Raw genomic sequence first — 115,343 nt, 5'->3', positions numbered from 1 at the left:
CATCCAACCGTCGTAACAAACTGCGCGGGTCTTTATCCATGAAAGTGGAAAAAAGATCACGAAAGCGTTGCTCACGGGTATCTGCACTAGCAGTTACTGTGTACTTATCTCGCCACTTTCCTTTGGTATAAAAAGCTAACCGCCCATCAACAAAAGAGCTGTTATCAAGATGATAGTCATTCGTCACTTCTTGTGCAGCACCCTTCGCACGATAACGGCCAGCAGTGATATCAACCATGCCGACGTAAAACCAATCATCCTTTTTAAATTCAATATCTCGCCAAAATAAAGTGCCATTGCTCTGCTCATCTAATGCAGCAACTTCTATTGTATGACGCCCCCTAGGAACAATTTGCTGTGCAACAAATCTACCACTAGCATCTACAGGTATTTGCTGCCCCATCAACACAATCCTATGCCCCGCAGGAACCGCGTTTCCATGAACTGTCACAGAACCACCAACAACCGATATATTTTGCTGCGCTAAACGAGTATTACCATAAGCTACATGCTCACTTTGCTGAGGTTTCAGTACGTCATCATCGACAACATTATGCTCATCCACCCGGGTAAGTGGTAGATTCGTCGTTTCATCAAATCGACCTTTCGCATCATAAACACGAAGTTTATATTGCATTGAGCGAGGAGCACCTACTGGCACTTCCCACTCCCCGGCCAGCGCTTCATTGAGAGGAACGATTGCGAACGGCGCTCCATAAGAAGAATTACTCTGATCAAAAACCCGAACTTCTGCACGACCAATCCATGCAAGATAATTGCTATACGCTTGAAACTGTACTGTTTCATTTACCATTGCTGTCGCTTGCCACGCGCTAACATCTAGTAATGGTTTTGCTGCAAGATTGTCATACTGCAATCGGATATTAGTACCCGCTAAGGCCACATCAGTACAACGCTGCGAATCCTCATTATCCTTCGCATCACTACCCACAGGTTGACCATCTATACTAACGGCGAATCCACCTACTTTCTTTGCCACAGGTTGCACATCACCCGAACAGATTAATTGGCGGCTCATTGATGCGGACACATTCTTTCTAGGAGGTTGTGCCACATCGTCATACCAAATCGTCATTTCAACCCGGCGATTTTTCTTCATTCCTGCAGGCGATGCATTACTTGCAACTGGCTGTGTATCTCCCTTGCCGCTAATACTAATAACATCATCAGACAAATCTAAAGCCTTCTGAAAATAATCAGCAACCGCTTTAGCCCGCGCCTCAGATAAGTTTTGATTATCTTTAAACCACCGCTGCGTCCTGACAGACAATCCTTGGTTATCGGTATGTCCCTCAAAGCTTAACTTTAAACCTCTCTTATTTTTTAGCTGGTCAACCAAACCTGATATACGCTTAATCATATCGGGATGAAGATCCGCGTTAGCAGAGTTAAAGTTCGCTGGTGTGGACAGATCTAACTCAACGGCTCTTAACTCGTCTTTAGCATAAACTTGCGAACGGGTCTGCGGCACAGGCGGTAATGCCCACAGAGTTACGGATGCTTTAGGCAAAATACGTTCAGCATTCTCAGCCACCTTAGCAATTAATACCCGACTGTCATCGGACATTGCAGATTGCTCACGCCATTGTGGATGTTCACAATCCGTTTGTTTTTTACCAACAGGGCAGGACTGTTCAGCAACTACATTAGTAGACAACCCAGCCATAGCTGTCGATACCATTAACCATAAAATAGAGCGATTCATTATTTAGCCTTCCCTGTTATAAACTTCGTCGTTAAAGCGCCATCACGAGCAAACAGTTCCTGCTCAATAGTCAAAGCATAATTGGCACAGTCACACTCTTGCCAAAGTTTGGTTAATACATCAGAAAAAACGTGCATTCTTTGTTTAGCTTCTGTTTTATCTTCTTCAGGTTGCAGCGCATAACTCAACCGTATTTGTGTAGGTTGTTTCTGTAGTTCCGTCAGCAAATCGACTAACTGCTTATCAGCAACACGCGTAAGAGCGCTGTCTTTAAATGCAGTGTGATCTATATCTAGACGGAGCACCCGATGCAAACCTGCACCAAAGTTAAGCTTGGCCAGCTTGCCGCGGGTCAAGCGCACCACACGTGGATTTTCAGTTGTAACGCGATACCCCGAAGGCAATGTTCGCTCATCAAGTTTAAGAATGAAGTTTGAGCCATGTATTTCATTTGGCACATCTGCGCAGGCGACATGAAAACGACCGTACTCATCGGTGGAAATGAGTAATCCACGAGGGGTAGCCACACGAACTCCAGCTAAACCAGGCTCCCCATCATCTTGGTACCCGTTTATATTTTGATCATCAAACACCTTACCGATTAGATCAGAGCAATCGAACAGAGGGTCTGGCACTAAGCGCACTGTAGCCGACGCGATATTAGATACCGTAGTGCTTGTTACACTGTCTGCCGTCCATGTTTGATTAACATAGTCACCTTCGCTAACCCCTGATCCTACAATCGCAGTTAGCGTGATGACTTGTTCTTCACCTATGTTTAAGCGAGCTACAGCCCAGGTTAATTGGCGGCCTTCAACAATAGGCTCTTGAACTGTGCCATTTATGGTTGCAGAGCTTTTTACATATTTAAACCCTACGGGTAGTTGGTCTCGAATCAGTAGATTATTCAGCACCACGTCTGCAGTGTTTTTTACAGTCAATGTATATGGAACAAGCTCACCACGACGCACATCTTTTAGCGGCGTTGTTTTGCTCATAACAATTGAACCACTTGATGCCACTATAGGATCAATAGGGATATGGTTTTTCAAAATGGGGGCTGAAATACCATTAGTTATAACAAAACCGAAATAATACTGCGTACTGTTACTTCCCCCCGGAATCATACCTTCACATGCACTAGGATTATGTAACGGTATACCCAAGGCAGGCGCACTATCACTCGCTTGCACTAAGCCAGGAGTGATAGCACCACCAACATTAAGCGGTACACCATTGGTACCTGCTAAACAGGCAGGGATCAAAACAGAAGGAGCAGGAATATAACCATTTGGATATTGTGTTACCTCCAGTGTATAAACACCTGAAGGAAACCCATTTTGTAAAAAGAAAGAATACAACCCATCACTACCCGTAACTTGAGTGCCAATACCTCCAACCAAATGAGTTACAGGATCAAATCCAGCAGGCCCTTGTATTGTAACTTCAGCACCCGAAACAGGCTCCCTCGTTACCGCATCATAAACCACCCCAGAAGGATCCAGCGGTAGATTTTGTTCGGTAATATAATCACCAGACTCAAGCGTAATGCCTGTTATCACATTACGTGAGACCTGACCCGCACTGCCTCCAGAAATAGCTTCGGTCGCTAACGTGTTTCCTTCTTTAGTAAATGTAATTGAAAAATCTGAACCTAAAGGCAACCCTGCTTCATAGCCAGGGCAGTTCAAATTATCAAACTGATAAAAGCCATTTGCATTGGTTGTTACCTGACATATCGTATTTCCATTTTGAGCTAATACTGCCGTCCAATTACCTTGCCCCTCTAAGGATCCGTCTGTTGGGCGAACGCGCACGCCCTCTCGATCAAGGTATACATAGCCATTGATAATAGGAGGCACTAAGCCCAAGGTTTCAGAATCAAGTTCGCCAAATAAGTAGATATCAATAATACCTTTAGCGCTTTCAATTAGTTCTGCTGTTACAACAATTTGAGCAATGGTATTTTGGTACGCTTGGCTACCAAACGTATCACCATTTACAGAACCACCCGCCTCTCCTGCGGTTTCTTTACCATCTAAATAAAGCATTGAACCATCTGCTGCCAACGGTAAGTCAGCATGCGTTTCGACAAGTGCATAGGTACCTGGAACAATACCCTCAAAGTTGAAATACCCCGTTGCTGATGTCTTTTGCGTACAGTTGCTTATAGAGCAAATATCTACGCCATCATTGGTCATACCCGAAAGAGTAACCGTTATATTTGGAATACCCTGCTCACCCGCATCTTTCTGGCCATTGTTTCTGCCACTATCGCTGGTATCTGCATACACAAAACCTTGTAAACCAGACGTAGGAGTTAGCGGTTTTTCTAATTCGCCAAAATCATAATCACTAAGTGCCGTACCTGCTGGAAGACTAATCAGTGTAAATGCATCTGTCAGTTTACTGTTTTCATCAACCACACCTACTTTACTTTCCTTACCATCTGCATAGTCAGTAGGATGTGTTTGCCTGACAACATACCCTTTGCCGTCATCAGGAGAGACATTGTCAAAAACATAGTCCCCTTTCTCATCTGTCATCGTTGTGACGTTTATAGGATTCCCACTATTATCGGTTCCTATTAGCATCAGCGTAACGCCTTCTATACCAGCCTCTTCGGTTTCTTGAAGACCATTGTCATTTCCATCAACGTAGACTGTTCCAGAAATTGAAGACGTGGTCGCAGGTACTTCAGCTTCCTCACCAAAATCATAACCCGTTAATGCAGACCCAGCAGGAAGACTCAATATTGCTATTAGGTCCGTTTGACGACTGCCTTCTTCTACAACACCTCCAACACTTTCTTGACCATCTGTATAACCTGCTGGATGTGCTTCGGTGATGGTATAGCCATTACCATCATCAGGATCAATATTGTCAAATAGATAGAAGCCATTCCTATCAGTCTGAACAACAACGTTCACCGGTTTACCTGTTTTATCAGCTCCCGTTAGTGTAAGAGTGACACCTTCAAGCCCCGGTTCATCAGCCCCCTTGAGGCCATTCTTATCATGATCAATATAAACAGTTCCAGTGATGCTGGAAGAAGGCTGAGGAATGGTTCCACCTTCACCAAAGTTGTAATCAATACCATTCACTCCGGCATTCAAGACAACATGACTGATCACATCATTTACAGTCGCGGCATCACCGCCACCTATTGAGCCATCAGTATCCTTACCATCAAATAGCCCTGCAGGTTGAGTCTCAGTAATGCTGTAGCCTGTCGTATCAGACTTTGGCAACCCTGTGAAAATGTATTCTCCATTGGCATCCGTCGTAGCCACACGATTGATCACATTGGCAGCGTCATCAAGTCCCGTCAGTACTAACGATGTACCAGTAACACCCGTCTCCCCAGCACCATCAATGAGACCATTGTCATTCCCATCTCTATAGACATTGCCTGCCAGGCTCCCACCCAACTCACCAAAGTTATAATCAATACCCGACTGGCCTACCGCTAATACAACTTTTGAGAATTTTTCTATTCCAACAAGGCCTGTAGCACTACCGGCAACGGTCCCTTTTGACTCTTGCCCATCTTGCCATAGTACAGGCTGAGCCTTTTCAGTAACCGTGTAGCCAGAAGCATTACTTGGTAATAAATTAATAAAGCTATACTGACCATTAGCATCAGTAAGCTGTTCTAAATCTATTGAATCACCGTTGCTGTTTGTGCCAGTTAAACCAATCCTTACTCCAGCAATTCGAAGTGATTCATCACCATCTAATACGCCATCGTTATTAACATCGACCCATACCAAGCCTGATATTGATGGGACAGGAATTTCTGCAAAATCATAGCCCGTGAGGGTTTCATTTGTGGCCAAAACAACGGTGGTAATAACATCACTAGCACGACTTCCCGTAACTAGGTTCGTGCCAGTAGCGCCGCCTTTATTATCCAAACCATCAGCGAAACCTGCCGGTTGAGTGGTCTCTGTAATGGTATAGCCATCAACGTTACTGGCAGCGATATTGTCGAAAATATAATCGCCACTCGCATTTGTTGTTTTCGTGATATCGACCAATTGAGAAAATGCATCCGTCCCTGTTAGACGAACTTGAACGCCCGTAATTCCTGTATCACTTCCAGCTTGAGTACCATCATCATTGAAATCGGTAAAGACTGTACCCGCAATTGATGATTTTTGAGCAGTCACTGTATCGCAAATATTAACGTTATCAGATGGTACAGGATCAACCCCCGTTAGCCCTGTTGTGCCTGTTGAGTCAGGTCCTGTATAAGCAGTTGCACAGTTTTGATAATTACCCGCTTGGCTAACTTTCACGGGAACCGAAACATCAACAAAATCACTGCTGGCTAACGCATCACCAACACCAAAATCACAGGTCAGCGCTTGCCCAGCTACGGCACACGTACCCGTTGACCCGTCGCTATCCTTAACCCATGTCGCATTGCCATCAAGACTCATGTTCGCGGGAAGAGTATCAAACAAAAATGCCTTATAAGCAGGCCCAGGGCCTTGGTTAGTCACTCTAATGGCCCAGTTAAAAGGCTCTGTTACTTGTATGTTTGCCTTAGAAGCGTTTTTAGTGACGGCTAAATCTACTTTAACCCTAACATTGGTATTTTCATTTTCTACATTGTTAACAGGATCAATTTCATTAGCCGATACTGTCGCCACTGTTCTGTATGTATCGGTGACACCAGCTAAAGGCGTATCGATAAAGCGATATTTTAAATAGTGGAAATAGTCATCATTAACATCCAGCTGCCCATTAGTAATACCGTCATCTTCTAGTTTGCATGTGGTAGTTAATGATGCGCCTCCAGCAGTACCTGTAATCGTTTGGCGGCCTGCCAAACTACAAATACCAGCGCCTTCAGCGCAGCTTCCATCAACGCTATCGTCACATAAAAAAACGGCGCGCTTCCCTTCTGGAGGAGTCATTTCATGAGTGAACTGTACTTTTGTTGCTAAAGAAGGGCCATTGAAGTTAGTTACTTTGATTTCATAAATAACATCATTACTTGAGCTATCACCTCCGCTTGCCATATCCCATCCTAATGGGTCAGGCCCAATAGGAGATGGTGAGTCACTGTTCTCGATGGTGAGTTCAACCGAAGAGGCGGCAACGTTCAAAGTAGCATCCGCACGGTTATTAGTATCAACCGATGAGGCTAAAGCTCCCCCTACGGCTATTTCTCCATTCCCATCACCATTTGCATCATTTATTTCCCAGGTATCTATTGCAGCCCAAGCATCATTAATGAGTACTCTCGCTGGATCACCCACCATAAAGTTTGGCCGCACTTTATATTTAACGGTATAACTTGTCCCTGCAGGAATGGCCGCCCAAGTACAGGTACCCGAAACAGCACCAGCAGCGTTATGTACAGACCCATTACTCATTGCACCAGCAATGGCACAGCCACCTGTAACGGTAATCGTATCGACCGTAAAACCTGTATCATTTACAGGAATAGTAAATGTATCTGTTAATACAACATTTGCAGCCGCTGACGGCCCTATATTGGCCACTTCAACAGTAAAGGTACTAAAAGCACCGGCCTCTATTAAACTTGGGCTAATAGTTTTCGTCACTCGAATATCTGTTTCAGCATTAATGGTGACTAAATCAGTATCGCGGTTATTAGCCGTATCACTATCTCCCTGCGTTGTAGACCTAACAGTTGCTACCACTTCTAAGCCATTACCATCTTTCAAAGGCCTTGTTGCTTGCACTAAAAATGTTGCAACGCCATCACCATCAGAAAATGTTCCCGCCGTTTGGTTACATACTACGCTTGATGTACCCGAACATACCCAATCCACAGTACCTTCAGTAAAGGTAACGCCTAACGCCACACCATTAACAGTAACGGCCGTCGCTGACACGGGGCTTGTTCGAGTAAAATAAATGTTACCCATATCAAAGCGAAGTTGTGCATTATCAGTATCTATAGCTGCTGAAAGGTTATCCACAGCTATGGTAAAGACGATTGAATCTTCATTATTATTGAGGGTCGAGTTGTTATCTCCACCCGCATTTACATTTGTTATATCGACGCTTAAATCGGGTGAATTAACAACCAACTCTGTTACATTTACCGTGTCAGATTTACAATTATTAGTGGCATCAAAGTCTCCGACATCATCAGGGTCCCTCACTGTGCCATCATAGCTAGAGCATGCCTGATTGTTTATAAGCACATCGCCTGAAGCAGGGTTACTCGTCGATATAATAACTAAGCTAGGCGCGGTTGCGCCTACATTTAGCGCATTTGCATAACTACAAGTAACATTACCCGTTACTCCATCGGTACCAGCACATGTCCAGCCATTTGCGCCATTAGCTACTGCTGTTGCAGCAGCACTGTAAAACTCATTTACATCTAAATTATCAACAGCACCAACGCTTCCTGCTGGCGCATCAAGCGGGCCATTATTTTTCACTCGTATCGTGCTTGTTAAGGTATCACCAGCTGCGACGGGCAAGTCAGGAGTAATGTTTTTAGAAGTCACTTCTAAATCAAGCCCAAAAGGAGTGATATCAATATCATAGGTCACGGCATTATTAGCTTGTCGTTCTGTTGCTTCGGCTGTTGTGGTTGTAATTTCAGCAGGCAAGTTAGCACATGAATAACTACCATTAGGGTTCGCAGCACACAACACTCCAAGCGTAGTTAAATCAAGCGGAACATCAGCTGTTACGGTGATATCATCTGTTGCAGCAATACTATATGTACTCGGGCGAGTACACGTCACATCACCACCAACCGCACCGCAACTCCAACCCGCTCCAGCGGCAACTATATTACTAAATCCTGAAGGGAGTGACGTGGTCACTGTTGTAGCTGCAGAAGCTGACGGGCCGTGATTTCTAGGACGCAGTATAACGGTAGCTGTACCTCCCGCTGTTACTGTATACGAAGCGCTGTTGGTTGTGACAGCGACATCCGTCCCTGGAGCAATAGTAACGTCTACTTGCGTCGCATCGTTGTTGCTATCAGGGTCAGTAGTCAGCGCAGAGCTAACCGCAAATGCAGAAGGCACGTTACCATTACTTGCCCCTGTAACACTGCCTTTAAATATAAAATGAGATGAAGATGAATTTTTAGCCAAGGCACCTCGTATACACGTGAGAACGCCACCTCGTCCATTACCATCGGCACCAGCATGTGAGCATGACCAACCATTCGCTGTTGTCACACTTGTATATGTCATTACAGCCGATAAGGTAACGACAACCTTTGCATCGGTAACGTCATCTAACCCTAAATTTTTAACGTACACATCATAACTAACATCCCCTCCGCCAATAACAACTGAGTTATCTCCAGATGTTGTCGCAGAAGACACCAAAGAAGGGCCATCTATAATAGCTAAATCAGCTCCGTTATTAATACTCGTATTCTGGGTTTCTTTATTATTCGTTCCCCCATCTGGACTACTGCTCGTATTGACAGGCGTGTAAACATCACCATCACCTGTTGCCCACGCTGCAACGTTTATCGAGCTAGCAGCACCCGAATAAACAATAACAACATTCTTTGTTATTGCCCCATTACCACCCGCTAATGTCCCAAGGTCACAAACAACAGCATCAAAATCTGGGATACCACCACTATCATGATCATAGTTAGCTTGAAAGGCACATTCAGCAGAGGATGCCGCTGCATTAAAAGCACTATCCGAAGGCATAGGAAATACGAGCACGCTATTTGTGGCGGCATCTATTCCTAAGTTATTTGTTGTAACCGAATAGCTTATATTTCCACCTCGAATACCTGGATCACTTCCAGAATCATTCAAGTCTGACACTAATAAATCAACAGCCGCGAGGGTTATCCCAGAAAAACAGATAAGCAGCAACGTTAGAAAACGAATAATATTTTTCACAGAAGGCATTCCAATTTATTATCACAGGTGGAAGCCACTATTCGCTGCTTATTATCATAAACAAACAAACCACAGTGCCCAACATGGATATTCAAGAATAAAAATTTAATTAAGCGTAGCAGCTAAAAAAAAAATCATAAGAAAATTAGTAAGATATTTACACTAATTAACGTAGACAATTAGCGACACAGAATGGATATAGATGCAGATTAGAGACATTCATTAATTAGATAATTAAGTATCGATAGAAATTAGAGACACTTATTTAGAAGTAAGCAAATTAACCTTAATAAAATAATCTATTAGATCTCACTGCTGATTTAAAGAGTTACTTGTCATTCCAGACACTCAAATTTGAGGGAAACATTAGTTCAAACAGTAAAGTAAAACAGCTCACATATAATCAAAATACATATTCATTGCTATGCTTAAAGGTTACTTCAACTAAACGCACAAGAGTCATTAGCAAGCCTATAAACTGCATAAAAACACACTCTGAAAACTAAAAAGCCCCGAATACTAGATAAGTACCGGGGCTTTTTTGACTTACTAGTGCTTAGCTATGAGTAAATTTTGCATCTGTATAGATACGGAATGCAGCTTCCCAGACAGGGCCAACTTTCCCATTGCCCACTGGCTTTCCATCAATTGCAGAAATAGGAGCAATTTCTTTAGATGAGCTACTGATCCATACTTCATCAGCGTTATATACTTCATCCATAGTCACTGTTCGCTCTTCAACCTTAATTGAACCATCCGCGACTAGACTATCAATGATGATGCGGCGTGTAATGCCTGGCAAAATCTGATTATCTTGGATAGGCGTGATAACAACACCGTCTTTAACGATGTAAGCATTGACAGAGCTACCTTCCGTTAACTCATTATTAGCGTTATACAGTAAGCACTCACTGTTACCGGATGCGTGACCTTGTTGAAAATGCATAACATTGCCCAACAATGCAGTGGATTTGATATGACACCTTTTCCAACGAAGGTCTTCTGACGTCGTTACTGTATACGCATGTGCTTTTTCACGATCAACTGGTTCAGGGTCTTTAATACCGAATGTAAAACAAAAAATAGTGGGTTCTACATTTTCAGGATATGCGTGAAAACGCTTAACATCAGTACCGCGTGAAACATGTACATACACGCCTAAATTGTTAGTTGCACCTTCGTTACGTGCAATGAGATCATCCAGAAGAATTTTCCATTCGTTGGCAGACTTTTCGCATTTAATTTCAATTGCAGCCAAGCCATCAATCATGCGCTCAATATGAGGAACTAAACCAACAGACTTACCGCTGTAATATGGGATGACTTCATAGATACCATCACCAAACAAGAATCCACGATCCAGCGGCGAAATGCGGGCTTCTTCCAACGGAAGGTATTCACCGTTTAAGTATGCGATGCTCATATGTAGTTACCTCTTATTATGCTTGCTATGGGTACTTGCGGACGATTGAGCGACAGCTCCTGTGTAAGGGCTGCCAAGTCTGCAGAGTATTCGTTGAAGACGTGCTTGAAAGCAAAACTGCTTCACTGATTAATAAAATTGAAGACGGTTTATATTACAAAAAGTGGATTCTTTGCAAGCATCCAATCAATTAAATAAAAAACACCTATAAACACAAAAAAAACAGATGATTTATCTAAAAAATCATTTATGAACAGACAATAAACCCACTAACAAATTCACTCTAAAGTCGCATCCCCAGTATTCTCATTAGAAAACAGATCCCATCCTAACAAGAATATCCTAACAAATGAAAGCGCCTTAAAAGAAGGTTAGTGCGACGCTCTAAATGCCCCTGCACTATTAAAGCCCCCACTGTAACAATATACTCTACTGCAATGTTCTTCTTGTGGTGCCCAATAACACTATGCGTCTACGCAACCTTTCTACGTTTATTAAAGTCGCTCGTCTTGGCAGCTTTCATGCAGCCTCGCAGCAACTCCATGCAAGTCAACCCGCCATCTCTGCACGTATCATTGCGTTAGAAGAAGAGTTGGGTGTCCAGCTATTTATTCGTGATAAGAGCGGTACAAGAATCACTGCGTGGGGAAGCCAACTTTTACCGTATGCTGAAAAGCTGATTGCCATCAGTCAAGAGATGAAAGCTCAAGTTAATCACGATAAGCCACAAAAAGGCACATTGCGTATTGGGATCGCAGATACCCTTGCACACTTGTGGTTATCATCATTGCTAAAACACTGGCAAGAACTACACCCACTGATCTCATTCGAACTAACAAGCGACGTGACTCCCACTCTAATTCGCCAGTTGCAAAATCATCAAATTGATTTTGCTCTGATGGTTGCAGAACAGAGTATCCCACCTAACCTAGTGGTCGATCCGTTATGCAATTACCCTCAATGCTGGGTGGCCACGCCTGGGAACCCGCTTATAGATAACACTCTTTGTACTATTGAAGACTTAGCGACAGCGCCAATATTAAGCTTCCCGCGAGATAGCCGCCCTTGGCATTACTTACAACAATTATTTGGTGCGTTAAATGAGCCGCCTGTCATCCATACCTGCAGTTCAGTGGCTAACTTACTCAACCTTATTCGCCAAGGTGTTGGTATAGCCTTATTGCCAAGACCTTTGGTAGAGCAGTCAATTCAAAGTAAGGAGTTAATTGCACTTACAACCCAAGTAGAACCACCGGCATTAGCTTTTTGCTACAGCTGGCGGCTCGATGATGACCGCACCTTACCCAACCTACTGGCTGATGACAGCCGAGCCATTATGCAGTTCCCTGTACCTCTATCCTCAAATAGCTCTTCCTCCTAGTCTGGTAAAGCCATTATAGACTTCCCCTCACACCGAAAATAATTTTAAATTCGCCAGATTAACGCATTGAGGATACTAGGATGGCATCCCCCACAGAAAGATAATCCATTTTCAGAAGAGTGGAGACATAAATTAATTTTGTATGCTACTTTGGTGTGAGCCCCTTACTAAAATATTTATTTTGATTAATGGATTATCTTCATAATGAAAAAGTTATTACTATCAATTGCACTTTCTTTTATGGCAGTGACGAGCGCACATTCTAGAGTGGTAACAGGCGTAGGAACCGATTGGGCACCACATATGGGATCAGAATTAATAAATGGTGGCGCTATGTCTGTCATTGTTAAAGAGGCATTTAGCCGAACTGGCCATGGAGCAGAATTTAAATTCATCAATTGGAATAGAGCGCTAAAGAACGTTAAAGAAGGAGAGAATGATTTTATAATCGGTGCATATTATGGAGACGAGAGAGCCTCTACTTACCGTTATAGCAACCCAGTGTACAACGTAGACTTAGGACTGGTTGCGCTAGACACACTTGGGGTTGATACCGTTGAAAACTTACAAAACCTAAAACCCTATAAAATTGGTGTCAACCAAGGGTATGTCTACTCTAAAGAGTTCGATACTGCAGACTACCTTAATAAAGTACAAGTATCCTCACCGACGTTGAATATCCGAAAACTCTATCGAAATAGAGTGGATATGGTTGCTGGCGCGTTTGATGTATTGCGCTCTATCGCAATAGAAGAGCAACAAGACACAATTAAACTGGTGTTTATCCAACCTCCTCTTCAAACAAATGCACTCTATATAATGGTTTCTAAATCTATTCCTGATAGTGAAAAAATTGTCAGTGACTTTAATAAAGGTTTGCAGTTAATGCGCGTAGACGGAACGCTTGATAGAATTCTAAGAGAATATTTAGGCCGTTAACATTATTCCAGCCCCTCATTATATGCCCATTTCTCAAGCGGTGAGTTAACTCATAAATAAACAGAGCGCAGCAACAGAGATAGCAGAAAAATTAAATCAATAAGAGATAACTTCAATACAGACTAAAAGCACTGTTGATGCGCAATGTTAATTAGCAAGTAAGCTATTTAGCAATAATCTGACGAAGCTGCTGCAATACCGCCTCACCTTCACATGGATCTAATCCGTCTTCGGTTAATTCATTTTGCCGTGTGACGCCATCGACACTGCCAAGACCAGAAAGATATTCTAAGATTTCACGTGGTTTAACTGCCGCTAACAAGTCAATGTCATTCATAACACTGAGCATGGCCATAATGCCATAAGCTCCCCAGTTAGAGACATCTGCAATCAACAACTCATCAACTTGCGTCGTAGCTGAGACAATATCCAAGTCTTTCAACGCGTCGGTAATATTACCCATACCGATTTCATTGCCACCATCACCAATACCAATCGTTGGACACTTCGCATTGTTAATAAAGGTATCAAAGCACGCCGTACGCTCGCTGATGCTTTCGCCACGCATGTTGTAGTAGCCACCATCTGCTGCTTGCCCAGGTCGCTCAATAGACAACACCGCATCAGGCTGGAAGTGATATAAGGCTTTAAACGCTTCTAACATGCGTTCTTGGTGCTCACCAACACGGATCTCATGAACGCGATAATTTTTCATCAACGCCTGAGATACAGGAGGACCACACACAATAACCGGGGTTGCTCCTAGCGTTTCTAACGCATTGTAAAGCGCAATTGCACCCACAGGGCCATCGGTCTCGAAGGTATCAATCACCGGAAAGCCGGTACCAATCAACACATGTCCTTTACATTTATTAAGGATACGCGCAGCACGTAAGTAATAACCCGTCTGCAAGGCAGGCTGTACCGTTTTCATGCCACGTAAGTTTCTTGCTACTAGCGCATCTTCAACCTGTAAGCTCAAAGCCGCTTCATTTAATCTACATTGATTAGTCATTTATTATTCTCCGGAATTAGGGTCAAGCTCAGGCTATTTGTTGTAGCGACGTGTTGATAAACCGTCGCTGAGCCAAGCAATTGATGTTGTGAGCCTTCTCCAGGCTAATCTCTTCAAAGCGGATCTTCGCTCCCGGCATTCTTTGTGATAGTTGAGCAGTATCACGCGAAACAACAGAGCCAATTTTTGGGTAACCACCAATAGTCTGGCGATCATTTAAGAGGACGATAGGTTGTCCATCAGCAGGAATTTGAATAGCACCATGGCAAATCCCTTCAGAAAGAATACCGTTAAGCTGAGACTTTACCGGCTGCCCTTCTAAACGAAACCCCATGCGATCAGCGCGGCTAGATAACACATATTCACTTGAAAAGAACAAACGCTGCTGCACACTATCAAAGGTTCGGTGCTGATAGCCCAGAATCACGCGTAAAGTGACATCAGCGTTATAGTCGGGTTGCTCAGATTCAGGCAATGCCCAAAGAGCAGTCGGGCGATGTGCCTGACAAGGTAATAAATCACCCTGCTTAAGTTTATCGCCACTCAATCCGCCGACCGCTTCACGCGTAACCGTTGCCGTACTGGAAAAGCTCTGGCCTATATTAAAGCCACCCGCTACCGTCAAATAAGCACGCGAACCTGAAGTAGCAAATCCCAATTCAATTTTGTCGCCAGCTTTTACCTTATGAGTACACCAGCGAGCTACATCTTGACCATTAATCTTGAAAGGCATATCTGCGCCAGTAACCGCCAGAGCAGTATCAACTTGAGCCTCAAGCACAAGCCCGCCAATACTTACTTCCAAACCCGTTGCATCGAGTTCATTACCGCACAGGCGGTTAGCCCATTTAAATGCTTCACCATCCAGTGGCCCTCCGGTTGTCAGGCCGATACGATGCTGACCATAACGCCCTGCATCTTGGATAAGGGTTAGTAAGCCAGGTTGCTTAACTAAAAAACCACTCATAGCTCACCTCCCAATGCCAAAAACTCAGCGCGCTCAATCGGCGAAAAGCGTACACGATCTCCGACCTGTACAGGCATCGTAGGATCCGCTTCAGGATTAAACATACGCGTTGGGCACAATCCAATCAGATTCCAACCGCCAGGAGAGACTGCTGGATATACCGCCGTCTGGCGATCAGCAATAGCCACAGCTCCACGAGGAACCTTAAGACGGGGCGTACTTAAACGTGCAGCAGCAATACGAGGATCAACTTCACCTAAGTAAGCAAAGCCTGGCGCAAAACCAATGGCATACACGCGGTATTCCATCTCACTATGGATTTTAATTACTTCAGCTACTGTCAGTTTTGCATTCTCTGCCAAAGCCTCAAGATCAGGGCCAGATTCTGCACTGTAATAGACGGGCAGTGTGATAATCTGGCCGGCCTGCAGCTCGGCATCGTCAAGCTGCGTAAGTGTTTCGCGAATATGGCGGCGCACTGCGTAGTGATCAGTTTTGAACTGATCATAAATCACCAACAGCGATGCATATGAAGGCACCATATCTATCAAGGTATCAGCCATCACTGTTTCTAGCCTAGCAGCGGCTTGCTGTACTTGAGCCGATACCAGAGGATCAGTGGTTTCGCCAAAATAGATAATCAGGGAGTTTTCGCCTGCAATTTCAACGTTCATTTTGCTGCTGTTCCAGAATTACCATCTTCAGAGATCAATTGACGAATCTCCTCGATAGCTTGCACACCGGCAAGGTTATCACCATGTACACATAAGGTATCAGCATGCAGGTTTAGGGTATGGCCACTGACGCTGGTAACCGTACCGGTATTAGCCAGCTGAATAACCTGCGCCAACATTTTCTCTCTGTTATGCACCGCACCTTCTTTTGTGCGAGACAGCAACTTACCATCATCGGCATAGCAACGATCTGCAAAGGCTTCAAACCACAGATTCAAGCCCCATTGAGCCGCTTCAGCACGATGTTTTACCGCATCAGGCGTACCCTGCAACATCAAAAAAATGGGACGATGATAACTAGCAACCGCTTGCATAATACTTTTACGTACCGCGTCATCAGCCATCATGTCGTTGTATAGAGCACCATGCGGTTTTACATACGCCAGAGACAAGCCCATGGAAGCTGCCATGCCATCTAAAGCAGAAATCTGATACAACATGAGCGCTTGAATCTCAGCATCATTGGCTTTAATAGATCGACGCCCAAACCCTACTAGGTCGGGGTAACCCGGATGAGCACCAATGCTTACACCATGCGTTTTAGCAAGCTGTAGCGTTTTTTGCATAACAAGCGGGTCGCCCGCATGAAAACCACACGCAATATTAGCCTGATCAATATGCGGCATTACTGCATCATCCATTCCCATTTTCCAGGAACCGAAGCTTTCACCTAAATCACAATTCAATTTTAAAGACATTGTCATTCTCCCAGCAGCAATTACATAATCGCCAAATGACTGTTAGGAATATCCGTAACCAACATGTGGCCAGGACTATGAGTAATACAGAAAGGTGGGCGCGCTTGTTCTATTGCCACTTGAGGCGTAACACCACATGCCCAGAACACCGGCACTTCACCTTCTTTAATCGTCACTGCATCACCAAAATCAGGCTGATTAATATTATCGATACCGATATCAGCAGGGTTACCAAAATGCAGTGGTGCACCATGGACGGATGGGAAGCGTGTACAGATCTGAATCGCACGAATCGCATCTTTAGGCTTCATCGGACGCATGCTCACCACCGTCGTACCACTAAAGCGCCCAGCAGGACGACAGCCAATATTAGTGCGATACATAGGCACGTTGACACCTTCGGTGATATTGCGCACTTCTAGACCATCTGCAATCAATGATTCTTCAAATGAAAAAGAACAGCCCAGAAGAAAAGTGACTAGGTCATCACGCCAAAATTCACGAACATCTGTAACTTCCTGAGTGAGTTGGCCATTTTCATAAATACGGTAACGCGGAATATCACTACGGATATCTAGGTCTTTACCCAGATCAGGTAACAAAAAGTCGCCAGGGTTTGAGGACATACCAATAACTGGACAAGGTTTAGGGTTCAGCTGGCAAAACTGTAAAAAATCGTTCGCCCACTCTTTTGGCATAATCGCCAAATTACCCTGCACAAATCCTTGTGAATAACCGGAGGTATTACCTGTAAATTCACCACTGCGAATTAACTGACGAAGGTCGTAGGGAGAGATATTAACGTCCATAGCATGCCTCTAATCTGTTTACTTTTTAAACTACTTTGGGATCAGCATAGCTTGCTCTGTAAAGTAGCCCTGTGTCTAATGAAAAATAATTGTTACAACTGATAAGTTTTATCTATCAGATAAGTTTCCAAGCTATAAACACAAAAAAGGCCGATCAATTGATCGGCCAATGGAGGTTACACAGCCTTACTAACTAGCAACACAACTCCTAACATCACTGCCTGTTGATACAGGTACGGCAGCTTGACTCTCTTTAGGGTCAACTACACGTACAGTGGCTACTTTGTTTTGCGTAAAGAAATCGATACCCGCTTTACCCTGTACCTTGTTGTTACCTACTAATGAATCTTTAATGCCACCAAATGGCATATAAGGATGAGGGGCACAAATACCTACGTTAACGCCAACCATGCCGACATCAGCTTCATTGATAAATTTTTCAATGTTGTAGGCATTTTGAGTAAAGATGCAAGCACCATTACCCATCGGATGGTTCTTAATCATCCGTAATGCACCATCGATGCAACCTACTTTCATAATACTTAGCACAGGTCCAAAGATCTCTTCTTTAGCAATCTGCATGCAAGGAGTTACATCAGTAAATATCGTTGGGCCTACGTAATAGCCATCTTGGTTATCGCCTGAAACCGTAGGGCTACGCCCGTCCAAGAGCAGGGTGGCACCTTCATCTAATCCAATTTGAATGTATTTTTCGATGCGCTCTTTTGCCGCTTTAGAAATAACAGGCCCCATGAAAACATCAGGGTCCATAGCATCCCCCACTGTCACCTTTTCTGAGGCTTCTAATAAACGTGCAACAAACTCATCGTGAATTTCTGGGACGCAAGCAATGTTAGATACTGCTAAGCAACGCTGGCCAGCCGACCCGTAGCCCGACATCAAAACGTTCTCAACGAGTAAGTCCATCGGCGCATCATCCATCACTGCTAAGAAGTTCTTAGCACCCCCAAGCAGCATGGTTTTTTTACCATGACGCCCACAGCCTTGCGCTATTGCTTTTGCAGTAGGTGTAGAGCCCACCAAACAAACACCCGCTACTTTCTCATCGTCATACCACGCTTCGACAACCTCACGATCACCGTGCACGATGTTGACCACGCCTTTAGGTAAACCAATGGAGGTTAATAACTCCATAATCTCCTGCATGAACAAAGGCGACTCAGTCGACGGCTTGTAAACAAAGGTGTTACCAACACCGATAGCAAACGGAATAAACCAACCAAATACCAGTGCAGGGAAGTTAAACGGCGCAACACCACAAAAGACACCCATTGGCGCTCTAATAATACGGCCACTGATGTTCTTAGCGATACTCGGTACTGTTTCGCCCTGAATTAGAGCAGGAATAGTACAAGCCATCTGTATAATTTCAATAACGCGCTGCACTTCACCCCGTGCTTCTGCGATATGTTTTGCTTGGTCTATGGCAATAGCTTGAGCCAGACTTTCTTTACGCTCGACCATAGCTAAATGCATAGCAAAGATATAATCCATGCGCTTAGGCAGCGGAGTATCACGCCATGCAGGGTAAGCTTCGGCAGCGGCAGCGGTGGCTGCCCGAGAAGACTCTTCGTTACCTAAAGGAACTTCGCCCAGCACGGCCCCAGTGGATGGGTTGTACAATGGTGCCGTTTCAAGCGTGTGGTTTTCAATCCATTCGCCATTAATAAAATCACGAATTTTGTAATAGGGAGTCGTTGCGCTCATGGTAACCAAGCCTCATGCGTTCAGCTAACTATGTTGATGCTGTATTTCCAACAACCATCGATAGTATCGCTATTTCAGAATAGCCCTAGTGTAGGGGGCTATTGATTAAGCACAGAGAACCAGTTGATTCACTTAACCCTTAAAGCTGGTATCACACCTTAGAATGAAAAAGGAACCAGATTACAGTGATCGACAATCACTCAAAGAAACCATTTTATTCCTAGCTATTACCCCAATACCGATTAATCAACTGCGCTAAACGATCGATACCAGGCTCAATTTTCTGTGATGCTATTGAGCTATATCCTAATTTGAAACAGTTTAACAAGGGAGCCTTCGCATAATAAATTTCACCAGGTTCAATCAATATACTGTCAGCCCTAGCCCGTTCAGAAAGCTCTCTAGAATCCAACTGCGCAGGCCCTTCAATCCAGTAGGAGGAACCCCCAAATGTAGGTGGATTTGTACTATTAGGAAGGTGTCGCGCCAATGCTTCTCGCATGAGATGCCAACGCTCTTTATACATCAGACTCTGACGATTAATGAGCGCATCGTAATAACCACGCGCAATAAACAATGCAACGGTTCGTTGATTATTCATCGGCGCTTGGCGAAGCATTAAACGACGTAAGGCATGCGCCTCTTTAATCAGCGCCTCATCTGCTACCATGTAGCCCAATCGCAGCCCCGGTGCCAAGGTTTTAGAAAAGCTCCCGACATAAATTACTCGTCCAGCATGGTCAATACTTTTTAATGCGGGGCACGGTGTGCCTGTGAAATTAGCTTCAGCTTCGTAATCATCTTCAATAATTAAAAAATCATCTTCTGCGGCTTTCAGCAATAGATGCTTTCGACGTTCCAATGTCATCGTTACCGTAGTAGGGAATTGATGGCTAGGGGTAACATAAATACAATCACACTCCGACAAACGCTCATCAACTACCAAGCCTTCATTATCTAACGGGATAGGTACGACATTCGCTGGACGAGCTGCTGCAATATTACGCACATCCACATAACAGGGGTCTTCAATGCCAAACGTATCACCAGGGCGCAACACTAACTGTGAGACAAGATAAATAGCATGCTGCGCTCCAACGGTAATCAGGATTTGCTCAGGTTTGGCCCATATACCGCGTCTCGGTAAAATATGTGACTGAATATGCTCAATCAACATAGGATCATCCATTAACTGGTCTGATGCCCAATTACCTACTGCTGCTTCGGTTACAGAATCGCGACAACATTCTCGCCACTGCTGTATAGGAAAACTTTGTGGATCAAACTGCCCATAAACAAAAGGGTAGGTGTAACGCTGCCAGTGGCTTTGTTTCACGATATTACGCTGTTCACTAGGTTTGTGATGTAGAAATCGCTTCCAATTAACTTGATCATCACCGCTCACCTCACTACGAGGAAGCACTGCCTGCGCACGGTATTCTGGGTTGATGTAGTAGCCGCTTCGTTCACGTGAAATAATCACATTTTCACTAAGCATTAACTCATAAACACGAATGACTGTATTACGTGAAACACCCAGTAGCTCAGACAGTTTACGGCTTGAAGGCAATGCCATATCCACAGGAATATTGCCATTCAAAATAGCCGCCGTCAGCTGAGAGCGAATCTGCTGCTGTAGTGTTCTGCTGCTACCCGCTTCAAGATGGAACAAGTGGAATGGCATAAGTGATTAACCAACTATTGATAACTATACATAAAAGTATGGTACGTCCTCAGCAAGCGGGTCAAGGTGACCTTTTATGAAACAAGCGGACCTTTTAGTGAAATGAACTGTTTTACAAAGAAGAACAACACACAGGTACATTTATCTCACAACTGGCAATACTGGATTTTCAGTGAGAAGCCAGTAAAGTGACTACCCTCAACCCAAACAAAGCTTAAAGAACAGGACATATAGGATAATCAATGCAACTCTCTGATACCTCATTGTTAGCAGTCATCGCCCTGTGCAGCATCGCTTGCCAGTGGCTAGCATGGCGCTTAAAACTCCCTGCTATTCTATTCCTACTCGTTACCGGCATTTTGCTTGGCCCAGTCAGCCAAACACTCGACCCTGACGCTCTGTTTGGTGACTTACTCTTTCCGGTTGTCTCACTTTCTATTGCCATCATTTTGTTTGAAGGCAGCTTAACACTACACTTTAATCAGGTACGCGATGTCAGTAGCGTTGTCCGGCGATTAGTGACCTGGGGAGCACTAGTCACTTGGGCGCTGATAGCTATCGCCTCCCATTTAATTATTAAATTACCTGTCGAGCTAGCTGCATTATTTGGTGCTCTTGTGGTCGTCACAGGCCCCACTGTTATCATTCCGATGCTACGAACGTTACGCGCCACCAGCCGTATCGCCAATGTTTTACGCTGGGAAGGGATTATTATCGATCCAATAGGCGCCCTCATGGCAGTGCTTGTGTTCGAATGGATAATATCAAGCCAGCAAGCCAGTGGATTGATATCCCATACAGCGCTGCTTTTTGGCGAAATTATTCTGGTAGGCTCATCTCTTGGTGCATTCGCAGCCTTTTTATTGGCTTTTGTGATTCGTCGTCACTGGCTCCCTGAATATCTACACGCCTTTGGAACACTCGCCTTAGTACTTACCACGTTCACACTCTCTAATCATCTGGCACATGAATCAGGCTTATTAGCCGTCACTGTTATGGGAATTTGGCTGGCCAACGCCAAAGGTATTCATATTGAAGAGATCCTATCCTTTAAAGAAAACCTCACTATTCTTTTGATCTCTGGCTTGTTCATCTTACTAGCGGCCCGCCTTAATTTAGATCATCTCATCGACCTTGGCTTACCTGCACTAGCTTTGCTCGCCGTCATACAATTTATTGTTCGCCCTATTTCTGTGGGGCTTTGCAGTATTGGCAGTGACCTTACTTGGCAAGAAAAAAGCCTCATAGCTTGGGTCGGACCTCGCGGTATAGTCGCCGCAGCAGTTTCTGCTTTTTTTGCGCTACGCTTAGAAGAAAATGGCTATGCTAATGCCGAACTGCTCACGGCCCTTACATTTTCGGTAATTATTGGAACGGTGGTATTCCAAAGCGCAACTGCGCGCTTTATTGCACTAAAACTAGGAGTAACAGAACCAGAATCAAAAGGACTGGTCATTATTGGTGCCAACAAAGTAGCGCGTGCGATTGCTACTGCATTAGACAAACAAGATATTCCAACGCTATTAATAGACCCCAGCTGGGAGAACATTAGCGAAGCCCGCATGGCTGGACTAAAAACCTTGCACGGCAACCCACTTTCAACACGAGTGTCGGAAAAACTCGAGCTAGGTGGGTACGGACAACTACTAGCCGCCACACCGCAGCATGAAATAAATGCACTCGCCTGCCTACATTTTCGCAGCGAATTTGAAACCCGCTTTATTTATGCCATCAAGGCGGACAAAACTAGCACTTCATCATCACGCCATGCTGTCGCTTCAGAGCATCAAGGTAAAACCATGGGCAAGGATAGCTTCTCATTCAAAAAACTTTCTAGCCTTATGAGCCAAGATGCTCGCCTCAAAGCAACTACATTATCAGAAGATTACAGCTTATCGCGCTGGAAAGAAGAACATAGCGATAACCGTTCACTTCTGATGGCCACCACCCCTGAAGGTCGACTCAGATTTTTCGTTCCAGAAGAAGAGCTTGCTATAAAAGAGGGTTGGACAATTCTATCTATCGAAACCTCCCCTTCTGTTGATAAGAGTACTAACACCGGTCTCCAAGAAACTCATATAACGCCCACATATGAGTGACATTTTAATCGCACAACTTGCCGCATCTAAGCTACAAGCTTTTATAGAAAGGCACCCTCGATTAATTGTTTTAACAGGGGCGGGCATCAGCACTGATTCAGGCATTCCTGATTACCGGGACCACAACGCTCAGTGGAAACGAAAACAGCCCGTTCAACACCATGACTTCATGAATAACTTAGCAACACGGCGACGCTTCTGGGCACGCAGCTTAGTAGGATGGCCAATAATGCGAGATGCAAAACCTAATGCATCGCATAAGAAGCTGACTGAACTAGAAAGAGCGGGGCACATACCTCTCCTTATTACACAAAATGTTGATGGTTTACACCAAGAAGCAGGACAACAAAACATTATCGACCTTCATGGTCGCTCTGATAACGTAAGATGCATGACATGCGCAGCTCAATACTCTCGCAACCAAGTTCATGATTGGATGCTTGAATTAAACCCTCGTTTCAAAGAGTTAAAGGCGGCCGCCGCTCCTGATGGCGATGCAGACCTTGAACGTGTAGACTTTGGTCTATTCAAAGTCAGCAACTGCCCTGCTTGTGAAGGGGTACTAAAACCCGATGTTGTGTTTTTTGGTGATAATGTTCCCCGACAACTCGTTGAACAGTCACTCCAACAGCTAAAAAGAGCAGATGGTTTACTCGTGATAGGATCATCCTTGATGGTCTACTCAGGTTTTCGTTTTTGCAAAAGAGCGCATGAATGGGGCATCCCTATAGCAGCACTAACGCTAGGAAAAACACGCGCAGACGAACTACTGACCTTGAAATTAAACTCATCCATTAAAGACACGTTGGAACAACTCTCTTAACGTTGCCAGCGATTAATCGACAGGAAAAGACATGAGCATTACTCGCCTTGAAACCCAAAAACGTATCAGTCGTATTGTTATCCATAACGATACCGTTTACTTATGTGGCCAGGTTGCCGCCGATGCTAATACTGATATCCAAGAACAGACTCGTACCATGCTTGCCAAGGTTGACGCTTTACTAGAGCAGGCAGGGAGTAATAACAAAAATATTCTGTCGGCAACACTGTTCATACGTGATATGAAAGATTTCGCTGCAATGAATGAAGTTTGGGACGCTTGGGTTCCTGAAGGCCATGCACCTGCAAGAGCATGTGTTGAAGCACGAATGGCGCGAGCTGAATTATTAGTAGAGGTTTCTATCGTTGCTGCCATCCCGCAACAATAAAGAAAAATAAGTTCGTACATCCCGTAAAAAAGCAGACTCATATATGAGTCTGCTTTTAGTCACGAGCAAAAATTAGTAGCCGCTTATGGCAGACTTCAGTGATGTTTATTTAAAAAATTTGGATGCCATACCTGCCAATCCGCTTACACCACCAACAGCCTCTAACAAACCGCCTGCCGAGCTATTTTGGTCTATTAGTTCAGGAATCATGTCCGATAGCGCATTCGAAGCAGTCCCTTCATCCAAACCCAAAGAAGAGGAGAACTCATTAACCTGAGACTGCCCTAGAACCGACATAACTTGATCTACAGAAAAACCATCATTTGCCCCATCACCTAACCATGATTGCGCCAACGAAGCTAAACCACCACTGCTAACTTTCGAGATAAGATCACTAAGATCAATCTGACCATCCGCACCACCTAATAACGACCCTAAGGCACTAGTAAGTTGATTAGAATCAACGCCCTCAGCAGAAGTGCCTAATTTATTCAGAAACAAATCAGCTGCAATTTTTAATAAGTCCATCGGTGTATCTCCTCTTTATCGGTGATTGCAGGTGCCACATAGGTGCCTGATTAATACTTAATACGCTACGCTTACTAACATGAATAGCATGTTAACCTTATGACACACCCGCAGACTGAAGAAATCCATGAATGCCTGTTAGAACAATTTGAGAAGCCATTGCTGCAAGTATCAACCCTGTCACCTTACTCAATACATTGAGCCCAGTTTTACCTAATATTCTCTCCATCCAGGTCGAAAGGTGAAGGCAAACCAACAGACTAACTAAGGCTAACACTAAACCAATTAAACCATAGGCAATATCAAGCCCATGCAATTCCGCACCGTATACCAAAATCGTACCGATAGTCGCTGGACCGATAATTGTTGGGATAGCCAACGGGACAACGGATACATCTTCTCGTTGTTCGCTAGGCACCTCAGCATTGGCTCTAACACCATCTCTGACCAAACTAATAGCAGATAAAAACAGCAGAATCCCCGCACCAATACGAAATGAATCCAGTGTTATTCCTAGCAATGCAAACAAAGCAGAACCAAAGAAAAACAGCACAAGACTTATACACAACGCAGCAAAGACTGCCCTATTTGCAATAGATCGCCTATCTACCACTGAATCAGTACGCGTCAATGCCAGAAACATTGAGACAACAAAAAAGGGTGCAAACAAAAAAGCAAACTTTACCCAAGTAGAAAGAATTAAAGCCATATCAGAGTATTCTCAATATATTTATTTCGTACAATCAATATATACAAAAAAGCCGCCTATGAAGGCGGCTTTTTCACAGACACATCGCTTTAAGCGATTTTCGCATCCAGCTTACCAGCCTCATATGCATCCGCCATATTTTCCAGCGATATTGCATTGATTTTGGACGCTTGGCCTGCCGCACCAAAAGCCTCATATCGAGCGGCAGAGATATCACTCATCGCTTCAATTGTTTTCTTCAAGTATTTACGTGGGTCAAACTCAGATGGATTTTCAGCTAAGAAACGACGAATAGCCCCCGTAGAAGCCAAACGTAAGTCCGTATCAATATTGATTTTACGTACGCCGTACTTGATACCTTCAACGATCTGCTCAACTGGAACACCGTAAGTTTCAGGCATTTCACCACCAAACTCATTAATCACAGCCAACCACTCCTGTGGTACAGAAGAAGAACCATGCATAACTAAATGCGTACCCGGAATGCGCTGATGAATTGCTTTAATACGATCAATTGCCAAAATATCGTCAGTTGGCGGACGCGTGAATTTATAAGCGCCATGTGAAGTACCACAAGCAATTGCTAGGGCATCAACATTCGTTTTGCTTACAAAGTCAGCCGCTTCATCAGGATCAGTTAACATCTGGTCCATTGAAAGTGTACCTTCAGCACCAACGCCATCTTCTTCACCCGCTTGCCCTGTTTCTAATGACCCCAAGCAACCCAGCTCGCCTTCAACAGACACACCACATGCGTGAGCCATTTCAACAGTACGACGCGTAACATCAACGTTGTACTCATAGCTTGATGGTGTTTTTCCATCACTCATTAACGAGCCATCCATCATTACTGACGAGAAGCCCATAGCGATAGAACGCTGACAAATATCAGGAGAAGTACCGTGATCCTGATGCATACAAACAGGAATGTGTGGAAACTCAGCGATAGACGCCAAAATCATATGACGCAGGAAGTTAGAGCCTGCATATTTACGAGCGCCAGCAGAAGCCTGCACAATCACTGGAGAGTTAGTTTTATCTGCCGCTTCCATGATGGCACGCATCTGCTCCAAGTTATTCACATTGAATGCAGGGATTCCGTAACCATATTCAGCTGCATGGTCTAGCAGCTGACGCATTGATATTAAAGCCATTGTGTTTCACCTATTTCTTTAAATTATTTTCAGCTTAGCTATAAAAAGATACAAAATAAGCAAAGCGCGTTACTGTGCTGCACGTGTTTCCAAAATTGCGACTGCGGGTAGTACTTTTCCTTCTACAAATTCAAGGAAAGCGCCTCCACCCGTTGAGATATAGGATACTTTATCAGCAATCTCATATTTATCTACAGCAGCCAGTGTATCTCCACCCCCTGCTATAGAGAATCCTGCACTTTCAGCAATGGCTAACGATAATGTTTTCGTGCCACCGGCAAACTGATCAAACTCAAACACACCAACAGGGCCATTCCAAATAATAGTACCCGCATCTTTAAGCATACTCGCAAGTGCTTTTGCAGAAGCAGGACCGATATCCAGAATCATGTCATCTTCCGCCACATCATCGACAGACTTTACTGTTGCTGTTGCTGTTTCAGAAAATTCCGTTGCCACTACAACATCTATTGGCAGCGGGATTTTTACTTTTTTCATTAGCTCTTGAGCGACTGGAATTAAGTCATGTTCACACAATGACTTACCGACCGGCTTACCCGCTGCAGCTAAGAAAGTATTAGCAATACCGCCGCCCACAATAAGCTGATCAACTTTATCAGACAGTGAATTTAATACTTCCAACTTCGTTGATACTTTAGACCCGCCCACAATAGCTACCAATGGAGGCTTAGGCTGTTTCAGCGCTTTACCCAACGCATCTAACTCGTTAGCCAACAACGGACCTGCACATGCCACTTCAGCAAAGCGCGCAACACCATGTGTAGAAGCTTGGGCCCGATGCGCTGTGCCAAATGCATCCATCACATAGATGTCACACAACGCCGCCATTTTTTGTGACAACGATTCATTATCTTTCTTCTCACCGGCATTGAAGCGTACATTTTCCAACAACACTAACTCGCCTTCAGCCACTTCAAAGCTGCCATCCAACCAATCTTTAACTAAGGGGACTGGTCGTGATAAAAGCTTACTAAGATGCTCAGCAACAGGGGCTAGCGAATATTTCTCGTCATATTCACCTTCAGTAGGGCGCCCTAAATGAGACATCACCATTACTTTAGCGCCTGCCTTCAATGCAAACTCAATAGTTGGCAATGACGCACGAATACGGGCATCTGAGGTTACTTGTCCATCCTTAACAGGAACATTGAGATCTTCACGGATAAGTACGCGCTTACCGTTCAAACCCAGATCCGTCATCTTCAATACACTCATGATCGTGTCCTACTGACTATTTAGCTAATGGTTTAATTCAAAAAATTTACTCTATATTTTGTACAGTCTTTGCATTGGAAAACAGTGCTTACATTTAGTTAACGCACATCCTTTCCCGATAGATACAGCCAATCTTGAGCAATATCTAACATACGATTCGCAAACCCCCACTCGTTATCAAACCAGCAAAGTAATTTGATCATCTTGTCACCACTCACTCGCGTTTGCGTACCATCAACAATAGCGGAGCGAGGGTCGCGATTAAAATCGACAGAAGCATGTGGCTCTTCGGTATAACCTAACAAACCTTTTAAATGCTGAGCCGCTGCATTTTTAAATATCTGATTCACCTCATCAGTAGAGGTTGGCTTAGACACATTAATACTCATATCCATAACAGATACGTTAATAGTCGGAACTCTCAGATGTAGACACTCAAAACGCCCTGCTAACTGAGGCAGCAAACGATCTATTCCCTTACCTAAACCCGTATCTACTGGAATAATCGATTGCATAGCGCTTCTGGTCAGGCGCAAGTCCGTTTGATGATAGCTATCAATGACTGGTTGATCATTCATCGCAGAGTGGATTGTTGTAGTGACCCCACAAACAATACCTAACTCCTTATCCAACAAGTCCAGTACCGGAATGACACAATTGGTGGTGCAAGACGCAGCAGATACCACTGTCATATCGGGCATAAGAAGTTGGTGATTCAAACCATAAACAATGGTTGCATCTACATCAGGCATTGCAGGCTGAGAAAAGAGCAGCCTTTTGGCACCTGACTGCAAGTGCTTCTCGGCTGTTCCTCGGTCACTAAAAGAGCCTGAGCATTCGATCACAAGATCGATTCCCATCTCATCCCAAGGAAGCCGCGAAGGTTCTGATTGATTAATGACTTTAATACGATCATTAGCAATGATCAGGTTTTCGCCATCATGCTCTACGGGAAGAGGGAAACGACCATGTGTTGTGTCATAGCGAGTCAGGTATGTAACGGTTTCTATATCGGAGAGCTCATTTAAAGCAACCACCTGCAGCTGCTGCTGTAATCCATTTTCATAGATTGCTCGCAGGACACACTGCCCGATTCGACCGTAGCCATTAATCGCAATTCGAAAGCTCATCTAACTCGCTTATATATTCAGAGAAAAACAAAGCCGGACAAGTGCCCGGCTTACCGCTTTTTACAGTACTGATTTTACCGTTGCTACAACGTTATCAACAGTAAATCCAAAGTGCTTAAACAGATCGCCAGCAGGAGCAGACTCACCAAAGGTAGTCATACCCACAATCCCGCCATTTAAGCCAACATACTTGTACCAGAAGTCCGCTTGCAACGCTTCAACAGCAACTCGTGCCGTTACAGCAGCAGGTAGTACTGATTCACGGTATGCAGCATCCTGACGGTCAAAGACACCCGTTTCTGGCATAGAAACTACGCGCACTTTCTTGCCTTCAGCCGTTAGCGCTTGTGCAGCATCCATTGCTAGCCCTAGTTCAGAACCCGTAGCAATCAAGATTGCATCAGGCTGCCCATCAGTATCACGCAGGATATACCCTCCACGAGCAATGTTAGCAATCTGTTCTGGAGTACGTTGCTGATGAGGAAGGTTCTGACGAGAGAACACCATAGCAGTAGGGCCATCGGTACGCTCAAGTGCTGCTTTCCAAGCGACGGCAGATTCAACTGCATCACCTGGACGCCAGCAGCTCATATTCGGTGTATGACGTAGGTTAGAAACCTGTTCAACGGGTTGATGAGTAGGTCCATCTTCACCCAAACCAATTGAGTCATGCGTATAAACATGGATGACTCGCTGCTTCATCAGTGCCGCCATACGCAACGCATTACGAGCATATTCCATGAACACCAAGAAAGTTGCTCCGTATGGAATAAAGCCACCATGTAACGCCAGACCATTCATCATTGCAGACATACCAAATTCACGTACGCCGTAATACAAGTAGTTACCAGACGCGTCATCTTTACTAATGCCTTTGGCTCCCGACCACAGTGTCAGGTTTGAACCTGCTAAATCAGCAGACCCACCAAGCAATTCTGGTAATAATGGGCCGTATGCATTCAACGAATTTTGCGACGCTTTACGCGATGCAATCGTTTCGCCTTTAGCAGCGATTTCAGCGATCCACGCGTCAGCTTTATCAGAGAAATCTGCTGGCAAGTCGCCAGAAATACGACGCAATAAGTCAGCAGCCAACTCAGGGAAAGCCGCATTATAAGCAGCAAAGCGTGTGTTCCAGTCATTCTCAGTACGCACACCTGCGTCTTTTGCGTCCCAGTCTGCATAAATATCTTCTGGTACTTCAAATGCAGCATGAGGCCAGTTCAGACGTTCGCGTGTTAATGCGATTTCATCATCACCCAAAGGCGCACCATGGCAGTCTTCCTTGCCTTCTTTATTCGGAGAGCCAAAACCGATCGTTGTTTTGCAGCAGATCAATGTTGGACGATCCGTTTCTTCTTTAGCGCTTGTGATAGCACTGCGGATCTGATCAGCATCATGCCCATCAACACCCGGAATAACTTGCCATCCGTATGCTTCAAAACGCTTAACGTTGTCGTCTGTGTACCAACCTTCAACTTCACCGTCGATAGAGATACCGTTGTCATCCCAAAAGACAATCAACTTACCCAAACCTAATGTGCCTGCAAGTGAGCACGCCTCATGAGAAATACCTTCCATCATGCAACCATCACCCATAAACGCATAGGTGTTGTGATCAATAATTTCGTGACCTTCACGGTTAAACTGTGCCGCCAAGATTTTTTCAGCCGTAGCAAAGCCCACTGCATTAGAAACACCCTGCCCTAAAGGGCCGGTTGTTGTCTCTACACCTGGGCAGTAGCCGTATTCTGGATGGCCTGCTGTTTTAGAATGAAGCTGACGGAAGTTTTTGATGTCATCAATTGACACATCATAACCAGTCAAATGCAACAAAGAGTAGATCAACATAGACCCATGGCCGTTAGACAGTACGAAACGATCACGATCAAACCATTGCGGGTTAGCAGGGTTATGCTGCATAAAATCGTTCCAAAGAACTTCGGCAATATCAGCCATACCCATTGGCGCACCAGGGTGGCCCGATTTTGCTTTTTGAACAGCATCCATACTTAAAGCGCGAATAGCATTGGCCAGTTCTCTACGAGAGGACATTCAATCAACTCCTGGGATTTTTCCCAATTTAGTGAAGCGAAGTATAAAAACAGGCCGCAATTTTCTCGCAGATACGCCTTCGCTTCAACGGTTAAACCCAATTTCGACGAAAACTGAAGAATTTTCATGTTAATTCATGAAATTTTCATGAAAAACCAAGCCTATTTTCATGCAATCAACGTCCAACAAAGCTAAAATACGATAATGACTTCTAAACCAGAGACGTTTCGTGACCTTTCAGACACGCTCTGAATTCCATAGATCTATAAGAAATCGTTCTACTAGACATGGCTCGCTTTAATTAAAATGAGCTCTACAAAGCTTTAATTGAGGATACAAACACGCGATGAGCGAATATAACCTATTTACTTCTGAATCCGTATCTGAAGGCCACCCAGACAAAATTGCTGACCAAATTTCAGACGCCGTTCTTGACGCCATTATTAGTGAAGATAAATATGCGCGTGTTGCCTGCGAGACACTAGTTAAAACAGGTGTAGCAATTGTTTCAGGAGAAATAACAACATCCGCTTGGGTCGATCTTGAAGATATCGTACGTAACGTCATCTGCGATATCGGTTACACCTCGTCAGATGTTGGTTATGATGGTGCGACATGCGGTGTGATCAACATTATCGGTAAACAAGCACATGAAATTGCTCAGGGAGTAGATCGAGCTAAACCGGAAGACCAAGGCGCAGGCGACCAGGGCTTAATGTTTGGCTATGCATCGAACGAAACCGATGTACTCATGCCGGCACCCATCACTTACGCTCACCGTTTAGTAGAGCGTCAAGCTGAAGTTCGCAAATCGGGTTTGTTACCTTGGTTGCGCCCAGATGCAAAATCACAAGTGACATTCCGCTATAAAGATGGAAAACCATCAGGTATAGATGCTGTCGTGTTATCAACACAGCATAATGCTGATGTTTCTCAATCCGATTTACGCGAAGCGGTAATGGAACTGATCATCAAACACGTATTACCGGCAGAATGGCTCACAAAAGAGACCAAGTTTCACATCAACCCTACGGGTTCATTTGTTACCGGCGGGCCTGTAGGAGATTGCGGTCTGACTGGTCGTAAGATCATTGTGGATACTTACGGCGGCATGGCACGTCACGGAGGCGGGGCGTTCTCAGGCAAAGACCCATCAAAAGTAGATCGCTCTGCGGCTTATGCTGGCCGCTATGTTGCTAAAAATATCGTTGCCGCTGGATTAGCTGATCGTTGTGAGATCCAAGTATCATATGCAATCGGTGTTGCTGAACCTACTTCAGTTTCTATCAACACCTTTGGAACTGGCAAAATTTCTGATGAGAAAATTATCGGACTTATCAATCGTCATTTCGACCTACGCCCACACGCAATCACTCGTATGCTAGACCTTTTACATCCTATGTATCAGGCAACAGCGGCTTACGGACACTTTGGACGCCTACCTCATGAAATGACCGTGAAAGATGACACCTTTACGGCATTTACGTGGGAGCGCACAGACAAAATTGAAGCACTAAAAGCTGACGCTGGCATTTAAACCATACATTGCATTTTAAAAAGGCGCATAAGCGCCTTTTTTTGCATCTACCTTTGCCAAAAACTGGCAATTTCCAACTTTCTGTCTAAGACTCTTATATTAACTAACAGTCTTTTAATACTGTCGTTGCTCTCAAGATAGGCATGGAGGTCTTAGCGTCAATGCGTTTACAAGATATCAGCATACGCTGGAAGCTTTATATTTTAGTAGCACTGACAATGCTCAGTATCACAGCGGTATCTCTTCTTTCGCTCAAATATTCACATGATGATCTAATAGAGTCTCGAAAAAACACTCTTAAAAGCGTTGTCGACAGTGCCATTAGCCAGCTAAAGCCAGTTCTCTCTTCAGATAACCACTCACTTTCTGAAGAAGAAAAAATGATTTTTGCCAAACAGCTCGTGCAAAACCTTCGTTACAACAAAAACTATATTTTCATTACTAATCTATCCGGCGTTAATATTGCCCACCCCATCCTGCCAAACATAAATGGACGAGACATCAGTCAATTACAAGACAACAATGGCAATTACATCATACGACCTATGCTGCAGGGTATTCGTAAAAAAGGAGAAGTTTTTACCTCTTACTATTGGCCAAAGCCTGGTGAAACCATACCCACTGAAAAAATAAGCTATGCAAAACTGATCCCTGGAACAGACCTCATAGTAGGATCAGGAATTTACACTAAGGATATTGAGCACACTTACTTTTCTCGCCATATAACATTCATTTTATTAGCAACTTTTGCCGGTCTATTAGCCTATTTAATTTCAGGACGCATCGCCAGCAGCATTACCGCTCCCACAGCGAGGCTTGTCGACCAAATAGAACGACTCTCCTCAGGCCATATCACTGAAGAAATAACCGACAATGATCGTAAAGATGAAATTGGAAGCATAGCCGCAGCACTTGTACATTTTCGCCAACAAACTATTGAGAATGAAGACCTTAAACAAGCAAATATTCAAGCTCAACATCTGGCTAATTACGACCCTGTTACCCAGCTATTGTCCCGCAAAGCGCTTGAAGATGAACTCACTCGTATATTGGCCATTCTCCCTAGCAACAAAAAGTGCGCAATACTTGCTATAAAACTCCCGCTACTACGAGATATTTTGGCTCAATGGGGAACAGACTACTGCAACTTAATTCTTATAAATATATCTAATCGCATCAAAAAAACGCTCAACGACGATGATGTACTAGCACGCTATAGCGACGACATTATCACAGTAATTCGCCCTGAACTTTCAGATCTACGCGAAATAAACATTCTCATCAATACAATACAAACAGAGATAATGCTTCCTGCTCAAATTGAAGGCCAGCAACTGTCTTTTCAATCACGCGTAGGCGTTAGCATTGCACCCACTGATGGAGACCAAGAACTTACATTATTAAGTCATGCGGAAGAAGCAATCAGCGAAGCTCGTCGCCTGGAGCTTGATTATATGTTTTTCAATCAACTAAAAACATTTGCACTGGATGAGCGATTAGTTCTTTGGAAAGATATCCAACAAGCATTAGAAGAGGACCAGTTTTACTTAGTATTCCAACCTCTACACGACTTACGTACAAATAAGATTATTTCTGCAGAAGTATTATTGCGCTGGGAGCATCCTGAACGCGGATTCATTTCACCCGCTACATTTGTAGTCTTTGCAGAGCAGAGCGGTTTAGTGACTCGCTTAGACAATTGGGTTTTGAAGGCGGCAGCCAGACAAATAAAACAATGGAGGCAATCTGGCTTTGATATCCCACAATTGGCCGTAAACCTTTCCGGTTTAACATTCATGCGCAGCGATTTACAACAGCTTATTCATGAAGCAACTAACGAATATGATATACCTCTGGAAACATTAGAATTAGAACTCACAGAAGGTGTATTAATTGCTTCAATAGAAACCCTTCAAGAAAAAATTCGTACGGTTCAGAAAATGGGCATCAGCATATCCATCGACGATTTTGGCACAGGCTACTCCTCACTTAGCCGTATACGCAATTTACAAATTAACAAAGTGAAAATTGACCAATCATTCATTCAAGATTTAGAAAATAGCAAGGGCGACAAAAAAATTGTCGAAGCCATCATCCACATGGCCCAAGGACTCAATGTAAAAGTCGTAGCTGAAGGCGTTGAAACAGCAGAGCAGTTGAATATATTACGTTCAATCAATTGTGATATAGCACAAGGATTTTTATTAAGCAGACCTTTAAAGAACGAAAAATTCATCGCATTACTAGACAATCAAAATGTTATTATAGAAGTAGACTGACCCTAGGTGAACAATGGCATAATACGTCTTTTTAATGTTGGACCTGAGCAGCATGCGCACACCAAGATTCTATGAGCCTTCTGAACTATACACAGGACAAACCTGCTTATTAAGCGAAGCAACAACCCAACATGTGTCACGCGTATTACGCATGAAGACTGGCGAGGAAATCACCTTATTTAATGGACAAGGTAGTGAATTCCTTTGCTCTCTTGAACGGGTAGACAAACGACACGTTGAAGTAAAAATAATTAGTGAGCACGTGCAATCAAGATCTAGCTCATTACAGATTCATATAGGCCAAGCTATATCTCGTGGTGAAAGAATGGACTATGCGATCCAAAAAGCAACGGAGCTAGGAATGTCTTGTATGACTCCATTGTTTACTGAACGCTGCGAAGTTCGTTTAAATACCGAGCGCCAAGATAAACGCAACAAACATTGGCAACAAGTAGCTAATAGCGCATGCGAACAATCACTTAGAAATGAACTTCCTTGCATAGCGCCTATCCAACCACTACAAGAATGGCTAAGCACGGTTAAAGCCGACTTGAAATTAGTATTACACCATCATACAGAGCACCCCCTCAATGAGATCTCTCGCCCTTCGTCCATAGCATTGCTTATTGGTCCTGAGGGCGGACTCAGTGAAGCCGAAGTTAATGCAGCTCTTGCGGCAGGCTTTAAACCCGTAGCCTTTGGCCCTAGAGTGATGCGCACAGAAACGGCACCCGTTGCAGCACAAGCTATATTACAGTATTTATGGGGCGACCTAAGTTAGGCTACTCCCCCTATTTAGATTAAACTCATCAGGCAAACAGCCTAGAGGACAGCAGAGAATGACATTAAAAGTCGGTATTGTGATGGACCCTATTGATGGGATTAACTACAAAAAAGATAGTTCTCTTGCCATGTTATGGGCAGCACAGCAAAAGGGATGGGAGCTATGGTACATGGAACAAAAGCACCTATTCCTACGCGACGGAAAAGCTAAAGCCAACATGGCTCCTTTGAGTGTTGCGATGGACCCTGAAGCATTTTTCACTCGTGGTGACTACCAATGCGAAGACCTTTCTTCTCTCGATGTGATTTTAATGCGTAAAGATCCTCCATTTGATAACGAGTTTCTCTATACCACGCAACTCCTAGCAATAGCGGAAGCCGAAGGGACTATGATTGTTAATCGCACTCAAAGCTTACGCGATTTTAACGAAAAACTTTTCGCGACTCACTTTCCAGAATGCTGCCCTCCTCTTCTGGTGACACAAGATGAAGCGTTACTCCGAGCTTTTCACGCTGAACACCAAGATGTTATTTTCAAACCATTAGACGGAATGGGCGGAGCATCAATTTTTAGAATTAAAGAGGATGGTGTCAACCTAGGTGTCATTATTGAAACACTGACAGACCATGGCAAACAAACCATTATGGCGCAGAAGTATCTCCCAGAAATAGTAAACGGGGATAAGCGTATTTTAATGATAGATGGTGAAGCAGTACCCTATGCACTCGCTCGCGTACCCATGGCAGGCGAAACTCGAGGAAACCTTGCTGCTGGCGGAAAAGGGGAAGGCCGCCCATTAACCGACCGCGATCGCTGGATCTGCGACCAGGTAAGCTCTACACTCAAAGAGAAAGGGTTATTGTTTGTCGGCTTAGATGTCATTGGTGACTACCTGACTGAAATCAACGTCACAAGCCCCACATGTATCCGCGAGCTAGACAATCAATTTGGTCTCGATATTGGAATGCAATTAATGAATGCCATTGAAGAGAAGCGGAAAAACTCATAGTGCTTGGAGCTACCCAAAATATATCTTCAAATACAACGGTCAGTGTTACTGATCGTTTCGGATTTACGCTATTCATGGCGACTGCTTTGCACGCCGTACTTATTTTGGCCAGCTCTTTTATTAGTCTACCGTCAACGCCTCCAGTACAAACCCTGGAGATCACATTAGCTCAATATGCTGTTGAAAAGCCGTCAGAAAAGGCTGATTTCTTAGCTCAAGCTAATCAATTAGCCAGCGGAACTGTTGAAGAAAAACGCTTACCCTCAACAACCGAACGCTCAACATTCCAAGATAATAAGATTCGCAACCAATCCGCTCGCCCTGTTGAATCTACAAATAAGCCAGTGCCCGCGCCATCCGCCGTTTCCAATCAAGCAAAACCCAGCACTGATAAAGGCAATGCCAACCAAGCAGCCAAAAAGAAACGTCAGGTAATCACTACTAAGAAAGAAAAAACAAAAAAAACATCCGCAGCGCCACGAAAAAGCAAACCAACAACATCACAAGCAAGAACAGGCCAATCCACTTCTTTACTCGCAAAAAGTCTAGAAATTGCTAACCTTCAAGCTCAGATTAAAATGCAGCAAGAGCAACTTGCCAGACGCCCTAAAACTCGCCGCTTATCCTCTGTATCAACAAGCATACACGAAGATGCAGTCTATCTAGACAACTGGCGTCGCCGTATCGAGATGGTCGGCAATATGAATTACCCTGAGGAAGCACGCCGCAAAAAACTATATGGATCATTACGTGTGTTAGTCGCCATTCTCCCTGATGGCGGTTTGAAAAGCATCGAAATAACGCAATCTTCAGGCAGCAAAACACTTGATGATGCAGCAATACGCATTGTTCGACTTGCCTCCCCATTTCAACCGTTCAGTGCTGAGATGAGAAAAAATACAGATGTTCTTGAAATCATTCGTAGCTGGAAGTTTGAGAAAACCACACAACTGTACTAAACCTTAGGAGTCCGTTTTTCATTATATGTGGTTTTATCATGCTTAATACTCAAACCTGTTTGCGCGACCACTTTTTAATCTCCATGCCTCACCTTGAGGATGACACTTTTGCGCAAACAATTATTTACATTTGTGACCATAGTGAATACGGCGCCATGGGGCTCATGGTCAATCGCCCTCTTAATTTTCACCTTGATAAAATGTTGTCCCACCTTGACTTACCTAGCAGCAGCTTTGCCGGAGCGATCCAGGTTCACTCTGGAGGCCCTGTACAAAGTGACAGAGGGTTTGTATTGCACAAAAGCTACTTAGGTAACCCTTGGCTGTCCACTCATGCGGTAACGGACAATCTATTTCTAACAACCTCAATGGATATTCTCGAGGCGATCGCCTTAAGCAACTGTGCCGAGGCACTTATTGCACTAGGGTACACTGGCTGGGGGCCGGGCCAGCTAGAACAGGAAATAACTGACAATGTTTGGTTAAGCTGCCCCGCAAATTCAGATATAATGTTTCACGAACCCGCTGAAGATAGGCTACAAGCCGCTGCCACTATCATGGGGGTAAATTTGAATCTAATGACTTCCCACATCGGGCATGCTTAAACCAAGAGAATTATGACATTACCTAGCCAGCAAGTGCTCGCATTTGATTTCGGAACACGCCGAATAGGAATAGCCACAGGCCAACCCATTACTGCAACAACCTTAGCATTAACTCCCATTCTCGCACGTGACGGCACCCCTGACTGGCCCGCACTGGATAAAACCGTAAAAGAATGGCAGCCTTCGATACTGGTTGTGGGCATCCCCTTAAACATGGACGGCACTATCAGTGAAATGTCACGCAGAGCACGCCGCTTTGCGAATCGTATTCAAGATCGCTACCAACTTCCTTGTTATCTCATAGATGAACGCCTTTCAACCGCTGAAGCAAAAGAGATTCACTTCTCTCAAGGCGGCGGCACTAATTTTCGTAAAGAATCAGTAGACGGTATCGCTGCACAAATAATTCTAGAAAGCTGGTTTGGAAGCACATTACGTATTCCAAGCCACACACGACTGGAGGACCTTTAATGGTACAGGGAACATTGAGTGTTGAATCATTGCTTGAAAAAATGGTATCAGAGCTTAAAACACTCTTAATCCATCGCCAAATATCGGAACCTCTCATCATAGGCATCCGCACAGGCGGAATATGGATAGCAGAACGTCTACATACAGAACTCGGATTAGAAAGCCCTATTGGTACGTTAGATATTTCTTTTTATCGCGATGATTTTTCTCAAATTGGATTACACCCCAAAGTGCAGGCGTCTCAAATCCCTTTTGCTACCGAAGGGCGCGACATTGTACTGGTTGATGACGTTATTATGAGCGGCCGTACGATTCGTGCAGCACTCAATGAGTTATTTGATTACGGCCGCCCATCTTCAGTTACACTCGTCACATTATTGGATTTACAGCGCAGACAGCTACCCATTCAAGCAGATGTGTACGGCGGAACCCTATCTCTTGGCCCGAATCAACAAGTTAAACTAACTGGCCCCAATCCTCTGGAACTGGAAATCAGTCAAAAAGATCAACACTAGCTGGAGCAAGACATGTTTGAAACAACAGACCCTAATAGTATTCAGCTAAACAGCCAAGGTCAGCTCAAACACTTTATAACTACCGAAGGCCTGACTAGAGAGCTCCTGACAGAAATAATTGATACTGCAGACTCATTTGTAGATATGAGCGCACAACAAGTTAAAAAAGTCCCTTTACTGCGCGGCAAGACAGTCGTGAATTTATTCTTTGAATCCAGCACCCGGACATTAAGCACTTTTGAACTGGCCGCTAAACGCCTATCGGCAGACGTACTTAACTTAAATATCAGCACCTCATCTACATCAAAAGGTGAAACACTCAAAGACACATTACAAACATTAGAAGCAATGCACTCAGATATGTTTGTAGTGCGCCATTCAGACAGCGGAGCAACACACTTCATTGCTGAACATGTGACGCCCAATGTTGCTGTTATTAATGCAGGCGATGGTCGTCATGCTCATCCGACACAAGCTATGTTAGATATGCTCACCATAAAGCGTCATAAAGGTGACTTCTCACCTTTAGTAGTAGCAATCGTGGGTGATATTTTGCATTCAAGAGTCGCGCGTTCACAAATTCACGCACTACGTACCCTTGGTGCTGCGGAAATACGCGTTATAGCTCCAACAACATTACTTCCTCGCAATATCGAAGCACTAGGCGTTAAGGTCTTCACACATATGGAGTCAGGCCTCAAAGATGCTGACGTCGTTATCATGCTTCGTTTACAAAAGGAACGCATGCAAAGCGCCTTACTCCCGAGTGAGTCTGAGTTTTATAAACTCTTCGGCCTCACTAATGAAAAGCTACAACATGCCAAGCCCAATGCGGTTGTTATGCATCCCGGACCTATCAATCGAGGTGTAGAAATAGAATCAGCGGTTGCTGATGGCCCTCAATCATTAATCCTTGATCAGGTAACCAACGGCATTGCGGTGAGAATGGCAGTCATGTCAATGTCGATGTCAGGCCAAATGACTGAGAAAAATTTGAAGGCGGAGGCATAACCACATGCTTGTCATAAAAAACGGGCGTCTGATAGACCCTAAAAATGAACTAGATGAAATCTGCGACCTGTACATAAAAGACGGGAAAGTTATTTCAATTGGGCACGCCCCCGAAGGCTTCACAGCCTCCAAGATTATCGATGCTACACATCAAGTTATCATTCCCGGACTGATTGACATGTGTGCACATGTTAGAGAACCGGGGTATACGCAAAAAGCCACCATTGCCAGTGAATCGGCTGCGGCTGCGGCTGGTGGCATAACAACAATGATTACCCCACCAACAACCAAACCTGTGGTTGACAACCCTGCCGTTGCAGAAATGATTATAGACAGAGCACAAGCAACTGGGCTAGCCAGCGTATTACCGATTGGGGCACTAACACAAGGACTTCAAGGAGAACAACTAGCCCCAATGCATGCCCTCAGTCGATCTGGATGCGTCGCATTCAGTAACGCCCGGGAAAGCATTCCAAGCTCGCTTGTCCTGTTACGTTGCCTCGAATATGCTGCAACTCATGATTTTCTAGTTATTTTTCAGCCTCAAAATCATGAGTTAACTGGCGATGGGAGCATGCACGATGACACAACCTGCACACGATTAGGGCTAACCGGCATTCCAGAGACTGCAGAAACGATTGAAGTAGCCCGCTGCTTGCTGCTTGTCGAACAAACAGGTGTGCGCGCACACTTTGGCCAACTGTCAGCTGAGCGCTCCGTCAGAATGGTTACAGATGCCCGCAAACGCGGTCTCAACGTAACGGCTGATGTTTCCATACACCATTTACTGCTGACTGATCAAAATGTAAACGGTTTCAACAGCATGTTCCATGTCATACCACCACTGAGAAGCCCTCTCGATCGTGCAGGATTAAGGCACGGCTTGGTCACTGATGGTATTCAAGCCATTTGCTCTGATCATCAACCTCATGATGCTGCAGCAAAGCAAGCACCATTTGCAGCAACTGATCCGGGTATTTCAGGTCTTGAGACACTGCTCCCTTTAGGATTAATGCTAGTAGAACAAGAGCTCATTTCCTTACCGCAACTAATTGAAAAAATGACTTCTGCTCCAGCGGCCATCCTCAACCTAAACAAAGGGTCACTAGGAATAGAAAGTGAAGCAGACATTTGTATTTTCGACCCTGAGCGCCAATGGCAGTTAACAGATGAAAACTTCGTTTCCGCAGGGAAGAACTCCCCATTTAAAAATATCCCTCTTAAAGGGAAAGTGACGCATACATTAATGAAGGGAAAACTGATATACCAAGAATAGCAAACATAAAAAAACCGAACCGTTTTGCTTGCGGTTCGGTTTTAAAAACAAAAAAAGATCACATCTTCCTAATTTCCATTTCACCTGAAAGATTCAAAAAGTCTTCTTCTTCCTGTAAAAATAATGAGTCTGAGCTGTCTTGTGCACTTAACTCAGGATTTGTATCCGAACTTAATTTAATCATTAAACGCAGATCATTCGCAGAGTCGGCATGAGCCAGTGCAGTATCATAATTAACGGCACCTTCTTTATAAAGCTCAAACAGTGCTTGATCAAATGTTTGCATCCCCAAATTTGTTGATTTTTTCATGACTTCCTTGATTTCATGAATATCACCTTTGCGAATCAAGTCTTGAATCAGCGGCGTACAAATCATGACTTCAATTGCTGCACGACGCCCTTTCCCGTCCTTAGTCGGCAGTAATTGCTGAGCTACAATAGCTTTTAAGTTTAAAGACAACTCCATCCAAAGCTGATCATGATGCTCTGGTGGGAAAAAACTTACGACTCTATCAAGAGCTTGGTTAGCATTGTTGGCATGTAACGTTGCCATACAAAGATGCCCTGTTTCTGCGAACGCCAGTCCATATTTCATCAATTCTTGAGTACGAATCTCACCCATAAGAATAACATCAGGTGCCTGTCGTAGAGTATTTCGTAGTGCTACTTCAAAAGAATCGGTATCTATTCCTACTTCTCGCTGAGTAACAATACTTTCTTTGTGCTCATGTATGTACTCGATCGGGTCTTCAATCGTAATAATGTGCCCACGGCTATGTCGATTACGATAATCTATCATAGACGCCAACGATGTTGATTTACCTGTTGATGTGCCACCTACAAATAAAATCAAACCGCGCTTAGACATGGAAAGATCTTTCATTACTGGAGGAAGGTTCAGCTCTTCAAAACCAGGAATAGTTGCATTAATACGCCGAAGCACCATGCCTGGGGTGTTGCGCTGAAAGTAAGCACTTACACGAAAACGCCCCAAACCCGGAGCACTAATAGCAAAGTTACACTCATGCGAACCTTCATACTCTGATATCTGCTTATCTGTCATCGTCGAGTATACTAACGAACGCGCCTGAGATGGTTTCAGCGGGTCTTTCGTTAGGGGTTTCAACGTCCCATCAACTTTAATACTAGGACGAGCACCTGCCGATACAAATAGATCTGACGCTCCACGTTCAATCATCACTTTAAGAAGCTGAGTAAACTCCACGCTGTAACTCTCCTTATTAACGAAACTATAGTCGCACTACTAAAACAAATACGCGATCTTAGAAGCCCTGTGGGTTTTTAGCTTTATCACGGGCCGTTTCTCGAGATATTAGACCTTTCTGAACAAGTTCTTTCAGGGATTGGTCTAATGTTTTCATACCATGAGAGGCCCCTGTTTGAATCGCAGAGTACATCTGAGCTACTTTATCTTCGCGAATCAGATTTCGGACAGCCGGCGTACCCATCATAATCTCATGTGCCGCAACACGGCCACCATTTACTTTTTTCAATAATGTTTGAGATATAACACCCTGCAATGATTCAGACAACATAGAACGCACCATATCTTTTTCCGCTGCTGGAAAGACATCAATAATACGGTCAATTGTTTTTGCTGCCGAGGTTGTATGCAACGTACCAAATACTAGATGCCCCGTTTCCGCAGCCGTTAATGCTAAACGGATAGTTTCTAAATCTCGCATTTCACCAACGAGAATAATATCGGGGTCTTCACGTAATGCCGATCTTAACGCATTCGCAAAGCTTTGCGTGTCTCTATGAACTTCACGCTGGTTAACTAAGCACTTTTTACTTTCATGAACAAACTCAATAGGGTCTTCTATAGTCAAGATATGATCAGAGCGTACCTCATTCACATAATCAACCATCGCGGCCAACGTTGTACTTTTACCAGAGCCTGTAGGACCTGTTACCAGAACTAGCCCTCGTGCCATCAGAGATAAATCTTGGAATACTTTCCCCATCCCCAAGTCATCCATGGTGAGTACTTTACTAGGAATGGTACGAAAAACTGCCGCAGCACCTCGATTTTGGTTAAATGCATTGACACGAAAACGTGCGAGACCAGGCACTTCAAATGAAAAATCCGCCTCAAACCTATCCTCAAAGTCTTTACGGATTTTATCGTTCATGATGTCATAAATCAGCGTCTGAACCTGCTTTTGCTCTAACGCGGGTAACTTAATTCGTCGTACATCACCGTCCACACGAATAACCGGAGGCATACCTGCCGTTATATGTAGATCGGAAGCTCCCTGCTGAACTGAAAAAGAGAGAAGTTCTGTAATATCCATAATGTGTCCACTCAGGGCTTACTTAAATTCACCAGTTACTTCAAAATAGACCCATATTTCTAATTTTGAAGAACTATCAATAACCATATGACTAGCATAGCAGAGAACTTAAAAAGTGTTGGCACGCTCATTAACCAAGCGGCACTAGATGCACATCGACGACCTGTCGACATAACTTTGTTAGCCGTTAGCAAAACACGGACAGCAGATGAACTACGCGAGTTATATCTACACGGCCAAAAACACTTTGGTGAAAATTATCTCCAAGAGTCTTTAGATAAAATGTTTGCACTAGATGATCTAGCGATCACCTGGCACTTCATTGGTCCTATTCAATCAAACAAAACCCGGTCAATCGCAGAAAATTTTGACTGGGTGCATAGCGTAGATCGTCTAAAAGTAGCTCAAAGATTATCAGAACAGCGACCTCAATCACTACCTTCTCTAAATATATGTTTACAAATAAATATCAGCGGCGAAGAAAGTAAATCAGGATGTTTACCCACTGAGGCTGAAGCCTTGCTGAACCAAATAGACACACTCCCTAACTTAAACGTGCGCGGCCTTATGGCAATACCCGCTGCGACAGATGACACCCTCGCCCAACAGGCAGCATTAGCAGCAATGCAGGCCATGTATATCAAGCTACAAAAACAATATCCAAAATTTGACACTCTCTCTATGGGGATGTCTGGCGACATGCAGATTGCTATACGCGAAGGTGCTACTATGGTGCGCATTGGTACGGCTTTATTTGGCCCACGCCATTACACTAAGACAAAGAACTCTAATTAAACTCTGCAGGTATTCATTTTGAGTCAACATCCTACACTTGCTTTTATCGGCGCTGGAAATATGGCACGCGCTATCATTGGTGGCTTAATTAATAACGGTTTCCCTGCTGAGAACATTCGTGCAAGCTCACCTACCGTCAGTCGCCTAGCCGATTTGGCTTCACAAGGAGTGTTTGTTACCGCTGATAATGACGAAGTTATACAGTCTGCAGACATTGTTGTGCTCGCTGTTAAACCACAAATGCTAAAAACAGTATTACAGTCCCTTACTCTTTCACCTCTTAAAAGCAATCCCCTTTTTATATCTGTTGCTGCCGGTATTACTTCAAACAGCATTAATCAATGGCTTGGCGGTAACCAGGCAATCGTTCGTTGTATGCCTAATACTCCCGCGCTCGTTAAAATGGGCGCACATGGTCTATATGCAAACAACAGAGTTAGCCAAGCACAACGAAGCCAGACGGAAGACGTATTATCAACAACAGGACTAACCTTATGGGTTGAGCAAGAAGAGTTGTTACATGCCGTTACCGCTGTTTCCGGTTCAGGGCCGGCTTATTACTTTCTCTTTATGGAAGCAATGATATTGGCTGGAGAAAAACAAGGATTAAGCAAAGCCATGGCTACTCAGCTCACATTACAAACAGCTCGCGGGGCAGCAGAGATGGCACTCCTCAGCGATGTAGAACCCGCTGAGTTGCGGCGCCGAGTAACGTCACCTAATGGCACAACGGAGCAAGCGATCCTCTCTTTTCAAGCCAATCATATGGACACATTGGTTGATCAAGCAATGCAAGCATGCGCTGCAAGGTCTACTCAGATGGCTAAAGAACTAGGAGACGATTGAAGCACAGATATAAACCATGCCAATGAGTGGCGCTTTGCATGTTTAGTACTACTTTTTATAAGTCTAATTAATAGCATGGTTTAGTGGTTCATTCATCTTATGAAAAATACTATACTTTCAAAAACTACTACTTGATTAGGAACTGATCCAACCATGGAACAAGATCCGATTACACTCATCATCAGAACACTTGGTGAGCTATTTATCTTTATTCTTCTTATGCGCTTTTTATTGCAACTAGCGCGAGCAGACTATTACAACCCTATATCTCAATCAATTGTACGCTTAACACAACCCATACTTTTACCGTTGCAAAAGATTCTCCCAAAAGCGGGTCGTATGGACCTTTCACCCATAGTCGTTGCGTTACTCATAAAGCTTGGGATGTTTGCCGTCTTAATCATGATGTCAAAAGCGAACATTCAAGTGGACTTAGTCCAGCTCCTTATTGTTGCTATTGTTGGTTTAGTAAATAGCGTGCTTGATATTTATTTTTATGCTGTGATTGGCTCTATCATTATTAGCTGGGTCGCACCTGGCAGCTTCCATCCAGCTCCGCAGCTTATTGGCCAGATAACCGAACCATTATTTAAGTTAGCACAAAAAGTTATTCCTCCATTAGGTGGTTTAGATTTATCTCCTATTCTGATTTTTTTAGCGATACAAATTATCCAATCTCAATTATCTCGCTTGGTGATGTAAAGACTGAAAAGAAAACTAATACACATTTATTAACGTCACTGGTTAAAGCATTTGAGGCCAGCAAGTCATCAAATACGATAACCAGTGGCGAATTAGGCCGTGAAAAGTGATCCGGATTACCTGTCCGTGTAAATTACCGGAGCTCCTCGACATTGAACCCACATGAATTTACTCAACAGAAAATACTCTTTCCGCAACGAGCCCCACTGCTCTTGTATGAAATGTGATGCTCGACTAACGCTTTTTCTTTTTCTTAGTCGAGGTACATAAATATGTTAAACAAATTCCCAGACGACTCTGTTGGCCTAGTTGAACCCCAAGCAATAAAATTTACTGAAGCGCTACCTCTTGCATGTGGCAGAACTCTTGATCAATACACTCTGATGGTTGAGACTTATGGCAAACTCAATACCGACCGATCAAATGCTATCTTGATATGCCACGCATTATCTGGCCACCATCATGCAGCAGGCTATTACGAAGGGGATAACAAACCCGGTTGGTGGGATTCTGCCATAGGCCCAGGCAAGGCCGTTGATACGAATAAGTTCTTTATCGTAAGCCTCAATAACCTTGGAGGCTGTCACGGCTCCAGCGGGCCAAACCAAACCGACCCGCAAACAGGCAAGCCTTATGGCCCTGACTTCCCTCTCATGACAGTTAAAGACTGGGTAACGAGCCAAGCCCGCCTTGCTGATCATTTAGGCATTAACCAATGGTCAGCCGTCATAGGCGGTAGCTTAGGAGGGATGCAAGCAATGCAATGGGCGATAACCTACCCTGAACGCTTACGACATTGCATGGTTATCGCAGCAGCCCCAAAACTATCTGCTCAAAATATAGCGTTTAATGAAGTAGCGCGCCAAGCGATTTCTAAAGATCCGCACTTTTATAGCGGCCGCTACTATGACCATAACGCCGTCCCCAAAACAGGCTTGATGTTAGCACGTATGGTCGGCCACATAACGTACCTCTCTGATGATGGTATGCGTGAGAAGTTTGGTCGAGAAATGAGCGCAGGGAAGTTGATGTTCGACTTTAATCCTCAATTTGAAGTTGAGTCTTATCTACAGTATCAGGGCGAGCGTTTTTCTACCGCATTTGATGCAAATACTTATCTATTAATGACAAAAGCGCTCGACTATTTCGACCCTGCAGCCGACTTTAATCATGATCTTGCTAAAGCACTAGAACACGTTTCAGCCAAGTTTATGCTCATTGCATTTACAACGGACTGGCGCTTTTCTCCAGAGCGGTCAAGGGAAATTCTGGACGCACTCGTTGAAGCAAAAAAAGAGGTCAGCTATACCGAAGTAGACTCTCCACAAGGGCATGACGCATTCTTAATTCCGATACCACGCTATATGGAAATATTTAATGCATATATGAGTCGAATTGCTGCTGACATACCTACCGAGACAAACACGGCTGGACAGGAGGGCTACCATGCGCGCTGATCAAGAAATTATTCACGAGTGGATCAAGCCCGAAACACGAGTTCTCGATTTAGGTTGTGGGGATGGTACTTTATTGCGCCACTTGATCGACAATAAGCAAGTATGCGGCTATGGGCTAGAAAATAATCATCAAAACATTGCTGCCTGTATAAAGAACAATGTAAATGTTATTGAGAAAGACATTGATGAAGGCCTAGCTTCTATCAAAGATAACAGTTTTGATTCAGTCATCATGACCCAGGCGTTGCAAGTAATGCATCGCCCCGACTTAATTGTGGATGAAATGCTCCGCATCGGTAAAGAGTGCATCGTCACCTTTCCAAATTTTGGGCATTGGCGCGCACGTGGCTATCTTGGGTTTCGGGGAAAAATGCCTGTGTCAAAATTTTTATCCTACAGCTGGTATGACACCCCTAATATTCACTTTTGTACATTCAAAGACTTCGAACAGCTTTGTGTACAAAAAAATATTCATATCCTGAATAGAACCGTTGTCGATAATGAGCATCAACACAGATGGTGGACTAATTTATGGCCTAATATGTTGGGCGAAATTGCCATCTACCGCATCACACGTTAATAAGGAATCTTTCATGAAATTTATTCGCACGTTACTTTTATTACTACTGGCATCACCCTTAGCACTCGCAGAGCAATCAGTTGAAACTGACCGTTACATTATTCACTACAACGCTTTTAACAGCAGTATTGTTGCACCTGAGGTAGCACAGCAGCACAACCTACAACGTAGTCGTTATACTGCCATGCTGAACATTGCTGTTTTTGAAAAACTCAAAGAGGGTGCTAAAAAGCCGGTTAAAGCTATTCTCTCAGGTAAAGTCGCTAACTTAATGCAACAAACACAGCATATCTCTTTTACACCCATCAAAGAAGATAAAGCCCTGTATTACATTGGCAGCTTTAATTTTGGCAATGAAGAAATCATGCATATCAGTATCGACGTACAACCGGACCCTAATCAGGCGGCTACCAAAATTCGTTTTGATCAAAAGTTTTATACGGAATAACCCATGACCCAAACTATCGTGCTAGCCAGTGGTAATAAAGGTAAATTAAAAGAGTTTAACGAAACACTTCAGCAGTTCAGTGTTAACGTTCTTCCGCAGTCACATTTCAATGTAGAAGATGCCGAAGAAACAGGTTTAACTTTTGTCGAAAACGCTATTATTAAAGCACGCCACGCCTGCGATACAACTGGTTTACCGGCGCTCGCCGACGACTCAGGGCTAGAAGTCGATGCTTTGCAAGGTGCTCCGGGCATCTATTCAGCACGCTTTGCAGGGCCTGGAAAGGGCGACGCAGACAACAGCCAAAAACTGCTTGAGTCGATGCAAGGTGTTCCAGACGAGAAAAGAAGCGCTCGCTACCGTTGCGTGCTTGTCTACATGCGTCATGCTCAAGACCCTATGCCTCTTATTTGCCAAGGCACCCTCGAAGGACATATTGCACACGCTCCTCGTGGAGATTCGGGTTTTGGTTATGATCCGCTGTTTCTTGTTAATGGTCTGGATAAAACGGCAGCAGAACTCACCCCTGAAATGAAACATAGCATCAGCCACCGCGGACAAGCTGTACGATCATTTCTACAGCAGGTCAGCGGCTATTTAAACAACAATGCATAGTAGTAATACTTTCTAGACACACCGACAGGCAAAAATTGATGCGTACGTTACCACCACTCTCACTATATATTCATATTCCTTGGTGCGTACGAAAATGCCCCTATTGCGATTTCAATTCACATGCAGTAAAAGGTGAAATACCTGAAACAGCCTATGTATCAGCTTTATTGGCAGATCTAAAACTAGAGCAAGTCGCAGCGCAAGGCCGTGAGATAGCTACCATTTTCATCGGTGGCGGCACTCCTAGTTTATTCACATCAGGTGCTATTGCCCGTATTCTCGAAGGCGCTAACCAGATAATCCCCTTTGCCCGTAATATCGAAATAACGATGGAGGCTAACCCAGGAACCTTCGAGCAAGAACGTTTTGCAGGTTACCTAAAAGCCGGTGTAAACCGCCTGTCAGTCGGTGTTCAGAGCTTTAGCTCGCAGCACTTACAAGCATTAGGCCGGATTCACTCAGGCAGTGAAGCGAAAAAGGCAATTATTGCTGCTAGAGAGCTAGGCTTTCCTCATCTAAACATCGATCTAATGCACGGTCTTCCAGATCAAACAGAATTACAAGCACTCGATGATTTAGAAATAGCACTTAATCTAGATCCCGATCACCTATCTTGGTACCAACTGACGATAGAACCTAATACTGAATTTTATACAAAACCGCCAATCATTCCACAAGACGAAACCCTTTGGGACATTCAGCAAGCCGGCCAGCAATTGCTAGCAAAGAATGGCTTCCAGCAGTATGAAGTATCAGCTTATGCAAAAGGGCGTCCCGCAAGAGCTCAGCATAATCTGAACTACTGGCAGTTTGGAGATTACATAGGCATTGGGGCAGGCGCACATGGGAAGCTATCTTTTCCTGAGCAAGACCTGATCTTACGCCGCTGGAAACAACGCTCTCCTAAAGCTTATTTACACAGCATTAACCCACTCGGTGGTGAGCAAGCCATAAGCCATACTGACCGACCATTTGAGTTTATGATGAATGCTCTACGCTTAATTGAGGGTGTTGATGAGAGCATTTTTGAAGAGCGTAGCTTTCTAGAAACAAATAACATAAAGGAGGCACTAACAAACTCACGTGAATTGGGCTTACTTGACCAGCATCGACTACAAGCCACTCCTCAGGGTCAATTATTCTTAAACGACTTACTTGAAATGTTTATTTCAGAATAAGCAAAACATGCCGACTCTTATAAAACCACCCTTTATGAAAGCGATCTTATAAGAGTGACACATAATTATAAGCGGACACGCCGAGCAGCATGAATCGTCTCAATCTTTGCGGGTAAGTCCTCAAGACTATGAACTTCACCATCAGGAAAGTGATTTTCTTCCCACGCCTGTTCATTGAGGTTCACCCAAATACTCCACAACCCAGCAGCTTTCGCACCCTCAACATCATGAACCGGATGATCACCCACATGAATCACCTGCTCAGGCTTAAGTTGAGTATGTGCTAGCATCTGTTGAAAAATAAAAGGGTCTGGCTTTTCAACCCCAACACCATCAGCACTAAACTGAAAATCCATCAAATGCGATAAGCCCACTTTCTTAACATCTGCGTTACCATTACTGATAGCACCAAGCATATAGCCACTCGCTTTAAGCTCTTCAAGCATTCCTATGGCGTTCTCAAAAAACTCAACCTTTTGGCGTGCTTGATAAAACACATCAAAAGCCTCCTCTGCCAATGTTTCAGTCTCTGTTTTTGAATAACCCGCCTGCAATAAACCATGCTTAAGCACAGCCCTACGGATACGCGAAACGCTGTAACTAATCTCGGGCTGCTGAGTTAGCACATGCTCTCTTAATGTATTTAAATCACGCAACTGATAAGTCTGGTTAAAAAGCGGAGCATTCTCATAAAGCCACTCATACAAGGTATGATTTGCCGCTCTAACAACGGGGCTAACTGCCCATAAAGTATCGTCCAGATCGAAAGTAATACACTTAATCATCTTTTTTATGTGCTCTTGGATGGGCTTTTTCATATACATCCATCAGGTGCTGAAAGTCCAAATGTGTATATATTTGTGTTGTCGAGATATCTTCATGACCCAGCAACTCCTGAACCGCGCGCAAATCACTACTGGATTCAAGTAAGTGACTGGCAAAGCTATGACGTAGACGATGCGGATAAACTTTACCTTGGGTATTCATTATTTTAGCCCAATGATCAAATCGCTGTTGAGCACTGCGTACTGTTAAGCGCTTTCCACTTTTAGAGATAAATAATGCATTTTCAGTGTAATCAGCCCACGCTGTTCGGCACTTCATCCAAGCATGAAAAGCACTTAATGCAACTCTCCCTACAGGTAACATACGTGTTTTACGGCCCTTACCGGTAACCACTAAACTGGCATCACGGGAATCAATATCATGAATATTCAGACTGGTCAGCTCTGAGACACGCAAGCCTGAGGAATACACCAACTCCATCATTGCTTTATCTCGGCACGAGATAGCATCCGTCACCGGGAATGATAATAACTGCCCCAACTGATCAACATCCAGTGTTTCAGGAAGAGATCTTCCAACTTTAGGCGCTCGCACACCTTGAGCGGGATTCAACGAAGCAAGCCCCTGGATTGCAAGGTATTGGTAAAAGCTACGAATAGCAGACAGGCACCGCTGAATGCTTTTACCACTTAGACCCTCACGATGAATTTCAGCTACAAAAGCGCGGATCTCTCGCTCGGACACATCTCCCCATTGCCGAATCCTGCAATCCGCAACAAAGCCTAAAAGCTTAGATAGATCTCTCTGATAACTACTACAGGTATGCGGGGATAAGTGTCGCTCTGAACGCAGGTGCACTAGAAAAAGTTCAACCGCAGTATTGAGCTGCTCAGCAAAACTGCGGTTAACCATCAGTTTACACCTGCTCCTCATGCATAATTCTGCTAACAACTCGGCTTAACACTTCACCTACATAGGATAGAAATAAAGTCCCTTGGCTGCTTTGGAAGTAATAAGGGTCATAGCTACCCACTGCCAACAACCCAACTGTCTCCCCTTTGACCAAAGGAATAACCGCAGCAGATTGAACTTTTACCGCATCATCTTCAAATAAAAACCGATTCTCTATCAATGATAATTGCCCACAAGTAGGCATATTTGTTTTCATCAACGGTTCAATCACCCCTGCAGTATCACGAGGTAAAATTTTCAGATTATTAACATTCAGCGGGTTATCACTAAACAACACTAGCGAGGTTTCATCACCGTAAAAATCGCGGCATAAACTCTCTTCTAATGCGACGGCCACATCATCCAACGTAGCAGAATCGAGCAGCGCTAATACCATACGTTTAGTTTTATCAAACTGCGAATCATTATGGCGTGCGATATCAATCAAGTCAGACAAATGGATAGTCAGTTTTTGATTGCGATCTCGAAGCAGGGATGTCTGACGCTCAATTAATGAAACGGCACGGCCTGTTTCATGGGGTACAGACATCACTTCCAGTAGAGGTTTATGTCGCATAAAGAAATCAGAATTTTTTGCCAAATAATCAGCGATATCTGTTTCACTAAGCTCAGTAGACTGAACTGTCTGACTTTCATTATTACTCATAAAAATACCTGACCTTCAAACACTGTCACCGCAGGCCCTGTCATCAGCACAGGGTCTTTGTCACCGCCTTTCCAATTAATATGTAGATCCCCTCCAGGAAGATGTACGTGGACACTTTCGTCCAATATTCCCCTCAGCCGGCCAGCAACAACAGCAGCACAAGCCCCTGTTCCACAAGCCATGGTTTCCCCAGCACCGCGCTCATACACACGCAATCTAATTTCAGTAGCAGAAATCACCTGCATAAAACCTATATTAGCTTTTGCTGGAAAGCGAGGGTGCGCTTCAAGCAAAGGTCCTAGTGTTTCAACAGGCGCGTTATCAGTATCATCAACCACCAGCACACCATGAGGGTTTCCCATTGAAACAGCAGAGATATCTACATGCTGTCCCGCGACCTCTACCAAGTACACAGCTGATTTTTCCTCTGCAATAAAAGGGACGGCTTCGGGTTGCAGCTCAGGCGCACCCATATCAACTTCTACCTGATTGTCCTCTCGAATCGTCAGTATTGCTTTACCATTAGAGGTTTCTACTGCGATAACGTCTTTATTCGTAAGCCGCTTATCACGCACGAAGCGTGCAAAGCAACGCGCTCCATTACCACAATGCTCAACTTCAGAGCCATCCGCATTATAAATTCGATATCGAAAATCCATTTTTGGATTTGTCGGAGGCTCGACCAATAGCAGCTGATCAAAGCCAACACCCAGATGACGATTTGCGAGCTTCCTGACTTTCTCTTCTGACAGCCGAATTCTCTGAGTAACCAAGTCAATGACTACAAAGTCATTACCTAAACCATGCATTTTGGTAAAGCGAACCAACATATTATTTTTTCCGTTTAATGCCCTGTAGGCAACATAACTTCACCGCGCATCAAATCAATCAGGGTTTCACGTGCGCGTACTTCAAATACTTCATTATCATCTACCATCACTTCCGCAGCTCGCGGGCGAGTGTTGTAGTTAGAACTCATGACAAAACCGTATGCTCCAGCAGAACAGACTGCTAACAGGTCACCCGCTTGTAGATTAAGATCCCGGTCTTTCCCTAAGAAATCACCCGTCTCACATACAGGGCCTACTAAATCGTAGGTTTTGCTCTCACCCTCTTCACGAAGAGTAACAGGAATGATGTCCTGATAAGCACTGTATAATGAAGGACGAATAAGATCATTCATCGCGCCGTCAATAATAGCGAAATTTTTATAATCCGTGCATTTTAGGAATTCGACTTGCGTCAACATCACACCCGCATTAGCAGCAATTGAGCGACCTGGTTCAAAAATCAGCCCAAGAGCGCGCGCCCCAAGTTTTTCAAGTACAGCAGCAATATATGCTTGCGGTGTTGGTGGTGTCTCATCGGTGTAACACACACCCAAACCACCACCAAGATCCAAGTGATGGATTTGAATATTCTGTTCAGCTAGTTTATCAACTAATGCCAGTAAACGATCCAATGCATCCATAAAAGGAGCAATTTCAGTCAATTGGCTACCAATATGGCAGTCCATGCCAACGACGTTAACATGCGGCAAACTATCCGCATGACGATAAATACGCTCAGCCTCGGTAATAGCAATACCAAACTTATTATCTTTAAGACCGGTAGATATATAAGGGTGTGTTCCCGCATCGACATCAGGATTAACTCGAAATGAGATATCAGCGATTTTTTGACACTCGCCAGCAACCTGGTTAACACGCTCAAGCTCAGCTTCTGATTCAATATTAAAGCAACGAATACCTACCGCCAAAGCACGCTTAATTTCATGAGCTTGTTTACCCACACCAGAGAACACTATATTTTCAGGTAGTCCACCTGCTTTGAGTACACGCTCAAGCTCCCCTAAAGAAACAATATCAAAGCCTGCGCCTAATCTAGCCAAGACGTTAAGTACAGCTAGATTACTGTTAGCTTTAACAGCATAACAAACTAGAGCATCACGCCCTTCAAGCGCTTGCGCATAATTTAGATAAGCACGTTCAATAGCATCACGAGAATAAACATATACTGGCGTGCCAAAACGCTTTGCAATGTCGCCAAGCGCAAGTTCTTCGCAATGCAAGTGGCCATTACGGTACTCAAAACTATCCATTTACTCTTCTCACTCGTAATACTTATTTGATTGTATGCGTTACTGATTTTCAGTCTGCTTTACTGGTTCAGGTAAGTATAGCGGCCCTTTTTGTCCGCAACCTGATAGGAGAATCATTCCTGCCAACATCCAAACCCAGCTAAATTTCACAATACAACTCTCATTTGATAGACAATAATTGATCGATTATACCCTTGAAAAGCGGCTAATGAGTACCGTTGAAAAACTGATATACTGCGCATTCACTTAATTATCTTCACAAAGAGCCTACTGATGACCGAATCTGAATTTAACGATCTCGTTGATAATACCTTACAACAGATTGAAGAACGTCTTGATGATGCGGACTCTGATATTGATTATCTAATAAGTGGTGGTGTACTCACCATCAAATGCGAAAACGGCACTCAGATCATTTTTACTCGCCAAACGCCTGTTCTTCAACTGTGGTTGGCAACCAAGGATGGCGGATTTCATTTCGACTATGATGCTAGTAGCCAACAATGGTTACGTGATAACGGGAAAACCCCTCTAGTCGATATGTTGAATCACGCTTATGTTACTCAAACTGGCGAAAGCTTAACGTTTGAATGTTAAGTACAAACTATAAAAGCCTCGCGGTCACCTCTTTATAGAGGTGATCAAGTGCACCCCGTTGAGAATCAGCATAAGCTAAAGCATCACTACCTTGCTCGTCTACTAAACTAGATGACACATAGTACTTGTGAAGTAAATCAATAACACCCGACATTTCAGATACTAATTGCATTCCACCGGCTTGTGTCATCCCGTCACTGATCGCATCAAAATTAAAATAGTAAGGCCCCATAACAACAGGCATTCCCAGTACCGCAGGCTCCAACGGGTTATGCCCACCTACATTAACAAAGCTCCCCCCCATCACTGCTACATCTGAAGCTGCATACAAAAGCATAAGATCTCCCATGGTGTCACCTAGGTAGATCCGAGCGGCTTCATCAGACACTAAAGAGGGAACTTCTGAGCGTCGTATTACTTGATCGGAATACTGCAGTGCACTCTGATAAACCGACTCAAAACGCTCAGGATGCCGTGGCACCAACATTACTAACAGATCGGGGTGTCGCTCAATAAATGGCTGAAGGCATGTCAACAACTGCTGTTCTTCATCCTCATGGCTACTAGCCAAAATAACCGTAAAGCGATTGCCTAATTTCTGGCGCAGCTGAGCCCCCTTTTCTCTTATGTCACTGTCCACTTGAATATCGAACTTTATACTACCTGAAACGTCTATTCGCTCAGCGGGCATCCCTAACTGTAAAAAACGATCTGCATCACTTTGATACTGCGTCACCAATAATGTCAATGCTGACAACATTGGTTCAGTCAAACCACGAACCTTTGCATACCCTTTTGCTGAGCGCTCAGACAAACGTGCGTTCGCAACAATAACGGGAACACTCGCCTTTTTGCAGCCGATAATCATATTAGGCCATAGCTCTGTTTCCACAATCAAACAACCGCGAGGACGTACGCGTTTAAGGAAACGAGCAAGAGCATCTGGAAGATCATAAGGACAATAGTAGTGGCATACTCGATTACCAAAAATACCCTCTACACGTGCAGCACCTGTTGGCGTCATGGTGGTTATGACGATCGGTAGTTCGGGGTAATCTTTAAGCAGCCGCTCGACAAATGGAGCAATGGCTATTGTTTCACCTACAGAAACAGCATGAACCCACAGAGGACTATTCTCCATCTTAGGAACAAAACCAAAACGCTGCCACCAGCGTTGTCGGTAACCTGGAGATTTTCGCCCACGCCACCATAAACGTATCAGTAGGACAGGTGTAAGCAGATAAAATATTGCGCTATAAACGTAACGAGGGGCGCTAGTCATCCACCAACTCACTAAACTGCATCTTATACAGTTGCGCATAAGCTCCCTCTATTTTTAATAGATCACTGTGGATTCCTTTCTCTATTATTCGCCCTTGGTCCATTACCACAATCATATCTGCTTTTTCGATAGTCGATAATCGATGTGCGATAACTAACGTGGTTCTATCCTTCATTACCCCTTCCAGCGCATCCTGTATGTGTCTCTCTGATTCAGTATCCAATGCCGAGGTTGCTTCATCCATAATTAAAATTGGCGCATCTTTGAGAATTGCACGAGCGATAGCAATACGTTGACGCTGACCACCAGACAGTAACACACCGCTTTCGCCAACCTGTGTATGAAGACCTTCGGGTAAGCGTTCCGCAAACTCCATAACATGCGCAGCTTCAGCAGCCGCTTGAATTTGTTCAAGGCTAGCCGAGGACATCGAACCATAAGCAATGTTTTCTGCAATGCTACCGTTAAATAAAACCACGCTTTGGCTCACAATCGCGATTTGCTCCCGCAATGAAGCCAACTGGTAATCTTCTATTGGCAGACCATCCAATAATATCTGCCCAGCCCAGCTATCATTAAAACGAGGAAGCAGTCCTGCTACTGTCGACTTACCACTTCCAGACTTACCTACTAAGGCTATTGTTGTTCCTTGAGGAACATCTAAGGAAAAATCTGATAAAACACGATCACTCGTATCAGGGTAAGTGAAAGAAACACTATCAAACGACAAATGCCCTGCAGCTCTATCAACACGTTGCAGGCCTAAGTCCTTCTCTGCTTCTTGATCCATAGTAGCAAACACGGCCTCTGCCGCCGAAATACCTTTTTGAACCATGACATTTATTTCTGTCAATAATCGTAGCGGTTTAGTAATCATTCCGGCAGCCGTTATAAACGCTACAAACTCACCTGTACTCATACTGCCCATTACCGATGGAGACATAGCGAGATACATTAAAACAGCTAACGCCATAGCCACCAAAAACTGTACAACCGGCGTATTTATCGACTCTGCTACAACCAATTTCATAAACTGGCGACGATTCAGATCACTTGCCCCATGAAACCTCCCTCGCTCAAAGCTTGTGCCACCATAAACCCTAACTACTTGGTACCCCTGAATGGACTCAGATGCGGAACTCGTAATATCGCCAACCGATTTTTGAATCTTATGCCCTAGCTTCCTCATTCGTTTTGAGGCAATGCTCACAACAATTCCAATGAAAGGAGCTGCTGCAATAAAAATCAATGTAAGCTTCCAATTAAGATAAAAGAGATAACCAAACAAGCCAATAACCGTCAAACCTTCACGGATCAATACCTTTACAGCATCTGTCACAGCCCCTGTTACTTGCTCAACATTAAAGGTTAACTGGGCCAACATTTCCCCTGACGAGTGATGATGGTAGTACTGTGCAGGTAACAATAACATTCGATCAAATAAATCTGTGCGCAAGCCATGTACCACAAAACGGGCAACATAACTTATACAATAATTACCTAAGAACGTACCAATACCACGTAATGCAAAAATACCTAGAACCGCAACAGCCAACCAAATACGGTCATCTAAACGCCCCCCCTCGACAGAATCCACAACACTTTGAAGCCATTTAGCGGACATTGCCTGTGAAGCGCCGTACAGTGCATATCCAATAAAAGCGACACAAAACACTGGCCAGTATGGCTTAGCGTAATTCAATAACCGTTTATAGGCCGCCCACCCTTGCGATGGTTTATTCTGAGTACTTATATCAGCATCATTACTTTTTGAACTCATCCGGCTCTCAACTCAATTCGCGAACAATGTAAAACGCGCTCATTATAGCCTGCTTTTATAAGTATTTGCTGCCATAGCAAAAGCCTCTTACAATCGTGTTTCGCTTTTAATTCAGAACACCACATGACAGCCATTAACAAATATTTCTTAGCCCCAAAATATTGGTTCACTTGGGCCGGACTAGGCCTGCTTTATTTAATCTGCCTCCTTCCTTTTCATTGGCAAATGAAACTCGGAAATAAGGTGGGAGATCTGATGTGTCTACTCTTTAAAACTCGTCGACACATCACAGAGGTAAATATTGCCCTTTGCTTCCCTGACCTTTCTTCAGCAGAGAAAAAACAATTAGTTAGGGACGTATTTCGCAATAACGCTATAGGGATTTTTGAAACGAGTATGAGTTGGTGGATGAATGACAAGCGCTTAAACCTACCCGTTACTCTCAAAGGAAAGGAACATCTTGAAGAAGCCCTTTCCCTAGGCAAAGGGGTGATTTTATTAGGCGCCCATTTCTCGACATTGGATATGGGAGGGCGTTTATTGTCACGCTATTTTGATGTTGATGCGATGTATCGCGAACACAACAATTTATTGATGGATACTATAATCAAGTCCAGTCGCGAAAAGCACCTAGGCCAAACCATTGAACGCGAAAGCCTTCGTAGTGTTTTAAAAGCGCTGCGTAAAAACCGCGTAGTATGGTATGCCCCCGACCAAGATTTTGGCCCCCGACACTCCGTCTATGCTCCCTTCTTTGGTGTTCCTGCAGCCACAATTACTGCCACATCACGTATGGTAAAACTAAATAGCTCGCCTATCTTAATGTTCACACACCACCGAAAGCCTGATAACTCAGGGTACGAGTTAGAGCTCTTCCCCATCATTAATCACTTTCCAAGCGGAGATGATGTTCAAGATGCTATCCGTGTTAATCAGGAACTAGAAAAAGGGATACTAAAGAATCCGGCTCAATATATGTGGGTACATAGACGGTTCAAAACACACCCGAATGGAAAAAACCATGTTTACAAAAACTGATGGTTCGTCACATGTAGACAGAACCACACAAAACATTCGGCTCATTGCTTTAGGTGATTGTAATACCAGTGGTATCAACCACAGCTCAGTTGCTTCCATTCTACACCAACGGCTAAATCAACTCTCAAAAAGCAGCCAAACATGCTATTTAGATAACCATGGCGAAGCCATGAGGACAACAAGAGAAGGCCTAGCCATAACGAAAGATCTAAACAAATCTTTTGATATCGCACTTATAAACTACGGTTTAGTTGATGCATGGACAACAACAATTCCCAAAGTGTACATCCAATACTATCCCGACAACCGGGTTAAACGTATTCTTCGAAAAGCACTAAAGTCGCTTAAGAAAAGGCTCAGAAAGACCTATTTCAATGGGCTTTTTAAGACAGGTTCAGTTGTATCAACAAATGAATATAAAGAAAATATCGATGCTATTATGACGTCACTGCATCAATACAATCCAAATATTTTCTTTATTTTATGGGGCTCTGTACCTGTAGAGGATGAGCCAAGAAATACCAATCTGCTAGATTATGACAACATATTAAAAGCACAAACTGGAAAATATAATGGGTGTTATATAGACACTCGAAAAACCATATCCGCTGAGCGCCGCGAAGATATGTTCCATGATGAGGTCCACCTTTCCGAGGCGGCACAAGAGATGATCGCCAACAAAATCTTAGCAGAGCTCGAGGTTACTGCTTAAGCGATGTTGCCATAATAACCTGTCGAATCTTATCATGCTTAGATACGATTTCGGACTGATCAAAATATTTCACAGCTCTTTCATACGCGCACACTCTTAGCTTGTTACGCATTACAGGCTGGAGAATGACTTTCTGTATTGCTGACGCTATTGAAGCGGGACTTTGGGGATCAACAATCATCGCAGTATCACCTACTACTTCTTTTAGCCCTCCCCTATCAGAGCTTATTAAAGCACAATGAGAAATCATGGCTTCTAATGCGGTACGTCCAAACGCTTCATTACAAATTGAGGGTACAACCGCTATTTCAGAGACTCTATAATTTTGCATGACCTCTTTATGAGGCAAAGCATTCATGTACTCAATTTGAGAACCTAGGCTCTTCAACTCTTCAAGCACTTCTTTTTCATAGGCGGTAGTTGGTGTGGTATTACCGAACTGCCTTGCCCCAATGAAAATTGCTTTCCATGCTAAATAGTTTGGCAGCACTTCTTTTAAAGCTTTTGCAAATTCAAGCGCTCCTTTCTCAGGAATCATTCGCCCAACAAATATTATTTGCTGCTGCTTAGCTAAGGGGACATCCTGTTGTAAGGCGTTTATACCATTGTAAAGTACATGAACCTTTTCTCCCCCTACTGTAACGCCTTCCATAAAGCGTCTTTTAATATATTCACTCACAACATAAATAGTGGATGCTTTTTCCAGTAAGGCCTGTCTCTCCTGGCTAGTTTTAGCCCCCTTCATGCCCTGCGGATCATTATGTAAATAAAGACAAAAAGCATGCTGTTTCAATTTCGAATAGAGGTACAGAAATAGAGGAATTCGATTATGCACCTCCACAACGCCGGCTTCTTGCTGGCGTAACAGAGACTTACAGGAGCCAGCATAAGCACGACTTCGGCTTCTAAAACGATACAGAAAAGGCTTTACAGCTGTAAACGTACCGCAAGGAAAGGGCTCTTTGCATTCAGAACCAATTATATGAGGGTGTAGTGTACTCAATTCACTCATTGAGTTAACGACTATAGCTACGGCACCTGCATTCAATGGGCTGTACATCTCGCCAGGGGGCAACACTATATAGATAGGTTTAAGTGCCATTCAACGCTCGTTTATACACACTTTCAATTTTTCCAATCTGAAGCTCTCTTTCGAACCGTTGCAAATCATATTGAATAGGCTTACTTACCAATGAACGTTCAATATAAGCCTGCTTTATCGCTTTAGATAACTCAACTACATCTCCGGTTTCGACTAACACTGCACCTTTAACAGATGACAGCATTTCTCTTGGGCCTTCAGTTTTAGTAGATATAACAGGCAACCCCATACTCATGGCTTCAAGTAAGACTAACCCAAAAGGCTCAAACAATGAGGGAAGAACGAAGAGATCAAACAACCCGTAATATTGAGCGACTTCAGCGGTTATCCCTGGCAATATTACATTAGGACATGAACGCCGTAGAAGCGCTTCTCGTTCAGGCCCATCACCAATAATAACCAAATAACTTTCCGGCAATCCTGCTTCCAGGAAAGCATTCACAAGTAAGCCTAAACCTTTTTCTTTTGCAAACCTCCCTACAGCACCAACAACATAAGCAGATTCAGGTATGCCCAACTCTGCTCGCAGTTTATTCACTTTATTCGGATCAGCCTTTCTCAGTGCTGGCACCCAATTAAAAACAGTTTCTGTTACACCTGAGAATTCAGCTGGAATACCCTCACGCTGCCAGCTTGAAATACACACCAAGCCATCACAGCGACCAAAAGCATCCTGATATTCGATATGTAGCGTGCCTATTTTAGTTACTTTACTTACGTATCGGCCAATATATTTCGCATCCCTTTTATGGTGAGAATGAATTATGTCTGGCTTCCACCGAAAAACATGCCATAAAATCCACGGCAGTGGATACTGCTTAGGCACTAAAAGAACAATGACTTCAGGCGATAACCATGAAAGGAAGGTCAAACCGTTATCAAGTTGGTGATCCGACCTTACTAGAATAGCGACAGGATTTGTCTTTACCTGCTGGTTGCACAGATCAGCCACATAACGTTCAGTGCCCGCCATGCCACGTGTTAAAATGGTATGAAGGATTCTCATCGGGGAACTTTCCTAGTCACGTCTCCCTCAGAAGCAACGACAATTGCAACTAACCACCAAAAAAACACCCACTCCACATCCGCACTACGTATTAATGTTGAAAAATCAAATAGCCCTACGAATAAAAAGTATATAAACAGCCCTAACGGAAGAATATTCAACTGCTCGCGCCAGAGCGTCAATGACGAATAAAAGAGGGACGCCATTAGGCAAAGTAAAAGCAATAGACCAACTACCCCCCCGTATAGAAGGTGGGATAAAAAGATATTATGAGGGTGAGGGTAGCTTTGGCCCGTTGCTAACAAAATAACTTGCTCTGGGTAGATGCCATATCCCAAGATAGGGCTCTTTGACCAAATCGCCAATGACTGCGCCCAGATATCCCACCTTGCGTCATGTAACGTATGCATCCGCTCAAATATACCCTCAGTATACGCATACATAATAGCTAGCCCGACTAACACAGCCAGCGCTGCAATTTGCTTATGCTTCTTACGAAGAACCAATATAAACAAGAAAGCTGCGGACGTTGCTATCAAAACACCGCGAGTTTGAGACAAAATAATAAACATCAAATATGAAACCATTGCGCAGTATGCCCATAGTTTTACATTCTTATTTTTAAACACTTTATCACTCATTGAGCCAAACAACGTAACCAAAACAGCGCCGTACATAACGGGTGATTTTATGGCATGTTCACCTCGGCCAATACCCTCCAAACGAGCATTCCACGGGTGTCCATCAACGACGTAAAAATTATAAATAGATAGCCAAACTCCTAGAAAGGCGCCTGCCAACAAACCAATCAATAAGTAGTCCTGATACCCCTGCTGCCATAACCACGCAACGACCAAAACAAAACAAACAGTTATTACCTCTTTACGTAACACATTAAATACAACTTCATGATCAACACCCTCACTCCAAAAGAGCGAGCAAAATAGAAAAGCAAATAAAAGCAAAATAAACCGGAGCGTTCGTGTGCGGGCAACAGGAATTATCGGTCGTCTAAATAACACAGCGAGAAACGGAAGCAACACAAATAGATAGTAAATATTTCGATGTAAACGGTCGCTAGATACCAAAAAAAACAGCCCTAAAAATAAGGCTGTACTCACAGCTAAGAACTTGGGAGTAATCATGCTTTTAAATGCATTCAATACCGCCGACCTAGTCCGTGCTTCTACCATGCTATTTACTACCCAAAGATACATTTTTAACGTAAAGAGACATCAAGCTATTAATGAGTGTCTTTTGTTATTTCTTGTTCATACAACTTCGCTTCTTTTAGAAAAGCATAAAACGCATTCACCATACTAGAAATAAAACCGCGGCGACCGTTAAGAAAGTTTTTCCTCAAAAAGTACGATTTAATAAACATCACTGGAAATACTAAAAGGAGTTTAGGTAAACCACTGTGTTTACCTTTTTCGAATTTATCGAGTGCTTTTCCCGATGAATAGCGGTTAACCTTGTCCACCTTAACTTCTACCGAGACCTCTCCATAATGGTTGATTTCTCCACTCAATTCTTTGATCGTACCTGACACCGTGGGACTTTCATGAAAGCGCTCATTTCCATAGGCGCCCTGACTTTTACGAAACAAACGAACATGAGAATTTTTCTTCGTATTATCATGAACTCGTGCCCCCATGAAGTGCTCTCGAATAGGAATATTTGCACCGTTACATGAATCAAGCAACACAAGTGACGCAATTTGCTCTTTAAGCTCAGTGGTTAACTCTTCATCGGCGTCTAGATTCAGAACCCAATCATTCGCGCATAAGTTTTTTGCATACTCTTTTTGAGCAGCCATACCATCCCAAGCCTTATAAAAAATACGTTCAGTGTATTCTTTAGCGATATCTAGCGTCCGGTCCTGGCTACCACTATCAACGATAACAATATCATCAAAGCCAATAAGGCTATCCAAAACACGTCGGATATTATTCTCTTCATTCATCACAACGAGGTAAACACTCACATTTTTCATACGCGATAACGCCCTCGTGTAATAGCAATATAAAACTGCACTATATTGGTCTTCCCAAGTATGGATATGCGTTTCATTTGTAAAGGATCAGAAACATGCTCGATTCCTTTTTTCACAGTCACTGCAGAATCAAACCCAGCAGCCTTAACCAGCTCAACGGTACGACCCGTATAGCGGCCAAATGGATAAGCAAACGTCCTGCATTTCTCTTGAGTCAGGTTTTCTACTGTTGTTTTTGACTGCTCTATTTCCCACTTAGCTTGCTCATCATCCAAGTGACTTAGATTCACATGACTCATCGTATGAGCACCAAATTCACACAGCCCTGAAGCCTGCATTATTTTGACTTGCTCATCTGTTAATTTATCAATACTAGAAATATCCGGTGCTAGATAAATACTCGCTTTGGCATTGTACCGCTGCAATACTGGAAACATATTCGTGTAATTGTCTTCAAATCCGTCATCAAAGGTAAGGGCAACAACTTTACTTTGCGCACCCATTTCAAAGAGCTCTGATACGGTAACAAATCGATACCCTCTTGCCTTTAACCACTTTAACTGTTGCTCGAACTTCGACACACTGACAGCCAAATCCGAAACATCATTACTAATGCTGTGATACATCAAAACACGAGGACGATCAGAAGGTACGACAGGGCGCCAAATATTATAATTCCCTAAAAACCATAACAGCGCACATAGGGCGATTAGAGCTGTGATAATACTAATAATCATTTGGCCGTCATTTCCTCAAGGTACAGCGCTGTTTCCTCAACCATATTATCAGTTGTAAGCGTTGTAGCTGCCCAATCAAAAAGTGGTTGTAACTCATTCATGCAACTGTTCTTGCTTTCCAATACTTCACTCACTCTTTCGGCCAGTGCTTTTGGATTAGCCCTTGGCACAAGATAAGTTTCAGGAAGTATTTCATTCGGCGCAGGGACGTCAGTGGAAACGACGGGGATGGACTGCCGTAACGCTTCAGCCATGACATAATTAAATCCTTCTTTATGTGACGATATGACTAATAGATCAGCATATTTCAATAAGGCTCCTGCATTTTCAATAAATCCCAAGAAATGCACTTTAGGTGAAATGTTTAAAGCAGACGCTAAATTATGTAAATTATCTCTTTCTGCTCCCTCTCCGATGATAACTAAGTCTGCATCAACAGATTGCCATGCGTTTAGCAAAACATCGAATCCTTTGACCGGCACTAAGCGTCCAACAGCAAAGACAACGGGTCTTGTTGAGCCTAGCCCTAGCTTATTAAGCTGCGTAGCATCGGCTCCTGTTTGGTTCAAGTCGCCAATGCCATTATAAATAGTCCGAGTATTAATACAGGTTATTCCAGCCAAAACCCCTTTACTCACACCAATCACTGCATCTACTTTCCCATAGGCAGTCTTGTCTTTTTTCATATTATGAATGGTGGCGACACATGGCGCTGGTAGCCAGCGCTTTATTTTGACAATAATCCCCGTAGCCTTCCCGGCATGCGAGTGGATAACATCTGGATTAACTGCATTAATAATGCGCACCAAATCCCACAATAGAAGTGGGTGATAACGAAAACGTGAGAATTGCGTGGTATGTACTTTAACTTGAGGCTCAAAACGACTTCGAAACCTTACATCAACAACCACATGCACTTGATGGCCGCGAGCGGCTAGGCCGTTGCATAATTCAATAAAATGATTCTCAAGCCCGCCTTCTTCATAACTGGCCATCACCTCACAAACAATCATATATATTCGCTTCTCTTAGTTTTCAGTCCCAAGCACAACCGTGTCATACACGGCTAATGTGTTCTGTAGCATATCGTGTTTTGTAAAACATGCACTCTCGTTAGGCTTTACACTTTCTTTAATCAGCGTTCTAACTACTGTATCCAAAGCAATAGCATTGCCCAGCTCAATTTTTCCTGAGGGAAACACTTCACTTAAAATTTCCCCTACTCCCCCATGGTCATAACCAACCGTCGGCACTCCTATTCTTAATGCCTCTAATACCGTACGGCCAAAAGACTCCGGCTTAGTCGATAATGAATACACAATTGCACTCACACTATATATTTCTCGGATATCTGAGCGCGCCCCTGTAAAAACAATAGAATCAGCTAACCCTTTGCTATCAACACTGTCATACAATGATTGAGCATACGATTTTCGTTTAAAATCCTCACCACCCACAATCACACCGCAAACATTCAGACCAGCTTCTTTTAAACGTTCAATATGAGCAATAAAATCATGATGCCCTTTTAAGCGAGTTAATCGTCCGGGTAGTGTCAGGATCACCTTCCCTTTAGTTTGCGGGAACTGCAAGTACCATGCAGCCAACCACTCGCATGTCGCTTGGTGCGCATAGCCAAAGTCATATGGATCAACGCCCCGAAAAACCCTAACCACTTTGCTCATGTCTGTATTGGGGTAATTATTAGCAATATAAGCTTTAACAGTGTCTGATACAGCGATGATTTTCTCGCCTTTTAACATGACCGCACTATAACGTGAAACAGAATAAAGCCCATGCACCGTTGTCACCAAGTGCGGGCGGTGCTTCTGCGGCAAACCTCGCCAGGCAAACCACATAACCCATGCAGGCATTCTAGAACGTAGATGAAGAATGTCAGGTTGCTCGTCTAACAACCATTGTCGTACTGCCCATATATGCCGAAAGGTTAGTAAAGATTTCTTACCTAAATCCCATGTCACATGACGGCTGCCTGCAGCCTCCAATTCGCCCACCATCTTGCCACCAGCGGAAATAACCACAGATTCATGTCCTTGATCGACAAGTGCCTCAGCAATTTCTAAGGTTCCCCTTTCGACCCCGCCACCATCCAAATCAGGAAGTACTTGAACAACTTTCATAACCAACCTTTTTGAATAATCAGGCTTGCGCAACGATCAGCTTCTGATAATGGCAACGGTAGGTCCCCTCCCGACCAAGAATTTTCTCTTAAAGTAATCACACGCCCAGACGCTCTTAGACGAGAGATCCCTCTAGCAACTCGATTGCTTTTTTTACTATTGGCTTCAAGCTCAATCAAACCAACTCGGCAACCCGCCGTAAGAGCCTCATATACCATAGACACACTATCTTCAGTTACCCAGCATTTTTCAACTTCAGCTAACCTCTCAGGCAACCATTCAGCGTCAGTATCTTCAAAAGGTATTATCTTAATGGGTAACACCTTTGAAGGTAGCTTTTCTAAAATTGAATGAGGCGTGCGGCGTGATGTCGTCAATACCCACTCGGTTACTTCATTATCGGCTTCTACTAACATCTCTAATTGTTCCAAAACATGGCTGTCATCCCAAAGACAATGTTTTGATGCCCCACCCAATAAAATCAAACCCGTACGCTCTTTCTTAACACTCGGTACCATTCGATTTAAGGCACCCCAAGTTTCAACCACATTTGACAGTGTTTCAGGCTGATCATGCTCAGGTATAAAACAAAGATCAAACCACCTCAAAGGGAAAGAGGGAGTCATCATCACAATGTTTTTGACACCCTTTGACACACCTAATAATTTGCCATAGAGCAATAACGACAAATGTGTTTGATGCCCTGCCCCAATAAAAATCTTAATATTTGAAGGCTCAGGCGTCGTCGTCAAACGAATAAGCAACAATTTAATTAGTTGCAACAATGAAGCAGAGGGACGTACCTCATATGTCAGTAAGGGGTTAACTCTGATTAACGCCTCGGTTAACCCAAGCGACTGATTCAGATGCCCAGGTTTACCGTCACTTACAATACAAATATCAGGCATGTACTTCCTACTGGAATGAATTAAGAAAGAGGGAAGCGATCTTATAACTTCACGACCAAACAACACACTCTTCATCTTTAAGCGAAAAGACTAAAAGCCACATAAATGAGTCAACACCCCGATTTCAACAAATAGTCATCACTCCAGACACGAGCAAAGCAACTGTATTCTACAGTTCGTATACGGCCACTCATTAAGTAGTTAGTAGATAACCACCAGATTCTACTGATAATAGACTTCACAACATATCTCTGGACTTAATAATACAAGAGTCTTATCTAAACACCCACTGAGAGACTGTTATATTTTTTAGCATGCACAAGCAATTCCCTTTTGTCTCTGTGATGATTACAATCTAGTAATAAAGTCCTATAAAAGCACTACAAATATGTTATGCCTGCACTTTGGCAACGTGGTCGCTTAATTTTTCACTCTTTTTTGATTTTTTTGAGGTAGTTTACATGGCAGCGTTCGGTACTGTTTTTATGCCTGAAATGGCAATCTCCTGGTTTGATGGTTCAAACTGGAGTTCAGCTGAGATGGTCTCAAGCGACAGCCTTCAGCTTCATCCGGGGGCTCATGTACTACATTACTCGAGCACTTGTTTTGAAGGATTAAAAGCATTTCGTCATTCTGATGGTTCCGTCAATATTTTTCGTATGGACCGTAATCTAGAACGCTTTGCTCAGAGTAGCCGTTTGCTAAGCTTGCCTGCGATCAATAAAAGCGCCACTGAAAAAATGATTTTAGATGCCGTTACTCGCTTCGCAAGTGATGTTCCTGAGCCTCCGGGCTCTATGTATATTCGCCCAACACACATTGGTACTGAGCCTGCTATCGGTAAAGCAGCAGCGCCAACACAAACATCTTGCCAATATATCTTGCTTTCACCCGTAGGTGACTATTTCTCCGGGGGCGATACAACACTACGCTTGCTCTTAGAGGAAGATGGGATGCGTTGTGCTCCTCATATGGGAATGATAAAGAGCGGCGGGAATTACGCTAGTGCTTTGCACCCTATAGCCAAGGCCAAACAAGAATTACAAGCAGATCAAGTATTGTTCTGCCCAAATGGCGACGTCCAAGAAACAGGTGCGGCCAACTTTTTATTGATTGACGGTAATGAGGTCATTACCAAAGCATTGGATGAGAGTTTCTTACATGGCGTAACACGTGATTCAATTCTAACCATTGCTCGCGATATGGGCATGCAGGTTTCTGAGCGCCAACTAAGCGTTGAAGAACTGTTAGAACGTGCAGCTAAACCCGGCTGTGAAGCAGCGCTTTCTGGTACAGCAGCTGTACTGACTTCAGTAGGCACCTTACTCCACAAAGGAAATGAGTACAGCGTAGGTAATGGTGGCGTTGGTACAACAACACTAAAACTTCGCCAAGCACTCAACGATATCCAATGGGGTAAAGCAGAAGACAAACATGGCTGGTTAACACGAGTGTAAGCTTCGCATCATATACGCCCATAAAAAAGCCTGACCGTACTTAACTCAATGTTAGCAACGTCAGGCTTTTTTCTACCCACTTATAACCCCGACTTTAAGACTCCATAACAGAACCCCATATCCTAGCTATTAAAGCGCGGCAATCCTTCATATCACCTTCACTAATAACGTTGGACTGCTCTTGCAGTGTTAACCGGTGCCCAGCAGCCCGGTAAGCTTTATATGCCTCACGTAAAGCATCGGCATCGTCAGCTGACAATAGCTTTGTTTTCTCAATGGCATCTAATATGCGGATGTTGTCAGTGAATTCGTATAATTCAGAATAACGCTGGGCATTCGCTAACACCTGGTATTGCACGAGGAACTCGATATCCACAATACCGCCAAGATCTTGCTTAAGATTAAAAATACTCTTGGTTTCTGCCTCTTTTGCCGATGTTCCCAAATGAGCACGCATTTTCTCTCGCATTTCGACTACAGAAGTTTTCAACTCTTCAGGTGCACGTTTTTGTCGTAAAATAGATGCCCTAACTTGCTCAAATTCCTCACCTAAACGCGAAGATCCAGCAACCACTCGAGCACGCACTAAGGCTTGGTGCTCCCATGTCCACGCTTCTTTTTGCTGGTATTCTTGGAATGCTTTAAGCGAGCTCACTAACAAACCGGAATTACCTGATGGGCGCAGCCGCATATCTACTTCATATAACTGACCACCCGCCGTAAAGGTATTTAAGATATGAATAATCCGCTGACCTAACCGGGTAAAGAACACTGAATTCGCAATCGATTTGTCACCATCAGTGGACAGATTTGAATCACTGTCATGAATAAATACTAAATCAAGATCCGAGCCATATGAAAGCTCAATGCCTCCTAGCTTTCCATAACCAACAACAACAAAATCCAGCTCACAAGGAACGCCTGCCTGCTTCATGGGTCGGCCATGCTTTTCAACCATGACTCGCCACGCAACATCCAAGACACTTTCGAGAATAACCTCGGCCAACCAAGTGAGATAATCACTGACTTTCATTAAAGGCAGAACACCCGTAATATCGGAAGCGGCAACACGCAATAAATGCGCACTTTTAAAATACCTTAGAGCTTCCATCAGCTGCTCGGTATCCTCTTCAGGGATTCTCAATAACTGTTGACGCAACTCTGCGCCTAGCTGTTCTTTATCTGGTGGGGAATACAGTGTACGCGGATCTATTAGCTCATCGAGTAATACCGGCTTTTTTGCTAACTGATCAGCAAACCAAACACTACTTGAGCATAGTTTAACCAACTGCTGCATAGCGGCTGGGTTCTCTGCCAATAGGACTAAATAAGCAGAACGACGAAGAACTGACTGAATTAGCTGCAAAACTCTCGCAAGCGTTTCTGTCGCATTGCTAGCTTGAGCGATCATATCAAGCAATGTTGGCAACACTACTTTTAAACGATCAGCCCCTGTTTGTTGTAGCATTTGCACTGTTCGGGAAGTTTTCAAATCCATTAATAGCTTGAGCGCCCTGCTCGGATCATCAAAACCACTCTCCGTGATAACCTGAATAGCCTCTTCATCTGAAAGCTGTTCACTCCAAAGAGCCAACCACTCTGTTTTCTGTTGCGATCCTGCTTCACCCTGCTCTTGTGCAGGCGCAATCACATCAGCAAAGTGCCGACTGACAGTAGCGCGATGTTCAGTTAGCGTTGTTTCAAATGATAACCATTCATCAAACCCCATACTAAACGCAAGGCGTGCCTGGCCAAGGTCATCTCGGGGCAACTCTTGCGTCTGCTTATCCGCAACGGCTTGGATCGCATGTTCAGCATTTCGTAAGAAGGTATAGGCACCCATTAACTCTCCTACCGCTTGTTCAGGCATCCCTACTAGCTCAGGCAGTAAAGGTAAAATATTACGTAATTCACGCTGCTGTAGTCGACTATCCCTACCACCACGGATTAGCTGAAAAGCTTGCGCTATAAATTCAACTTCTCGGATTCCGCCTGAACCAAGTTTAACGTTATATTCCAACCCCTTACGACGAACTTCCCGGTTAATCATCTCTTTCATTTCGCGCAGCGATTCAAATGCGCTGAAATCAATATATTTACGGTAAACAAAGGGCCTTAGCTGAGCTAACAACTCAGCTCCGTTATCCATATCACCAGCAACAACACGCGCTTTGATCATCGCGTAACGTTCCCAATCACGGCCTTGGTCCTGATAATAATGCTCCATTGCTGCAAAACTACAGGCTAAAGGACTAGCAGAACCGAAAGGCCGTAAACGCATATCTACACGAAAAACAAAGCCTTCAGCATTAAGAGTATCCAGCGCCTGTATCAACTTTTGCCCTAAGCGTATAAAAAAGTCCTGATTGGCCAGCGTCTTGCGGACACCTTCCGTTTCACCATTCATTGGGAAACAAAAGATCAAATCAATATCTGAGGATAAGTTAAGCTCATTAGCACCCAATTTACCCATTCCCAAAACAACCATTCTTTGCTGCTCTTTCTCTCCACTCTCAGGAGATACACCATAAGGTATTCCCCAACGCTCACATCCTTGTTCATAGAGTAAATCTAGCGTGCCATCGATCATAGCGTCCGCTAACCAGCTCAGCTCTCTTGTGGTATCAACCATCGCGGCTTTACGTGTTAAGTCTCTCCAAATAAGCCTAACCATTTCTCGCTGCCGAAACCGTCGCAGTAAACTCATCATAGCGGTTTCAGAGTCTATTTCTGCTATTGTTGCAGCAAGGCGTTTTGCATATTCATCACTCAGATACTCTCGATCCAATACACCATCTGCTATTAACTCAGACAGCAAATGTGGATATTTAATAAGTTGATCAACAACAAAATCGCTACCCATCGCCACACGAAGTAAATCTTCCTGAACAGCATCCACAAGTAGAGCGGCATTTTCTGTGAGAACGCCCTGCAAACGCTCCCACTGTTTGCTAAGTAACGTATGCAAAGATGAAGGAACAAGTGAAAAATCGGGTTGCTGCATAGAAGAACTCCATCTTGAACAAAAATATACTGGAAGCTTAGCAAACTCATAAAGCAATAAGGATGACCCTTATCATAAAGCGTGCCACTAGACTCTATCGAGAAAACCTAATACATGACTATTAGCCATCCTATTCAAGGAAGCAACGACAACACTTAAACAAAATTAACTAATACCTGCCTCTGAAGCCTTGTAATACAACTGATAACCTTTTTGAGCTTTACTAATATCGCTGGGTTGTAGCTCGGAAATTGCAGCCACCAATTCCGACTTTATTGCTAATAGCTGTTCCACACTGCCCTCTTTAAGCTCTAACTCTAACTCGCAGATTTCATCCACATAATTATCACCGGCTATGGAATTATAGTTTACTTCACCTTGGTCAAGAGCAATTTCAACAAGCGTTCCTGCTTGTTCCAGCATCCAGATGGAACGATCAAAGTTAGTTTCAAAGATTATTTGAAGATCACTCGCCCATTCATTTGATTGTGCTGCCAGAGGCCACTCCGTCTCCAACAACCGCTCAAGCTGTAACACAGGTTCCTCTATTACCCACTCCCATTCGGCACGCTGATGTAAACCGTTAACACTTTGGCCTTTGGTTTTTAAAGTCTGTATGTAGGTGCCACCCTGTTCTCTGATCCTTAAAGCCACTTTCTCAGCTGATAATTTCAAGTCTGGCGTATCGAAATACCAATTAAGTAATCTTCGCTTTTTTAGCTGCGAAGCCCCACTAGCAACAAGCAATGCTTTAACCTGTGAGACCAAATGAGCAGGTATCGTCAATTTTATTTCAGTTTCTATAGCCATCTGAAGTTTTCCTAATCGTAGTAACCGTATTAACTCGAATGCTATCGTTAAAGTCAAAAAAGATATGCATTACTCACGCAACAAAAAGAAGGGCAATATAAATATATACTTAACCTTCCCCAGCGATTTCGACTTACATTACTGTTACAGCCTTTACTAACACTCATGATATAAATTTCATCATTTAAATTTAAAGTTTTATGTCATTACTACTACAAATTAATGACATCTCCTCGTATACTTCGCGCGAACTAAATCCTATATAGGTGAGGGTGATGGTCACCAATAATCCGATACTGCAAATGTTTGCTCGTTCACCGTTCAAACCGATGCAAGAACACATTGCAAAAGCACACGCTTGTGCTGTTCAGTTACTTCCCTTTTTTGAAGCAGTGATAGCTGATGATTGGGAAGAAGCCAAGAAAATACAGCACATCATTGCTGTACTCGAAGGCGAAGCTGATGTTATGAAAAAGGATGTTCGCCAACACTTACCTAACAGCATTTTTCTTCCTGTTCCTCGTACGGACCTACTTGAATTGCTACGTATGCAGGACAAGATAGCCAACCGAGCCAAAGATATTTGCGGCATTATGCTGGGAAGAGAAATGCCAGTCCCTGCAGAAATTCAGGAACTCATGCTGGATTTCGTACGCTCAGCGCTAGCAACATCTGAGCAAGCTCTTCAATCATTGAATGAACTCGACGAACTAGTGAGTACTGGCTTTCGTGGACGTGAAGTCGAAGTGGTTGAGCGCATGCTCATAGAACTAGACGACTTAGAGCACATAAATGATGGATTCGAGCGTGAAATCCGCTCTCAGCTATTTATTATCGAAAAACAACTCCATCCTATCGATGCCATGTTTTTATACAAGGTCATTCGATGGATTGGAGATCTTGCAGATCGCGCGCAACAGGTAGGAAGCCGTTTGCAGCTTCTCCTAGCTCGTTAATTTTTAGCATATAGGCATAGATATGAATATTATTGCGCAATACGGCGATATCATTATCATTCTCGCATGCGTGTTTGGTTTCTTTATGGCATGGGGTGTTGGTGCAAATGATGTTGCCAATGCTATGGGCACATCTGTCGGCTCTAAAGCACTCACGTTAAAGCAAGCTATCTTAATCGCAATCCTTTTCGAATTCGCTGGTGCATACTTAGCTGGTGGGGCTGTAACCGCTACCATTCGTAAAGGCATTATTGATCCGGCGCTACTCTCCGGAACACCTGAACTACTTGTCTTTGGTATGCTTTCAGCATTACTAGCTGCAGGTATATGGCTATTAATTGCTACGCATTATGGCTGGCCTGTATCGACTACGCACTCAATTGTCGGAGCGATTGTGGGTTTTGCTGCTGTCGGCATTTCTGTTGATGCTGTCAACTGGATTAAAGTCTCTAAAATTGTTGCCAGTTGGGTGGTATCCCCTCTCACCGCAGGCTTCTTTGCATTCTTCTTATTTAGGAGCGTCCAAAAGCTGATTTTAGATACGGCAGATCCATTTAAAAACGCTAAGCGCTACGTACCTATGTATATCTTCATGGTCGGCTTTATCATCTCAATGGTAACGTTTACTAAAGGATTAAAGCATATTGGCTTAGATCTATCTTGGGGTCATAGCGCGCTTATCTCTGTCGGTGTGGGGATAGTCACAATGCTTGTCGGCATTGTCATGCTAAGAAAAGTAAAAGTAGATGTTGCGGCCGATCGCGACTATCACTTTGCCAGTGTGGAGAAAGTTTTTGCAGTATTAATGATGTTTACTGCTTGTGCCATGGCATTTGCACACGGATCTAACGACGTAGCTAACGCTGTAGGCCCTCTTGCTGCAATCGTTGGCGTTGTAGGTTCTGGTGGTGAAGTAGCTCAAAAAACAGCCATGCCAGTATGGATTCTTTTACTCGGTGGTGCTGGTATCGTTGCTGGCTTGATAATGTATGGTCACAAGGTAATCGCTACTGTGGGTAATAACATTACTGAATTAACACCAAGTCGCGGGTTTGCTGCTACCTTAGCCGCTGCAACTACCGTAGTAGTCGCTTCTGGAACTGGGCTACCGATTTCTACAACGCACACCTTAGTAGGTGCCGTTTTAGGTGTAGGCTTAGCACGTGGCTTAGCTGCTTTGAACTTACATGTCGTAGGTACAATTTTTGTTTCTTGGGTCATTACCCTGCCTGCCGGTGCTTTTTTAGCAATAATGTTCTTCTTTATGTTTAAAGGTATTTTTGTCTGACCTGACATTTCCTTAGCGTCAGTTACACTCGACCTTCTAAAAAAAAGCCTGCACAATAGCTTAAAAAATGTGCAGGCTTTTTTATGTCTCTAAAAACTCCAAATCTTTTACAAATGTTAGGCCAGCTAATCGCTACGCCTTCTATCAGCTCAACAACATCCAGTCGCGATATGAGTAACCTTTCTGTCATCACTTTATTGGCAGAATGGCTTGATAATCTTGGCTTTCAAACTGAAATCATGCCCGTACCTGGCTACCCAGGGAAAGCTAACTTAATCGCCACATTAGGAAAAGGACCGGGTGGTCTGGTGCTATCAGGCCATACAGACACTGTTCCTTGTAATGAAGAGCTTTGGAAAAGTAGCCCCTTTGCTTTGACCGAACGAGATAATAAACTGTATGGCTTGGGCACCTGTGATATGAAAGGTTTTTTTCCTATCGCTATAGAGGCCGCCCGAAAATTTATTGAGACCCCTTTAGCTGCACCACTCATCATCCTAGCTACAGCCGATGAAGAAAGCTCGATGTCCGGTGCCCAAGCACTCGTAGATGCTGGCAAGCCGAAAGCTCGCTACGCTATCATAGGTGAGCCAACAGAAATGAGCCCCATCAGAATGCATAAAGGCATAATGATGGAGAGCATCCGAATTACAGGGAACTCTGGGCACTCATCAGACCCTTCTTTAGGTGCAAACGCGCTTGATGCAATGCATTCAGTTCTGTCTGAACTAATTAAATACCGCACACACCTCCAGCAAAATTATACAAACAGTGCTTTTAGTGTGAGTGTGCCCACTTTAAACTTAGGCTGCATTCATGGAGGCGACAACCCCAACCGTATCTGTGGTCAATGCGAGTTGGAATATGATGTCCGCCCTTTACCGGGAATGGACTTATCTTTAGTACGAGAAGATATTACTAAACGTGTAGAGCCTATTGAAAATGAGTTTGGTGTCACTATAGATTGCCAGCCGCTATTCTCCGGAATACCTTCATTTGAAACGGAACAAAATGCGTCACTCGTACAGATGGCAGAACGTCTAACTGGACATACCGCTCAAGCAGTAGCTTTTGGTACAGAAGCTCCGTTCTTACAAGCATTGGGAATGGAAACTATCATTATGGGACCTGGCAGTATCAATCAAGCACACCAACCAGATGAATTTCTGGCGCTAGATCAAATTAATCCGAGCGTTGAAATTCTCTCACAGATGATTCAACGCTATTGTGTAGATGCCCACGAGGAACATAAAAGTGGCTGATGAAAGCACTAATTACGTCAATTGGTTTCGTCACTCATCGCCTTACATCAATGCCCACAGAGGAAAAACCTTTGTCTTGATGCTTGGCGGGGAAGTGATTGCTGATAATAATTTCGACAATATTGTTCATGATATCGCCTTAATGACCAGCTTGGGAATCCGCCTAGTATTAGTACATGGCGCACGCCCACAAATTGAAGAAAGGCTCAATAAAAAAGGGCTTGATACATACCTACATCACGACCTGCGCGTCACAGATAACACAGCACTGCAATGCGTAATAGAGGCTATTGGCGTTCTCAGAAGCACAATTGAAGCAAAACTATCCATGGGCTTAATAAATACGCCAATGCATGGCGCTGAAATTCGAGTCTGCTCTGGTAACTACATCACAGGAAGACCGATTGGTATTTATGACGGTGTCGATCTATGCCATACAGGAGAAGTTCGTCGTATTGACCACCAAGGAATACGCGGCCAGCTAAATCAAGATAATATTGTCCTGCTATCCAATCTTGGCTATTCGCCCACAGGGGAGATATTCAACCTTCCAGTAGAAGAAGTCGCCTCTCAAACAGCTATTGCACTTAAAGCAGACAAGCTAATTTTATTTGGGGCTGAAAAAGGCATTATCGACAGCCGAGGGGTATTACGCAGCGAACTACTAGCAAGAACTGCCGAGCGCTTTTTGCACCAGTACCATTCCCAGCGAAACAACCCTGAAACAGCCCATACAGAGCTATCAAAGTCATTACAAATGGCAACAGAAGCGTGTGCTGGCGGCGTTCCTCGATGTCATTTAATTAGCTACAAAGATGACGGTGCATTACTCGCGGAGCTCTATACCCGTGACGGTGCTGGAACCATGGTCATTCAAGAGTCTTACGAACAAGTTCGAGCCGCTAACATAGAAGATGTTGGTGGTATTATCGAACTCATTAAGCCCTTAGAAGAAACCGGTATTCTCGTACGCCGGTCACGCGACCTGCTGGAAGCAGAAGTAGAACAGTTTTTTGTTGTTGAGCGCGATGGTGCCATCATAGGCTGCGCTGCTCTATATCTATTCCCTGAAGAAAAAATGGGCGAACTAGCATGTGTGGCTATCGCTAAAGCTTATCAAGGAAAAGACCGTGCCGAAATGCTATTAAGCGCTATTGAAAACAATGCTCGCGAACTACAACTGGAGGCTTTATTCGTGCTCACAACGCGAACTGCCCACTGGTTTATTGAGCACGGTTTTTCTGAAATGCCGACAACACTGCTACCTAACCAGAAGCAAACTTTGTATAACTTCCAAAGGAATTCTAAAGTATTTAGTAAGAAAATTAACTAACCGGCAGGTAAAGTAATTTTAAACCGCGCACCACCTAATGTGGACTCCCCCACTTCTAATTGACCGTCATAGCTACTCAAAATATCTACAGCGACGGTCAAACCAATGCCCTGCCCAGGTGCTGCAGAAGTATCAACACGCGCCCCACGCTGTAAAATAACATGGCGCATATCAGGTGAAACACCAGGACCATCATCTTCAATACTTAGCTGAACCCACTCAGGCTCCGTTACCAATAAAACTCTTACCGCCGAGTGACAATACTTGAAAGCATTCTCAAGCATATTACCCAGCAGCTCCATCATATCTCGCTCATCAGCCCCAAACAGTGCCGTTTCATCAAGCAACAAGCTAACATCAACATTTTTTTCGCGGTACACTTTGCTTAGTGCCGAAGCGATTCGCTTAATAATGGGCGCTAAAGGCGTTGCATGAGCAATAGTATTTGTCTGACTCCTAACGGCTCTCGCTAGCTGATACTGCACAATCTGATCCATACGTCGTACTTGATCATCCACGACGTTACGATACCCCTCATAGAGCAACTGCTCATTACCAGCGCCTCTTATCACCGCTAATGGCGTCTTCAAACTATGTGCTAAATCACCTAACGTATTTCGGTATCTTTCTCGTTGATTTCGTTCACTATGCAACAAGTGATTTAAACTATCAGTCACCCCTTGAACTTCTTCAGGGTAATAACCTTCTAAACGAGTCGAGTAACCACGCTCAATATTATGGAGATCATCAACTAAGGTACTTAGCGGTTTCAAACCCCATCGAGTAATTAATGTTTGCAACATTAAGGCCAACACCGTGACCGCAAATAGCCAGCCCCACAGTTGGGTTCTGTACGCGTTTAACTCAGCTGTTGCTTCGTCTCCATTTTCAATAATAGAAAATAAGTAACGACGAGCCATAGAGCCATCATCCCACTGCAGAGGGTACTGATAAAGATAAAGATTTTCGTCTTCGAAGTATAGAAAACGGGTCTCTCCAATACGTATTCTTGAAGAGACTATAGCGTCTTGTACTGCAGAACTAAACTCGGTAGAGTTAGCCGAACGCCACTGCGGGAACCCTAGGTGAGTATGAATATACCCCGAGGTATCGCTACCCAAACGCAACTGCTGCGCTTCACCAATCACTAGCTTTCCACCCTGCATTTCTGCAGCACCAATCATTAAGTAAATTTGCAAACGCAAACGCTTTTCCAAAGATGCTTGCAAACTATAAGCAAAGGAATTTTGTAGTGCGTACCCAGCTACCCCAATAATCATAGGCAACAAGATAAAAGACGCGATCAACAATCGCGCCTTTAACGAACGAGAGGCTAAGCCAGCAGTAGATTTTAGCATTGAGTACTAAGAGGAAGAGAGGTCAAACCTATACCCCAAGCCACGTACTGTCGTAATAGGCTGGAGCTTTTGTTCAGGATCAAGTTTTTGACGTAAACGTCGAATGAATACTTCAAGTACATTACTATCCCTGTCAAAATCTTGGTGGTACAGGTGCTCGGTTAACTCAGATTTGGATACTGTTTTACCTGCATTCAACATCAAGTATTCCAGCGTCCGATATTCATAGCTGGTTAACTTAATAGGTTTGGAATCACAAGATACTACGCGCCCTACAGTATCGATGCTTAAACTACCAAATTCCAATACTGGTTTAGCATGACCCGCAGCCCGTCGAAGCAAGGCATTTAAACGCGCCATCAACTCTTCCATATGAAACGGTTTCACTAAGAAATCATCAGCGCCGGCCTCTAAACCTTCAACCTTATCTTGCCAATCACTACGTGCTGTTAAAATAAGAATAGGGAAGTTACGTTCTTGCGCCCGCCATTGCTTAATCAACTCAACCCCAGACAAAGAAGGCAACCCCAGATCAACAATAGCCAAATCATAAGAAAATTCAGATCCTAGATAAAGCGCCTCTTGACCATCAGCTGTTTCTTCTACTGTATATCCATTTGATTCTAACCCACTGACTAGCTGACGACGCAAATCAGCATCATCTTCTACAACCAACAGTTTCATTTAATGCTCCTGACTTTATGGGTGTAATAGAATCCCGCTAATCATATCGACCAGCACTTCTTTTACATGTCCATTGTTAACCAAACGGATACGGTATGCCATGCCAGTGTCTAATGTGACCTTGTCTGCCTTTACCACTTTACCGCCATATGCTTTCTTCGCTATTTCAATAGCATCACTCAAGACAATAGTATCTGTATCTTGTGTTGCCTGTACAGCACCACAAAGCACCATCAACAACACAATTGATCCCATCATGCGCTTCAGTATTAGGCGATTTCGGGCATGAAGCATGAATTTTACCCTCTTGAATTTAGCGTCTAAAAATAACAAACACACATATATTAGAAAATAATAGCGCATTCTATCAATAACGTTGCTAAAACAAGACAATAAATCAGGGTATCAAAGCATAAAACTGATTAAATAGTCGTAAGGTTAATATGACTTATTAACCATGAACTATGGATTAATAAAAGAGCAACTATGATTTAAGCAGGTGATTTACCTGCTTAAATCGAAAAAATCTGTTTTTTTAATTACAAGACTTACAAGAACTTACGCCTAAGATTTTATAAATTGGGCACCAACCAAACAGAGCAATAAGGATAAATGGAACACCAATCCAACCCCACACAATTTGAGGGCCAACAACGGCCAAAGCAATGAGAGCTAAACCAACCAAAATTCGTAAAATTTTATCAACCGACCCTATGTTTTTTTCCATGACTGTGTCTCCATCAGCGTTGTGTTTATTCAAATGAATTATTCATTTAACTGACACCTAACACAGTGACAAAAGTCACATTAAGTCCTGCTCTTTCAGAAAGTCCTTCATTAACAAAGGAGCTAGTAACATAATTTGACCTCGTGATAGAGCAAGCCATTGCTGCTGCTCCATTATCTTCAAGTGCCGACTAATCACTTCCCTTGCCGTCCCTAATGCATCAGCAATATGCTGATGAGAAACAGATAAAACTAAGCTTCTACGACTTTCTTGCAACAAATAACGCGTTAAACGTATTTCTATCTTCTCAAACGCAATGGATTGAATCAGCACAAACAAACTACTCAGGCGTTCAGAATACGAATCAAACACAAAACTACGAAAAGCTGCCGATCCCGACATTAAAAAAGAAAAGTCTTCATCTTTGATTAAAAGAAGACGTGCATCACTTTCAACTACCGCCTCAGCTGGATAAGCTTGCCCAGCAAGCAAACAGGAGGTAGTTAATACACAAGTTCCCATTCTTTCGATACGATACATCTCAAGCTCTCGACCTTGAGAAGAACGACCAAATACGCGAACACTCCCCTCAATAAGTATCAGAAAAGCTTTACAGGTATCGCCCTGGCGTAGAAGAACAGCACCTTCCTCCATAGAGATAAGTTGAGCATTACTTAGCCTTTGGGACTCAACAGCGTTTAAGTCATCGATAAAAGGAAGCGTACCGAGGATATCATTCATTTGAAGCTGCTTTACGCTGCTCTCTTACCGCTAACATCACATAACGGATGTTGTACGTAAAGCCAACTAATAAAGCTAAAGGTAACGTTACTATAAATAGCTTGCCAAAAGCCGGGTTAGCCAACAGATGCCCTAACCACAAGCTAGCAACGCTAACAATAGCCAGAGGAATACCGGCCTTCATCAATCTTTGTAACCATTTATCAGAACGTATTTTCTGTTTACTAGTGAGGTTTTTATTAAAGGAGTCATTAGACATGGAAAATCTCAACTTGATTACTATTGTCACCAAACTATCCCAGTTTTTGCAGTCCATTTAAACCCACCATTTTATTAATTAACGTTGCAGAGAGTGAATTCTTCATCGAGCAGAGTTTCTGGTATAATTTCTGATCACTATAAATAACAACTAACAGAGAGATGTTTTCATGCCCGTTTATCGCTCTAAGACTTCTACATCTGGCCGCAACATGGCGGGTGCCCGCGCTTTATGGCGCGCCACTGGTATGAAAGATGACGATTTCCATAAGCCAATCATTGCCATTGCCAATTCATTCACCCAGTTTGTACCCGGACATGTTCATTTAAAAGATATGGGACAACTGGTTGCACGTGAGATAGAAAAAGCAGGCGGTGTTGCTAAAGAATTTAATACCATTGCTGTTGATGATGGTATCGCAATGGGCCATGACGGTATGCTTTATTCGCTGCCTTCACGTGACATCATTGCCGACTCCGTAGAGTACATGGTCAACGCCCACTGCGCCGATGCACTCGTATGCATCTCTAACTGTGACAAGATAACTCCAGGAATGCTCATGGCCGGTATGCGCCTTAACATCCCGGTCATCTTTGTTTCCGGTGGACCAATGGAGGCCGGCAAAACGAAGCTTTCAGAACATAAATTAGATTTGGTTGATGCCATGGTCATCGCCGTTGACGATACAGCATCTGATGAGAAAGTTGCTGAATACGAGCGTTCTGCCTGCCCAACCTGCGGATCATGCTCTGGCATGTTTACAGCCAACTCAATGAACTGTTTAACCGAAGCACTGGGACTGTCATTACCGGGCAATGGAACAATGCTCGCAACTCACAGTGACCGTCGTCGCTTGTTCGAAGAAGCAGGCGAGCGCATCGTCGACTTAGCAAAACGATATTATGAACAAGATGATGAGTCAGTTCTGCCGCGCAACATTGGTAATTTCAAAGCCTTTGAAAACGCAATGACTCTAGATATTTCGATGGGCGGCTCAACAAACACTATCTTGCATTTACTAGCCATTGCACTAGAAGCTGAAATCGATTTCACAATGGCTGATATTGATCGTCTTTCCCACACCGTTCCACAGTTGTGTAAAGTGGCACCTAATTCGCCTCTTTATCATGTCGAAGATGTACATCGCGCAGGCGGTATTTTCGCCATACTAGGTGAACTGGCTCGTGCTGGAAAACTGCATACCGACCTACCAACCGTACACAGCAAAACAATGCTTGAAGGCTTGGAAAAGTGGGACATCATGCGCAACCCATCACCCGCCGTTATTGAGTTTTTCAAAGCCGGCCCTGCAGGCATCCCCACACAAACTGCATTTAGCCAATCTACACGCTGGCCAACACTGGATGGTGATCGAGAGAATGGCTGTATTCACTCTATTGAGCACGCTTTTTCTTTAGAAGGTGGACTTGCAGTACTAACGGGGAATATTGCGTTGGATGGCTGTGTAGTTAAAACAGCAGGTGTTGATGATTCTATTCTAGTGTTTGAAGGATCGGCACACGTAACCGAGTCACAAGATGAAGCAGTTGCTAATATTCTCGCCGACAAGGTAAAAGCTGGCGATATCATTATTGTCCGTTACGAAGGGCCCAAGGGAGGCCCTGGCATGCAAGAGATGCTTTACCCAACCTCTTACATCAAGTCGAAAGGTTTAGGTAAAGAGTGCGCACTCCTCACTGACGGTCGCTTCTCTGGTGGAACATCAGGGCTGTCTATTGGCCATGTATCGCCAGAAGCTGCTGCCGGTGGTGCTATTGGCTTAGTAGAAAATGGCGATAAGATTCGTATCGACATTCCTAATCGAACGATCAACTTACTTGTATCTGATGAAGAGTTAGCAAAACGCCGCGCATCAATGGATGCTAAAGGTAAAGATGGCTGGAAACCTGTTGAAGCTCGCCCACGCAAAGTATCAGCAGCACTTAAAGCCTATGCATTACTGGCAACTTCAGCGGATAAAGGCGCCGTTCGAGACTTAAGCATGTTGGACTAATTATCCTTCTATTATAAAAAGCCCTGCACATATGCAGGGCTTTTCATTTGCGAATAACTTATGCCTAGCCAGAAAAAAATACCTGCCAACATAAGCGCAGAGCCAACAGCGTTACGACCCAACGAAAGAGTTGTTTAAAAACCTCCACAGATAACGACTTCAATATATGCAGCCCTATCCACGTTCCCAACGCCCCACTAGCAATCATCAGAAGAATAACTAATATCCAATCTTGAAAAGCAAAGCCAACCGTAATAAAAACTACCGCTTTCAGCATATGCTGAAATGACATACAAGCAGCAAACGTTGCTACGGTAGGTAATTTACCCATATTCTGACGATGTATAAATGCAGCTACCAAAGGCCCCGTAGCGCCGACAAAAGCTGAAATAACCGTTGTCACAGCACCAGCGAAAACTAACTTACTATTTGAAAGTATCAGTGCTTTAGGCTTTGGACCCCAAACAAGAAATAGAATAAAAAATGCGATACTCAAACGGATAATATCCAATGGCAACTGAACAACGATCCAAGCAGAAATAACGGCACCTATTACTGCTCCCAGAATAAACAAACGGCTCATTTTCCAATCGATATGCTGGCGAGTCAGATAAGCTCGATTGCCATTTGACCCTAGCTGCACCAAACCATGTACAGGAATCAACGCTTGAACAGGAACAATTTGAGCCATAACGGCCAATAATAAAACGCCCCCACCAATACCGACAGCAGCCGTCATCATCGAAGTAAAAGAACTCAGACTGACGAGAAGAGCTAAATCAATAAAGCTTAACCCATCAGGCAACCATGACATCATGCAGTATCTTGTTTCACTAGCAATGCCATCAATTTTTGTAGCTCAATTGGGCGGCTAAACAAGTAACCCTGCCCAATATCGCAATGATGCTCTTCAAGGAATACCTGTTGCACTTCCGTTTCAATACCTTCAGCAACAACCGTCATGCCCAAACGGTGTGCCATAGAAATCATTGCAGCTGTTATTTCCATATCATCCAGGTGGTCGGGAATGTCTTTTATAAACTCCCTATCTACTTTAAGCACGTTAATCGGTAACGTTTTCAGATAATTAAACGATGAATAACCAATACCAAAGTCATCAATAGCGATAGTAATGCCCAATGCTTGCAACTCTTTTAATGTTTCTATTGCCAGACCAATATCATGCATCAAAAGAGACTCAGTAATTTCTAGCTCTAAAGATGAAGGGTCAACCTCATATTCTCGTAACATATGCCGAATCATTGTTAGCAAGTTAGGGTCACGGAACTGACGAGAAGATAGATTAATGGCTACTTTAATATGAGACATATCATGCAACGCCAAATGCTTTAACGTTTTGCAGGCCGTTTTCAGTACCCAGCGCCCTAACGGCACAATAAAGCCAGTCTCTTCTGCTACCGGAATAAAGTGATCAGGAGAAACGACTCCGAGCTCTGGATGCTCCCAACGAATCAACGCCTCAACCCCGATAATAGCACCAGTTTTAAGATTCACTTGTGGCTGATACTCAAGCTTAAAGTTATTAGACTCCAACGCTTTTGGCATTTCTCTAGAAAAACGAATGTACTCTTGAAGTTGGTCATGCAAGCTTTCGGTAAAGAAACGATACTGATTCCTACCCATATCTTTAGCTTGATACATGGCAAGGTCAGCGTGTTTCAAAAGCGCTTCAGGGGTATGACCATCTTTTGGCAGCCAAGCCAAGCCGAGGCTGGTACTAATCTGCATTTCATGTTCATTAATGTAAAATGGGCGAGCAATTTCGTTTAGTATCCGTTGCGCAACGACTTCAACATAATCAATATCATTTACTGGGTTAATGAGTATCGCAAACTCATCCCCCCCAAGGCGTGCAGCTATATCACCATCCTGCAAGGTACCAACCAAACGCTGCGCTACTTCAATGAGCAACCTATCACCCGCACTATGCCCTTGGGTGTCGTTAACCGTTTTGAAAAAGTCCAGATCCAACAACATAACAACGGACGGATGCTCCATCACATCCTGTTCAAATAATCGTGAGAGTTCACTGAAAAAGAAGCGCCTATTAGGCAAGCCTGTTAGCTCGTCATATAAGGCCAAGCGCTCCATTCGAGCATGCGCATCTTTAAGCTCGGTAACATCTTCACAAACAATAACAAAGTGCGTTAACTCCCCGTATTCATTATTGATAGGCGAAATAGAGACAAGGGACCAAAAAGTACTACTATCTTTCTTTCTCCCTCGAAGCTCACCACGCCAATGCTTACCCGACAATAGCGATTGCCAAAGTGCTTCATAGTAATCAGGCTTCATCAATTTTCGGCTAAGCAACTCCGGCTGTTGCCCGATGACATCCGACAATAAATACCCTGTTGTTTCTGTGTATTTAGGATTCACATACTCAATAGCACCGATAACATCGGTAATCATTACACTTGATCCACTATGCGTAATTGCGCTTGATAGCTTCTTCAAAGATGCTTCTATGTTTTTGTGCTCAGTAATATCCTGACACGTCCCACATATTCGGCTAACGCATCCGTGGTTATCCAATACGACACTACTCAGTAGCTGAACATGACGATATTCACCCGATAAAGCCGACACTCTAAAGCACAGCTCTACTGAATGGGCATCATCTCTCATTTTTCGCAGCTTCTTTACTACTTCACTGCGATCTGCGGGATGGACACCGGATATAAAGTTTTCCAAACTTAGTTGTTGGTTACCTTTTATAAACAGTATTGAGCTCAAGCTATCAGAGTACCAAAAACGATCCTCACCTAATATCCACTCCCAGCAACCCAAGTGAGCAATATCATGGGCTTTATTGAAGCGCTCTTCATTAATAAGGTGTTGATCTGACTGGGATTTAAATGTTTGACGCTGTTCAGAAACAGAACGTTGCATCACCGACAATGAGGTGAGAATAGGCTTTAAAAAAAGCCTTGCTGCCATATTAGATAGTTGAAAATCAGCGCTGCCCGCAGAAGATTTTTCAATTTCACGAGCCACTAGTAACACAGGTTTTAATAATAATTTATATTGTAGAAAAGCATATAAAGCTGCAAAAAGAGCGCCCGATATTAAGATTATTACTTCAAGCTTACGAGCAAAGTCTCTTACTTGCATCACAATAGCGTCTGAGTTAACCCACGCCCCGATTATTAGCGGACTGTTTTCTATAGGGTAACTAATAAACTTAGCCCCACCACCATACTCAGCAGGAGGGGCTAGCTGATCATTAGCGGTATTAGGTGATATAAGAAAAATATGGCGCCACATAGCGTCTTGAGTATTCAATGAAGGGAGCCATTTTTTCGTAGCTGGCAACGATAATTTTACGGCTTCACCCGCAAGATGGATAGAACGATCAGCCTCAGCCACCCGTTCTTCCAATATGTTGCTAGATACCTCAGGCAACCATACCAATTCGATCAAAAGAATAAGAACAAATACGAGTATAGAGACCGGCGATAACAGCGCAGCTGTGAATAGCTTCACCTGCTGATCCCCTTTTTATTAGCTAATTTAAAAGATGCTGCTCATTGAAACACTATCTAGCTTAACAGAGCATTCATGACTTGCTCAGACCACTTTAAACTGTGTCGATATGCCACTTCATATAAAGGACGATCAACACTACCACTGAGCTGGTCAAACTGCCCTCGTTCATAGTTTTCCACATCTTTTAGTGTTTCACCCATGGGACCAGATAACTGCAACAATGCATCCTTAAGCTCATGGCTTAGAGGAACTTCATTTAAAAGTTCTTTCATTTCAATATCAAAGAGTGCGTCCAACTGAGAAAGCAATCCCACTATAAAATAATTCATAGTATTGGTGTGCCCCGACAACTCCGCCAACAGTTCACACATTCTTCCACGTATTAACATATTACGTGTTAATTGGTTTGGTTTACCATCTTGCGCCGTCGTTAAGAAAAGCATAATCCAACGCCGAATTTGCTCCATTCCTAATAAAGTAATCGCATGGGAAAGAGAGTTTATTTCGCGCGGAACATTAAACGCGGCAGAATTTACTACTTTTAGTATTTTATACGTTAAAGCGGGATCGTTAATGGCGATCCCTTCAAGAGAAGCTCCCGTAGCGCTGTCTTGCTCAAGTTCACCAAGCAACTGCAATAACAGTACTTTGTTGCTACTAATTTTCTTTCCTTTTACCGGCACTGGTCGGCTAAGAAAGTACCCTTGATACAATGAAAAGCCCATTTCAAGACACTGGCGAAATTCATCTTTTGTTTCTACCTTATCAGCCAGTAAATCTAACTGATAAGACTTTAACTTATTAATAATACTCGGCAGTTCAGATAAGCCTAATTTCTGAATATCTAATTTAAGTACATGAATAACATTCAGTAAACGATCAAAACGTGAGTCATTAGGGTCATAATCAGCCAGTACTATCCGATAGCCTTTTTGTGCACACTCTTTCACTTTCGCAATAAATTCAGGCGTTATGTCAGAACGTCCCAGAATTTCTAAAGAAAATAAAGATGGCGGTAACTCTGGCAAGCTATCATTAAGCAGCACCTTATCAGTCACTTTAAGGTAACAGGGCACTCTTTTACTGCCTTCATTCGCCACAATGTTAGCGTAAGTATTCATTACCACATCGAAAGTAGCTACATCATCTTTAATGGCCTGTAAGCCAGCATCTGCTTGTCCACGAAATAGCAATTCGAAGGCAACAACATCCTGGCTTTTTGAAAATATTGGCTGACGTGCCATCAAGACACTAAGTTGATCATCGCTCTTAAGAGTAGATGCAAGTTTTGACACAAAACACTCCGACTACAGACATATGGATAAAAAAGCTATGCGAATATTAACATCCAACCCTAACAATACGCCAAATTTCATCTGCTTTTTAGTCAGTCATTTCTTTCCAATCAACTAGCCATGCATCCAGTTGATCTGCACTCATCGGCTTAGCTATGAAATACCCTTGTAAACTGTCACAACCTGAATGACAAGCCATTTGCCATTGTTCTAATGTTTCAACGCCTTCTAGAACAACACGCAACCCCAAGCGGTTAGCCATTCCAATCATCGAATCAATCACAGGCCTCCCACTTTCATGAGCTGCCGCGTTTTGTACAAATACACGATCAATCTTCACTTCTGTAAACGGCATACTTTGCAGTCGCTCAATAGATGAATAACCTGTACCGAAATCATCAATCGATAAATGGACACCGTACATTGAAAGCCGACTCAGCACTTCTAACGCCCGTATGCGATCTTCACTTAAGCATGACTCGGTAATTTCAAGTGTAATTAACTCTGGTTTAACGCCATATTTTTGGATTTGAGCCAATATAAAACTAGGTAAATCTAACTCATCTAATAAAAGTGCAGAAATATTAATAGCTACGCGATAACAATGCCCTTGCTGATGCCATAACTGCCATTGCTTAAACACAGTAACAATTTGATCTTTCGTCAGACTAAAAATCAAATGATGCTGTTCCATTAAAGAAATGAAATCATCGGGAAAAATTAAATTTTTCTTTGGATTTTTTAACCTTGCAAGAGCTTCAAAACCTAAAACTCTACGAGTTGAAGCGCAAATTTGAGGTTGATAATAGCATTCAAAATATCCTTTTTTTAAAGCATGCTCTAACTCAGGTATAGTTAATACCGTTGCTCCAGCCCCTTTGACAACGTCGTCGCAACTTTTAATATTCTTTAATAGCTGCATTATCGATTGTTGAGAAATAGGCTTAATAATGGTGCCTAAGAATTTCAAATGAAGGTTACGTGCCAAGTGCTCAACTGATTTAAGCACACGGTGGGGAACTGAGCTAACAATTATAATGTAGCCTTGAAAGCGCCTATTGGATAGTATTCGAAGGAACTCTACCCCATCAACATCCGGTAGATTAAGGTCACAGAAAATAACATCAATAGGAGCAGACTCATCTAGCATCACAACTGCATCGGCTACATTATTTGCAACCAACGTCTCTGCTGCCTTGAGCTCCCCCTGAACGATAGCATGTAACATGCCGGTTATTGCTTTGCTATCGTCGAGGATTAAGCACCTCATCGCCCGAATATCCATATGAATCCATTCTTCATCAAACCCGAATGAAATAAGTATAGCTAAGTTTATAAGTGAGACGCTACACACACCTCAAGATAAAGGCATACTTTTTATAAGACTTTAGCTATTAGCAAACAAGGAATTCCAAATATGGAATACGCATTTACATAACCCCTAACCTTTTTAGAAGATTCACCCTGTCAGGTATTCGCTGACTAACTTCATGAACTATTTTTTTAGCAGGAGCAACAAAAGGGGGCACAGGAAACTGCTCATTCACAACGTTAATAGGGGAGAAGCGCTCTAGATCACTTTCAGTCAATGACTCTGTAATTAGGCGCTTAACAGGCGCTATGTTATTCGCCAGACGCAGTGTTACCTTTCTGGCAATTTTAGCGGCAATACTCTCATGGGTGAACAAGCCCACCACAACATTCGTCCCGTGAAATACGCATATGAGTTGTCTCATAAATTTTTAACACCTCTTCGCTACCAATGTCTCTATTGTCAGCAATTGCGCTTTCAATAGCGTTGGCCAGCGTTGCTTGCCCACGCAGCCCCAAATTAAACCCATGCGCAGTCACCGGGTGCATACCTACCGCAGCATCACCTATCAATGCAAAACGCTTTGCTACAAACTGATTTGCATGTACTGCAACCAAAGGGTATACGTGCCGTTGACCCAATAAAGTCATTTCACCGAGCATACCTTGCAACTGCTTCTCAATATTACGATTAAACGCTTCTTCACTCATATCAGCATACTTGTGGGCATCACGACTATTTACCGTAACGACAACGGATGAGCGCTTTCCTTGCATGGGTAATACAGCAGTAGTTCGCCCGTAATGAAAGCACTCTAGTGCCGTTTGATTATGGGGACGAGTGTGCTCCATGCGACAAACAATAGCCGTCCGTGAGAAATCCCTTAGTGTTGCAGACACACCCATTTTTCTTCTCATTTCAGAAAAACGTGTATCTGCTGCTGCAATCAAGCTAGCAGTAATCACTTCACCCGATGTTAGCGTCACATAACCACATTCATCATCCGTTGATACATTCTCCACAACACTTTCGGTGCGAACCTCAATATTCTTTTGAGTAGCAACCTCTTCATAAAATGCTTTTCGAATCAAATGATTAGGAACTAGATACCCTAACGCCTCTAAATCAGCACTATCACGATCAAAGTCAAGACTGTAACTCGATTCACCATCAAACACCTTAGCCCCTTCAATGGGTGAAACACCATCTTTTGGCAAGCGCTGCCACGCTCCAACCTCTTTCATAATATTGACTGATAGATGTGTTAAAGCAATTTCACGACCATCCTCAAGAGGTTCAGAAAGTGTTGCCTGTGATGAGCGCTCTAGCACAAGAACCTTTAATGGCAGCCCCCCTAAAGAACGAGCAAAACTTAACCCTGCCGGGCCAGCCCCAATAATCAGAATATCAAAATGTTCTCTCACAGTGCTGGCCTCATCAAAAATAAATCACAGAATTAGACAACCAATCCTACACATCCGATGCTCTTTTTCATCGACACAAATCAATGAAAACGGCACTACCAAGTACGGGCTTGTTTATTGACAGATAGGAAGGAATAACGCACCCTCCAATGCAACATTCATTGGAGGGTATTTTTATGAGCAGACAAGGCAGCGCAGGTAATGTAATAGCCGCTTTGTGTAATATTTTTATTCCCGGGCTCGGGCAGTTGATACAAGGGCGTTTACTAGCAGCATTTTTCTTTTTTATTACAACAGCAGCAGGATACGCAATGTATTTTCTGATATTCCCTGCCATCATTGCCGCTATCATTCACCTAATTAGTATCATCAGTGCAGCACGTTTCAAACCACAGTGATAACCTAACGGCTTGTGTAACACTTTTAAGCATTACACAAGTCTCTTCGCTACCGACTTGCTGATTAAATGATATCCAGCGTCAGGTCTTCAAAACGCTTTAGCTCACCACCAAACTCTTTAGCGAATGCTTCCGCACTTTCTTTCGTTTTGAAGCTCCCTAACGTTGGGCCCATAGCGCCCTTCTTAGATGATCCAATCACAAACCATGCTTTACGCCCATCAATATACGTTTCTTCACTAGGCTCATCCCATGGATTAACTGCCATATCATGTACGAATATCGATTGGATATTGTGTTTATGCTCGGGGTCCAGCGCGTAAGCAAACATATCTCGTGTTGAACAAAACTTCATATTTTGTTTTATCCCACGCTCATATACTTGTCCTTTAGGACCAGGAAAACGAGAAATCAACATACCACAAAGGTGGCACTCATCTGCACTCTCAAGCGCCATCGCTTCCTGCGCCATCACTTTGGCTGTAGAGTCTTCATTGCACCCTGTTAGCCCTAATACCGCTAATATCAGTACTACGATCGACAAGCGTATACGGGTAAAAATTATCACAGCGCTCTCCTATTAAATAATGCCAATGCCAATACCACTGGAACAGATAACCAAACCAACAAACTCGCTAGCAATGTCGTAGTCGATAAACGTACATGCTCCGCGATGGCCATTAAGCCGCTTAGCTGCTGATCTGCAAAGTAGGTGATATTAACCAATCGAAAAATATCAGTAGGGTTCAAGAGTAATAAATATGGGAAAAGCTCGGCATCAACATCGCCTTGTGTCCCCACAAGCAACCCAAGAAGCCCTAAGTCGAACACAAGTACGAACAAAAACCACACGATAAGCGCCAAACCTGCCGCTTTAGACTTTTCAGTAACACTGACGCTAATCACATACGCAAACGCTATGAAAATCCAGCCCAGCAAAACAGCAGACAATATAAATAAACTAAAAGGAATAACCAGCTCCGACCAACTGATATCAGGCGCAAACAACCCCATAATCAACGCAGCTGATCCAAAACCAATTAAAGTAGAGAACGCCATAATCGCACCATGGCCAAGCATCTTCCCGCAGAGAAGCTGCCACCGCGACAACGGATAGGTGAGTAACAACAGCAAAGTACCACTTTCATCTTCCCCTACAATGCCGTCATAGGCGAGCATCAGGGCTATCAAAGGAATAATAAAAACAGCTAAACTTGCCAAACTGATGATCGTTGTCGAAAGTGACGTAAACCCCACCTGACCTGCAGCCGCCGATCCAAAATAGGCTAAGCCAGTAGCCAATACTGCAAAGATTATTGCAATAGATAGTACCCAGCGGTTACGCAAACCATCACGAAACTCTTTTGCTGCAACGGTAACAATAGGCGTCATAGAACATCCTCCAGCTCAGAACCAACACAGGTTCGCGTATAGTGTGTATATAGGTCCTCAAGTGAAGGCAAATGCAGATCAATATCTGTCACACCGGCTTGGGCCAACATATATTGCATCGTTGGCATTTTTTCTTGCAAAGAGAGGTGCATACTCACCCCATCCTCCAAAATTGTTGCACGTGACTGTAAGCTTTCTGGAATGTTTAATCCCAAGCCTTTCACATTCAATGTCAGAGGTAATTCAGCCTGATGGCGCAAATCATTTAAGCTGCCTTGAGCCAGTACCGCGCCTTTACCCATAACCACGGCCCGGTCAATATACTTTTCCACACCGGGTAACACATGAGAGCACAGGACGACAGTACAACCCTGCTCTTTCAATTGTGCGATACGATGGTAAAAATCCTGTGTTGCTAAAGGGTCCAAACCAACCGTAGGTTCATCCAATAACAATAGTTTCGGGTTTCCCAATAATGCTTGCGCTAAACCTAGTCGCTGTCGCATTCCTTTGGAATAAGTTTTTACTCGCCTGCCCGCCGCAGCTTTCAAGCCCACCTGGTCAAGTAAACGATGGCACTCTGATACTTTAATGTCTTTCAGGCGAGCAAAGTAACGAAGCACCTCTAGCCCAGTAAGCTGATCATAAAAACTAACATTTTCCTGAAGAAATCCTAACTGCTGGCGTTCTCGGCGTGATTCAGAGAGTGTTGGGTCCTGCCCAAAAACCCGTACAGAACCGGCACTGGCTTTAATAAGTCCGAGAATCAATTTAATCGTGGTAGTTTTACCTGCACCATTGTGGCCAAAAAGACCTAGCACTTCGCCTTCCTGTAGCACCAGATCAAGTGGCGCTAATGCCCTTACATTCTGGTAACGCTTTTCTACACCCACTAACTCAACTATGTTCATCATCAACCTTTTCCGTCACTGCAGTATCGCTGGATGTTGAAGGCGATAACTTTTTGGGCAAACTCATCAATGGGCGACTATCAACAACACCCTGTGCTTTCAACACAGGAAACTGTCTCTGCACCCAACGAATGGTTTCTACTGCAGGGCTGTTTAATAACACTTTTGCTGCAGGAAACTTCCACAACAGACGATCAACCCCATCTGTTGGTTCATATTGTGTATCACCAATGCCATCGGCATCCATATCCCATCCGAGGTAGTCACTCCAATAATTCCCTACCCCTTCGTAAGACCAGTCCTGATGACGAGTAGAAACATATTTAACCTGTTCTTTATTACTAATAAAGGCATTGCGGGTAAATACATTATTCTCAGAGCCTGCCGTCAAATGAACGCCCATATCACTCTCCGCAAAATAATTACCGCGGATTTTGTTAAATAAAGAGTTATAGATAAACAAGGCTTTACCTTCTGTCAAAGAAGTGGAGCCTGTTGCAGAGCGATTATTTTGGACACCCGATACCCGGTTATTAGCTATCGTAGACTGAGTAATAAAGTTCATAAGAATACCGTAATTCGAGTCATTCTCCGACGTATTGTCAGTAACGGTAAGGAACTTTGATTGCATTAACGCATATCCAGTTCGGGTATTAACAGTGCGATTACCAGAAACACGATTATGGTAAGAGTACATATAGTGCACCCCATATCTTAGATCGTGCAGATAGTTACCTATCAGCTCATTGTTGTTGCTCGTGTCGATATAAATACCGTCACGGGTATGCCACACTTCGTTAGCCTCGACGCGTGCCTTTCCCACATTAAACAAGTGGATTCCATTACCGCGATCTTGAGAACGAACGTCTAAATTGCCTTCTATGCGGTTATCTTTAATCAGTACTTCTTGGGTACCATCTACCCAAATACCAAAAGTGTCGCCAAGAAAATAATTATTAATAATTTGTGTGCCAGTTGCTTCTTTCTTAACAAAAACGCCGGCATCCATATCCGTCAAATCATCTCCCCAATTTGTTATCTCAAGCGACTCAATGCGTACTTCTGGCACTTCAACCAACAAGGCATGTCCGTTGCCATTTCCATCAATAACAGCACCCGACTGCCCTGTAAGAACAATACCCTTATTAATGGTGAAATTACCGATGTAACGCCCAGCATTGAGTATCAACCGATCCCCTTTTTGAGAGGCATCAATAACAAGTTGAAGACCATCTGATGGGTCGATCGTTCGTGTTTGTGCACTGGCAAACGTCACAACACAAAGCGATACCAGCATTACAGTAATAAAATTGCGCAGCAACTTCATTTTGTTACTCCCATCACGATAGATAAAAACAACAAAAGCCAGACGCTAAACGTCTGGCTTTGTTGGTATAACGGGAAAATCAGATTTTCCCTACAACTGGTTTAGGCTTTTTCAACCAACATACGGCCGCGCATTTCCATATGAAGTGCATGGCAGAACCAGTTACAGTAGTACCAATGAACACCAACATCATTAGCCATAAAAGTGACCGATGCTGTTTGCTGTGGGCTGATTTCCATCTGCACACCATGGTTTACCATACAGAAACCATGTGAAACATCTTCGATCTGGTCCAGGTTAGTAATGACAACTGTCACTTCATCACCCTGTTTCACAGTAAATTGATCCATACCGTAACTTGGCGCAACAGATGTCATGTAAACACGTACTTTATTACCATCACGAATAACTTTGTTATCCGTTTCAAGTGTTACACCATCTTTCTTCGCCATATCAACCGTCATCGCGAAAGTAGGATCTTTACGGTCATATAACTTACGAGTTTTCACTTTTGAGCGGTGAACCATCATACAGTCATGCGGTTCGGCAAAAGCAGGACCATCGTGAATCAACTTCATCTCATCACCAGAGATATCGATCAACTGATCGTTCTCAGGATGCAACGGGCCACATGGCAAGAAACGGTCTTTTGAGAATTTCTGCAAAGAAACCAAATACTGACCATCTGCATCACGAGTCTCACCCATCGTAGTATGGTTATGACCCGGCTGATAATGCACATCCAATTTCTGTACGATGTAGTTAACTTTTTCACCATTGTACGCCGCAATCGCTTTATCGATATTCCATTTACAAATTTGGCTATCAATGAACAATGTAGTAAAGGCGTTACCTCTGCCATCAAACGCGGTATGCAATGGACCCAGTCCTAATTCTACTTCAGCGACAACCGTATCACGCGGCTTAATCTCATCAGCAAATAGTGCGTCAAACTTATCTAACTGGAACACAGTAACCGTTGGAGATAACTTACCATTCGCTACTGCATACTTACCGCCAGGCGCAGTATTGATACCATGCGGGTTTTTAGCAACAGGAACATAACGAGTTAGTTCAGAACCTTTACGGCCATCCAACACAGGTACTTTAGAGTCGCCTAGCGTTTCGAATTTTCCTGCTTTTACTGCAGCTTCGATACGCTCGATATTGAAAATAACCAAATGGTCACGCTCATTACGCATAGAACCGGCTAGATCGATAGCACCTTCAGAGTTGTAGCAAGTAGAGAATGCATACTTACCTGTGTAATCAGCATCTGTATTATCGAGGTTACCGTCCACAATAATCTGCCAATCAACTTCCATAGTCTCAGCATTTAAGCCATTGAACATGGTGTAGTAGCCTTCAATGTCATCCATATTGGTGCCATTGTTAGGGTGCGGCATACGGAATTCAGCATTAGCGAAAACATACTTGGTAAACGGTACTTTCTGTACACGAAGACCGTGGATCGCTTGGCAATTAGGTACGGTAGTGATCTTATCAGTTTTCATGATATCACCACGGATACGAGCTACACGCGTGTTAGCCTTATCGTTGATGAATAGATATTTACCATCATAATGACCATCAGTCATGGACATATGTGGGTGATGGCAATCACCATTTAATGGTGCATTTTCACCTAATACCGCTTTGGACTCGTTGGTTATACCCCAGCCAGTAGCACTATCAACGTTGAAAACAGGTATACGCATAAGTTCACGCATTGAAGGCAAGCCTAAAACACGAACTTCACCCTGATGACCACCACTCCAGAAACCGTAGTATGTATCAAGTTCACCAGGACCGACTGTGTGCTTAGCATCTGAAGATGCTTGCGCTACTGAAGGCACCATTGCTGAACCAAAACCAACACCAGCGGCACCGACAAGCGCAGCAGAGCCACCCAAGAAAAGGCGACGGCTTAGTTTCACATGCTCGCTAGCACTAGTATCTTCTGTATCAATCGCGGGTAGGTCTTTATCTTTAGGATCAATCATTTATTTATCTCCGAAACATTTATTTTCGATGTTTATTAGTTCACTGATCAGGCTTTTACTGGATCAGTAATATCTATACTGGGTATCTGGTTTTCAGCCAGAACTGCTTGATTAGCTTTACGGGCCTTGCGTTTTTTAACCACTAATGGAGGACATTTATCATTACTGTGATAAGTCATTTGGCAATCCAAACAATGGTGGCATTCGTTAGCGTTAATAGTGCCATCAGGATGAATCGCCTGAATTTCGCATTCATTTGCACACAACTTGCACGGTTGGCCGCACTCTTTACGACGATATAGCCAATCAAACAATCTTAGGCGTGAAGGAATTGCCAGCGCTGCACCCAGTGGGCAGATGTAACGGCAATACACTTTGCGTGTAAATATCGAAACAAATAGTAGAACACCCGCATAGAGTACATAGCCCCATTCACGCTGAAACTTCAACATAATGGATGTTTTGAAAGGCTCAACTTCAGCATAGCGCTCAGCTTCACTAAGCGACTCTAAAGAAACAGCAAATAACAATAGCAAAATGATGTACTTAATAGCCCAGAGACGCTCATGCACAGCAAAGGGGAGCTCATACTGTTTGATTTTCACAGCACGCGCTATTTCGTTAATGAGCTCTTGCAAGGCACCGAATGGACATAACCAGCCACAAAAGATCCCACGCCCCCAGAGCACTAATGTCATAGCGACAAAGCCCCAAAGAATAAACAGTACAGGATCGAGTAAAAATATATCCCACTGGAACTTGCCCATGGCGGCATGAACAAAAGTAAACACATTGACAATAGACAGCTGTCCTAGTGTGTACCAACCAATAAAGAACACTGTGTAGGTCAAGAAGACATGACGAATATTGCGCAGCAACCGAGGATAGCGAACTAGCCAGTCTTGTAAGAAAATAATCACTGTAAGTAGTATTAAACTAATACTTAGCACCGTAATTTGAAATGCTTTACCTTCCCACACAGACACCCATAGCGGCTTCGCTTCCTCTTCGACAACCGGCTCTGGACGCGTGATATAATCTTCTGGTGTCATGTAATCACCAAAAAAACTGGTAAACACACTATCTAGGGCACCAATTTGACGGCGTACTAGCAACTCAACCTGCCAAGGCGTCCCTATATCAAATTCATATTGTGCGCGAACAATAAACAGCGCCATTTCAGAAAAACCTGGGAAGCCTTCTATAAAGACATCATTCAGGCGATAAAAATCAGAGTCATGAAAACTAATAACTTTATCTAGTTGCTGTATTTGAAAGCGATCAAAAATTCCGCCACGTACATAACCGTTACCTTTAAAGGAATAGCGCCCTTCACCCATCACGGCAATTACTTGATCACCGGGTTTTATTTCATTCATCAACCACTTATATTCGCTATCACCTAGCAGATTTCGGCCGATCGTCGGAATATTCACAGGCGCATAAAAAAGGTCGATAAAGGGTTCTTGCTGATGCTGCCCTTTGCCTGAAATATCTTTTTCAGCAGCAGTACCTTTAAACGCTTCGTTAATATCACCACGCGTTAGCGATAAATGACGAATTGAACCATCACCGGTAAGAGTCACCCAATCAGATTTTGTAAATACGTCTGCTTTCACTGTAGAAGGAGGGATTTTCGCTTGTTCTGACATCCCCAATAGCCCAAGTTGCTGAGCCACTTTTCGTGAAGCACGCATGACCGTTTCATTCACGACCATCACGGTAACTGTCGCACCAGAGATAGCATCAAGGCTAATAACATCACTATTATTTGCCGCACCCACTTTTACTCTGTCAGTTAATTTTAGTGGTAAATACTGAGCAGCAAAATCGAATAAAGTATGTTCAGGTATACCGACCAACAGAATAGGCTCATGATGCTCAAGCACTGTTGACAGTTTAAAGTTGCCTTCCAGATCAATCGCCACCAGCATTTCAATGGGTTTACCGGAATATGCCGCTATTTCAACAACATCATTAGTTTCAAAGGCATAACCGAGAACCAGGTCATCTTTTGTAACAGTACGAATAATTGCAGAACCGTCAGAGATTTGAGCTTTATCACTAATGCTTGTCGCACTCGGAAAAGCAGCCCGGATAAGTTCCAACTGCTGATCTTGCGATACCGGAACCATTCCAAATGCATTAGCAGTCATCAGCGCAAAGGCCAAAAGTGTAACAATCCATCGCTTTATATATTTGTTCATCGAACGTCCTAACTCATTACCATTAATCTGCTTATCAGCACTGCGACATTATGACGCAGGATATAGAAGCACCAAAAAAACGACTTGACACAAATCAAGAACCTAATACATAAGAACTTCCTAATTAAGAACAACACGGCAACATATCAGAGAACTCTGTTTTTTAGTACTGATGAGCTACACTTATTGGTATGAAGAATAATAATAAAAACATTACGACTGACAGTGATCACATTTGTGACTTAGGTAGAGCAAAGACTGTTTCTGAGATGCACTCAATTTTAGAAGCACTAGATGATCTGGTTTCAATCGTAGACCAAAACTACCGCTACACTGCGGTAAGTCGTGGGTATACCGTATTTTTCGGTCTTCTTGCTAAGGATATTATTGGCAAGACAGTAGCAGAGCTACATGGTGAAGAAGTTTTTGAACAAGCCATAAAACCTAATCTTGACTTAACATTAGCGGGCGAAAAGGTTCATCTTCAATTTTGGAGACCAAACCAGTTCGGAGAATTACGCTTTCTTGATAGTCGCCATACAATTTACACAGGTGAACTCGTCTCTGAAAAAGGCGTGGCTATCGTTGCCAGAGATCTTACTGTTCTCAAACATACTCAAGCCGCTCTTGAAAAAGAAAGACACTTACTCAACACAATCATTGACGCCATCCCCGATTTCATCTTTGTCAAGGATAAGTTTGGTGTCTATCAACGCTGTAACAAAAGCTTCGAATCTTTGCTCGACACCCCTTCAGATAGAATTATCAATAAGACTGATAACGACCTGATGTCTAAATCCTCAGCACGCTATATCAAGAGAAGAGATCAAGAGGTAATAAATAGCTCTCTGGAGCTTCGGTGCGACGAACCCGTTACTTATAACGATGGACAAAAACGTCTAGTCGACATGCTTAAAATGCCATTACTCGACAATACAGGCGAAGTAGAAGGCATCATTGGTATCGGTCACGATGTTACACGCGAGCGTGAGATCGAACACAAACTACAATTAGCCGCTTTAGTATTTGAAACCACGTCTGATTGCTGCTTTATTATATCCAGCAAAGGCGAAGTTTTATCATCGAATTATGCAGCCAAAGAACAGTTCCCCAACCTTACCACTAACAATAAGACACTCATCACTGAGCTACTGTGTATATCAAACACCCCTCCAACATTAGAAAAAATTATTGACTCTGAACTAAGCTGGCATGGCGAAATATCATCACAGGACAAAAAGCCTTTCTTAGGCACATTGAACGCCGTGTTGGATGATGAACAGCACGTTGAAAAATTTGTACTTACACTAAGAGACAATAGCTTACATAAAGAGCGCGAACGCGAGCTTCTTACCCAAGCTTATCATGACCACTTAACCGGGCTCCCTAACCGCCTTCTTTTAAAAACAAAACTAGAAAGCGCCATCATTCGAGCAGAAAGACAACGTCGACAAATTGCTGTTCTGTTCATCGACCTAGATAATTTCAAACCTATCAATGACCTTCACGGACACTTTGAAGGTGACAACATATTGATAGCTGTTGCCGAGAGACTGCAAAACAACATGCGCAAAACCGATACATTATCGAGAATGGGCGGAGATGAATTTATCGCGCTGATTGATATAGCAAATAACACCCAAGCAGAATTTGTTGCCGAAAAGCTGAGCAAGTGCATAGAACAACCCTTTGGACTAAAAGAAACAAATGTAAGCCTCTCTGCGAGTATTGGCATCAGCCTTTTCCCTTCAGATTCAAGAGTCGCTGAACAGCTGTTACAAAATGCAGATGAGGCTATGTATCACGCTAAAAACAATCCCCTACGCGCCTTCAGCTTTTACACAGATATTTCTTAACACATCTCAAGGCTTAGAAATTTTAAATCCACATCGCTCCCCATGGCTGAAACAAGTAAACGACAGCAGGAACTGTTAGCAAAAGAGATGATATCCATCCGTATTAACGATGAAAATTTTCCCCACATTTATCTTTTATTCATCTACGCTTATTACTTTAATCATAATTAAGCGTCTCATCTAACTGACAGGCCACAACAACACGGAGATAAAACCCCCAGATTACGATCATCCAGTATCAAAAAATAAAAGAGGCTTAATCTTTAAAACGTGAAATTTTTACTCTTATTTTGGGGGCTAGTACTCACGGCATTTGCCGCCAGCGGATCCGTTTCAATCCAGCCCTTAGATCTTGCCGAACTCCCCAAAGGCTCTCTGGGCAACCACACTCAATTTTTTATTGAAGAGGGACAACAACTCACGCTTAAAGAAGCAACCCACATATATAAAGCAGGCTCTTTTCGTTCGGGCAAACAAACTGCACTTACCTTTGGTGTTGGGTCTCCTCCCGTTTGGCTAGCGCTCGCTGTTAATAATCCTACGGATCATTTCCTAACTTACCAACTAGCCACAGGTACTACATGGGTTGATCTACTCAATATCTATATATTACGAGCTGATGGGGAATTAATAAGCAATATACAAACAGGAGATGCTCGTACAAAGACGCCCGAGTTAACACCAGGGACAGGCTTTACTTATTCCCAAAGGTTTCCGCCAGGAATAAGTCATATTTATATTCGTGCAGCAACTGTTGACCCACTTATATTACCAATCACTCTCACCGATATCGAAGAAGTAGATACCTCAAATCAATGGACACAATATGCCTATGGTTTTTTATACGGCTATCTTTGCGCACTGATTGCTTATAATTTCATGCTGTACTTTGGCCTTAGAAAACGAAGTTATCTTTATTACCTACTCTATCTAACCAGCTTCATTTTATTGAACATTGCTTATACAGGGCACGGATATTCTTGGTTCTGGCCAAATAGCCCTTCCTTTCAGCGCTACATTATTTTGGCACTGATGGTACTTTACAGTGTGTGCGGCCTAGTGTTTGCCTGTCGCTTCCTCACGCTGAATCAATATGCACCTAAACTATTACGCTGGATACGCTCTTTTATGCTGCTTGGCCCCTGTTTAATGGGAGCGGCAATACTACAAGACAACCAGCTTCATGCGGTCATGGTGGCATTTAGCTATCAAACAGTTTTCACCATAGGCATGGTACTGCTAGGCGCTTTTGCTGTATGGAAACAACAAGACGTAGGACACTACTTTTTTACGGCAGCCTTATTCGGCATGATTGGTACAGCCATCACAACTTTTGCAGTACTAGGCTGGTTACCTTTCACTCCTCTTACTTTCCACAGTGTGAACATTGGAATACTCATCGAAGCAACATTACTAGCACTTGCCCTGACACATCAAGTGCGCGAACAATACAGTGCTCGAATGCGCGCAGAATACATGGCCCATCACGACCCTTTAACGAGCTTGCTTAATCGGCGCGGGTTTTATGACCTTGCAAACAGTGTCTGGAGTACTAACATCAGAAAACAAAGACCTATCACTATCATTATCATTGATATCGACTATTTCAAGCAGATCAATGATGAGCATGGTCACGTCGCAGGTGACTTAACCTTGGGGAAAATATCCCAACTGCTCACCAATGAATGTCGGGGCGGTGACATTCTCACACGCTGGGGAGGAGAAGAATTTCTCATACTGCTTCCTGAAACCACCCTAGAGCAGGCGCATATCCTTGCAGAGCGGATACGTAGTTCAATTGAAACACTAAAAATAGATTTCAAGCAGACTCACATTAAAACAACAGCAAGTATAGGAGTCTCAGAGCGAGGTTCAAAACAAACCTTAAATGAGCTAATTTATGATGCAGATAGTCACCTTTATCTTGCTAAAGACAAAGGCCGCAACCAAATTAACTCTACAACTTTTTCACCTCATCCCCAACAGTAATAATACCTCCATGCGTAATTTTGGCGCAAATACCACCATGACCTAACATAGCAGCTACGCCACCCTTACCAAGGGCCTGCTCCATTCGCAAACAAGGATGGCATTGGGCAGTAGCTTCAAATTCCACCTCACCAATACGAAAAATCTGATGGCGAAGTGCCATTAAATTGATACCAGACACCACCAAATTACGGCGCAGTATTCTAGGATCTATAGACTCAAGCCCCAGCAACGCTGCCACTACATCAATATGCTCACTGTTAATCAATGTTATCTGTCGCGCAGAGCCTGGCGTCCCGTCACATCGCCTATCTCCCGCAAGCCCCTTCTCAGCGATAGCCTCAACTTGAGTGACCTGTTGCATATCCACTTTGCGCTCAGGCCGTAAACCAATCCAGTCTAGACGGCCAGGCTTAAGGTCTTGAAGATGCCGGCTTAACAAACGGCCTACTGTATTCACCCCCATTGCTTTACGCTTTAATAAATTTTATGGAAATAGAATTAACACAATGGCGGGTGTTTTTTTCAGTCATCTGCTCTCCCTCAAACACATGCCCTAAATGGCCATCGCAATTAGCACATACTATTTCTGTACGGCTGCCATCAGCATCTGTTACACGTTTTATAGCACCTTCAATTTCATCATCAAAACTCGGCCAACCACAACCAGAAGAGAATTTATCTGTAGAACGATAGAGGGCTGAATCACACTGTTTGCAAACAAACCTACCTATTTCAGAGAAATCATCATAGGTACCTGTAAAAGGCCGTTCAGTACCTTTATGCAAAATAACGCGCTGCTCTTCGGCATCAAGAGCGTTTAAAGGTAAATCTTTATCTGTATTCATCGCAGGATCTCCTCGCTCAAATATCATCCTCTTTCAAAGAGGGATCATCAGCTTATCATGAGGTCATATAAATCATAAAACGTTACAATGGCACCAAATCAATAGCGTCAGCCGTTGTATCAAGGGCTGCGTCTGCTGCATTACCCACTACAGGCACAACAGAAATAACCGCTCCGCCAATACGCAGGGGAACCGTCACTACTTTTGTTAACACACAACCTTGTAGAATCATCACCAATAGAATAATGACAATTGATTTCATCCAATGAACTCCAGTACAAATAATTAATGTTTATTAAGGCGAATGCATTTTATATAAAGACAATATGCTTAGAAGGGTGCACCCCGAGAAACAGGATAAAAATCAGCCTTAAGCAGCCCTTAAACACCGCATGAGTATAAATTCTCGCCCCTATCATACTTAGTTGAATACCTCAGGAGAAGCGGTCGCCGTGTACTACACTACTCACTGTATCCAGATCGCCATCACATAGGCTATCCATGAAAAAAGCCCAAAGTTATGCCATAGCTCAGGTAAAGAGATAGCGGTAAAACGACCACCGCCTATACCTCTGTCTTTTTGCTCGATAAAACGATATAAAGTTTCCTATATACGTACGTTCCCCTATTGGAGTCAAAAATGTCCCCTAGAATTGCCTACAGCGCTGAAGATGCCGTTTCTTCAATTAAGGATAATGAAGCAATCTGGACGCACAACATGGCAGCAACGCCTACTATATTGCTTAAAGGCCTAGCTCAACATGCTTTGTCATGTCGAAATTTAGTTTTACTGCAACTGCATACCGAGGGTGATGGCGCAGCGTTAATGGTTGCTCCAGAGCTACGCGGCCATCTTCGCTGCCGTTGTTATTTTGTCAGCGCTGTAACGCGTAAGGCTGTTCAAAGGGGTGATGCTGATTATGTTCCAATATTACTGGCAGAAGTGCCGAAGCTTATTCGTAGTGGAGGGCAACGGGTCGACACTGCAATTATCCAGGTTAGCCCACCCGATAAGCATGGTAACTGCTCGCTTGGTGTATCGGTTGAGGCGACCCATGCCGCATTGGAAAAAGCCGGTAAGATCATTGCCCATATAAACCCAAAAATGCCACGCACGCACGGCGATGGAATCATCTCTTATAAGAAATTTCATACCGTGTACGAAGAATCTGCACCGATAAGTTGCCACGCCCCTGCGGCTCAAAACGAGGTCTATAACGCCATCGGTCAGCATGTGGCAGCACTTGTACAAGACCGTGATTGTATTCAAACCGGTATCGGAGCTATTCCTGATGCCGTACTTACCTGCTTAGGTGACCGAAAAGACCTGGGGGTTCATACCGAGATGTTTTCAGATGGCATTCTTCCACTCGTAGAAAAAGGGGTGATCACCGGCGCTTATAAAAAGAATCATCAAGGAAAAATTGTCACCAGCTTTGTCATTGGAAGCCAGAAGCTTTATGACTTTGTAGATGACAATCCAGCTGTGCAATTTTTGGACACCGAATATGTAAACGATATGCGCAGCATTCAGCGCAACCCACAAGCAATGTCGATCAATAGCGCAATCCAAGTCGATTTAACCGGACAGGTTTCTGCAGACTCAATGGGTACCAAAATATACTCAGGCTTCGGCGGCCAGATCGACTTTGTTCGTGGCGCATCATTATCAGAAGGTGGGAGGGGCGTAATTGCTTTACCTTCAACCGCAGCAGGGGGAAGCATTTCACGTATCACGACAACCCTCAGTGATGGTGCAGGAGTGGTAACAACTCGTGCCCATGTGCACTACATTGCTACCGAATACGGAGTGGTTAGTCTGCACGGCCGTAGTTTGCGCGAGCGCGCACGGGACCTAATCGAAATTGCACACCCTAGTTTCCGGGAAGAGTTAAACCGTGAGGCCTTTGATAAACTGCGTCTAAACCTCAACTAAATAATCGGGTAAGAGATTTTCAGGTGCTCCAGCATTCCCATCAGAGTCTGACAGCACCCGTTTCATCTTCTTAAATATGCGAGGTTGCACCGTAGTTCAATCTAGTGGCTTCTGTAAAAAGAATTAGGCATGTGAAAAATGGTGCGCTTGGAGGGATTCGAACCCCCGACCAATAGGATCGGAACCTACTACTCTATCCAGCTGAGCTACAAGCGCAAAAAATCAGGAAGTTTTCAGGCGGTAATAATACGGGTGTATTGCTCTTTTGCCAAGAACTTAGATTGTTTAGTGGCTTTTTATATCAATCATTTAGGACACTTTACTGCACGGCATATTTACATTCTGTTTTTATTCTTACTCAACCTAACTAGGCCTCACACTTCTCAGTGCACTTGGTTAAATGATGTAACGGGTGTTAATACATCGACTAAAAAAGCAAAAAGCAGCAAATTAATATCACTTAAAGCGCGATATAAGCCATAAGGTGCAGATAAACCCCATTTTCGTGAAGGGCTTTTGCCGGTATAATTCTGACCAAATTAATTATCATGATGCTTTAGTTATCGCATCTACCGAAACTGTAATGAGGTCACCACTGTGAAATTGACTGCTAAAATTGCTTCTGTACTAAGTATTCTAGGTTTAAGCGTTGCGCTATCAACGTCGGTTGGTGCGAATACGTCTGATGAAAAAATTGCTGAGCGTATTAAGCCCCTTGGTAATGTATGTGTAGAAGGTGATGATTCTTGCGGTGGCGCAGTAGTGGCTGCCGCTGCAACTGGCGCACGTTCTGGCGAAGATGTTTATAACGCTAGCTGCGCAGCATGTCACGCTATTGGTGTGGCTGGCGCGCCTAAGTATGGCACTAGCGACTGGACCGATCGTGGCGCCAAAGGTATAGACGAGCTATTAAGAACAGCTATTAGCGGCATTAACGCTATGCCACCACGCGGAACATGTGCGGCATGTTCTGATGACGAAATACAGGCTGCTGTTCAGCATATGTTAGACAGCGTTCAGTAATAAACGGACTCTGCTATAAAAAAGGCTGCTACGGCAGCCTTTTTATTTATGTTTCTTTTCCAGCTTACAGATCGTCAAACATATTTCGCAAGCTATTTAATGTGGCGCGCCCTCGCTGCTTGTTAACTTCTGGATTTTTCTCTCCATTGCCTTCTATTTCTAGATCTTCTTGTGGCAACTCATCTAAAAAACGGCTCGGCGCACAATCTAGTAATTCACCAAATTGTTTGCGTTGTCGCGCCAAAGTAATGGTTAAGGTGCGTTTTGCCCGCGTAACACCGACGTAAGCCAAACGACGCTCCTCTTCAATATCACCATTTTCTATGCTGTTTCGATGAGGTAATAGTTCTTCTTCCATTCCCATCAAGAATACATGAGGGAATTCCAACCCTTTAGAGGCATGCAGCGTCATTAACTGCACTTTATTGGAGTCATCTTCCTCTTCTTGTCGATCTAACATATCAATCAATATTATACGGGCAATCGTTTCCTCTATACCTGCTTCAGGATCATCTTCTTGTAAACGTTCTAATGTACTTTTTAGTGAGTCAATTAGAAAAAATACATTATTCATGCGTGTTTCGGCCACTTTGTCACTTGACGCATTTTGCCGTAGCCAACCTTCATAATCGATGTCGTACACTAAATCCTTAATTGCTTGAATCGGATCAGACTCATAACATTGGCGATATTTTTCATGTAACCAACGAGTAAATTGCCGTAGTTTCTCAACAGCGGCGGGGGGAAGCACTTGCTCCAAGCCTATTTCATCACACGCATCAAAAAGACTCACCTGCCGCTCAGACGCATACTCGCCTAATTTTTTGAGCGTACTTGGACCAATTTCTCTTCGTGGAAGGTTAATGATGCGCAAAAACGCATTATCATTATCCCGATTAACCAGCACTTTCAAATAACACATCAAATCTTTGATTTCTGCGCGAGCAAAGAAGGATGTACCACCCGATAATTTATAAGGGACCTGAAAAGCTTGAAGCTTTATCTCTAATAAACGCGCTTGATAGTTACCACGATAAAGGATGGCAAAATCACTGAAGGGAGTATGTTTACGCAGGTGTTGATCAAGAATCTCTGTAGCTATACGTTCACATTCAGCATCTTCATTGCGGGTGTGGATAACTCGGATGGGGTCGCCTGGTCCCATCTCACTCCATAAGGTTTTTTGAAATACATGAGGGTTATTAGCAATTAACGTATTAGCGGCTTTGAGGATACGGCTGGTAGAGCGGTAGTTTTGCTCAAGCTTAACAACTTTAAGGCTGGGGAAATCAACCTGCAATTGCTCAAGGTTTTCCGGCCTTGCACCACGCCATGCATAGATCGACTGGTCATCATCCCCAACAACCGTTAACGCCCCGCGATGTCCAACTAGCTGTCGCACCATACGATACTGGCAGAGATTGGTGTCCTGATACTCATCCACTAACAAATAACGAATGCGGTTTTGCCAACGTTCAAGAACATCAGGATGCTCATCAAAAAGCTTTACCGGTACTTGAATTAGATCATCGAAATCAACAGCATTGTAAGCACTCAGATAGCTGTTATAGGACTCATAAGCGCGGGCTGCTAGAATCTCTTGCGGGCCGACCGCTTGAGCCTCTGCCTTCTCAGGGCTGACCATCTCATTCTTCCAATTTGAGATCATATTTCTAACAGAATCTACCTGATCGCTATCTTCATCATTATGCAACATCAAGTCTTTTAGGAGTGCTTTACTGTCTTGATCATCAAACAAAGAAAAGCCCGATTTTAATCCCAGACGTTTATGCTCTTTACGGATGATATTCATACCCAAATTATGAAATGTAGATACCGTTAGCCCTTTTCCTTTACCTTGTAGAATCTGTCCTACCCGCTCTTTCATTTCACGAGAGGCTTTATTAGTAAATGTAACGGCTGCTATATGTTTTGGTTCAACACCACACTTTTCCACAAGATACGCAATTTTTTGTGTAATTACGCTGGTTTTACCCGAACCTGCGCCTGCCAACACCAGTAAAGGGCCACTGATAAATTTCACAGCTTCATTTTGTCGTGGATTTAACTTACTCATTTATCTTAAAAGCCGCCAAATACTTGATAATTATCATTAAAATTCAAAACGCTCATCTAAAAATCACATTCAAACACTTGTTTTCCTAGCGAATACTTCGTGTTACAGTGAGATCTGAATCAGCTTTATATTATACAAACTAAGCAGTCGAAGCGGTTAGGTCTATACTATTATTATTAATAATAGATACCCGGTAGTATTCGATAATGCGGTATCCAAGCATAATGCCTATTAAAATCCTTATATTCTCTCCTCAATCAAGGATGAAGGAGCTATTGGAATCGCGCCGCCTTCAATTAGATGTGGAGCTGGATTCTGTTGATAATCTCGATGCATTAGCGCATAGGGTGGCTGAAACTCATCCAGATATCATTTGGATTTATGCTTGTCCGCAACAAACACTTAGCTCGCTAGACTCATACTCGCCCTATCTGCATAAGTTACCGACTCCCGTAGTACTTGCCTATGAGAACATAACGTTAGAAGAAGGCAACCAACTACTCGCAGCATCGTTCTCTGACGTCATATCACTTGAAAACGCCTCAGATGACACCTTTAACCGAAGCTTCAGATTACTCAGTAAAATCAGTCACAAAAACGCTGAACTAAACACACTAAGACATACTGATTTACTAACATCCTTACAAAATCGCGCCAGCTTTTATACGCGCTTACAACAAGATCTCGATCGCATTCACGTAGACAGCGGAGCATTAGCGCTCTTCAGTTTAGATATCGATAACTTCAAAGCCTTCAATCAACGAATGGGCTATACCGCCGGCGATCAACTACTACTTGATCTCAAGAACCGAATCCTTAATTGCGCTCAGAATTTTCCCGTATTCAGAACTGCCGGAGATGAGTTTTTTATCATTATTACTGGCTTGTCTTTTGAAACCACGAAAGAAGCCGCTAATCATCTACTAGAAACGATGACTAGCTTGTTATTTGCTAGTTTTAATATTGCTGAACAAGATAATGTGATTGGTATCAGTATTGGCGTCACATTCTCCTCAGAAAGCAGAGCTAGTATCGATGCTCTAACTAATCAAGCCAATCAAGCCCGCTGCCGTGCTAAGCGAGTACATGGCTGTAGCTTTTCTATTTATGAACCCGAAAAAGATGTTGTTCCCGTTAATGATGGTTTACTCGAATCAGATATTTGGACGGCACTTAAGCAAAAGCAATTTGAGCTTTATTACCAACCACGCGTTGATTTACACTCCGGCGAAATAGTAGGAGCTGAGGCATTAATGCGCTGGAATCACCCTCTTCGAGGGCTCATCATGCCAGATGATTTTATTCCTGTATCAGAGCACACCGGGCAAATTATCCCAATGGGTTTTTGGGCAATTTTTCAATCGGGTCGTGATCTTAAAACTATTAAAGAGGCAGGTTTTAGTTTATCGAAATTAAGTGTGAATTTATCTTTTCGTCAGTTTCAAGATGACCATTTAGCACAAACCATTCATCGAATTATTGAAAAAGAAAAAATCGACACTCGCATATTAGAGTTCGAATTAACCGAATCAGCATTGTTTAGTGATGATCTACATGTACAAAGCAGCATTGGCGAACTTAGCAAAATAGGAATCGACTTTTCGCTAGATGATTTCGGCACAGGGTATTCTTCATTTGCACTCTTACAAAAACTACCTATCAGTGCACTCAAAATTGATCGCTCTTTTGTTGCTAAATTACCTGAAAGCTCTGATGATGCAGAAATTGTTAGAGCCATCATCAATTTAGCGCATAATCTTAATATGGGAGTGGTTGCCGAAGGCGTTGAAACCAAAGCCCAGCTTGAGTTCCTCATACAGAATGGGTGCGACCAAGTACAAGGCTACTTTTTCAGCCCGCCGGTTCAATTAGAAAAGTTCATGAAAATGCTGAAGACCCACTAGCTAACTTTTAAAGCCCAGCATCTCATTACCCTTCAAACTTGTAGTAATTGCGAATTGGCGCTGGTTCGCTCCCATCCTATTCCTGGAAATATTTCTTACGGACTGTTTACTGTTGGGGGAATTCCATACATCGTTCACCATTAATTGAATATGTCCAAACGGATAAAAAACGCTATAGAAAACCTACAAAGAAACATAACAAGGACGCAGCTTAGCTTTGCGTTAGCTTTTCAAAAAAGGAAATAGTATGGATTTAATACATAAATCAGATGAAGAGATTATGCGTGTCGTTACGCCGATCATGGACAACCTGATGGAAGCTTCAACTGAAATTAATTACGAAAAGCATTTGCTCAATCACACTGAAAGAGCAAAAAAGACATTATCGAAGGAAGCGTTAGAAATGATGTGCAAATCCTATCAAGCTGAATTTGGTATTTTTGCCGATAGAGAGCTAATGGGTATTGCTAGACACCATAACTATATAAACGTTGTTTGGAAGCAAAAGATGTCAAAATCACAAGATGAGTTTTTGGCTATATTGTGCCTTGTCCAAGAAGGAACACGGTATCTTGTCGATAGGTGTTGGATAGACCTATGGCAACCCCAAAGCTAACATGCACTTCAACTCGATGAGCTGAAGCATATGAAACGAGAGAAACAGGGTTAGGTTATATAACCTAATAATTTAGCCCATTATGATCCAGATATTTATAATTAAAACAATCACCTAAAACGTTTCGATAAATTAAAGAACTCTAAGTATGTCATTCTGAGACCTGTCATCTGTCTTACTATTGAGGAGATATAAAGTTTAATAGAACTATATATGGAGTGTATTAATGATTTTATCTTTAATGAAGAAACTCATACCTAACATTTAGAGACATACATTAATTGCTAGAATCCAAGAAAAATACATTTAAAAAATGTGTACTAGTCAGATAAATGTTCAGCTAAAAAATCAATCAATATTCTTACCCTTCTGGGTAAATTACGACTAAGCGGGTAGAGTGCAGATATAGTGGTTGGTTGTTGATAATATCGAGTGAGTAATAGTTGCAAAGCACCTTCTTCAACATGTTTATTGAACAAAAAGCTGGGACCAAAACCGATACCCAAGCCATTTAACATTCCGTCAACAATTAATGTCCCGTCATTACTGGTTAGATTGCCTTTTACTTTTACCGTGATTGATTCACCACTAGGCATACGAAAAGGCCAAGCACGATTCAATTTTGAATCTCCATAGATCAGGCAGTTGTGCTGTGTCAGATCAGCGGGCTGATCTGGTTCTCCCCATTTTTTTATATACTCAGGAGATGCAACTACCTGAAAAGTACATTCTGCTAACCGGCGGGATAACAGACTGGAATCTTCCAGCTGACCGACCCGCAGAGCAATGTCGATACCCTCTTCCACTAAGTCTTCAACCCGCCCACTGGCAATGACATTCAAGTCGATATCTGGGTATTGATGCTGAAACTGAATCAACAGCTTACTAACCTTAGAGATGATAAGACTTTGAGGTACCGTTATGCGGATTTTTCCTCGAGGTGCACTTTGGCTGTCCATTATTTCAGCACGAGCATTTTCAGCCTCTGCGATGATGAGTTTGCAGTGGTTGTAAAATTGAGAACCTTCCTCTGAAAGATTTAGCTTGCGTGTTGTGCGGTACAATAAGCGAGCGCCTAAGTCTCTCTCCAGCAGGGATACCTGCTTACTAACAAATGATTTAGAGAGCCCTAACCGTTCTGCCGCCGCTGTAAAGCTCCCCGCTTCCACAACGACAGCAAAGGTTTCCATCAACGTTAAAGTATTCATATTAGCACCTATCAGAAAACAATCTATTTACTCATAGACTATATATCAACCCATAAGAACACAATAAGCTTAACTCATATGCTTTTCTAGGCTTTAAGTGCTAACAACAGTCTTATAAGGGTTACTAATGAATACAGTACACGTTGACGATCAGAGCTATGGAAAATTAGCGAAAGTGCTTCACTGGGGATTGGCCCTAATGCTAATAGTGTTGATCTCTGTCGGCACCTATATGACAGGGCTAGATAAATCAGACCCTAGTCGTTTGCAGATTATAGGGGTGCATAAGTCATTTGGTGTAATCTTCATGCAACTTGCCATTCTCCGTTTGATCTGGAGCCGTATCAACCAATCACCCGCGTTACCCGAAGTGCTAGCTGGTTGGGAGAAGATTCTCTCGCGCACCGTCACTGCTTCCCTATACATATTAATGCTCGCCATCCCCTTTAGCGGATTTGCCATGACTAACTTTGCAGGGTTTCCCGTCAATATATTTGGTTTGATCGAGATGCCGCAGCTGTTTAATAAAAATATAGAAATGGCAGATCTAGCCAAGCAAGCTCACTGGATTTTAGTCTACACATTAGTAGCCGCGATATTCATGCATATTGCTGGGGCACTTAAACACCGTTTCCTAGATGCTCCGGAAGCAGATGTACTTCCCCGGATGATGCCATTAAAGCCACGCATCTAGTATTTTTAAAGTTGAGGACAACGCAATGTATTCACTAACACTTCATCATCATCCACTGTCTGTCTGCTCAATGAAAGTTCGCCTTGCCTTAGAAGAGAAGGGTTTAGATTGGTCCTCTAATGTAATCGACATTGTAGGAGAGCAGGAGCAGTTAGAGCCATGGTATGTAAAGTTAAACTCCAATGGAGTTATACCTACGCTGGAGCTTCACAGCAGCGAAACAGAAGTAGTGACTAATTCAGCCAGTATTATTCGGTTTATCGCATCGTTGTCTGAAGGTAACGCTCTGCTGCCTGCCAATAATCGTGACTTCAAACTAATGAATAAATTAATTGATCTAGCAGATGATGTAGATCTTCAGATTCTCAGTTATGCACGCCACCCCTCTATGGAAAAGTCTGAAAAGATTCTGGATGCCCGTATCGATAAATCGTTATCCCTGGCTAAACAGCATCCCGAGCTTAGAAGTAACTACCTTGCTTGCGCTGACAGATCTGAAAAAAGTAAAAAATTCAGAGTAAATACAAATCATATTAAAGACATTGAACAAAGCGCTTTTAAGTCCCTTTCTTTTACTGAAAAACAGCTGAACGGCAATACATTCTTACTGGGCGATACCTACTCTCTGGCAGATGTAATATGGACAGTGGTGCTTTCAAGACTTGATTTACTCGGCTATACCGACTGGATTAACGGTAATAGTTTCCCGCTGCTAACAAGTTATTACCAGCGCGCCCAAAATCGAAAAAGTTTCACTCTCGCACAGGTTCAAAATGAGTGGTGGGATAAATAGTTCCTAATAAAACAACGGAGAGAAATGCCATAGAAGGCAAAAAAAACCTAATCTACTTTTATTTTAATAACTATATCAATCTGAGAGAATCATTATGAAGAAAAAATTATTTACTTATTTGTGTTCAATTATGTTACTTAGTTTCTTTTCAATATCTTCAGTATTCGCTGAAAATACTGATGCAAGAACGACCTATGCAGTTGTATGGTCCATAGATACAAATAATGCCGAGCTTTTCAATAATACGATCGCCGCTCATTCTACGGAAGTGCTAGAGTTATGGAAAAACGGCACTATAGAAAATGTATATATAGACAGTATGAAAACACATGATGTTGTCAGCAAAGGTGACACTGCTAGAGTAATGTTTTTCATTAAAGCAAAAACAGATGAAGAAGCTAAAAAAATATTGAATGGAATGCCTCTAGTTAAAAA

The 115,343-nt window shown here is 43.3% G+C and carries 101 protein-coding genes and 1 tRNA gene (1 of these 102 running past the window's edge); 42 read left to right on the top strand and 60 right to left on the bottom strand.

Annotated features, from left to right (window positions below):
• From QZZ55_RS04220 to QZZ55_RS04210, 3 genes are all read right to left on the bottom strand, one after another.
• A protein-coding gene (locus tag QZZ55_RS04220; protein ID WP_293265654.1) for an OmpA family protein crosses the window boundary here: on the bottom strand, window positions 1–1,726 show its start. It extends 2,402 nt beyond the left edge of the window; only the first 1,726 of its 4,128 coding nucleotides appear in the window; its start codon is at window positions 1,724–1,726; its stop codon lies beyond the left edge, outside the window.
• Window positions 1,726–9,603, bottom strand: coding sequence for an SdrD B-like domain-containing protein (locus QZZ55_RS04215; protein ID WP_293265652.1), 7,878 nt, complete (start codon window positions 9,601–9,603; stop codon window positions 1,726–1,728). Before QZZ55_RS04215 ends, QZZ55_RS04220 begins: the two co-directional genes overlap by 1 nt.
• Before the next feature lie 556 nt (window positions 9,604–10,159).
• Entirely contained in the window at window positions 10,160–11,026 is an 867-nt protein-coding gene (locus tag QZZ55_RS04210; protein ID WP_293265650.1) for an aminotransferase class IV, read from the bottom strand.
• 466 nt (window positions 11,027–11,492) lie between these two features.
• Here QZZ55_RS04210 and QZZ55_RS04205 point away from each other — a divergent pair, with 466 nt between their 5' ends.
• Window positions 11,493–12,407 carry a LysR family transcriptional regulator gene (locus QZZ55_RS04205; RefSeq protein ID WP_293265648.1) on the top strand — a complete coding sequence of 305 codons (915 nt, stop codon included), beginning with the start codon at window positions 11,493–11,495 and terminating at the stop codon, window positions 12,405–12,407.
• Between the two features lie 204 nt (window positions 12,408–12,611).
• Window positions 12,612–13,346 carry a transporter substrate-binding domain-containing protein gene (locus QZZ55_RS04200; protein ID WP_293265646.1) on the top strand — a complete coding sequence of 245 codons (735 nt, stop codon included), beginning with the start codon at window positions 12,612–12,614 and terminating at the stop codon, window positions 13,344–13,346.
• 163 nt (window positions 13,347–13,509) lie between these two features.
• On the opposite strand, the gene QZZ55_RS04195 is transcribed toward QZZ55_RS04200, so the two are convergent.
• The 7 genes from QZZ55_RS04195 to QZZ55_RS04165 form a co-directional block, all read right to left on the bottom strand.
• Window positions 13,510–14,361 (bottom strand): DUF4392 domain-containing protein, encoded by an 852-nt coding sequence (locus tag QZZ55_RS04195; protein ID WP_293265632.1) that lies wholly within the window; start codon window positions 14,359–14,361, stop codon window positions 13,510–13,512.
• 28 nt (window positions 14,362–14,389) lie between these two features.
• Window positions 14,390–15,328 carry a biotin-dependent carboxyltransferase family protein gene (locus tag QZZ55_RS04190; RefSeq protein ID WP_293265630.1) on the bottom strand — a complete coding sequence of 313 codons (939 nt, stop codon included), beginning with the start codon at window positions 15,326–15,328 and terminating at the stop codon, window positions 14,390–14,392.
• A complete protein-coding gene (pxpB, locus tag QZZ55_RS04185) occupies window positions 15,325–16,002 on the bottom strand; it encodes a 5-oxoprolinase subunit PxpB (protein ID WP_293265628.1) in 678 nt (225 codons plus the stop codon). The genes QZZ55_RS04190 and pxpB overlap by 4 nt, the downstream gene beginning before the upstream one ends.
• A complete protein-coding gene (locus QZZ55_RS04180) occupies window positions 15,999–16,760 on the bottom strand; it encodes a 5-oxoprolinase subunit PxpA (protein ID WP_293265626.1) in 762 nt (253 codons plus the stop codon). Before QZZ55_RS04180 ends, pxpB begins: the two co-directional genes overlap by 4 nt.
• Before the next feature lie 20 nt (window positions 16,761–16,780).
• On the bottom strand, window positions 16,781–17,569 hold the full coding sequence (locus QZZ55_RS04175) for a putative hydro-lyase (protein ID WP_293265624.1): 789 nt from the start codon (window positions 17,567–17,569) through the stop codon (window positions 16,781–16,783).
• A gap of 189 nt (window positions 17,570–17,758) precedes the next feature.
• Window positions 17,759–19,297: a CoA-acylating methylmalonate-semialdehyde dehydrogenase gene (mmsA, locus tag QZZ55_RS04170; RefSeq protein WP_293265622.1), complete on the bottom strand. Its 1,539-nt coding sequence runs from the start codon at window positions 19,295–19,297 to the stop codon at window positions 17,759–17,761.
• A 220-nt stretch (window positions 19,298–19,517) separates the two neighbouring features.
• Complete coding sequence (locus tag QZZ55_RS04165) at window positions 19,518–20,981, bottom strand: PLP-dependent aminotransferase family protein (protein ID WP_293265620.1); 1,464 nt, start codon at window positions 20,979–20,981, stop codon at window positions 19,518–19,520.
• A gap of 242 nt (window positions 20,982–21,223) precedes the next feature.
• Here QZZ55_RS04165 and QZZ55_RS04160 point away from each other — a divergent pair, with 242 nt between their 5' ends.
• Genes QZZ55_RS04160 through QZZ55_RS04150 form a run of 3 tightly spaced genes read left to right on the top strand, consistent with a single transcriptional unit; the run spans window position 21,224 to window position 24,291 of the window.
• Window positions 21,224–23,080 carry a sodium:proton antiporter gene (locus QZZ55_RS04160; RefSeq protein WP_293265618.1) on the top strand — a complete coding sequence of 619 codons (1,857 nt, stop codon included), beginning with the start codon at window positions 21,224–21,226 and terminating at the stop codon, window positions 23,078–23,080.
• Window positions 23,073–23,903, top strand: coding sequence for an NAD-dependent protein deacetylase (locus tag QZZ55_RS04155; RefSeq protein WP_293265616.1), 831 nt, complete (start codon window positions 23,073–23,075; stop codon window positions 23,901–23,903). The genes QZZ55_RS04160 and QZZ55_RS04155 overlap by 8 nt, the downstream gene beginning before the upstream one ends.
• Window positions 23,904–23,934: 31 nt before the next feature.
• Window positions 23,935–24,291, top strand: a complete 357-nt coding sequence (locus QZZ55_RS04150) for a RidA family protein (protein ID WP_293265614.1) — start codon at window positions 23,935–23,937, stop codon at window positions 24,289–24,291.
• Between the two features lie 105 nt (window positions 24,292–24,396).
• Here QZZ55_RS04150 and QZZ55_RS04145 read toward each other — a convergent pair whose 3' ends face one another.
• From QZZ55_RS04145 to tkt, 6 genes are all read right to left on the bottom strand, one after another.
• A complete protein-coding gene (locus QZZ55_RS04145) occupies window positions 24,397–24,819 on the bottom strand; it encodes a YidB family protein (protein WP_293265612.1) in 423 nt (140 codons plus the stop codon).
• A 97-nt stretch (window positions 24,820–24,916) separates the two neighbouring features.
• Window positions 24,917–25,528, bottom strand: a complete 612-nt coding sequence (locus tag QZZ55_RS04140; RefSeq protein ID WP_293265610.1) for a MarC family protein — start codon at window positions 25,526–25,528, stop codon at window positions 24,917–24,919.
• An 89-nt stretch (window positions 25,529–25,617) separates the two neighbouring features.
• Window positions 25,618–26,682 carry a class II fructose-bisphosphate aldolase gene (gene fba / locus QZZ55_RS04135; RefSeq protein ID WP_293265608.1) on the bottom strand — a complete coding sequence of 355 codons (1,065 nt, stop codon included), beginning with the start codon at window positions 26,680–26,682 and terminating at the stop codon, window positions 25,618–25,620.
• 69 nt (window positions 26,683–26,751) lie between these two features.
• Window positions 26,752–27,918 carry a phosphoglycerate kinase gene (locus QZZ55_RS04130; protein WP_293265606.1) on the bottom strand — a complete coding sequence of 389 codons (1,167 nt, stop codon included), beginning with the start codon at window positions 27,916–27,918 and terminating at the stop codon, window positions 26,752–26,754.
• A 98-nt stretch (window positions 27,919–28,016) separates the two neighbouring features.
• Window positions 28,017–29,048 carry a glyceraldehyde 3-phosphate dehydrogenase NAD-binding domain-containing protein gene (locus tag QZZ55_RS04125; protein ID WP_293265604.1) on the bottom strand — a complete coding sequence of 344 codons (1,032 nt, stop codon included), beginning with the start codon at window positions 29,046–29,048 and terminating at the stop codon, window positions 28,017–28,019.
• A gap of 60 nt (window positions 29,049–29,108) precedes the next feature.
• Complete coding sequence (tkt, locus tag QZZ55_RS04120) at window positions 29,109–31,103, bottom strand: transketolase (protein ID WP_293265602.1); 1,995 nt, start codon at window positions 31,101–31,103, stop codon at window positions 29,109–29,111.
• Between the two features lie 346 nt (window positions 31,104–31,449).
• Between tkt and metK the strand changes: the two genes are divergently transcribed.
• The 10 genes from metK to QZZ55_RS04070 all read left to right on the top strand — a co-directional run bounded on the left by metK (window position 31,450) and on the right by QZZ55_RS04070 (window position 41,549).
• Window positions 31,450–32,640 carry a methionine adenosyltransferase gene (gene metK / locus QZZ55_RS04115; RefSeq protein WP_293265600.1) on the top strand — a complete coding sequence of 397 codons (1,191 nt, stop codon included), beginning with the start codon at window positions 31,450–31,452 and terminating at the stop codon, window positions 32,638–32,640.
• A gap of 161 nt (window positions 32,641–32,801) precedes the next feature.
• Window positions 32,802–34,919 carry an EAL domain-containing protein gene (locus QZZ55_RS04110; protein WP_293265598.1) on the top strand — a complete coding sequence of 706 codons (2,118 nt, stop codon included), beginning with the start codon at window positions 32,802–32,804 and terminating at the stop codon, window positions 34,917–34,919.
• 52 nt (window positions 34,920–34,971) lie between these two features.
• Complete coding sequence (locus QZZ55_RS04105) at window positions 34,972–35,700, top strand: 16S rRNA (uracil(1498)-N(3))-methyltransferase (protein WP_293265596.1); 729 nt, start codon at window positions 34,972–34,974, stop codon at window positions 35,698–35,700.
• A 58-nt stretch (window positions 35,701–35,758) separates the two neighbouring features.
• Window positions 35,759–36,712 carry a glutathione synthase gene (gshB, locus tag QZZ55_RS04100; protein WP_293265594.1) on the top strand — a complete coding sequence of 318 codons (954 nt, stop codon included), beginning with the start codon at window positions 35,759–35,761 and terminating at the stop codon, window positions 36,710–36,712.
• Window positions 36,712–37,671 (top strand): energy transducer TonB, encoded by a 960-nt coding sequence (locus tag QZZ55_RS04095; RefSeq protein WP_293265592.1) that lies wholly within the window; start codon window positions 36,712–36,714, stop codon window positions 37,669–37,671. The genes gshB and QZZ55_RS04095 overlap by 1 nt, the downstream gene beginning before the upstream one ends.
• Window positions 37,672–37,709: 38 nt before the next feature.
• Complete coding sequence (locus tag QZZ55_RS04090) at window positions 37,710–38,276, top strand: YqgE/AlgH family protein (RefSeq protein WP_293265590.1); 567 nt, start codon at window positions 37,710–37,712, stop codon at window positions 38,274–38,276.
• Between the two features lie 12 nt (window positions 38,277–38,288).
• Complete coding sequence (ruvX, locus tag QZZ55_RS04085; protein ID WP_293265588.1) at window positions 38,289–38,747, top strand: Holliday junction resolvase RuvX; 459 nt, start codon at window positions 38,289–38,291, stop codon at window positions 38,745–38,747.
• Complete coding sequence (pyrR, locus tag QZZ55_RS04080) at window positions 38,747–39,262, top strand: bifunctional pyr operon transcriptional regulator/uracil phosphoribosyltransferase PyrR (RefSeq protein WP_293265586.1); 516 nt, start codon at window positions 38,747–38,749, stop codon at window positions 39,260–39,262. Before ruvX ends, pyrR begins: the two co-directional genes overlap by 1 nt.
• A 12-nt stretch (window positions 39,263–39,274) precedes the next feature.
• Window positions 39,275–40,273 carry an aspartate carbamoyltransferase catalytic subunit gene (locus QZZ55_RS04075; protein ID WP_293265585.1) on the top strand — a complete coding sequence of 333 codons (999 nt, stop codon included), beginning with the start codon at window positions 39,275–39,277 and terminating at the stop codon, window positions 40,271–40,273.
• A 4-nt stretch (window positions 40,274–40,277) separates the two neighbouring features.
• Window positions 40,278–41,549: a dihydroorotase gene (locus QZZ55_RS04070; protein ID WP_293265584.1), complete on the top strand. Its 1,272-nt coding sequence runs from the start codon at window positions 40,278–40,280 to the stop codon at window positions 41,547–41,549.
• Window positions 41,550–41,607: 58 nt separating this feature from the next.
• Here QZZ55_RS04070 and QZZ55_RS04065 read toward each other — a convergent pair whose 3' ends face one another.
• Window positions 41,608–42,774 (bottom strand): PilT/PilU family type 4a pilus ATPase, encoded by a 1,167-nt coding sequence (locus tag QZZ55_RS04065; protein ID WP_293265583.1) that lies wholly within the window; start codon window positions 42,772–42,774, stop codon window positions 41,608–41,610.
• A gap of 58 nt (window positions 42,775–42,832) precedes the next feature.
• A complete protein-coding gene (locus QZZ55_RS04060; protein ID WP_293265581.1) occupies window positions 42,833–43,867 on the bottom strand; it encodes a type IV pilus twitching motility protein PilT in 1,035 nt (344 codons plus the stop codon).
• Between the two features lie 87 nt (window positions 43,868–43,954).
• Here QZZ55_RS04060 and QZZ55_RS04055 point away from each other — a divergent pair, with 87 nt between their 5' ends.
• The 8 genes from QZZ55_RS04055 (at window position 43,955) to hemW (ending at window position 50,488) form a co-directional block, all read left to right on the top strand.
• On the top strand, window positions 43,955–44,662 hold the full coding sequence (locus tag QZZ55_RS04055; protein WP_293265579.1) for a YggS family pyridoxal phosphate-dependent enzyme: 708 nt from the start codon (window positions 43,955–43,957) through the stop codon (window positions 44,660–44,662).
• A gap of 18 nt (window positions 44,663–44,680) precedes the next feature.
• The gene (proC, locus tag QZZ55_RS04050; RefSeq protein WP_293265577.1) at window positions 44,681–45,508 is read left to right on the top strand and encodes a pyrroline-5-carboxylate reductase; all 828 of its coding nucleotides are present in this window, start codon (window positions 44,681–44,683) and stop codon (window positions 45,506–45,508) included.
• A gap of 153 nt (window positions 45,509–45,661) precedes the next feature.
• Window positions 45,662–46,210: a YggT family protein gene (locus QZZ55_RS04045; RefSeq protein ID WP_293265575.1), complete on the top strand. Its 549-nt coding sequence runs from the start codon at window positions 45,662–45,664 to the stop codon at window positions 46,208–46,210.
• A 272-nt stretch (window positions 46,211–46,482) separates the two neighbouring features.
• Complete coding sequence (locus QZZ55_RS04040) at window positions 46,483–47,667, top strand: homoserine O-acetyltransferase (protein ID WP_293265573.1); 1,185 nt, start codon at window positions 46,483–46,485, stop codon at window positions 47,665–47,667.
• Window positions 47,657–48,247, top strand: coding sequence for a methionine biosynthesis protein MetW (gene metW / locus QZZ55_RS04035; RefSeq protein ID WP_293265571.1), 591 nt, complete (start codon window positions 47,657–47,659; stop codon window positions 48,245–48,247). Before QZZ55_RS04040 ends, metW begins: the two co-directional genes overlap by 11 nt.
• A 13-nt stretch (window positions 48,248–48,260) precedes the next feature.
• Window positions 48,261–48,695, top strand: coding sequence for a DUF4426 domain-containing protein (locus tag QZZ55_RS04030; protein ID WP_293265569.1), 435 nt, complete (start codon window positions 48,261–48,263; stop codon window positions 48,693–48,695).
• 3 nt (window positions 48,696–48,698) lie between these two features.
• Window positions 48,699–49,310, top strand: a complete 612-nt coding sequence (rdgB, locus tag QZZ55_RS04025) for an RdgB/HAM1 family non-canonical purine NTP pyrophosphatase (RefSeq protein WP_293265567.1) — start codon at window positions 48,699–48,701, stop codon at window positions 49,308–49,310.
• 38 nt (window positions 49,311–49,348) lie between these two features.
• Window positions 49,349–50,488, top strand: a complete 1,140-nt coding sequence (hemW, locus tag QZZ55_RS04020) for a radical SAM family heme chaperone HemW (RefSeq protein WP_293265565.1) — start codon at window positions 49,349–49,351, stop codon at window positions 50,486–50,488.
• Window positions 50,489–50,553: 65 nt separating this feature from the next.
• On the opposite strand, the gene QZZ55_RS04015 is transcribed toward hemW, so the two are convergent.
• Genes QZZ55_RS04015 through QZZ55_RS03990 form a run of 6 tightly spaced genes read right to left on the bottom strand, consistent with a single transcriptional unit; the run spans window position 50,554 to window position 55,122 of the window.
• Window positions 50,554–51,273, bottom strand: coding sequence for an HAD family hydrolase (locus tag QZZ55_RS04015; RefSeq protein ID WP_293265563.1), 720 nt, complete (start codon window positions 51,271–51,273; stop codon window positions 50,554–50,556).
• Window positions 51,266–52,186: a tyrosine recombinase XerC gene (gene xerC / locus QZZ55_RS04010; RefSeq protein ID WP_293265561.1), complete on the bottom strand. Its 921-nt coding sequence runs from the start codon at window positions 52,184–52,186 to the stop codon at window positions 51,266–51,268. Before xerC ends, QZZ55_RS04015 begins: the two co-directional genes overlap by 8 nt.
• A 4-nt stretch (window positions 52,187–52,190) precedes the next feature.
• Window positions 52,191–52,892, bottom strand: coding sequence for a DUF484 family protein (locus QZZ55_RS04005; RefSeq protein ID WP_293265559.1), 702 nt, complete (start codon window positions 52,890–52,892; stop codon window positions 52,191–52,193).
• Window positions 52,889–53,722 carry a diaminopimelate epimerase gene (gene dapF, locus QZZ55_RS04000; protein WP_293265557.1) on the bottom strand — a complete coding sequence of 278 codons (834 nt, stop codon included), beginning with the start codon at window positions 53,720–53,722 and terminating at the stop codon, window positions 52,889–52,891. The genes QZZ55_RS04005 and dapF overlap by 4 nt, the downstream gene beginning before the upstream one ends.
• Before the next feature lie 14 nt (window positions 53,723–53,736).
• Window positions 53,737–54,993: a diaminopimelate decarboxylase gene (gene lysA, locus QZZ55_RS03995; RefSeq protein ID WP_293265555.1), complete on the bottom strand. Its 1,257-nt coding sequence runs from the start codon at window positions 54,991–54,993 to the stop codon at window positions 53,737–53,739.
• A gap of 39 nt (window positions 54,994–55,032) precedes the next feature.
• A complete protein-coding gene (locus tag QZZ55_RS03990) occupies window positions 55,033–55,122 on the bottom strand; it encodes a lipoprotein (RefSeq protein ID WP_156905131.1) in 90 nt (29 codons plus the stop codon).
• 144 nt (window positions 55,123–55,266) lie between these two features.
• On the opposite strand from QZZ55_RS03990, the gene cyaY reads away from it, so the two are divergent.
• A complete protein-coding gene (cyaY, locus tag QZZ55_RS03985; protein ID WP_293265553.1) occupies window positions 55,267–55,590 on the top strand; it encodes an iron donor protein CyaY in 324 nt (107 codons plus the stop codon).
• Between the two features lie 7 nt (window positions 55,591–55,597).
• Here the strand turns inward: cyaY and waaA are convergent, their stop codons facing one another.
• Together waaA and msbA are read right to left on the bottom strand one after the other, a co-directional pair.
• A complete protein-coding gene (gene waaA / locus QZZ55_RS03980) occupies window positions 55,598–56,872 on the bottom strand; it encodes a lipid IV(A) 3-deoxy-D-manno-octulosonic acid transferase (RefSeq protein ID WP_293265551.1) in 1,275 nt (424 codons plus the stop codon).
• A complete protein-coding gene (gene msbA, locus QZZ55_RS03975; RefSeq protein ID WP_293265549.1) occupies window positions 56,865–58,652 on the bottom strand; it encodes a lipid A export permease/ATP-binding protein MsbA in 1,788 nt (595 codons plus the stop codon). The genes waaA and msbA overlap by 8 nt, the downstream gene beginning before the upstream one ends.
• A gap of 123 nt (window positions 58,653–58,775) precedes the next feature.
• Between msbA and lpxL the strand changes: the two genes are divergently transcribed.
• Both lpxL and QZZ55_RS03965 read left to right on the top strand, forming a co-directional pair.
• Complete coding sequence (gene lpxL, locus QZZ55_RS03970) at window positions 58,776–59,690, top strand: LpxL/LpxP family Kdo(2)-lipid IV(A) lauroyl/palmitoleoyl acyltransferase (protein ID WP_293265547.1); 915 nt, start codon at window positions 58,776–58,778, stop codon at window positions 59,688–59,690.
• A complete protein-coding gene (locus QZZ55_RS03965; RefSeq protein WP_293265545.1) occupies window positions 59,674–60,402 on the top strand; it encodes an SGNH/GDSL hydrolase family protein in 729 nt (242 codons plus the stop codon). The genes lpxL and QZZ55_RS03965 overlap by 17 nt, the downstream gene beginning before the upstream one ends.
• Here the strand turns inward: QZZ55_RS03965 and QZZ55_RS03960 are convergent.
• The 8 genes from QZZ55_RS03960 to QZZ55_RS03925 are packed head-to-tail and all read right to left on the bottom strand — an operon-like array spanning window position 60,392 to window position 68,292.
• Window positions 60,392–61,504 carry a glycosyltransferase family 4 protein gene (locus QZZ55_RS03960; RefSeq protein WP_293265543.1) on the bottom strand — a complete coding sequence of 371 codons (1,113 nt, stop codon included), beginning with the start codon at window positions 61,502–61,504 and terminating at the stop codon, window positions 60,392–60,394. The genes QZZ55_RS03965 and QZZ55_RS03960 overlap by 11 nt on opposite strands.
• A complete protein-coding gene (locus tag QZZ55_RS03955; protein WP_293265541.1) occupies window positions 61,494–62,510 on the bottom strand; it encodes a glycosyltransferase in 1,017 nt (338 codons plus the stop codon). The genes QZZ55_RS03960 and QZZ55_RS03955 overlap by 11 nt, the downstream gene beginning before the upstream one ends.
• Window positions 62,507–63,703, bottom strand: a complete 1,197-nt coding sequence (locus tag QZZ55_RS03950; RefSeq protein WP_293265539.1) for an O-antigen ligase family protein — start codon at window positions 63,701–63,703, stop codon at window positions 62,507–62,509. The genes QZZ55_RS03955 and QZZ55_RS03950 overlap by 4 nt, the downstream gene beginning before the upstream one ends.
• Window positions 63,704–63,753: 50 nt before the next feature.
• The gene (locus QZZ55_RS03945) at window positions 63,754–64,506 is read right to left on the bottom strand and encodes a glycosyltransferase family 2 protein (protein WP_293265537.1); all 753 of its coding nucleotides are present in this window, start codon (window positions 64,504–64,506) and stop codon (window positions 63,754–63,756) included.
• Window positions 64,503–65,243, bottom strand: coding sequence for a polysaccharide deacetylase family protein (locus QZZ55_RS03940; RefSeq protein WP_293265535.1), 741 nt, complete (start codon window positions 65,241–65,243; stop codon window positions 64,503–64,505). Before QZZ55_RS03940 ends, QZZ55_RS03945 begins: the two co-directional genes overlap by 4 nt.
• Entirely contained in the window at window positions 65,240–66,256 is a 1,017-nt protein-coding gene (locus tag QZZ55_RS03935) for a glycosyltransferase (protein ID WP_293265533.1), read from the bottom strand. The genes QZZ55_RS03940 and QZZ55_RS03935 overlap by 4 nt, the downstream gene beginning before the upstream one ends.
• Before the next feature lie 15 nt (window positions 66,257–66,271).
• The gene (locus QZZ55_RS03930; RefSeq protein ID WP_293265532.1) at window positions 66,272–67,384 is read right to left on the bottom strand and encodes a glycosyltransferase; all 1,113 of its coding nucleotides are present in this window, start codon (window positions 67,382–67,384) and stop codon (window positions 66,272–66,274) included.
• Window positions 67,381–68,292: an ELM1/GtrOC1 family putative glycosyltransferase gene (locus QZZ55_RS03925; RefSeq protein WP_293265530.1), complete on the bottom strand. Its 912-nt coding sequence runs from the start codon at window positions 68,290–68,292 to the stop codon at window positions 67,381–67,383. Before QZZ55_RS03925 ends, QZZ55_RS03930 begins: the two co-directional genes overlap by 4 nt.
• Before the next feature lie 461 nt (window positions 68,293–68,753).
• Here QZZ55_RS03925 and QZZ55_RS03920 point away from each other — a divergent pair, with 461 nt between their 5' ends.
• On the top strand, window positions 68,754–69,749 hold the full coding sequence (locus QZZ55_RS03920; protein WP_293265528.1) for a branched-chain amino acid aminotransferase: 996 nt from the start codon (window positions 68,754–68,756) through the stop codon (window positions 69,747–69,749).
• Window positions 69,750–69,843: 94 nt separating this feature from the next.
• Here QZZ55_RS03920 and glnE read toward each other — a convergent pair whose 3' ends face one another.
• Window positions 69,844–72,753: a bifunctional [glutamate--ammonia ligase]-adenylyl-L-tyrosine phosphorylase/[glutamate--ammonia-ligase] adenylyltransferase gene (gene glnE / locus QZZ55_RS03915; protein WP_293265526.1), complete on the bottom strand. Its 2,910-nt coding sequence runs from the start codon at window positions 72,751–72,753 to the stop codon at window positions 69,844–69,846.
• A gap of 165 nt (window positions 72,754–72,918) precedes the next feature.
• Complete coding sequence (locus tag QZZ55_RS03910) at window positions 72,919–73,563, bottom strand: CYTH domain-containing protein (protein ID WP_293265524.1); 645 nt, start codon at window positions 73,561–73,563, stop codon at window positions 72,919–72,921.
• A gap of 275 nt (window positions 73,564–73,838) precedes the next feature.
• Here QZZ55_RS03910 and QZZ55_RS03905 point away from each other — a divergent pair, with 275 nt between their 5' ends.
• From QZZ55_RS03905 to argA, 4 genes are all read left to right on the top strand, one after another.
• Entirely contained in the window at window positions 73,839–74,519 is a 681-nt protein-coding gene (locus QZZ55_RS03905) for a TIGR00153 family protein (RefSeq protein WP_293265522.1), read from the top strand.
• 22 nt (window positions 74,520–74,541) lie between these two features.
• On the top strand, window positions 74,542–75,807 hold the full coding sequence (locus tag QZZ55_RS03900) for an inorganic phosphate transporter (protein ID WP_293265520.1): 1,266 nt from the start codon (window positions 74,542–74,544) through the stop codon (window positions 75,805–75,807).
• 83 nt (window positions 75,808–75,890) lie between these two features.
• A complete protein-coding gene (gene argE, locus QZZ55_RS03895) occupies window positions 75,891–77,069 on the top strand; it encodes an acetylornithine deacetylase (RefSeq protein WP_293265518.1) in 1,179 nt (392 codons plus the stop codon).
• Window positions 77,062–78,402: an amino-acid N-acetyltransferase gene (gene argA / locus QZZ55_RS03890; protein WP_293265516.1), complete on the top strand. Its 1,341-nt coding sequence runs from the start codon at window positions 77,062–77,064 to the stop codon at window positions 78,400–78,402. Before argE ends, argA begins: the two co-directional genes overlap by 8 nt.
• On the opposite strand, the gene QZZ55_RS03885 is transcribed toward argA, so the two are convergent.
• The 6 genes from QZZ55_RS03885 to QZZ55_RS03860 form a co-directional block, all read right to left on the bottom strand.
• Window positions 78,399–79,760, bottom strand: a complete 1,362-nt coding sequence (locus QZZ55_RS03885) for an ATP-binding protein (protein WP_293265514.1) — start codon at window positions 79,758–79,760, stop codon at window positions 78,399–78,401. The two genes, argA and QZZ55_RS03885, sit on opposite strands and share 4 nt — an antisense overlap.
• A 6-nt stretch (window positions 79,761–79,766) precedes the next feature.
• Window positions 79,767–80,444: a response regulator transcription factor gene (locus tag QZZ55_RS03880; RefSeq protein ID WP_293265512.1), complete on the bottom strand. Its 678-nt coding sequence runs from the start codon at window positions 80,442–80,444 to the stop codon at window positions 79,767–79,769.
• Between the two features lie 15 nt (window positions 80,445–80,459).
• Window positions 80,460–80,738 carry a PepSY domain-containing protein gene (locus tag QZZ55_RS03875; RefSeq protein ID WP_293265510.1) on the bottom strand — a complete coding sequence of 93 codons (279 nt, stop codon included), beginning with the start codon at window positions 80,736–80,738 and terminating at the stop codon, window positions 80,460–80,462.
• 241 nt (window positions 80,739–80,979) lie between these two features.
• Window positions 80,980–81,171 carry a DUF2892 domain-containing protein gene (locus QZZ55_RS03870; protein ID WP_293265508.1) on the bottom strand — a complete coding sequence of 64 codons (192 nt, stop codon included), beginning with the start codon at window positions 81,169–81,171 and terminating at the stop codon, window positions 80,980–80,982.
• 75 nt (window positions 81,172–81,246) lie between these two features.
• Window positions 81,247–81,912 carry a Crp/Fnr family transcriptional regulator gene (locus tag QZZ55_RS03865; protein ID WP_293265507.1) on the bottom strand — a complete coding sequence of 222 codons (666 nt, stop codon included), beginning with the start codon at window positions 81,910–81,912 and terminating at the stop codon, window positions 81,247–81,249.
• Window positions 81,905–82,171, bottom strand: a complete 267-nt coding sequence (locus QZZ55_RS03860) for a hypothetical protein (RefSeq protein WP_293265505.1) — start codon at window positions 82,169–82,171, stop codon at window positions 81,905–81,907. The genes QZZ55_RS03865 and QZZ55_RS03860 overlap by 8 nt, the downstream gene beginning before the upstream one ends.
• Before the next feature lie 169 nt (window positions 82,172–82,340).
• On the opposite strand from QZZ55_RS03860, the gene ilvD reads away from it, so the two are divergent.
• Window positions 82,341–84,185 (top strand): dihydroxy-acid dehydratase, encoded by a 1,845-nt coding sequence (gene ilvD, locus QZZ55_RS03855; protein WP_293265503.1) that lies wholly within the window; start codon window positions 82,341–82,343, stop codon window positions 84,183–84,185.
• Between the two features lie 64 nt (window positions 84,186–84,249).
• On the opposite strand, the gene QZZ55_RS03850 is transcribed toward ilvD, so the two are convergent.
• The 6 genes from QZZ55_RS03850 to ubiM form a co-directional block, all read right to left on the bottom strand.
• A complete protein-coding gene (locus QZZ55_RS03850) occupies window positions 84,250–85,002 on the bottom strand; it encodes a sulfite exporter TauE/SafE family protein (RefSeq protein WP_293265501.1) in 753 nt (250 codons plus the stop codon).
• Window positions 84,999–87,692 carry an EAL domain-containing protein gene (locus QZZ55_RS03845; RefSeq protein ID WP_293265499.1) on the bottom strand — a complete coding sequence of 898 codons (2,694 nt, stop codon included), beginning with the start codon at window positions 87,690–87,692 and terminating at the stop codon, window positions 84,999–85,001. The genes QZZ55_RS03850 and QZZ55_RS03845 overlap by 4 nt, the downstream gene beginning before the upstream one ends.
• Window positions 87,693–87,748: 56 nt before the next feature.
• A complete protein-coding gene (locus tag QZZ55_RS03840; RefSeq protein WP_293265497.1) occupies window positions 87,749–88,990 on the bottom strand; it encodes an HDOD domain-containing protein in 1,242 nt (413 codons plus the stop codon).
• Window positions 88,991–89,078: 88 nt separating this feature from the next.
• Window positions 89,079–90,260 (bottom strand): EAL domain-containing response regulator, encoded by a 1,182-nt coding sequence (locus QZZ55_RS03835; RefSeq protein ID WP_293265495.1) that lies wholly within the window; start codon window positions 90,258–90,260, stop codon window positions 89,079–89,081.
• A 160-nt stretch (window positions 90,261–90,420) separates the two neighbouring features.
• Window positions 90,421–90,684 carry a hypothetical protein gene (locus QZZ55_RS03830; RefSeq protein WP_293265493.1) on the bottom strand — a complete coding sequence of 88 codons (264 nt, stop codon included), beginning with the start codon at window positions 90,682–90,684 and terminating at the stop codon, window positions 90,421–90,423.
• A complete protein-coding gene (ubiM, locus tag QZZ55_RS03825; RefSeq protein WP_293265491.1) occupies window positions 90,665–91,726 on the bottom strand; it encodes a 5-demethoxyubiquinol-8 5-hydroxylase UbiM in 1,062 nt (353 codons plus the stop codon). The genes QZZ55_RS03830 and ubiM overlap by 20 nt, the downstream gene beginning before the upstream one ends.
• A 176-nt stretch (window positions 91,727–91,902) precedes the next feature.
• Between ubiM and QZZ55_RS03820 the strand changes: the two genes are divergently transcribed.
• Window positions 91,903–92,124, top strand: a complete 222-nt coding sequence (locus QZZ55_RS03820; RefSeq protein WP_293265489.1) for a hypothetical protein — start codon at window positions 91,903–91,905, stop codon at window positions 92,122–92,124.
• Window positions 92,125–92,188: 64 nt separating this feature from the next.
• Here QZZ55_RS03820 and QZZ55_RS03815 read toward each other — a convergent pair whose 3' ends face one another.
• The 6 genes from QZZ55_RS03815 to nosR form a co-directional block, all read right to left on the bottom strand.
• Window positions 92,189–92,692 carry a nitrous oxide reductase accessory protein NosL gene (locus tag QZZ55_RS03815; protein ID WP_293265487.1) on the bottom strand — a complete coding sequence of 168 codons (504 nt, stop codon included), beginning with the start codon at window positions 92,690–92,692 and terminating at the stop codon, window positions 92,189–92,191.
• Window positions 92,689–93,516, bottom strand: coding sequence for an ABC transporter permease subunit (locus QZZ55_RS03810; protein ID WP_293265485.1), 828 nt, complete (start codon window positions 93,514–93,516; stop codon window positions 92,689–92,691). Before QZZ55_RS03810 ends, QZZ55_RS03815 begins: the two co-directional genes overlap by 4 nt.
• The gene (locus QZZ55_RS03805) at window positions 93,513–94,430 is read right to left on the bottom strand and encodes an ABC transporter ATP-binding protein (RefSeq protein WP_293265483.1); all 918 of its coding nucleotides are present in this window, start codon (window positions 94,428–94,430) and stop codon (window positions 93,513–93,515) included. Before QZZ55_RS03805 ends, QZZ55_RS03810 begins: the two co-directional genes overlap by 4 nt.
• Entirely contained in the window at window positions 94,414–95,754 is a 1,341-nt protein-coding gene (locus QZZ55_RS03800; RefSeq protein WP_293265481.1) for a nitrous oxide reductase family maturation protein NosD, read from the bottom strand. The genes QZZ55_RS03805 and QZZ55_RS03800 overlap by 17 nt, the downstream gene beginning before the upstream one ends.
• Before the next feature lie 101 nt (window positions 95,755–95,855).
• Complete coding sequence (nosZ, locus tag QZZ55_RS03795; RefSeq protein ID WP_293265479.1) at window positions 95,856–97,757, bottom strand: TAT-dependent nitrous-oxide reductase; 1,902 nt, start codon at window positions 97,755–97,757, stop codon at window positions 95,856–95,858.
• A gap of 47 nt (window positions 97,758–97,804) precedes the next feature.
• Window positions 97,805–99,964, bottom strand: a complete 2,160-nt coding sequence (gene nosR, locus QZZ55_RS03790; protein ID WP_293265477.1) for a transcriptional regulator NosR — start codon at window positions 99,962–99,964, stop codon at window positions 97,805–97,807.
• A 191-nt stretch (window positions 99,965–100,155) separates the two neighbouring features.
• Between nosR and QZZ55_RS03785 the strand changes: the two genes are divergently transcribed.
• Both QZZ55_RS03785 and QZZ55_RS03780 read left to right on the top strand, forming a co-directional pair.
• Complete coding sequence (locus tag QZZ55_RS03785) at window positions 100,156–101,820, top strand: diguanylate cyclase (RefSeq protein ID WP_293265475.1); 1,665 nt, start codon at window positions 100,156–100,158, stop codon at window positions 101,818–101,820.
• 270 nt (window positions 101,821–102,090) lie between these two features.
• Complete coding sequence (locus tag QZZ55_RS03780; protein ID WP_293265473.1) at window positions 102,091–103,809, top strand: diguanylate cyclase; 1,719 nt, start codon at window positions 102,091–102,093, stop codon at window positions 103,807–103,809.
• Here QZZ55_RS03780 and QZZ55_RS03775 read toward each other — a convergent pair.
• The 3 genes from QZZ55_RS03775 to QZZ55_RS03765 all read right to left on the bottom strand — a co-directional run bounded on the left by QZZ55_RS03775 (window position 103,778) and on the right by QZZ55_RS03765 (window position 104,919).
• On the bottom strand, window positions 103,778–104,275 hold the full coding sequence (locus tag QZZ55_RS03775) for an MOSC domain-containing protein (protein WP_293265471.1): 498 nt from the start codon (window positions 104,273–104,275) through the stop codon (window positions 103,778–103,780). The two genes, QZZ55_RS03780 and QZZ55_RS03775, sit on opposite strands and share 32 nt — an antisense overlap.
• A gap of 4 nt (window positions 104,276–104,279) precedes the next feature.
• A complete protein-coding gene (locus QZZ55_RS03770; RefSeq protein ID WP_293265469.1) occupies window positions 104,280–104,657 on the bottom strand; it encodes a methionine-R-sulfoxide reductase in 378 nt (125 codons plus the stop codon).
• A gap of 82 nt (window positions 104,658–104,739) precedes the next feature.
• Window positions 104,740–104,919, bottom strand: coding sequence for a DUF6726 family protein (locus QZZ55_RS03765; protein WP_293265467.1), 180 nt, complete (start codon window positions 104,917–104,919; stop codon window positions 104,740–104,742).
• A gap of 378 nt (window positions 104,920–105,297) precedes the next feature.
• Between QZZ55_RS03765 and QZZ55_RS03760 the strand changes: the two genes are divergently transcribed.
• Window positions 105,298–106,593 carry an acetyl-CoA hydrolase/transferase C-terminal domain-containing protein gene (locus QZZ55_RS03760; RefSeq protein ID WP_293265465.1) on the top strand — a complete coding sequence of 432 codons (1,296 nt, stop codon included), beginning with the start codon at window positions 105,298–105,300 and terminating at the stop codon, window positions 106,591–106,593.
• A gap of 139 nt (window positions 106,594–106,732) precedes the next feature.
• On the opposite strand, the gene QZZ55_RS03755 is transcribed toward QZZ55_RS03760, so the two are convergent.
• Window positions 106,733–106,809 (bottom strand) — tRNA-Arg (locus QZZ55_RS03755).
• A gap of 387 nt (window positions 106,810–107,196) precedes the next feature.
• Between QZZ55_RS03755 and QZZ55_RS03750 the strand changes: the two genes are divergently transcribed.
• Window positions 107,197–107,616, top strand: a complete 420-nt coding sequence (locus tag QZZ55_RS03750) for a c-type cytochrome (protein WP_293265689.1) — start codon at window positions 107,197–107,199, stop codon at window positions 107,614–107,616.
• Between the two features lie 64 nt (window positions 107,617–107,680).
• Here QZZ55_RS03750 and rep read toward each other — a convergent pair whose 3' ends face one another.
• Window positions 107,681–109,693, bottom strand: a complete 2,013-nt coding sequence (gene rep, locus QZZ55_RS03745; RefSeq protein ID WP_293265463.1) for a DNA helicase Rep — start codon at window positions 109,691–109,693, stop codon at window positions 107,681–107,683.
• A 224-nt stretch (window positions 109,694–109,917) separates the two neighbouring features.
• Between rep and QZZ55_RS03740 the strand changes: the two genes are divergently transcribed.
• Window positions 109,918–111,597 carry a bifunctional diguanylate cyclase/phosphodiesterase gene (locus QZZ55_RS03740; RefSeq protein ID WP_293265461.1) on the top strand — a complete coding sequence of 560 codons (1,680 nt, stop codon included), beginning with the start codon at window positions 109,918–109,920 and terminating at the stop codon, window positions 111,595–111,597.
• A 247-nt stretch (window positions 111,598–111,844) separates the two neighbouring features.
• Complete coding sequence (locus QZZ55_RS03735; RefSeq protein WP_293265459.1) at window positions 111,845–112,213, top strand: hypothetical protein; 369 nt, start codon at window positions 111,845–111,847, stop codon at window positions 112,211–112,213.
• Window positions 112,214–112,533: 320 nt separating this feature from the next.
• Here the strand turns inward: QZZ55_RS03735 and QZZ55_RS03730 are convergent, their stop codons facing one another.
• Window positions 112,534–113,421, bottom strand: coding sequence for a LysR family transcriptional regulator (locus QZZ55_RS03730; RefSeq protein WP_293265457.1), 888 nt, complete (start codon window positions 113,419–113,421; stop codon window positions 112,534–112,536).
• 127 nt (window positions 113,422–113,548) lie between these two features.
• Between QZZ55_RS03730 and QZZ55_RS03725 the strand changes: the two genes are divergently transcribed.
• From QZZ55_RS03725 to QZZ55_RS03715, 3 genes are all read left to right on the top strand, one after another.
• Window positions 113,549–114,115 (top strand): cytochrome b, encoded by a 567-nt coding sequence (locus QZZ55_RS03725; RefSeq protein ID WP_293265455.1) that lies wholly within the window; start codon window positions 113,549–113,551, stop codon window positions 114,113–114,115.
• A gap of 25 nt (window positions 114,116–114,140) precedes the next feature.
• Window positions 114,141–114,908, top strand: a complete 768-nt coding sequence (locus QZZ55_RS03720) for a glutathione S-transferase family protein (RefSeq protein WP_293265453.1) — start codon at window positions 114,141–114,143, stop codon at window positions 114,906–114,908.
• Window positions 114,909–115,002: 94 nt separating this feature from the next.
• The coding region (locus QZZ55_RS03715) for a hypothetical protein (RefSeq protein ID WP_293265451.1) at window positions 115,003–115,343 on the top strand (341 nt) is incomplete at its 3' end.

The sequence above is a fragment of the Neptunomonas sp. genome (assembly GCF_016744175.1).
GTDB lineage: Bacteria > Pseudomonadota > Gammaproteobacteria > Pseudomonadales > Balneatricaceae > Neptunomonas.
The sequence above is the reverse complement of the archived record's forward strand: the minus strand, read 5'-3'. Positions and strand labels throughout refer to the sequence as shown.

Coding starts and splice junctions, on each gene's coding strand:
- QZZ55_RS04210 (WP_293265650.1), bottom strand. CDS start 11,026: ATGAGCATCGCATACTTAAACGGTGAATACCTTCCGTTGGAAGAAGCC.
- QZZ55_RS04205 (WP_293265648.1), top strand. CDS start 11,493: ATGCGTCTACGCAACCTTTCTACGTTTATTAAAGTCGCTCGTCTTGGC.
- QZZ55_RS04200 (WP_293265646.1), top strand. CDS start 12,612: ATGAAAAAGTTATTACTATCAATTGCACTTTCTTTTATGGCAGTGACG.
- QZZ55_RS04195 (WP_293265632.1), bottom strand. CDS start 14,361: ATGACTAATCAATGTAGATTAAATGAAGCGGCTTTGAGCTTACAGGTT.
- QZZ55_RS04190 (WP_293265630.1), bottom strand. CDS start 15,328: ATGAGTGGTTTTTTAGTTAAGCAACCTGGCTTACTAACCCTTATCCAA.
- pxpB (WP_293265628.1), bottom strand. CDS start 16,002: ATGAACGTTGAAATTGCAGGCGAAAACTCCCTGATTATCTATTTTGGC.
- QZZ55_RS04180 (WP_293265626.1), bottom strand. CDS start 16,760: ATGTCTTTAAAATTGAATTGTGATTTAGGTGAAAGCTTCGGTTCCTGG.
- QZZ55_RS04175 (WP_293265624.1), bottom strand. CDS start 17,569: ATGGACGTTAATATCTCTCCCTACGACCTTCGTCAGTTAATTCGCAGT.
- mmsA (WP_293265622.1), bottom strand. CDS start 19,297: ATGAGCGCAACGACTCCCTATTACAAAATTCGTGATTTTATTAATGGC.
- QZZ55_RS04165 (WP_293265620.1), bottom strand. CDS start 20,981: ATGCCATTCCACTTGTTCCATCTTGAAGCGGGTAGCAGCAGAACACTA.
- QZZ55_RS04160 (WP_293265618.1), top strand. CDS start 21,224: ATGCAACTCTCTGATACCTCATTGTTAGCAGTCATCGCCCTGTGCAGC.
- QZZ55_RS04155 (WP_293265616.1), top strand. CDS start 23,073: ATGAGTGACATTTTAATCGCACAACTTGCCGCATCTAAGCTACAAGCT.
- QZZ55_RS04150 (WP_293265614.1), top strand. CDS start 23,935: ATGAGCATTACTCGCCTTGAAACCCAAAAACGTATCAGTCGTATTGTT.
- QZZ55_RS04145 (WP_293265612.1), bottom strand. CDS start 24,819: ATGGACTTATTAAAAATTGCAGCTGATTTGTTTCTGAATAAATTAGGC.
- QZZ55_RS04140 (WP_293265610.1), bottom strand. CDS start 25,528: ATGGCTTTAATTCTTTCTACTTGGGTAAAGTTTGCTTTTTTGTTTGCA.
- fba (WP_293265608.1), bottom strand. CDS start 26,682: ATGGCTTTAATATCAATGCGTCAGCTGCTAGACCATGCAGCTGAATAT.
- QZZ55_RS04130 (WP_293265606.1), bottom strand. CDS start 27,918: ATGAGTGTATTGAAGATGACGGATCTGGGTTTGAACGGTAAGCGCGTA.
- QZZ55_RS04125 (WP_293265604.1), bottom strand. CDS start 29,048: ATGAGCTTTCGAATTGCGATTAATGGCTACGGTCGAATCGGGCAGTGT.
- tkt (WP_293265602.1), bottom strand. CDS start 31,103: ATGTCCTCTCGTAGAGAACTGGCCAATGCTATTCGCGCTTTAAGTATG.
- metK (WP_293265600.1), top strand. CDS start 31,450: ATGAGCGAATATAACCTATTTACTTCTGAATCCGTATCTGAAGGCCAC.
- QZZ55_RS04110 (WP_293265598.1), top strand. CDS start 32,802: ATGCGTTTACAAGATATCAGCATACGCTGGAAGCTTTATATTTTAGTA.
- QZZ55_RS04105 (WP_293265596.1), top strand. CDS start 34,972: ATGCGCACACCAAGATTCTATGAGCCTTCTGAACTATACACAGGACAA.
- gshB (WP_293265594.1), top strand. CDS start 35,759: ATGACATTAAAAGTCGGTATTGTGATGGACCCTATTGATGGGATTAAC.
- QZZ55_RS04090 (WP_293265590.1), top strand. CDS start 37,710: ATGCTTAATACTCAAACCTGTTTGCGCGACCACTTTTTAATCTCCATG.
- ruvX (WP_293265588.1), top strand. CDS start 38,289: ATGACATTACCTAGCCAGCAAGTGCTCGCATTTGATTTCGGAACACGC.
- pyrR (WP_293265586.1), top strand. CDS start 38,747: ATGGTACAGGGAACATTGAGTGTTGAATCATTGCTTGAAAAAATGGTA.
- QZZ55_RS04075 (WP_293265585.1), top strand. CDS start 39,275: ATGTTTGAAACAACAGACCCTAATAGTATTCAGCTAAACAGCCAAGGT.
- QZZ55_RS04070 (WP_293265584.1), top strand. CDS start 40,278: ATGCTTGTCATAAAAAACGGGCGTCTGATAGACCCTAAAAATGAACTA.
- QZZ55_RS04060 (WP_293265581.1), bottom strand. CDS start 43,867: ATGGATATTACAGAACTTCTCTCTTTTTCAGTTCAGCAGGGAGCTTCC.
- QZZ55_RS04055 (WP_293265579.1), top strand. CDS start 43,955: ATGACTAGCATAGCAGAGAACTTAAAAAGTGTTGGCACGCTCATTAAC.
- QZZ55_RS04045 (WP_293265575.1), top strand. CDS start 45,662: ATGGAACAAGATCCGATTACACTCATCATCAGAACACTTGGTGAGCTA.
- QZZ55_RS04040 (WP_293265573.1), top strand. CDS start 46,483: ATGTTAAACAAATTCCCAGACGACTCTGTTGGCCTAGTTGAACCCCAA.
- metW (WP_293265571.1), top strand. CDS start 47,657: ATGCGCGCTGATCAAGAAATTATTCACGAGTGGATCAAGCCCGAAACA.
- QZZ55_RS04030 (WP_293265569.1), top strand. CDS start 48,261: ATGAAATTTATTCGCACGTTACTTTTATTACTACTGGCATCACCCTTA.
- rdgB (WP_293265567.1), top strand. CDS start 48,699: ATGACCCAAACTATCGTGCTAGCCAGTGGTAATAAAGGTAAATTAAAA.
- hemW (WP_293265565.1), top strand. CDS start 49,349: ATGCGTACGTTACCACCACTCTCACTATATATTCATATTCCTTGGTGC.
- QZZ55_RS04015 (WP_293265563.1), bottom strand. CDS start 51,273: ATGATTAAGTGTATTACTTTCGATCTGGACGATACTTTATGGGCAGTT.
- xerC (WP_293265561.1), bottom strand. CDS start 52,186: ATGGTTAACCGCAGTTTTGCTGAGCAGCTCAATACTGCGGTTGAACTT.
- QZZ55_RS04005 (WP_293265559.1), bottom strand. CDS start 52,892: ATGAGTAATAATGAAAGTCAGACAGTTCAGTCTACTGAGCTTAGTGAA.
- dapF (WP_293265557.1), bottom strand. CDS start 53,722: ATGTTGGTTCGCTTTACCAAAATGCATGGTTTAGGTAATGACTTTGTA.
- lysA (WP_293265555.1), bottom strand. CDS start 54,993: ATGGATAGTTTTGAGTACCGTAATGGCCACTTGCATTGCGAAGAACTT.
- QZZ55_RS03990 (WP_156905131.1), bottom strand. CDS start 55,122: ATGTTGGCAGGAATGATTCTCCTATCAGGTTGCGGACAAAAAGGGCCG.
- cyaY (WP_293265553.1), top strand. CDS start 55,267: ATGACCGAATCTGAATTTAACGATCTCGTTGATAATACCTTACAACAG.
- waaA (WP_293265551.1), bottom strand. CDS start 56,872: ATGACTAGCGCCCCTCGTTACGTTTATAGCGCAATATTTTATCTGCTT.
- msbA (WP_293265549.1), bottom strand. CDS start 58,652: ATGAGTTCAAAAAGTAATGATGCTGATATAAGTACTCAGAATAAACCA.
- lpxL (WP_293265547.1), top strand. CDS start 58,776: ATGACAGCCATTAACAAATATTTCTTAGCCCCAAAATATTGGTTCACT.
- QZZ55_RS03965 (WP_293265545.1), top strand. CDS start 59,674: ATGTTTACAAAAACTGATGGTTCGTCACATGTAGACAGAACCACACAA.
- QZZ55_RS03960 (WP_293265543.1), bottom strand. CDS start 61,504: ATGGCACTTAAACCTATCTATATAGTGTTGCCCCCTGGCGAGATGTAC.
- QZZ55_RS03955 (WP_293265541.1), bottom strand. CDS start 62,510: ATGAGAATCCTTCATACCATTTTAACACGTGGCATGGCGGGCACTGAA.
- QZZ55_RS03950 (WP_293265539.1), bottom strand. CDS start 63,703: ATGGTAGAAGCACGGACTAGGTCGGCGGTATTGAATGCATTTAAAAGC.
- QZZ55_RS03945 (WP_293265537.1), bottom strand. CDS start 64,506: ATGAAAAATGTGAGTGTTTACCTCGTTGTGATGAATGAAGAGAATAAT.
- QZZ55_RS03940 (WP_293265535.1), bottom strand. CDS start 65,243: ATGATTATTAGTATTATCACAGCTCTAATCGCCCTATGTGCGCTGTTA.
- QZZ55_RS03935 (WP_293265533.1), bottom strand. CDS start 66,256: ATGATTGTTTGTGAGGTGATGGCCAGTTATGAAGAAGGCGGGCTTGAG.
- QZZ55_RS03930 (WP_293265532.1), bottom strand. CDS start 67,384: ATGAAAGTTGTTCAAGTACTTCCTGATTTGGATGGTGGCGGGGTCGAA.
- QZZ55_RS03925 (WP_293265530.1), bottom strand. CDS start 68,292: ATGCCTGATATTTGTATTGTAAGTGACGGTAAACCTGGGCATCTGAAT.
- QZZ55_RS03920 (WP_293265528.1), top strand. CDS start 68,754: ATGGCAGCGTTCGGTACTGTTTTTATGCCTGAAATGGCAATCTCCTGG.
- glnE (WP_293265526.1), bottom strand. CDS start 72,753: ATGCAGCAACCCGATTTTTCACTTGTTCCTTCATCTTTGCATACGTTA.
- QZZ55_RS03910 (WP_293265524.1), bottom strand. CDS start 73,563: ATGGCTATAGAAACTGAAATAAAATTGACGATACCTGCTCATTTGGTC.
- QZZ55_RS03905 (WP_293265522.1), top strand. CDS start 73,839: ATGGTCACCAATAATCCGATACTGCAAATGTTTGCTCGTTCACCGTTC.
- QZZ55_RS03900 (WP_293265520.1), top strand. CDS start 74,542: ATGAATATTATTGCGCAATACGGCGATATCATTATCATTCTCGCATGC.
- argE (WP_293265518.1), top strand. CDS start 75,891: ATGTCTCTAAAAACTCCAAATCTTTTACAAATGTTAGGCCAGCTAATC.
- QZZ55_RS03885 (WP_293265514.1), bottom strand. CDS start 79,760: ATGCTAAAATCTACTGCTGGCTTAGCCTCTCGTTCGTTAAAGGCGCGA.
- QZZ55_RS03880 (WP_293265512.1), bottom strand. CDS start 80,444: ATGAAACTGTTGGTTGTAGAAGATGATGCTGATTTGCGTCGTCAGCTA.
- QZZ55_RS03875 (WP_293265510.1), bottom strand. CDS start 80,738: ATGCTTCATGCCCGAAATCGCCTAATACTGAAGCGCATGATGGGATCA.
- QZZ55_RS03870 (WP_293265508.1), bottom strand. CDS start 81,171: ATGGAAAAAAACATAGGGTCGGTTGATAAAATTTTACGAATTTTGGTT.
- QZZ55_RS03865 (WP_293265507.1), bottom strand. CDS start 81,912: ATGAATGATATCCTCGGTACGCTTCCTTTTATCGATGACTTAAACGCT.
- QZZ55_RS03860 (WP_293265505.1), bottom strand. CDS start 82,171: ATGTCTAATGACTCCTTTAATAAAAACCTCACTAGTAAACAGAAAATA.
- ilvD (WP_293265503.1), top strand. CDS start 82,341: ATGCCCGTTTATCGCTCTAAGACTTCTACATCTGGCCGCAACATGGCG.
- QZZ55_RS03850 (WP_293265501.1), bottom strand. CDS start 85,002: ATGATGTCATGGTTGCCTGATGGGTTAAGCTTTATTGATTTAGCTCTT.
- QZZ55_RS03835 (WP_293265495.1), bottom strand. CDS start 90,260: ATGAGGTGCTTAATCCTCGACGATAGCAAAGCAATAACCGGCATGTTA.
- QZZ55_RS03820 (WP_293265489.1), top strand. CDS start 91,903: ATGAGCAGACAAGGCAGCGCAGGTAATGTAATAGCCGCTTTGTGTAAT.
- QZZ55_RS03810 (WP_293265485.1), bottom strand. CDS start 93,516: ATGACGCCTATTGTTACCGTTGCAGCAAAAGAGTTTCGTGATGGTTTG.
- QZZ55_RS03805 (WP_293265483.1), bottom strand. CDS start 94,430: ATGATGAACATAGTTGAGTTAGTGGGTGTAGAAAAGCGTTACCAGAAT.
- QZZ55_RS03800 (WP_293265481.1), bottom strand. CDS start 95,754: ATGAAGTTGCTGCGCAATTTTATTACTGTAATGCTGGTATCGCTTTGT.
- nosZ (WP_293265479.1), bottom strand. CDS start 97,757: ATGATTGATCCTAAAGATAAAGACCTACCCGCGATTGATACAGAAGAT.
- nosR (WP_293265477.1), bottom strand. CDS start 99,964: ATGAACAAATATATAAAGCGATGGATTGTTACACTTTTGGCCTTTGCG.
- QZZ55_RS03785 (WP_293265475.1), top strand. CDS start 100,156: ATGAAGAATAATAATAAAAACATTACGACTGACAGTGATCACATTTGT.
- QZZ55_RS03775 (WP_293265471.1), bottom strand. CDS start 104,275: ATGGGGGTGAATACAGTAGGCCGTTTGTTAAGCCGGCATCTTCAAGAC.
- QZZ55_RS03770 (WP_293265469.1), bottom strand. CDS start 104,657: ATGAATACAGATAAAGATTTACCTTTAAACGCTCTTGATGCCGAAGAG.
- QZZ55_RS03765 (WP_293265467.1), bottom strand. CDS start 104,919: ATGAAATCAATTGTCATTATTCTATTGGTGATGATTCTACAAGGTTGT.
- QZZ55_RS03760 (WP_293265465.1), top strand. CDS start 105,298: ATGTCCCCTAGAATTGCCTACAGCGCTGAAGATGCCGTTTCTTCAATT.
- rep (WP_293265463.1), bottom strand. CDS start 109,693: ATGAGTAAGTTAAATCCACGACAAAATGAAGCTGTGAAATTTATCAGT.
- QZZ55_RS03740 (WP_293265461.1), top strand. CDS start 109,918: ATGCCTATTAAAATCCTTATATTCTCTCCTCAATCAAGGATGAAGGAG.
- QZZ55_RS03735 (WP_293265459.1), top strand. CDS start 111,845: ATGGATTTAATACATAAATCAGATGAAGAGATTATGCGTGTCGTTACG.
- QZZ55_RS03730 (WP_293265457.1), bottom strand. CDS start 113,421: ATGAATACTTTAACGTTGATGGAAACCTTTGCTGTCGTTGTGGAAGCG.
- QZZ55_RS03725 (WP_293265455.1), top strand. CDS start 113,549: ATGAATACAGTACACGTTGACGATCAGAGCTATGGAAAATTAGCGAAA.
- QZZ55_RS03720 (WP_293265453.1), top strand. CDS start 114,141: ATGTATTCACTAACACTTCATCATCATCCACTGTCTGTCTGCTCAATG.